The organism is Pseudomonas sp. 8_5_2 (genome assembly GCF_059295255.1).
On sequence record NZ_CM181238.1, the window covers coordinates 1,838,253 to 1,951,672 of the forward strand.

At 62.9% G+C, this 113,420-nt stretch carries 99 protein-coding genes, 1 tRNA gene and 8 pseudogenes (2 of these 108 cut by a window edge); 61 read left to right on the top strand and 47 right to left on the bottom strand.

The annotated features are described in order from the left end of the window. The 3 genes from AC5O5R_RS08385 to AC5O5R_RS08395 form a co-directional block, all read left to right on the top strand. Window positions 1-300, top strand: the 3' portion of a protein-coding gene (locus AC5O5R_RS08385; RefSeq protein WP_172230998.1) for a hypothetical protein. The gene continues 180 nt to the left of window position 1, outside the view; 300 of the gene's 480 nt are visible here — the last part of the coding sequence; the start codon falls outside the window, past its left edge; the stop codon is at window positions 298-300. Window positions 301-430: 130 nt separating this feature from the next. Beyond that, complete coding sequence (locus tag AC5O5R_RS08390) at window positions 431-685, top strand: YkgJ family cysteine cluster protein (RefSeq protein WP_172230995.1); 255 nt, start codon at window positions 431-433, stop codon at window positions 683-685. A gap of 33 nt (window positions 686-718) precedes the next feature. Next, complete coding sequence (locus tag AC5O5R_RS08395; RefSeq protein WP_172288286.1) at window positions 719-1,324, top strand: START domain-containing protein; 606 nt, start codon at window positions 719-721, stop codon at window positions 1,322-1,324. Window positions 1,325-1,437: 113 nt separating this feature from the next. Here the strand turns inward: AC5O5R_RS08395 and gltA are convergent, their stop codons facing one another. Continuing rightward, window positions 1,438-2,727 carry a citrate synthase gene (gene gltA, locus AC5O5R_RS08400; RefSeq protein ID WP_027592878.1) on the bottom strand — a complete coding sequence of 430 codons (1,290 nt, stop codon included), beginning with the start codon at window positions 2,725-2,727 and terminating at the stop codon, window positions 1,438-1,440. A 352-nt stretch (window positions 2,728-3,079) separates the two neighbouring features. Here gltA and sdhC point away from each other — a divergent pair, with 352 nt between their 5' ends. The 11 genes from sdhC to AC5O5R_RS08455 all read left to right on the top strand — a co-directional run bounded on the left by sdhC (window position 3,080) and on the right by AC5O5R_RS08455 (window position 17,167). Beyond that, entirely contained in the window at window positions 3,080-3,466 is a 387-nt protein-coding gene (gene sdhC / locus AC5O5R_RS08405; RefSeq protein ID WP_008091902.1) for a succinate dehydrogenase, cytochrome b556 subunit, read from the top strand. After that, window positions 3,460-3,828, top strand: coding sequence for a succinate dehydrogenase, hydrophobic membrane anchor protein (gene sdhD, locus AC5O5R_RS08410; protein ID WP_008091903.1), 369 nt, complete (start codon window positions 3,460-3,462; stop codon window positions 3,826-3,828). Before sdhC ends, sdhD begins: the two co-directional genes overlap by 7 nt. A 3-nt stretch (window positions 3,829-3,831) precedes the next feature. After that, on the top strand, window positions 3,832-5,604 hold the full coding sequence (gene sdhA / locus AC5O5R_RS08415) for a succinate dehydrogenase flavoprotein subunit (protein WP_172287553.1): 1,773 nt from the start codon (window positions 3,832-3,834) through the stop codon (window positions 5,602-5,604). Between the two features lie 11 nt (window positions 5,605-5,615). Further along, complete coding sequence (locus tag AC5O5R_RS08420) at window positions 5,616-6,320, top strand: succinate dehydrogenase iron-sulfur subunit (RefSeq protein ID WP_172231853.1); 705 nt, start codon at window positions 5,616-5,618, stop codon at window positions 6,318-6,320. A 246-nt stretch (window positions 6,321-6,566) separates the two neighbouring features. Beyond that, a complete protein-coding gene (locus AC5O5R_RS08425) occupies window positions 6,567-9,398 on the top strand; it encodes a 2-oxoglutarate dehydrogenase E1 component (protein ID WP_172231856.1) in 2,832 nt (943 codons plus the stop codon). Window positions 9,399-9,440: 42 nt separating this feature from the next. Beyond that, the gene (gene odhB, locus AC5O5R_RS08430; RefSeq protein ID WP_172287555.1) at window positions 9,441-10,664 is read left to right on the top strand and encodes a 2-oxoglutarate dehydrogenase complex dihydrolipoyllysine-residue succinyltransferase; all 1,224 of its coding nucleotides are present in this window, start codon (window positions 9,441-9,443) and stop codon (window positions 10,662-10,664) included. Between the two features lie 95 nt (window positions 10,665-10,759). Further along, complete coding sequence (lpdA, locus tag AC5O5R_RS08435; RefSeq protein WP_172230025.1) at window positions 10,760-12,196, top strand: dihydrolipoyl dehydrogenase; 1,437 nt, start codon at window positions 10,760-10,762, stop codon at window positions 12,194-12,196. Window positions 12,197-12,368: 172 nt separating this feature from the next. Then, window positions 12,369-13,535, top strand: coding sequence for an ADP-forming succinate--CoA ligase subunit beta (sucC, locus tag AC5O5R_RS08440; protein WP_172230028.1), 1,167 nt, complete (start codon window positions 12,369-12,371; stop codon window positions 13,533-13,535). Next, the gene (gene sucD / locus AC5O5R_RS08445; protein ID WP_172230032.1) at window positions 13,535-14,419 is read left to right on the top strand and encodes a succinate--CoA ligase subunit alpha; all 885 of its coding nucleotides are present in this window, start codon (window positions 13,535-13,537) and stop codon (window positions 14,417-14,419) included. Before sucC ends, sucD begins: the two co-directional genes overlap by 1 nt. 482 nt (window positions 14,420-14,901) lie before the next feature. Further along, window positions 14,902-16,215: a branched-chain amino acid transport system II carrier protein gene (gene brnQ / locus AC5O5R_RS08450; RefSeq protein WP_172230035.1), complete on the top strand. Its 1,314-nt coding sequence runs from the start codon at window positions 14,902-14,904 to the stop codon at window positions 16,213-16,215. A gap of 202 nt (window positions 16,216-16,417) precedes the next feature. Further along, window positions 16,418-17,167 carry a DUF599 domain-containing protein gene (locus AC5O5R_RS08455; protein ID WP_172226311.1) on the top strand — a complete coding sequence of 250 codons (750 nt, stop codon included), beginning with the start codon at window positions 16,418-16,420 and terminating at the stop codon, window positions 17,165-17,167. A gap of 67 nt (window positions 17,168-17,234) precedes the next feature. Here the strand turns inward: AC5O5R_RS08455 and AC5O5R_RS08460 are convergent, their stop codons facing one another. After that, window positions 17,235-17,510, bottom strand: coding sequence for a hypothetical protein (locus AC5O5R_RS08460; protein ID WP_172226308.1), 276 nt, complete (start codon window positions 17,508-17,510; stop codon window positions 17,235-17,237). Between the two features lie 155 nt (window positions 17,511-17,665). Here AC5O5R_RS08460 and AC5O5R_RS08465 point away from each other — a divergent pair, with 155 nt between their 5' ends. The 4 genes from AC5O5R_RS08465 to AC5O5R_RS08480 all read left to right on the top strand — a co-directional run bounded on the left by AC5O5R_RS08465 (window position 17,666) and on the right by AC5O5R_RS08480 (window position 21,400). After that, the gene (locus tag AC5O5R_RS08465; protein WP_172226305.1) at window positions 17,666-18,142 is read left to right on the top strand and encodes a PaaI family thioesterase; all 477 of its coding nucleotides are present in this window, start codon (window positions 17,666-17,668) and stop codon (window positions 18,140-18,142) included. Next, window positions 18,139-18,621, top strand: a complete 483-nt coding sequence (locus AC5O5R_RS08470; RefSeq protein ID WP_172226302.1) for a PaaI family thioesterase — start codon at window positions 18,139-18,141, stop codon at window positions 18,619-18,621. The genes AC5O5R_RS08465 and AC5O5R_RS08470 overlap by 4 nt, the downstream gene beginning before the upstream one ends. A gap of 70 nt (window positions 18,622-18,691) precedes the next feature. Beyond that, complete coding sequence (htpG, locus tag AC5O5R_RS08475) at window positions 18,692-20,596, top strand: molecular chaperone HtpG (RefSeq protein WP_172226299.1); 1,905 nt, start codon at window positions 18,692-18,694, stop codon at window positions 20,594-20,596. 78 nt (window positions 20,597-20,674) lie between these two features. Further along, window positions 20,675-21,400: a dienelactone hydrolase family protein gene (locus AC5O5R_RS08480; protein ID WP_172226281.1), complete on the top strand. Its 726-nt coding sequence runs from the start codon at window positions 20,675-20,677 to the stop codon at window positions 21,398-21,400. Window positions 21,401-21,530: 130 nt separating this feature from the next. Here AC5O5R_RS08480 and AC5O5R_RS08485 read toward each other — a convergent pair whose 3' ends face one another. Then, window positions 21,531-22,394 carry a pirin family protein gene (locus tag AC5O5R_RS08485; RefSeq protein ID WP_172226278.1) on the bottom strand — a complete coding sequence of 288 codons (864 nt, stop codon included), beginning with the start codon at window positions 22,392-22,394 and terminating at the stop codon, window positions 21,531-21,533. Window positions 22,395-22,512: 118 nt separating this feature from the next. On the opposite strand from AC5O5R_RS08485, the gene AC5O5R_RS08490 reads away from it, so the two are divergent. Next, a complete protein-coding gene (locus AC5O5R_RS08490; RefSeq protein WP_172286249.1) occupies window positions 22,513-23,517 on the top strand; it encodes an amidohydrolase family protein in 1,005 nt (334 codons plus the stop codon). Between the two features lie 87 nt (window positions 23,518-23,604). Here AC5O5R_RS08490 and fabB read toward each other — a convergent pair whose 3' ends face one another. The 5 genes from fabB to AC5O5R_RS08515 form a co-directional block, all read right to left on the bottom strand. Next, window positions 23,605-24,825 (bottom strand): beta-ketoacyl-ACP synthase I, encoded by a 1,221-nt coding sequence (gene fabB / locus AC5O5R_RS08495; protein ID WP_172226272.1) that lies wholly within the window; start codon window positions 24,823-24,825, stop codon window positions 23,605-23,607. Between the two features lie 11 nt (window positions 24,826-24,836). Beyond that, window positions 24,837-25,352: a 3-hydroxyacyl-[acyl-carrier-protein] dehydratase FabA gene (fabA, locus tag AC5O5R_RS08500; RefSeq protein ID WP_027592861.1), complete on the bottom strand. Its 516-nt coding sequence runs from the start codon at window positions 25,350-25,352 to the stop codon at window positions 24,837-24,839. 207 nt (window positions 25,353-25,559) lie between these two features. Further along, window positions 25,560-27,491: an ATP-binding protein gene (locus tag AC5O5R_RS08505; protein WP_172226269.1), complete on the bottom strand. Its 1,932-nt coding sequence runs from the start codon at window positions 27,489-27,491 to the stop codon at window positions 25,560-25,562. After that, complete coding sequence (locus tag AC5O5R_RS08510; protein ID WP_172226266.1) at window positions 27,488-28,378, bottom strand: ABC transporter substrate-binding protein; 891 nt, start codon at window positions 28,376-28,378, stop codon at window positions 27,488-27,490. The genes AC5O5R_RS08505 and AC5O5R_RS08510 overlap by 4 nt, the downstream gene beginning before the upstream one ends. Further along, window positions 28,378-30,525, bottom strand: a complete 2,148-nt coding sequence (locus tag AC5O5R_RS08515) for a TonB-dependent receptor plug domain-containing protein (protein WP_172226263.1) — start codon at window positions 30,523-30,525, stop codon at window positions 28,378-28,380. Before AC5O5R_RS08515 ends, AC5O5R_RS08510 begins: the two co-directional genes overlap by 1 nt. A 191-nt stretch (window positions 30,526-30,716) precedes the next feature. Between AC5O5R_RS08515 and AC5O5R_RS08520 the strand changes: the two genes are divergently transcribed. The 14 genes from AC5O5R_RS08520 (at window position 30,717) to AC5O5R_RS08585 (ending at window position 44,931) form a co-directional block, all read left to right on the top strand. Continuing rightward, complete coding sequence (locus AC5O5R_RS08520; RefSeq protein ID WP_172286251.1) at window positions 30,717-31,742, top strand: NAD(P)H-dependent glycerol-3-phosphate dehydrogenase; 1,026 nt, start codon at window positions 30,717-30,719, stop codon at window positions 31,740-31,742. Between the two features lie 24 nt (window positions 31,743-31,766). Continuing rightward, entirely contained in the window at window positions 31,767-32,114 is a 348-nt protein-coding gene (locus tag AC5O5R_RS08525; RefSeq protein ID WP_172224100.1) for a DUF4389 domain-containing protein, read from the top strand. Further along, a complete protein-coding gene (sixA, locus tag AC5O5R_RS08530; protein WP_172224097.1) occupies window positions 32,111-32,569 on the top strand; it encodes a phosphohistidine phosphatase SixA in 459 nt (152 codons plus the stop codon). The genes AC5O5R_RS08525 and sixA overlap by 4 nt, the downstream gene beginning before the upstream one ends. A gap of 106 nt (window positions 32,570-32,675) precedes the next feature. Then, complete coding sequence (locus AC5O5R_RS08535; protein WP_256676310.1) at window positions 32,676-33,083, top strand: hypothetical protein; 408 nt, start codon at window positions 32,676-32,678, stop codon at window positions 33,081-33,083. 71 nt (window positions 33,084-33,154) lie between these two features. Continuing rightward, window positions 33,155-33,943, top strand: coding sequence for an alpha/beta fold hydrolase (locus AC5O5R_RS08540; protein ID WP_172224093.1), 789 nt, complete (start codon window positions 33,155-33,157; stop codon window positions 33,941-33,943). After that, a complete protein-coding gene (locus AC5O5R_RS08545; RefSeq protein WP_172224090.1) occupies window positions 33,940-34,794 on the top strand; it encodes an alpha/beta hydrolase in 855 nt (284 codons plus the stop codon). The genes AC5O5R_RS08540 and AC5O5R_RS08545 overlap by 4 nt, the downstream gene beginning before the upstream one ends. 109 nt (window positions 34,795-34,903) lie before the next feature. Further along, window positions 34,904-35,698 (top strand): DUF4892 domain-containing protein, encoded by a 795-nt coding sequence (locus AC5O5R_RS08550; RefSeq protein WP_172224087.1) that lies wholly within the window; start codon window positions 34,904-34,906, stop codon window positions 35,696-35,698. Between the two features lie 12 nt (window positions 35,699-35,710). Then, window positions 35,711-36,763 carry an AI-2E family transporter gene (locus AC5O5R_RS08555; protein ID WP_172224084.1) on the top strand — a complete coding sequence of 351 codons (1,053 nt, stop codon included), beginning with the start codon at window positions 35,711-35,713 and terminating at the stop codon, window positions 36,761-36,763. Window positions 36,764-36,999: 236 nt separating this feature from the next. After that, on the top strand, window positions 37,000-37,089 hold the full coding sequence (gene kdpF / locus AC5O5R_RS08560) for a K(+)-transporting ATPase subunit F (RefSeq protein WP_172224081.1): 90 nt from the start codon (window positions 37,000-37,002) through the stop codon (window positions 37,087-37,089). A gap of 8 nt (window positions 37,090-37,097) precedes the next feature. Next, window positions 37,098-38,792, top strand: a complete 1,695-nt coding sequence (gene kdpA / locus AC5O5R_RS08565; RefSeq protein ID WP_172224078.1) for a potassium-transporting ATPase subunit KdpA — start codon at window positions 37,098-37,100, stop codon at window positions 38,790-38,792. 9 nt (window positions 38,793-38,801) lie between these two features. Continuing rightward, entirely contained in the window at window positions 38,802-40,856 is a 2,055-nt protein-coding gene (kdpB, locus tag AC5O5R_RS08570) for a potassium-transporting ATPase subunit KdpB (protein ID WP_172288502.1), read from the top strand. A 10-nt stretch (window positions 40,857-40,866) separates the two neighbouring features. Further along, window positions 40,867-41,418, top strand: a complete 552-nt coding sequence (gene kdpC / locus AC5O5R_RS08575) for a potassium-transporting ATPase subunit KdpC (RefSeq protein ID WP_494515172.1) — start codon at window positions 40,867-40,869, stop codon at window positions 41,416-41,418. Between the two features lie 160 nt (window positions 41,419-41,578). After that, complete coding sequence (locus tag AC5O5R_RS08580; protein WP_172224067.1) at window positions 41,579-44,233, top strand: DUF4118 domain-containing protein; 2,655 nt, start codon at window positions 41,579-41,581, stop codon at window positions 44,231-44,233. Then, window positions 44,230-44,931 carry a response regulator gene (locus AC5O5R_RS08585; protein WP_494515173.1) on the top strand — a complete coding sequence of 234 codons (702 nt, stop codon included), beginning with the start codon at window positions 44,230-44,232 and terminating at the stop codon, window positions 44,929-44,931. Before AC5O5R_RS08580 ends, AC5O5R_RS08585 begins: the two co-directional genes overlap by 4 nt. Window positions 44,932-45,079: 148 nt before the next feature. Here the strand turns inward: AC5O5R_RS08585 and AC5O5R_RS08590 are convergent, their stop codons facing one another. From AC5O5R_RS08590 to gloB, 11 genes and pseudogenes are all read right to left on the bottom strand, one after another. Then, a complete protein-coding gene (locus tag AC5O5R_RS08590; RefSeq protein WP_494515174.1) occupies window positions 45,080-45,985 on the bottom strand; it encodes a LysR family transcriptional regulator in 906 nt (301 codons plus the stop codon). A 161-nt stretch (window positions 45,986-46,146) separates the two neighbouring features. Continuing rightward, on the bottom strand, window positions 46,147-49,077 hold the full coding sequence (locus AC5O5R_RS08595) for an aminotransferase (protein ID WP_494515175.1): 2,931 nt from the start codon (window positions 49,075-49,077) through the stop codon (window positions 46,147-46,149). Between the two features lie 213 nt (window positions 49,078-49,290). Then, complete coding sequence (locus AC5O5R_RS08600) at window positions 49,291-49,554, bottom strand: DUF3077 domain-containing protein (RefSeq protein WP_172287516.1); 264 nt, start codon at window positions 49,552-49,554, stop codon at window positions 49,291-49,293. A gap of 160 nt (window positions 49,555-49,714) precedes the next feature. Next, a pseudogene (locus tag AC5O5R_RS08605) lies at window positions 49,715-49,954 on the bottom strand (hypothetical protein); the annotation flags it as partial. Window positions 49,955-50,389: 435 nt separating this feature from the next. Then, window positions 50,390-52,000 carry an ABC transporter ATP-binding protein gene (locus tag AC5O5R_RS08610; RefSeq protein WP_494515176.1) on the bottom strand — a complete coding sequence of 537 codons (1,611 nt, stop codon included), beginning with the start codon at window positions 51,998-52,000 and terminating at the stop codon, window positions 50,390-50,392. A gap of 1 nt (window position 52,001) precedes the next feature. Beyond that, window positions 52,002-53,021 (bottom strand): ABC transporter permease, encoded by a 1,020-nt coding sequence (locus tag AC5O5R_RS08615; RefSeq protein WP_494515177.1) that lies wholly within the window; start codon window positions 53,019-53,021, stop codon window positions 52,002-52,004. Window position 53,022: 1 nt separating this feature from the next. After that, window positions 53,023-54,096, bottom strand: coding sequence for a microcin C ABC transporter permease YejB (locus tag AC5O5R_RS08620; protein WP_494512332.1), 1,074 nt, complete (start codon window positions 54,094-54,096; stop codon window positions 53,023-53,025). Between the two features lies 1 nt (window position 54,097). After that, window positions 54,098-55,933 (bottom strand): extracellular solute-binding protein, encoded by a 1,836-nt coding sequence (locus AC5O5R_RS08625; RefSeq protein ID WP_494512333.1) that lies wholly within the window; start codon window positions 55,931-55,933, stop codon window positions 54,098-54,100. Next, window positions 55,930-57,759 carry an extracellular solute-binding protein gene (locus AC5O5R_RS08630; protein WP_218583498.1) on the bottom strand — a complete coding sequence of 610 codons (1,830 nt, stop codon included), beginning with the start codon at window positions 57,757-57,759 and terminating at the stop codon, window positions 55,930-55,932. The genes AC5O5R_RS08625 and AC5O5R_RS08630 overlap by 4 nt, the downstream gene beginning before the upstream one ends. 219 nt (window positions 57,760-57,978) lie before the next feature. Continuing rightward, on the bottom strand, window positions 57,979-59,409 hold the full coding sequence (locus AC5O5R_RS08635) for a lytic transglycosylase domain-containing protein (protein WP_172221360.1): 1,431 nt from the start codon (window positions 59,407-59,409) through the stop codon (window positions 57,979-57,981). A gap of 100 nt (window positions 59,410-59,509) precedes the next feature. Continuing rightward, entirely contained in the window at window positions 59,510-60,289 is a 780-nt protein-coding gene (gene gloB, locus AC5O5R_RS08640; RefSeq protein ID WP_172288236.1) for a hydroxyacylglutathione hydrolase, read from the bottom strand. 85 nt (window positions 60,290-60,374) lie between these two features. Here gloB and AC5O5R_RS08645 point away from each other — a divergent pair, with 85 nt between their 5' ends. The 4 genes from AC5O5R_RS08645 (at window position 60,375) to AC5O5R_RS08660 (ending at window position 64,858) form a co-directional block, all read left to right on the top strand. Continuing rightward, window positions 60,375-61,148, top strand: coding sequence for a class I SAM-dependent methyltransferase (locus AC5O5R_RS08645; RefSeq protein WP_172221354.1), 774 nt, complete (start codon window positions 60,375-60,377; stop codon window positions 61,146-61,148). A 13-nt stretch (window positions 61,149-61,161) separates the two neighbouring features. Beyond that, complete coding sequence (gene rnhA, locus AC5O5R_RS08650) at window positions 61,162-61,608, top strand: ribonuclease HI (protein ID WP_172221351.1); 447 nt, start codon at window positions 61,162-61,164, stop codon at window positions 61,606-61,608. 55 nt (window positions 61,609-61,663) lie between these two features. After that, on the top strand, window positions 61,664-62,419 hold the full coding sequence (dnaQ, locus tag AC5O5R_RS08655) for a DNA polymerase III subunit epsilon (protein WP_172221348.1): 756 nt from the start codon (window positions 61,664-61,666) through the stop codon (window positions 62,417-62,419). Between the two features lie 189 nt (window positions 62,420-62,608). Next, on the top strand, window positions 62,609-64,858 hold the full coding sequence (locus AC5O5R_RS08660) for an Orn/Lys/Arg family decarboxylase (RefSeq protein WP_172221366.1): 2,250 nt from the start codon (window positions 62,609-62,611) through the stop codon (window positions 64,856-64,858). On the opposite strand, the gene AC5O5R_RS08665 is transcribed toward AC5O5R_RS08660, so the two are convergent. Then, window positions 64,842-65,060, bottom strand: a complete 219-nt coding sequence (locus AC5O5R_RS08665) for a hypothetical protein (protein WP_172221345.1) — start codon at window positions 65,058-65,060, stop codon at window positions 64,842-64,844. The genes AC5O5R_RS08660 and AC5O5R_RS08665 overlap by 17 nt on opposite strands. A gap of 157 nt (window positions 65,061-65,217) precedes the next feature. Here AC5O5R_RS08665 and chrR point away from each other — a divergent pair, with 157 nt between their 5' ends. Then, entirely contained in the window at window positions 65,218-65,778 is a 561-nt protein-coding gene (gene chrR / locus AC5O5R_RS08670) for a class I chromate reductase ChrR (RefSeq protein ID WP_172221342.1), read from the top strand. Between the two features lie 164 nt (window positions 65,779-65,942). On the opposite strand, the gene AC5O5R_RS08675 is transcribed toward chrR, so the two are convergent. After that, complete coding sequence (locus AC5O5R_RS08675; protein WP_494515178.1) at window positions 65,943-68,015, bottom strand: TonB-dependent receptor family protein; 2,073 nt, start codon at window positions 68,013-68,015, stop codon at window positions 65,943-65,945. Between the two features lie 218 nt (window positions 68,016-68,233). Here AC5O5R_RS08675 and AC5O5R_RS08680 point away from each other — a divergent pair, with 218 nt between their 5' ends. The 3 genes from AC5O5R_RS08680 to AC5O5R_RS08690 are packed head-to-tail and all read left to right on the top strand — an operon-like array spanning window position 68,234 to window position 69,195. Continuing rightward, window positions 68,234-68,482: a helix-turn-helix domain-containing protein gene (locus AC5O5R_RS08680; RefSeq protein WP_172221336.1), complete on the top strand. Its 249-nt coding sequence runs from the start codon at window positions 68,234-68,236 to the stop codon at window positions 68,480-68,482. Between the two features lie 10 nt (window positions 68,483-68,492). Next, window positions 68,493-68,840 (top strand): head completion/stabilization protein, encoded by a 348-nt coding sequence (locus AC5O5R_RS08685; RefSeq protein ID WP_172221333.1) that lies wholly within the window; start codon window positions 68,493-68,495, stop codon window positions 68,838-68,840. Beyond that, window positions 68,833-69,195 carry a hypothetical protein gene (locus tag AC5O5R_RS08690; RefSeq protein ID WP_172221329.1) on the top strand — a complete coding sequence of 121 codons (363 nt, stop codon included), beginning with the start codon at window positions 68,833-68,835 and terminating at the stop codon, window positions 69,193-69,195. The genes AC5O5R_RS08685 and AC5O5R_RS08690 overlap by 8 nt, the downstream gene beginning before the upstream one ends. On the opposite strand, the gene AC5O5R_RS08695 is transcribed toward AC5O5R_RS08690, so the two are convergent. Continuing rightward, a complete protein-coding gene (locus AC5O5R_RS08695) occupies window positions 69,192-69,584 on the bottom strand; it encodes a helix-turn-helix domain-containing protein (protein WP_494515179.1) in 393 nt (130 codons plus the stop codon). The two genes, AC5O5R_RS08690 and AC5O5R_RS08695, sit on opposite strands and share 4 nt — an antisense overlap. Before the next feature lie 199 nt (window positions 69,585-69,783). Here AC5O5R_RS08695 and AC5O5R_RS08700 point away from each other — a divergent pair, with 199 nt between their 5' ends. Next, complete coding sequence (locus AC5O5R_RS08700) at window positions 69,784-70,047, top strand: Ogr/Delta-like zinc finger protein (RefSeq protein WP_172221323.1); 264 nt, start codon at window positions 69,784-69,786, stop codon at window positions 70,045-70,047. Between the two features lie 101 nt (window positions 70,048-70,148). On the opposite strand, the gene nuoN is transcribed toward AC5O5R_RS08700, so the two are convergent. The 16 genes from nuoN to AC5O5R_RS08780 all read right to left on the bottom strand — a co-directional run bounded on the left by nuoN (window position 70,149) and on the right by AC5O5R_RS08780 (window position 89,748). Then, entirely contained in the window at window positions 70,149-71,618 is a 1,470-nt protein-coding gene (gene nuoN / locus AC5O5R_RS08705; protein WP_172221320.1) for an NADH-quinone oxidoreductase subunit NuoN, read from the bottom strand. A gap of 7 nt (window positions 71,619-71,625) precedes the next feature. Then, complete coding sequence (nuoM, locus tag AC5O5R_RS08710; RefSeq protein WP_172221317.1) at window positions 71,626-73,158, bottom strand: NADH-quinone oxidoreductase subunit M; 1,533 nt, start codon at window positions 73,156-73,158, stop codon at window positions 71,626-71,628. A gap of 43 nt (window positions 73,159-73,201) precedes the next feature. Beyond that, entirely contained in the window at window positions 73,202-75,055 is a 1,854-nt protein-coding gene (gene nuoL, locus AC5O5R_RS08715; RefSeq protein WP_172221314.1) for an NADH-quinone oxidoreductase subunit L, read from the bottom strand. Beyond that, window positions 75,052-75,360: an NADH-quinone oxidoreductase subunit NuoK gene (gene nuoK, locus AC5O5R_RS08720; protein ID WP_494515180.1), complete on the bottom strand. Its 309-nt coding sequence runs from the start codon at window positions 75,358-75,360 to the stop codon at window positions 75,052-75,054. The genes nuoL and nuoK overlap by 4 nt, the downstream gene beginning before the upstream one ends. Window positions 75,361-75,363: 3 nt before the next feature. Further along, window positions 75,364-75,864: an NADH-quinone oxidoreductase subunit J gene (nuoJ, locus tag AC5O5R_RS08725; protein ID WP_172221311.1), complete on the bottom strand. Its 501-nt coding sequence runs from the start codon at window positions 75,862-75,864 to the stop codon at window positions 75,364-75,366. A 10-nt stretch (window positions 75,865-75,874) separates the two neighbouring features. Then, a complete protein-coding gene (gene nuoI, locus AC5O5R_RS08730; protein WP_172221308.1) occupies window positions 75,875-76,423 on the bottom strand; it encodes an NADH-quinone oxidoreductase subunit NuoI in 549 nt (182 codons plus the stop codon). Window positions 76,424-76,434: 11 nt separating this feature from the next. Next, window positions 76,435-77,442 (bottom strand): NADH-quinone oxidoreductase subunit NuoH, encoded by a 1,008-nt coding sequence (gene nuoH, locus AC5O5R_RS08735; RefSeq protein ID WP_172221305.1) that lies wholly within the window; start codon window positions 77,440-77,442, stop codon window positions 76,435-76,437. Continuing rightward, the gene (gene nuoG, locus AC5O5R_RS08740) at window positions 77,439-80,153 is read right to left on the bottom strand and encodes an NADH-quinone oxidoreductase subunit NuoG (RefSeq protein WP_172221302.1); all 2,715 of its coding nucleotides are present in this window, start codon (window positions 80,151-80,153) and stop codon (window positions 77,439-77,441) included. Before nuoG ends, nuoH begins: the two co-directional genes overlap by 4 nt. 131 nt (window positions 80,154-80,284) lie before the next feature. Next, window positions 80,285-81,646, bottom strand: a complete 1,362-nt coding sequence (gene nuoF / locus AC5O5R_RS08745) for an NADH-quinone oxidoreductase subunit NuoF (protein ID WP_172221299.1) — start codon at window positions 81,644-81,646, stop codon at window positions 80,285-80,287. Further along, window positions 81,643-82,140: an NADH-quinone oxidoreductase subunit NuoE gene (gene nuoE / locus AC5O5R_RS08750; RefSeq protein ID WP_012273294.1), complete on the bottom strand. Its 498-nt coding sequence runs from the start codon at window positions 82,138-82,140 to the stop codon at window positions 81,643-81,645. Before nuoE ends, nuoF begins: the two co-directional genes overlap by 4 nt. Before the next feature lie 2 nt (window positions 82,141-82,142). Next, window positions 82,143-83,924 carry an NADH-quinone oxidoreductase subunit C/D gene (gene nuoC / locus AC5O5R_RS08755; RefSeq protein WP_172227870.1) on the bottom strand — a complete coding sequence of 594 codons (1,782 nt, stop codon included), beginning with the start codon at window positions 83,922-83,924 and terminating at the stop codon, window positions 82,143-82,145. A 78-nt stretch (window positions 83,925-84,002) separates the two neighbouring features. Next, entirely contained in the window at window positions 84,003-84,680 is a 678-nt protein-coding gene (locus AC5O5R_RS08760) for a NuoB/complex I 20 kDa subunit family protein (RefSeq protein ID WP_172227868.1), read from the bottom strand. Window positions 84,681-84,690: 10 nt separating this feature from the next. Continuing rightward, on the bottom strand, window positions 84,691-85,104 hold the full coding sequence (locus tag AC5O5R_RS08765) for an NADH-quinone oxidoreductase subunit A (RefSeq protein ID WP_003251427.1): 414 nt from the start codon (window positions 85,102-85,104) through the stop codon (window positions 84,691-84,693). A gap of 383 nt (window positions 85,105-85,487) precedes the next feature. Further along, window positions 85,488-86,150: a lysoplasmalogenase gene (locus AC5O5R_RS08770; protein ID WP_494515181.1), complete on the bottom strand. Its 663-nt coding sequence runs from the start codon at window positions 86,148-86,150 to the stop codon at window positions 85,488-85,490. Window positions 86,151-87,197: 1,047 nt separating this feature from the next. Beyond that, a complete protein-coding gene (gene aceA, locus AC5O5R_RS08775; protein WP_033699180.1) occupies window positions 87,198-88,523 on the bottom strand; it encodes an isocitrate lyase in 1,326 nt (441 codons plus the stop codon). Window positions 88,524-89,013: 490 nt separating this feature from the next. Further along, entirely contained in the window at window positions 89,014-89,748 is a 735-nt protein-coding gene (locus tag AC5O5R_RS08780; RefSeq protein WP_494515182.1) for a secretin N-terminal domain-containing protein, read from the bottom strand. A gap of 186 nt (window positions 89,749-89,934) precedes the next feature. On the opposite strand from AC5O5R_RS08780, the gene AC5O5R_RS08785 reads away from it, so the two are divergent. Then, window positions 89,935-91,095, top strand: a complete 1,161-nt coding sequence (locus AC5O5R_RS08785) for an ATP-binding protein (RefSeq protein WP_172227862.1) — start codon at window positions 89,935-89,937, stop codon at window positions 91,093-91,095. 91 nt (window positions 91,096-91,186) lie between these two features. Beyond that, window positions 91,187-92,629 (top strand): SulP family inorganic anion transporter, encoded by a 1,443-nt coding sequence (locus tag AC5O5R_RS08790; RefSeq protein WP_172286355.1) that lies wholly within the window; start codon window positions 91,187-91,189, stop codon window positions 92,627-92,629. Window positions 92,630-92,726: 97 nt separating this feature from the next. On the opposite strand, the gene fusA is transcribed toward AC5O5R_RS08790, so the two are convergent. Together fusA and AC5O5R_RS08800 are read right to left on the bottom strand one after the other, a co-directional pair. Next, window positions 92,727-94,838, bottom strand: a complete 2,112-nt coding sequence (fusA, locus tag AC5O5R_RS08795; RefSeq protein WP_172286356.1) for an elongation factor G — start codon at window positions 94,836-94,838, stop codon at window positions 92,727-92,729. A gap of 73 nt (window positions 94,839-94,911) precedes the next feature. Beyond that, window positions 94,912-95,337, bottom strand: coding sequence for a hypothetical protein (locus AC5O5R_RS08800; RefSeq protein WP_172286357.1), 426 nt, complete (start codon window positions 95,335-95,337; stop codon window positions 94,912-94,914). A gap of 185 nt (window positions 95,338-95,522) precedes the next feature. On the opposite strand from AC5O5R_RS08800, the gene AC5O5R_RS08805 reads away from it, so the two are divergent. Beyond that, window positions 95,523-95,825, top strand: coding sequence for a hypothetical protein (locus AC5O5R_RS08805; RefSeq protein WP_172231692.1), 303 nt, complete (start codon window positions 95,523-95,525; stop codon window positions 95,823-95,825). A gap of 3 nt (window positions 95,826-95,828) precedes the next feature. On the opposite strand, the gene AC5O5R_RS08810 is transcribed toward AC5O5R_RS08805, so the two are convergent. Both AC5O5R_RS08810 and gcvA read right to left on the bottom strand, forming a co-directional pair. Further along, a complete protein-coding gene (locus tag AC5O5R_RS08810) occupies window positions 95,829-97,079 on the bottom strand; it encodes a 2-aminoadipate transaminase (RefSeq protein ID WP_494515183.1) in 1,251 nt (416 codons plus the stop codon). A 158-nt stretch (window positions 97,080-97,237) separates the two neighbouring features. After that, window positions 97,238-98,134, bottom strand: a complete 897-nt coding sequence (gcvA, locus tag AC5O5R_RS08815) for a transcriptional regulator GcvA (RefSeq protein WP_172231686.1) — start codon at window positions 98,132-98,134, stop codon at window positions 97,238-97,240. 255 nt (window positions 98,135-98,389) lie between these two features. Here gcvA and AC5O5R_RS08820 point away from each other — a divergent pair, with 255 nt between their 5' ends. The 12 genes and pseudogenes from AC5O5R_RS08820 to AC5O5R_RS08875 form a co-directional block, all read left to right on the top strand. Next, entirely contained in the window at window positions 98,390-99,772 is a 1,383-nt protein-coding gene (locus AC5O5R_RS08820; protein ID WP_494515184.1) for an amino acid permease, read from the top strand. 57 nt (window positions 99,773-99,829) lie between these two features. After that, window positions 99,830-100,327 (top strand): PaaI family thioesterase, encoded by a 498-nt coding sequence (locus tag AC5O5R_RS08825; protein ID WP_494515185.1) that lies wholly within the window; start codon window positions 99,830-99,832, stop codon window positions 100,325-100,327. Between the two features lie 87 nt (window positions 100,328-100,414). Beyond that, entirely contained in the window at window positions 100,415-101,110 is a 696-nt protein-coding gene (locus AC5O5R_RS08830; protein WP_494512338.1) for a glutathione S-transferase N-terminal domain-containing protein, read from the top strand. A 102-nt stretch (window positions 101,111-101,212) separates the two neighbouring features. Continuing rightward, a complete protein-coding gene (locus tag AC5O5R_RS08835) occupies window positions 101,213-101,599 on the top strand; it encodes a DUF488 domain-containing protein (RefSeq protein ID WP_172286360.1) in 387 nt (128 codons plus the stop codon). 34 nt (window positions 101,600-101,633) lie between these two features. After that, window positions 101,634-102,065 (top strand): GNAT family N-acetyltransferase, encoded by a 432-nt coding sequence (locus AC5O5R_RS08840; protein WP_172222118.1) that lies wholly within the window; start codon window positions 101,634-101,636, stop codon window positions 102,063-102,065. Window positions 102,066-102,184: 119 nt separating this feature from the next. After that, a complete protein-coding gene (locus AC5O5R_RS08845) occupies window positions 102,185-102,574 on the top strand; it encodes a helix-turn-helix domain-containing protein (protein ID WP_494515186.1) in 390 nt (129 codons plus the stop codon). A gap of 63 nt (window positions 102,575-102,637) precedes the next feature. Further along, window positions 102,638-103,276 carry a response regulator transcription factor GacA gene (gene gacA / locus AC5O5R_RS08850; protein WP_172222124.1) on the top strand — a complete coding sequence of 213 codons (639 nt, stop codon included), beginning with the start codon at window positions 102,638-102,640 and terminating at the stop codon, window positions 103,274-103,276. A gap of 6 nt (window positions 103,277-103,282) precedes the next feature. Further along, on the top strand, window positions 103,283-105,106 hold the full coding sequence (gene uvrC / locus AC5O5R_RS08855) for an excinuclease ABC subunit UvrC (RefSeq protein ID WP_494515187.1): 1,824 nt from the start codon (window positions 103,283-103,285) through the stop codon (window positions 105,104-105,106). Window positions 105,107-105,139: 33 nt separating this feature from the next. Then, window positions 105,140-105,700 (top strand): CDP-diacylglycerol--glycerol-3-phosphate 3-phosphatidyltransferase, encoded by a 561-nt coding sequence (pgsA, locus tag AC5O5R_RS08860; protein WP_172222132.1) that lies wholly within the window; start codon window positions 105,140-105,142, stop codon window positions 105,698-105,700. Window positions 105,701-105,763: 63 nt separating this feature from the next. After that, window positions 105,764-105,839, top strand: a tRNA-Gly gene (locus AC5O5R_RS08865). 229 nt (window positions 105,840-106,068) lie between these two features. Next, window positions 106,069-106,425 carry an Arm DNA-binding domain-containing protein gene (locus AC5O5R_RS08870; protein ID WP_218584465.1) on the top strand — a complete coding sequence of 119 codons (357 nt, stop codon included), beginning with the start codon at window positions 106,069-106,071 and terminating at the stop codon, window positions 106,423-106,425. A 12-nt stretch (window positions 106,426-106,437) separates the two neighbouring features. Beyond that, a pseudogene (locus AC5O5R_RS08875) lies at window positions 106,438-106,518 on the top strand (hypothetical protein); the annotation flags it as partial. 50 nt (window positions 106,519-106,568) lie between these two features. On the opposite strand, the pseudogene AC5O5R_RS08880 reads toward AC5O5R_RS08875, so the two are convergent. Together AC5O5R_RS08880 and AC5O5R_RS08885 are read right to left on the bottom strand one after the other, a co-directional pair. After that, window positions 106,569-107,024: pseudogene (locus tag AC5O5R_RS08880) on the bottom strand (conjugal transfer protein TraG N-terminal domain-containing protein); the annotation flags it as partial. After that, window positions 107,009-107,347: pseudogene (locus tag AC5O5R_RS08885) on the bottom strand (conjugative transfer ATPase); the annotation flags it as partial. The pseudogenes AC5O5R_RS08885 and AC5O5R_RS08880, both read right to left, overlap by 16 nt. 142 nt (window positions 107,348-107,489) lie before the next feature. Between AC5O5R_RS08885 and AC5O5R_RS08890 the strand changes: the two are divergent. After that, on the top strand, window positions 107,490-107,777 hold the full coding sequence (locus AC5O5R_RS08890; protein ID WP_172222141.1) for an EF-hand domain-containing protein: 288 nt from the start codon (window positions 107,490-107,492) through the stop codon (window positions 107,775-107,777). Between the two features lie 148 nt (window positions 107,778-107,925). Here AC5O5R_RS08890 and AC5O5R_RS08895 read toward each other — a convergent pair. Continuing rightward, window positions 107,926-108,185 (bottom strand): annotated as a pseudogene (locus tag AC5O5R_RS08895) (IncC plasmid conjugative DNA transfer DtrJ family protein); the annotation flags it as partial. A 56-nt stretch (window positions 108,186-108,241) separates the two neighbouring features. Here AC5O5R_RS08895 and AC5O5R_RS08900 point away from each other — a divergent pair. Continuing rightward, a pseudogene (locus AC5O5R_RS08900) lies at window positions 108,242-108,649 on the top strand (protein kinase domain-containing protein); the annotation flags it as partial. 270 nt (window positions 108,650-108,919) lie between these two features. Here AC5O5R_RS08900 and AC5O5R_RS08905 read toward each other — a convergent pair. Both AC5O5R_RS08905 and AC5O5R_RS08910 read right to left on the bottom strand, forming a co-directional pair. Continuing rightward, window positions 108,920-110,149 (bottom strand): OmpP1/FadL family transporter, encoded by a 1,230-nt coding sequence (locus AC5O5R_RS08905; RefSeq protein WP_256678440.1) that lies wholly within the window; start codon window positions 110,147-110,149, stop codon window positions 108,920-108,922. 166 nt (window positions 110,150-110,315) lie between these two features. Beyond that, window positions 110,316-110,573, bottom strand: a pseudogene (locus AC5O5R_RS08910) (DUF3313 family protein); the annotation flags it as partial. Here AC5O5R_RS08910 and AC5O5R_RS08915 point away from each other — a divergent pair. Together AC5O5R_RS08915 and AC5O5R_RS08920 are read left to right on the top strand one after the other, a co-directional pair. Next, window positions 110,571-111,218, top strand: a pseudogene (locus tag AC5O5R_RS08915) (sulfatase-like hydrolase/transferase); the annotation flags it as partial. The pseudogenes AC5O5R_RS08910 and AC5O5R_RS08915 sit on opposite strands and share 3 nt — an antisense overlap. Window positions 111,219-111,294: 76 nt before the next feature. Continuing rightward, window positions 111,295-113,420, top strand: partial view of a fused MFS/spermidine synthase gene (locus tag AC5O5R_RS08920; protein WP_172222148.1) — the 5' portion only. Its footprint extends 418 nt past the window's final position; the window shows 2,126 of its 2,544 coding nt (coding positions 1-2,126); the start codon lies at window positions 111,295-111,297; its stop codon lies off the right edge, out of view.

Here is a 113,420-nt window from a genome sequence, read left to right on the forward strand (position 1 = left end):
GCCAAGCCGGCGCGTAAACCGGTGAGCAAGGCCGTCGCCAAGCCATTGCCCAAGGCAAAGCTCGATTTGAGTCTGCCCACGGACCTGGTCGACAACCTCGAGCCGAATGTAGGTACGCCTTCACCCATCCAGCGTCGCAAACCTTTGCTGCCTCCCATGTTCAGCCAGAGCCCTGAGCCCAGCGATAGCCCGTTCCAGCTCAATGGTCGGCTGATCAGCAACGAAATGCAGTTGCAGTTGCGCAATGACAGCCGTCATGACGTGGAAGGGGCAGCCATCGATTTCGAGTATCGTCAGTAACCGGGAACTGACTACCGGGTCACGGCATATTTCCTTGTGCCAGCAATTTCAAACGTCTGTTTGAGCCGTTACTATCCAGGGGCATTCGTCCCGTTTCTGTTTCAGGGAGTCCTGATTTTGGTGAGTTGCCATGAATTGCCGTGAGGGTTGCGGTGCCTGCTGCATCGCCCCGTCCATCACTTCTGCCATGCCGCGCATGCCCAATGGCAAGCCGGCGGGCGAGCGCTGCCTGCACCTGACGGCCGCCAACCTCTGCGACCTGTTCGGCAAGCCCGAGCGGCCGGCGGTGTGTGGTGGTTTCAAGGCAGATGCCGAGGTGTGTGGCAGTGACAGTGAAGAGGCAATCAGGATTCTTGGCTGGTGGGAGCAGATGACGGCGGCGTGACTGGCTGGATCTTCGACAACAAGGATAAACATGATGAGATCGTTCAAGCGTATTGCACTGCTGTGTGGCATGGGTGTTCTGCTGTCGCCTGCTGCCTGGGCCGAAAACTGGCAGGTGGCCAAGGACGAGGAGGGGATCAAGGTTTCCCTCAGCGAAGTGGCGGGCTCCAAGTACAAGGCCTATCAGGGCGTGACCCTGATCAAGGCGCCGCTGGCCAAGGTCCAGGCGTTGCAGGAAGACGTGGCCGGTGCTTGCGCCTGGATTCACGAGTGCAAGACGCAGAAGCTGCTCAAGCATGAAGGTGACCAGAGCTGGACCTACACCCAGTTCAATACGCCATGGCCGGTGACGCCGCGGGATTCTGTGCTGCACGTGACCACGGTCAAGGGTGCTGATGGCAGCCTGACGCGTAACCTGAAGGAGGAACCGACCTATATCCCGGAAGAGAAAGGCTTTGTGCGGGTGGCCAAGGTCGAGGGCTTCTGGAAGCTGGTGCCCAAGGGTGACAACACCGAGGTCACGTACCAGGTGCATACCGAGCCGGGGGGCAGTGTGCCTGCGATGGTGGCCAACAAATTCGTGGTGGATGCGCCGTTCAATACCCTGAAAGGGCTGCGTGAGCGGGCCGAGAAAAACTGAGGTTTTATGCTGCCTGTATTGGTCTCTTCGCGGGCTTGCCCGCGAAGAGACCAATACAGGACAAATAAAAAAGGCTGCCCGAGGGCAGCCTTTTTGCGTTCGGCTGAAAAAGCTTACTTGCGGTCCGTCAGTGCAACGATGTCGCGCTTCTGCTCGCCGGTGTACAGCTGGCGCGGGCGGCCAATCTTGTACGGGCTGGAGAGCATTTCTTTCCAGTGCGAAATCCAGCCCACGGTACGTGCCAGGGCGAAGATCACGGTGAACATGCTGGTCGGAATGCCGATGGCCTTGAGGATGATCCCCGAGTAGAAGTCGACGTTCGGGTACAGCGAGCGCTCGATGAAGTAAGGATCGGTGAGGGCGATCTCTTCCAGGCGCATGGCCAGTTCCAGCTGCGGGTCGTTCTTGATGCCCAGCTCGCGCAGGACTTCGTCGCAGGTCTGCTTCATGACGGTGGCGCGCGGGTCGCGGTTCTTGTACACGCGGTGACCGAAGCCCATGAGCTTGAACGGGTCGTTCTTGTCCTTGGCCTTGGCGATGAAGGTGTCGATGTTCGAGACATCGCCGATTTCATCCAGCATGGTCAGCACGGCTTCGTTCGCACCGCCGTGGGCCGGGCCCCACAGTGCAGCGATACCGGCGGCGATACAGGCGAACGGGTTGGCGCCCGAGGAGCCTGCCAGGCGCACGGTGGAGGTGGAGGCGTTCTGCTCGTGGTCGGCGTGGAGGATGAAGATCCGGTCCATTGCCTTGGCCAGCACCGGGCTGATCGGTTTGATCTCGCACGGGGTGTTGAACATCATGTGCAGGAAGTTTTCCGCGTACGACAGGTCGTTGCGCGGGTACATCATCGGCTGGCCCATGGAGTACTTGTAGACCATCGCGGCCAGGGTCGGCATTTTCGCGACCAGGCGCACCGCGGAGATTTCGCGGTGTTGCGGGTTATTGATGTCCAGGGAGTCGTGATAGAACGCCGACAGGGCGCCGACCACGCCGCACATCACCGCCATCGGGTGAGCGTCGCGACGGAAGCCGTTGAAGAAGGATTTCAGCTGCTCGTGAACCATGGTGTGGTTTTTCACGGTGCTGACGAACTGGGCCTTCTGCTCGGCATTCGGCAGTTCGCCGTTGAGCAGCAGGTAGCAGGTTTCGAGGTAGTCGGACTGTTCGGCGAGTTGCTCGATCGGGTAGCCGCGGTGCAGCAGGATACCTTTGTCGCCGTCAATGTAGGTGATCTTCGACTCGCACGAGGCGGTCGCCATGAAACCAGGGTCGAAGGTGAAGTGACCAGTGGCCCCCAACCCGCGGACGTCGATTACATCAGGACCAACGGTGCCGGTTAAAATGGGCAGCTCGACGGGGGCAGCGCCCTCGATGACCAACTGCGCTTTTTTGTCAGCCATGTGGCCTCCTATTAATGCTAGAAATCATCAGACAGACCCCCCACGCAGGGCCCGCACCACTATAGAGGGATAAATTCAGATGTCAATTTGCCTAAAGGCTTGTTGAAACAGGCTTTGAAGCCTGGTTTTTCGCGAAATTCTCGCCCATTTACGCCTTTTGTTCGCTAAAGGCAATGCGCTATTTGGGCTACCCCGTCACGTTGTCATAAGCAGCCTAACTGTCTATACTCGGCACCCGACCGCCAGGGGCTTGCAAGCCCGAACTGCTGGGGGTCGCCGTTCCCTGGGTGGTGGGTACCTGACCAGTACACTTACCAACAACTTTGCCCTGATTCGCTAGGGGCTCTTCAGTGTGAAAAAAGCCGTGAAAAGCCAACGACCTGTAAACCTAGACCTAAGGACCATCAAGCTCCCTGTCACCGCGTACACGTCCATTCTGCACCGTATCTCCGGCGTCATCCTGTTCATCGGCCTTGCCATCATGCTTTACGCATTGGGCAAATCGCTGGGTTCCGAGGAAGGCTTCGGTGAGGTGAAGGCGTGTCTGACCAGCCCGCTGGCCAAGTTCGTGACCTGGGGCCTGCTATCCGCCTTGCTGTATCACCTGGTGGCAGGTGTTCGCCACCTGATCATGGACATGGGCATCGGTGAGACGCTGGAAGGCGGCAAACTGGGCTCGAAAATCGTGATTGTCATCTCCGTGGTGCTGATCGTTCTGGTGGGAGTTTGGGTATGGTAACCAATGTCACGAACCTGTCGCGTTCGGGCCTCTATGACTGGATGGCGCAGCGCGTATCTGCGGTCGTTCTCGCGGCTTACTTCATCTTCCTGATCGGCTACGTGGTCGCCCACCCAGGCATCGACTACACCCAGTGGCATGGTCTGTTCTCCAACAACGCGATGCGGATCTTCAGTCTGCTGGCCCTCGTTGCCCTGGGCGCTCACGCCTGGGTCGGCATGTGGACCATTGCGACCGACTACCTGACGCCAATGTCGTTCGGCAAGTCGGCAACTGCGATTCGTTTCCTGTTCCAGGCGGTATGCGGCGTTGCGATGTTCGCTTACTTCGTCTGGGGTGTGCAGATTCTCTGGGGTATCTGATCCATGGCTAGCATTCCAACCATTTCCTTCGACGCCATCATCATCGGTGGCGGCGGCGCCGGCATGCGCGCAGCGCTGCAACTGGCTCAAGGCGGCCACAAGACCGCCGTAGTCACCAAGGTCTTCCCGACCCGTTCGCACACTGTATCCGCCCAGGGCGGCATCACCTGCGCCATCGCTTCGGCCGACCCGAACGACGACTGGCGCTGGCACATGTACGATACCGTCAAGGGCTCCGACTACATCGGTGACCAGGACGCTATCGAATACATGTGTCAGGAAGGCCCGGCTGCGGTCTTCGAACTGGACCACATGGGTCTGCCGTTCTCGCGTACCGAAACCGGCCGTATCTACCAGCGTCCGTTCGGTGGCCAGTCCAAGGACTTCGGTAAAGGTGGCCAGGCCGCCCGTACCTGTGCCGCTTCCGACCGTACCGGTCACGCGCTGCTGCACACCCTGTACCAGGGCAACCTGAAAGCCGGTACCACCTTCCTCAACGAGTACTATGCCGTTGACCTGGTGAAGAACCAGGAAGGCGCTTTTGTCGGTGTGATCGCGATCTGCATCGAAACCGGCGAAACCATGTACATCAAGTCCAAGGCCACCGTTCTGGCCACTGGCGGTGCAGGCCGTATCTACGCCTCCACCACCAACGCCCTGATCAATACCGGTGACGGTATCGGCATGGCCCTGCGTGCCGGTGTACCGGTGCAGGACATCGAGATGTGGCAGTTCCACCCGACCGGCATCGCCGGCGCCGGTGTACTGGTCACCGAAGGTTGCCGCGGTGAAGGTGGTTACCTGATCAACGCCCACGGCGAGCGCTTCATGGAGCGTTACGCGCCGAACGCGAAAGACCTGGCCGGCCGCGACGTGGTTGCCCGTTCCATGGTCAAGGAAATCATCGCCGGCAACGGCGTGGGCCCGAACAAGGACCACGTACTGCTGAAGCTGGACCACCTGGGCGAGGAAGTGCTGCACAGCCGCCTGCCAGGTATCTGCGAACTGTCCAAGACCTTCGCCCACGTCGACCCTGTGGTCGCGCCGGTGCCGGTCGTTCCGACCTGCCACTACATGATGGGCGGCGTTGCCACCAACATTCATGGCCAGGCCATCACCATGGACGAAGAAGGCAAGGATCACATCATCCCTGGCTTGTTCGCAGTAGGTGAAGTGGCGTGCGTATCGGTTCACGGTGCCAACCGCCTGGGCGGCAACTCGCTGCTCGACCTGGTGGTGTTCGGCCGTGCTGCCGGCCTGCACCTGGAGAAGGCGCTGAGCGACGGCATCGAGCACCTCGACGCCAGCGACACCGACATCGATGTTGCCCTGAACCGCCTGAACAAGCTCAACGAGCGCTCCACTGGCGAAGACGTTGCCAGCCTCAAGCGCGAACTGCAGAGCTGCATGCAGAACTACTTCGGTGTATTCCGTACCGGCGAATACATGCAGAAGGGTATCGAGCAGTTGGCCGGCCTGCGTGACCGCATCGCCAACGTCAAGATCAACGACAAGTCCCAGGCCTTCAACACCGCGCGTATCGAAGCGCTGGAGCTGCAGAACCTGCTGGAAGTCGCCGAAGCTACCGCCATCGCGGCCGAAGCCCGTAAAGAGTCCCGCGGCGCTCACGCCCGTGAAGACTTCGAAGACCGTGACGACGAAAACTGGCTGTGCCACACCCTGTACTACCCGGGTGAGAAGCGCGTTGCCAAGCGTGGCGTCAACTTTGCGCCGAAGACCGTACCGGCCTTCGAACCAAAAATCCGGACTTACTAAGGGTGGCTGCTATGTTGAAAGTCGAAGTTTATCGCTACAACCCCGACACCGACTCGGCGCCCAAGATGGAGTCGTTCGACGTCGATACCGGCGGCAAGGACCTGATGGTTCTCGATGTGTTGGCACTGATCAAGGAAAAGGACGAGGGTTTCTCGTACCGTCGCTCCTGCCGTGAAGGTGTGTGCGGTTCCGATGGCATGAACATGAACGGCAAGAACGGTCTGGCCTGCATCACCCCGCTGTCGGGTGTGGTCAAGGGCAACAAGCTGATTCTGCGCCCGCTGCCAGGCCTGCCGGTCATTCGTGACCTGGTGGTCGACATGAGCATCTTCTACAAGCAGTACGAGAAGGTGAAGCCGTTCCTGCAGAACGACACCCCGGCGCCGGCCATCGAGCGCCTGCAGTCGCCGGAAGACCGCGACAAGCTGGACGGTCTGTACGAGTGCATCCTGTGCGCTTGCTGCTCGACTTCCTGCCCGTCGTTCTGGTGGAACCCGGACAAGTTCCTGGGTCCGGCCGCTCTGCTGCAGGCTTACCGCTTCCTGGCCGACAGCCGCGACACCAAGACTCAGGAGCGCCTGGCGTCCCTGGATGACCCGTTCAGCGTATTCCGCTGCCGCGGGATCATGAACTGCGTAAACGTTTGCCCGAAAGGTCTGAACCCGACCAAGGCAATCGGTCACGTACGTAACATGCTGCTGCAAAGCGGCACCTGATACAAAGTGTTGTACCTGCAGTAAGCCGAGGTGCGGGTGGTGAGCCCGCACTGAGGTAAAACCCGAGCAAGGGCCCACAAAGCCCGCGCTCATTACCTATGAAGATATGAGACCAGCAGGGGCTTTCCGGGCTGGTACCCGGAAAATCAGCAGGATCCAAGTGGCGTGGTTCAGTCGCTTTATTCGGACTTTTCCAGGTTTGCTGTGGCTCTCGCCGATCAGTCCCCTAATCGAGGGTGACCAAGCATGCAAGAAAGCGTGATGCAGCGCATGTGGGAAAGCGCCCACCTCTCAGGTGGTAACGCTGCATATGTGGAAGAGCTCTACGAGCTCTACCTGCACGACCCTAACGCTGTGCCAGAAGAGTGGCGCACCTACTTCCAGAAGTTGCCCGCCGACGGCAGCACCGCTACCGATGTATCGCACTCGACAATCCGCGACCATTTCGTACTGCTGGCAAAGAACCAGCGCCGCGCCCAACCGGTATCTGCCGGGAGCGTGAGCAGTGAACACGAGAAGAAGCAGGTTGAAGTTCTGCGACTGATCCAGGCCTATCGTATGCGCGGCCATCAGGCTGCCAAGCTCGACCCGTTGGGGTTGTGGCAGCGCCCTGCGCCCGTAGACCTGTCGATCAATCACTACGGCTTGACCAATGCCGATCTTGATACGACCTTCCGTGCCGGCGACCTGTTCATCGGCAAAGAGGAGGCGAGCCTACGCGACATCGTCGATGCACTCCAGAAGACATATTGTCGCACCATTGGCGCCGAATTTACCCACATCGTCGACTCCGAGCAGCGCAGCTGGTTCCAGCAGCGCCTCGAAAGCGTGCGCGGCCGTCCGGAGTTTTCCGCCGACGTGCAGACCCACCTGCTCGAGCGCGTGACCGCCGGTGAGGGCCTTGAGAAGTACCTGGGCACCAAGTACCCAGGCACCAAGCGCTTCGGCCTTGAAGGTGGCGAGAGCCTGATCCCGATGCTGGACGAAATGATCCAGCGTTGCGGCTCCTACGGCACCAAGGAAGTCGTCATCGGCATGGCCCACCGGGGCCGTCTGAACGTGCTGGTGAACACCTTCGGCAAGAACCCGCGCGAGCTGTTCGACGAGTTCGAAGGCAAGAAGATGAACGAGCTGGGCTCCGGTGACGTGAAGTATCACCAGGGCTTCTCCTCGAACGTGATGACCACCGGTGGCGAAGTGCACCTGGCCATGGCGTTCAACCCGTCCCACCTGGAAATCGTTTCGCCAGTGGTCGAGGGTTCGGTGCGCGCCCGTCAGGACCGCCGCAACGACACCGTTGGCGACAAGGTGCTGCCGATCTCGATCCACGGCGACGCTGCGTTCGCTGGCCAGGGCGTGGTCATGGAAACCTTCCAGATGTCGCAGACCCGCGGTTTCAAGACCGGCGGTACCGTGCACATCGTGATCAACAACCAGGTCGGTTTCACCATCAGCAACCCGCTGGACGCGCGCTCCACCGAGTACGCCACCGACGTTGCCAAGATGATCCAGGCGCCGATCCTGCACGTCAACGGCGATGACCCGGAAGCCGTGCTGTTCGTGACCCAGCTGGCCATCGATTACCGCATGCAGTTCAAGCGTGACGTGGTCATCGACCTGGTCTGCTACCGTCGTCGCGGCCACAACGAGGCTGACGAGCCGAACGGCACCCAGCCCCTGATGTACCAGCAGATCAGCAAGCAGCGCACCACCCGTGAACTGTATGCCGAGGCACTGATCAAGGCCGGGCGCATCGACGCCGACCGCGCCCAGGCCAAGATCGACGAGTACCGCAACGCGCTGGACAATGGCCTGCACGTTGTAAAAAGCCTGGTCAAGGAGCCGAACCGCGAGCTGTTCGTCGACTGGCGTCCGTACCTGGGCCATGCCTGGACCGCGCGTCACGACACCCGCTTCGACCTCAAGACCCTGCAGGACCTGTCGGCCAAGCTGCTCGAGCTGCCTGAAGGCTTTGTCGTCCAGCGCCAGGTATCGAAGATCTACGAAGACCGTCAGAAGATGCAGGCCGGTGGCTTGCCGATCAACTGGGGTTATGCAGAGACCATGGCCTACGCCACCCTGCAGTTCGAAGGTCACCCGATCCGCATGACCGGCCAGGACATCGGCCGTGGCACCTTCTCGCACCGCCATGCGGTATTGCACAACCAGAAGGACGCCAGCACCTATATTCCGTTGCAGAACCTGTTCCCGGGCCAGCCACGTTTCGACCTGTACGATTCGTTCCTGTCCGAGGAAGCGGTACTGGCCTTCGAATACGGCTACTCGACCACCACGCCGAACGCGCTGGTGATCTGGGAAGCCCAGTTCGGTGACTTCGCCAACGGTGCGCAAGTGGTGATCGACCAGTTCATCACCAGCGGCGAGCACAAATGGGGCCGCCTGTGCGGTCTGACCATGCTGCTGCCACACGGTTATGAAGGTCAGGGCCCGGAGCACTCCTCTGCGCGTCTGGAGCGTTACCTGCAGCTGTGCGCCGAGCACAACATCCAGGTGTGCGTACCGACCACCCCGGCACAGATCTACCACCTGCTGCGTCGCCAGGTGATCCGCCCGCTGCGCAAGCCGCTGGTGGTGCTGACGCCGAAGTCGCTGCTGCGCCACAAGCTGGCCATCTCGACCCTGGAAGACCTGGCCGAAGGCTCGTTCCAGACCGTGATCCCGGAAATCGACGCGATCGATCCGGCCAAGGTCGAGCGCCTGGTGCTGTGCAGTGGCAAGGTCTACTACGACCTGCTGGAAAAACGCCGTGCCGAAGGCCGCGAAGACATCGCCATCCTGCGTCTCGAGCAGCTGTACCCGTTCCCGGAGGACGACCTGGTCGAAATCCTGGGTCAATACAGCAACCTCAAGCACGCCGTATGGTGCCAGGAAGAGCCGATGAACCAGGGCGCCTGGTACAGCAGCCAGCACCACATGCGCCGTATCCTGGGCCGCCACAACAAGGCACTGGTCCTGGAATACGCCGGCCGCGACGCTTCTGCCGCGCCAGCCTGTGGTTACGCTTCGAAGCACGCCGAACAGCAGGAAAAACTGCTGCAAGACGCCTTCACTGTCTAACACCTTCGCGCACCTGAAACCGAATTTAAGGAAACACAGATAATGGCTATCGAGATCAAAGCCCCAACCTTCCCGGAATCGGTTGCCGATGGCACCGTTGCCACCTGGCACAAGAAGCCGGGCGAAGCCGTCAAGCGTGACGAGCTGATCGTCGACATCGAGACCGACAAGGTCGTCCTGGAAGTACTGGCTACCGCTGATGGCGTGATGGGCGACATCGTCAAGGGCGAGGGCGATACCGTCCTGTCCGACGAAGTACTGGGTTCGATCGTTGAAGGCGCTGCCGCTGCTGCTGCCCCAGCTGCTGCCCCGGCCGCTGCTGCCCCGGCTGGCGCTGCTGCCGACGCTGGCGAAGACGACCCGGTTGCCGCCCCGGCCGCGCGCAAGCTGGCTGAAGAAAACGGCATCGACCTGGCTACCGTGGCCGGCACCGGCAAAGGTGGTCGCATCACCAAGGAAGACGTGGTTGCTGCAGTCGCCAACAAGAAGTCCGCGCCTGCCGCGGCTCCTGCTGCCAAGCCTGCCGCTGCCGCTGCAGCCCCGGTTGTGACCGCCGCTGGCGACCGCACCGAGAAGCGCGTGCCAATGACCCGCCTGCGCGCCAAGATCGCCGAGCGCCTGGTCGAAGCCCAGTCGAACATGGCCATGCTGACCACCTTCAACGAAGTCGACATGACCGAAGTCATGGCCCTGCGTTCGAAGTACAAGGACCTGTTCGAGAAGACCCACAACGGCGTGCGCCTGGGCTTCATGTCGTTCTTCGTCAAGGCCGCCACCGAAGCGCTGAAGCGTTTCCCGGCAGTCAACGCCTCGATCGACGGCAACGACATTGTCTACCACGGCTTCGCCGACGTCGGCGTTGCCGTATCCAGCGACCGTGGCCTGGTGGTACCGGTACTGCGTAACGCCGAGTCGATGAGCCTGGCTGAAATCGAGAACGGCATCGCCACCTTCGGCAAGAAGGCCCGTGACGGCAAGCTGTCGATCGAGGAAATGACCGGCGGCACCTTCACCATCACCAACGGTGGTACCTTCGGTTCGATGATGTCGACCCCGATCGTCAACCCGCCGCAGGCCGCCATTCTCGGCATGCACAACATCATCCAGCGCCCGATGGCCATCAATGGCCAGGTCGTGATCCGTCCGATGATGTACCTGGCGCTGTCGTACGATCACCGCCTGATCGACGGCAAGGAAGCGGTAACCTTCCTGGTCACCATCAAGAACCTGCTGGAAGATCCGTCTCGCCTGCTGCTGGACATCTAATCAAACAGCCACAAGTTGCAAGCTGCAAGCTTCAAGTAGAAGCGTGTAGGCTTGCAGCTTTTGGCTTGTAGCTTGTTGCTGATAAGGAATCTTTTATGACCCAGAAATTCGACGTAGTGGTGATTGGTGCAGGTCCTGGCGGCTATGTAGCTGCCATCAAGGCCGCCCAACTTGGTCTGAAGACTGCCTGTATCGAAAAATACACCGACGGCGAGGGCAAGCTGGCCCTGGGCGGCACCTGCCTTAACGTAGGTTGCATCCCGTCCAAGGCGCTGCTGGACAGCTCCTGGAAGTACAAGGAAGCCAAAGAGAGCTTCAATGTGCACGGTATCTCCACTGGCGAAGTGAAGATGGACGTGGCCGCGATGGTTGGCCGCAAGGCTGGCATCGTCAAGAACCTGACCGGCGGCGTTGCCACCCTGTTCAAGGCCAATGGCGTTACTTCGATCCAGGGCCACGGCAAACTGCTGGCCGGCAAGAAAGTCGAAGTGACCAAGGCTGACGGCACCACCGAAGTCATCGAAGCCGAAAACGTGATCCTGGCTTCCGGCTCGCGTCCGATCGACATTCCGCCGGCTCCGGTCGACCAGAACGTCATCGTCGACTCCACCGGCGCCCTGGAATTCCAGACCGTACCGAAGCGCCTGGGCGTTATCGGCGCCGGCGTCATCGGCCTGGAGCTGGGCTCGGTGTGGGCTCGCCTGGGTGCTGAAGTCACCGTCCTGGAAGCCCTGGACACCTTCCTGATGGCTGCCGACACCGCCGTGTCGAAAGAAGCCCAGAAGACCCTGACCAAGCAAGGCCTGGACATCAAGCTGGGTGCGCGCGTCACCGGCTCGAAAGTCAACGGCGACGAAGTCGAAGTCACCTACACCAACGCCGAAGGCGAGCAGAAGATTACCTTCGACAAGCTGATCGTTGCGGTCGGCCGTCGCCCGGTGACCACCGACCTGCTGGCTTCGGACAGCGGCGTGACCATCGATGAGCGTGGCTACATCTTCGTCGACGATCACTGCGCCACCAGCGTGCCGGGCGTGTTCGCCATCGGTGACGTGGTACGCGGCATGATGCTGGCCCACAAGGCCTCGGAAGAGGGCATCATGGTGGTTGAGCGCATCAAGGGCCACAAGGCCCAGATGAACTACGACCTGATCCCTTCGGTTATCTACACCCACCCGGAAATCGCATGGGTCGGCAAGACCGAACAGTCCTTGAAGGCCGAGGGTGTTGAGGTTAACGTAGGCACCTTCCCGTTCGCTGCCAGCGGCCGTGCGATGGCGGCCAACGACACCGGTGGTTTCGTCAAGGTCATCGCCGATGCCAAGACTGACCGCGTTCTGGGTGTACACGTGATTGGCCCATCGGCTGCCGAACTGGTGCAGCAGGGCGCAATCGCAATGGAATTCGGCACCAGTGCCGAGGACCTGGGCATGATGGTCTTCAGCCATCCAACCCTGTCCGAAGCGTTGCATGAAGCAGCGCTGGCGGTGAATGGCGGCGCCATTCACGTGGCCAACCGTAAGAAGCGTTAATTATAAGAAACCACGGCGGGCTGCCCGTCGTGAGTCTTGCGTGCATGACTCACCGCGGAAAGTCCGCCGGACCGGATCACACGGGAAAACCCGGGGTCAACGGTCACAGGTGGTGCGGCGCCAGTAATGGCGCAGCGCCGAAGCGCAGTACCTAACGAAGACGGTAAAAAGCATGAATCTTCACGAGTATCAGGGTAAGCAGCTGTTCGCTGAATACGGCCTGCCAGTTTCCAAGGGTTTCGCAGTCGACACCCCTGAAGCTGCAGCAGAAGCCTGCGACAAGATCGGCGGGAACGAGTGGGTTGTCAAAGCCCAGGTTCACGCAGGTGGTCGCGGCAAGGCGGGCGGCGTCAAGCTGGTTCGCAGCAAGGAAGACGCCAAGGCGTTCGCTGCGCAATGGTTGGGCAAGCGCCTGGTAACCTACCAGACCGACGCCAACGGTCAGCCAGTGACCAAGATCCTGGTCGAATCCTGCACTGACATCGCCAAAGAGCTGTACCTGGGCGCTGTAGTCGATCGCTCGAGCCGCCGTATCGTGTTCATGGCCTCCACCGAAGGTGGCGTGGACATCGAGAAAGTCGCTCACGAAACTCCTGAGAAGATCATCAAGGCTACTATCGATCCACTGGTCGGCGCTCAGCCGTTCCAGGGTCGTGAACTGGCATTCCAGCTGGGTCTGGAAGGCAAGCAGGTTGCACAGTTCGCCAAGATTTTCGTAGGCCTGGCCAAGCTGTTCAAAGAACACGACCTCGCCCTGCTCGAAGTCAACCCGCTGGTCATCAAGGCCGACGGCGACCTGCACTGCCTGGATGCGAAGATCAACATCGACGCAAACGCCATGTACCGTCAGCCCAAGCTGAAAACCTTCCACGACCCGTCGCAGGACGATCCTCGTGAAGCCCACGCTGCCAGCTTCGAGCTGAACTACGTGGCGCTGGAAGGCAACATCGGCTGCATGGTCAACGGTGCCGGCCTGGCCATGGGTACCATGGACATCGTCAACCTGCATGGCGGCAAGCCAGCCAACTTCCTCGACGTTGGCGGTGGTGCTACCAAAGAGCGCGTTACCGAAGCGTTCAAGATCATTCTGTCCGACAGCAATGTCGCGGCCGTTCTGGTCAACATCTTCGGCGGCATCGTTCGCTGCGACATGATTGCCGAAGGCATCATCGGTGCAGTGAAAGAAGTCGGCGTGAAAGTTCCGGTCGTCGTTCGCCTTGAAGGCAACAACGCCGAACTGGGCGCAAAAGTACTGGCAGAAAGCGGTTTGAACATCATTGCGGCAACCAGCCTGACCGACGCTGCTCAACAAGTTGTCAAAGCTGCGGAGGGCAAGTAATGAGCGTCCTGATCAATAAAGACACCAAAGTCATCTGCCAGGGCTTCACCGGCTCGCAAGGTACTTTCCACTCCGAACAGGCCATCGCCTACGGCACCAAGATGGTCGGCGGCGTAACCCCAGGCAAGGGTGGCAGCACCCACCTGGGCCTGCCGGTGTTCAACACCGTCAAGGAAGCCGTGGAAGCTACCGGCGCTGACGCTTCGGTCATCTACGTACCGGCTCCGTTCTGCAAGGACTCGATCCTGGAAGCGGCCTTCGGCGGCATCAAGCTGATCGTCTGCATCACCGAAGGCATTCCTACCCTGGACATGCTGGATGCCAAGGTCAAGTGCGACGAGCTGGGCGTGACCCTGATCGGCCCTAACTGCCCAGGTGTCATCACCCCGGGCGAGTGCAAGATCGGCATCATGCCAGGCCACATCCACTTGCCAGGCAAGGTCGGTATCGTTTCGCGTTCCGGCACCCTGACCTACGAAGCTGTGAAGCAGACCACCGACGCCGGCTTCGGCCAGTCGACCTGCGTCGGCATCGGCGGTGACCCGATCCCGGGCTCCAACTTCATCGACATCCTGAAGCTGTTCCAGGAAGACCCGAAGACCGAAGCGATCGTCATGATCGGCGAGATCGGCGGTTCGGCTGAAGAAGAAGCTGCGGCCTACATCAAGGCCCACGTCACCAAGCCTGTGGTTTCCTATATCGCTGGTGTTACCGCACCTGCGGGCAAGCGCATGGGCCACGCCGGCGCCATCATCTCCGGCGGCAAGGGCACTGCGGACGAGAAGTTCGCCGCCCTGCAGGACGCGGGTGTGAAGACCGTGCGTTCCCTGGCTGACATCGGCAAGGCCCTGGCCGAGCTGACTGGCTGGGAAGCCAAGAAGTAATACTGCTACACCCCCCACGCGCACAGAGGCCACCTTCGGGTGGCCTCTGTCGTTTTTGGGTTCGTGAAATTCAGCACCGGCCCCTTCGCGGGTAAACCCGCGCCCACAGGTAGCGTACAGTCCTTTAGGTTTGTGATTTCCCTGTGGGAGCGGGTTTACCTGCGAAGAGGCCGGTGCAGACAACATGGAATTTTCGATTGCCTGGATAGGAATTTTCATACAGACGAATGTTTCAATCCGAGGATAATTCCCACTGTTGACGGTCGCGCAGACGACAAACATGTACGCACATCGGACAAGCAGCACTGTGCCAGTGCGTTTGACTGACAAAACAGTTACATTACGTGTTCACTCTGTGCCCGTACCCCAAAAGGGAACGACACGCTAAACGGGTCTGGCCTATCAAGCCGGGCAGCATTTCCCCTCATCCAATGGGAAATCCCCTCTCGAATCCCGATTTCAGCAGTGTGGTACTACCTTAAATGAAAGTTCTCAAAGGCCAGGATATCCTGGCGCTTGGCTTTATGACGTTTGCGCTTTTCGTAGGCGCTGGCAACATCATCTTCCCGCCTATCGTCGGTCTGCAGTCTGGCCCGCACGTGTGGATGGCCGCCCTCGGCTTCCTGGTTACCGCGGTGGGCCTGCCGGTCATCACCGTGGTCGCCCTGGCCAAGGTCGGCGGTGGCATGGATGCCCTGAGCAGCCCGATCGGCAAGTTCTTCGGCGGCTTGCTGGCAGCCGTGTGCTACCTGTCGGTCGGCCCCCTGTTTGCCACCCCGCGTACCGCGACCGTGTCGTTCGAAGTAGGTGTGGCCCCGCTGACCGGTGAAAGCCCGCTGGCGTTGTTCATCTACAGCCTGGTGTACTTTATCGTGGTGCTGGCAGTGTCCATGTATCCGGGCAAACTGCTCGATACCGTGGGCCGCTTCCTGGCACCGTTGAAGATCATTGCCCTGGCCGTATTGGGTATTGCAGCTTTTGCGCTGCCAGCCGGGACCATTGGTGAAGCGCAGCCTGCCTACGCCGCCGCCGCGTTCTCCAAAGGCTTTTCCGACGGTTACCTGACCATGGATACCCTGGGTGCCTTGGTGTTCGGCATCGTCATCGTCAACGCCATTCGCTCGCGCGGTGTCGAGTCGCCGAAGCTGATTACCCGCTACGCCATCATCGCCGGCCTGATCGCCGGTGTCGGCCTGGCCCTGGTGTACATCAGCCTGTTCCGCCTGGGCGCCACCAGCCACGATATCGCGGCGGACGCTACCAACGGTGCGGCGGTCCTGCATGCCTACGTGCAGCATACCTTCGGCTCGCTGGGCAGTGGCTTCCTGGCCGTGCTGATCGCGCTGGCCTGCCTGGTGACTGCGGTTGGCCTGACCTGCGCCTGCGCCGAGTACTTCAGCCAGATCCTGCCGCTGTCGTACCGCGCACTGGTGGTGATCCTTGCCGGCTTCTCGCTGCTGATCTCCAACCTGGGCCTGACCAAGCTGATCATGTTCTCGATCCCGGTGCTCACCGCCATCTACCCACCGTGCATCGTGGTGGTCGGCCTGAGCTTCGTGAAGGACCTGTGGAACTCGCCGACCCGCATCCTGGCCCCGGTAATGCTGGTATCGCTGGTGTTTGGCATGGTCGACGCGATCAAGGGCAGCAGCATTGCCCATGTGCTGCCGGACTTCCTGGCGCACCTGCCATTGAGCGATGCGGGCATGGCCTGGCTGGTGCCTTCGGTGGTGACCCTGGTGGGTGCCGTCGCCTGCGACCGCATGCTCGGCAAGCCGCGCGAGGCGCTGGCCTGATAGGCGAAGCCTGAGGGCGGCACCGGCCACAAGCCGAAAGGTGCGCGCCAAGGGTGGAAGCTTGAAAGCCCCGTATCCGAGAGGATGCGGGGCTTTTTCTTTGCCTGTGCAGATATCTGCCAGAAGGTGTGCCTTTTGCCGCTTGCCAGCGTCGAAACCCGGTCCCTATCCTCTAGGCACCTGGCCCATTCGGGAACACTGCATGAACTTCATCCAAAGCAACCTCAACAACCTGTTGGCCATCGCCTGGTTTGCCCTGTGCTGGGGCGGGTACACCCGCTATGCCATCTGGAAGGGCCGCGACACCGCCTGCCTGGCCAGCGTGCTGCACCTGTACCGGGAAGACTGGATGCGCCGCATGTTGCTGCGCGACAACCGCATCGCCGATGCCAGCGTGATCGGCAACCTGGAGCGCAACGCCTCGTTCTTCGCCTCCAGTACCCTGATCATCCTGGCCGGCATACTCACCGTGCTGGGTGCCTCGGACCGGGCACTGTCGCTGCTGGCCGACCTGCCGCTAGTCCAGCAGGCGTCCCAGGGCATGTCGGAGATCAAGCTGCTGTGCCTGGCCACGGTGTTCGTCTATGCCTTCTTCACCTTCAGCTGGTGCATGCGCCAGTACAACTTCGCCGCAGTACTGGTAGGCTCGGCACCGATGGTCGGCGAGCGCCTGGTCAACGAGCTGGAGCGCAAGGCGTTCGCTTCACGCGCGGCGCGGGTACTGTCGCTGGCTGCCAACCAGTTCAACCTGGGCCTGCGCTCGTATTACTTCGGCATGGCCATGTTGAGCTGGTTCATCAGCCCGTGGTTGTTCATGGCCATGAGTGTCGGGGTAGTGCTGATCCTGTACCGCCGCGAGTTCCATTCGGATGTGCTCGATGTGATGGTGTTCACACCCACGGAAAGTGTGCCTGGCGAGCCTGCCAGGGAAACTAGTGCGGCGGGCAACTGAAACGTTTAATCCTCAAGTTTCAGGCACAAAAAAACCCGACAGCGTCGGGTTTTTTTGTTTCAGCCAATTACTGCTTGGCGGGTTCGGCCGGCGTAACTGGGGCAGCCGGAGTAGCCGGAGCGGCTTCTTCGGCAGCCTTCTGCTCGGCTTCGGCCTGATCTTTGGCAGCTTCGGCGTTTTCCTTGGCGGCGTCGTTCATCTTATCCTGAGCTTCACCCATTTTCTCCTGGGCTTGTTCAGCATGTTCTTGTGCGTCCTGGGCTTTGTCTTCGCTCGCTTTATCGCAAGCGGCCAGGCCCATGGCAGCAGCCAGCATCAGAGCAAAAGCAAAAGGTTTACGCATGGGGGTGTTTCTCCTTGGTGGAATAAGTTGACTTGAACCTTCGAGTACAACTACGCGGAAGAAGTTCAACGGAGATTACAGATATATAACGCCCCGTTCCAGATAGACTTTTTACTCAATCCATGCCGCTGCGGCAGTTCAGGTGGATACAGCGAATGAGCGATTCAACCTTGATGGCCATGGCCGAGCGTTTTCTCTCGGCATTGAAACATTGCCAGTTGTTGCAGATGCGTGTGGTACACGCCGATGCGCAGGGCATCACCCTCATCCTGCCCTGGTCGCCGGCCATCGTCGGCAACCCGCAAACCGGCGCTGTGCATGGCGGCGCCCTGACCACGCTGATGGACACCACCTGCGGCATGGCCACGCTGTGTGTGCTGCCGCGCTTCGAGGTGTGCCCGACGCTGGACCTGCGTATCGACTACATGCACCCGGCGCAGGCCGGCAAGGCAATCTACGGCCATGCCCAGTGCTACCGGGTGACCCGTGATGTGATCTTTACCCGTGGCACCGCCTACCAGGACGACCCTGACCAGCCGATTTGCCAGGTGGTCGGTACATTCATGCGGCTGGGCCAGGAGGTCAAGGGCGGCATCCGCTTTGGCAACAACCTGAAGGAGGGTGGGGCATGATTCCGCACGCGGTTCGCCAGCAGCTCAACGCCGCCCATGCCCAGGGGGATTACCGGCCGCTACTGGCGCTGATCCCCTACGCAGGCCTGATCGGCATCGAATGCGAGCGCCGGGGCGAGGACCTGCTGTTTCGCCTGCCGGCCAACCCGGACAACATCGGCAACCCGCTGCTGCCCGCCATTCACGGCGGCGTGATCGCCGGCTTCATGGAGCTGTCGGCGGCGCTGTACCTGCTGATCTACAGCGACAGCGCAAGCATTCCGAAGATCATCGATTTTTCCATCGACTACCTGCGGGCCGGGCATTTTCGGGATACCTACGCACAGTGCCAGCTGTGGCGCCAGGGTCGACGGGTGACCAACGTGGCCATCACCGCCTGGCAAGGTGACAGGCAATCGCCGATCGCCACGGCGCGCGCGCATTTCAAGATTGAACCGGAAAAGCCCTTGAAATCATCCGGGCTGCCCCCATCTGCATGACATCCGCCTTTAACGCAGGCCGAACCGGCCGCCAGGCGCCCACTGCCATCAGATCGGAGTTTTGAAGACCATGAGTGTGGATACTCAAAAAGAAACGCTGGGCTTCCAGACCGAGGTAAAGCAGCTGCTGCACCTCATGATCCATTCGCTGTATTCGAACAAGGAGATCTTCCTGCGTGAGTTGATCTCCAACGCCTCCGATGCCGTGGACAAACTGCGCTTCGAAGCGCTGGCCAAGCCCGAGCTGCTCGAGGGCGGCGATGAACTGAAGATTCGCGTGAGCTTCGACAAGGACGCCGGTACCGTCACCCTCGAGGACAACGGCATCGGCATGAGCCGCGAAGACGTCATTGCTCACCTGGGTACCATCGCCAAGTCCGGCACTGCCGACTTCATGAAGAACCTCACCGGTGACCAGAAGAAGGACTCGCACCTGATCGGTCAGTTCGGCGTGGGCTTCTACTCCGCGTTCATCGTTGCCGACAAGGTCGATGTGTACAGCCGTCGCGCCGGCCAGCCGGCCGCCGAAGGCGTGCACTGGTCGTCGAAAGGCGAGGGTGAGTTCGATGTGGCCACCATCGACAAGCCACAGCGCGGTACCCGCATTGTCCTGCACCTGAAGAAGGACGAGCTGGAGTTCGCCGATGGCTGGCGCCTGCGCAACGTGGTCAAGAAGTACTCCGATCACATCGCCTTGCCGATTCAGCTGCCGAAAGAGCAAGCTGCAGCCGAAGGTGAAGAACAGCCAGCCGAAGAGTGGGAAACCGTCAACCGCGCCAGCGCCCTGTGGACCCGTCCGCGTACCGAGATCAAGGACGAGGAATACCAGGAGTTCTACAAGCACATCGGCCATGACTTCGAAAACCCGCTGGCCTGGAGCCACAACAAGGTCGAAGGCAAGCTGGAATACAATTCGCTGCTGTACGTGCCGGCCCGCGCGCCGTTCGATCTGTACCAGCGCGAAGCACCGCGCGGCCTGAAACTGTACGTGCAGCGTGTGTTCATCATGGACCAGGCCGAGTCGTTCCTGCCGCTGTACCTGCGCTTCATCAAGGGTGTGGTCGACTCCAACGACCTGTCGCTGAACGTGTCGCGTGAAATCCTGCAGAAAGACCCGATCATCGATTCGATGAAGACCGCGCTGACCAAGCGCGTGCTGGACATGCTGGAGAAGCTGGCGAAGAACGAACCCGAGCAGTACAAGGGCTTCTGGAAAAACTTTGGTCAGGTGCTGAAAGAAGGCCCGGCCGAAGACTTTGCCAACAAGGAAAAAATCGCCGGCCTGCTGCGCTTCGCCTCCACCCAGGACGAGAGCGGCGAGCAAAGTGTCTCCCTGGCCTACTACCTGGCCCGCGCCAAGGAAGGACAGGACAAGATCTATTACCTGACCGGCGAGTCCTACGCGCAGGTCAAGAACAGCCCGCACCTGGAAGTCTTCCGCAAGAAAGGCATCGAAGTGCTGCTGCTGACCGACCGCATCGACGAGTGGCTGATGAGCTACCTCAACGAGTTCGACGGCAAGGCGTTTGTCGACGTCGCCCGCGGCGACCTGGACCTGGGCAACCTGGATTCGGAAGAAGACAAGAAGGCCCAGGAAGAAGTCGCCAAGGACAAGGAAGGCCTGGTCGAGCGCCTGAAAGGTGCGCTGGGTGACAGCGTGGCCGAAGTGCGTGTATCGCACCGCCTGACTGATTCGCCGGCGATCCTGGCCATTGGCGAGCAGGACCTGGGCCTGCAGATGCGTCAGATCCTCGAAGCCAGCGGGCAGAAGGTGCCCGAGTCCAAGCCGATCTTCGAATTCAACCCGGGTCACCCGCTGATCGAGAAGCTGGACAACGAACAGAGCGAGGACCGCTTTGCCGAGTTGTCGCACATCCTGTTCGATCAGGCGGCCCTGGCGGCCGGTGACAGCCTGAAAGACCCGGCGGCCTACGTTCGTCGCCTGAACAAGCTGCTGGTCGAGCTGTCTGCTTGAGTTGATGCACAGGAAAGCCCGCTTCGGCGGGCTTTTTTCATGGCAGGCTTTTTAAGAACAGTGCCAAAGGAGTGCTTGATGAGCAAAGTAATCGTCGAATCGCTGGTCTACCATCTGTCCGGCAAGACCTACGAAAGCCGCTTGGTCCATGAGCCGGGGGCGCTGGGCCGGCCGGGGCTGGTGATGGCGCCGAACTGGATGGGTATCGGCGAGGGGGCCGAGCGCATCGCCAAGGAAGTGGCCGAGAAGGGCTATGTGGTGCTGATTGCTGACTTGTACGGGCAAGGTGTGCGTCCGTCCAATGCCGACGAGGCCGGCGCGGCAATGATGCCGCTGAAGAACGACCGTGGTGAGTTGCGCAAGCGCATGCAAGAGGCCCTGGCGCAGCTGTTGGGGCAGTCGAAGGCGCTGCTGGAGCCTGGCATGGTTGGCACGTTCGGTTTCTGCTTCGGTGGCTGCTGCGCCCTGGAGCTGGCGCGTACCGGGGCTGACCTGCGGGCGGCGGTGTCGTTCCATGGCACCCTGGACACGCCGAACGCAGAAGATGCCAAGCGCATCAAGGGCTCGGTGCTGGTGCTGCATGGTGCTTCCGATCCACTGGTGCCGAAAGAGCAGTTGCCAGCGTTCGAAGACGAGATGAATGCGGCCAAGGTCGACTGGCAGCTGCTGAGCTACGGCGGGGCAGTGCACTCGTTTACCGACCCGAATGCCAATGTGCCGGGCAAGATGCAGTATGACCGCCGTACTTCGGAGCGGGCGTTCCGCTCGATGCACAACCTGCTCAGCGAAGTTTTCCAGCGCTGATACCGCAGGGGCCGCTGTGCGGCCCATCGCCGGCAAGCGCGGCTCCCACAAAGTGGCATGAGCTGTATCTGTGGGAGCTGGCTTGTCGTGGCGACGAACCGCGGCGATGGGCTGCAAAGCAGCCCCAAAATCACCTAGGCAACTCGATCCTCGAAGTTTCCCTCGGCACCACTGGCCAATCCCCGGCAGCCCACTTGGCCCTGGCTTGCTCGATCAGTTCCGGGTCACTGGCGACAAAATTCCAGTTCATCCGCCGCGGCCCATCCAGCGGGTCCCCGCCAATCAGTACCAACTGGCACTCTTCCTCGGCATACAGCGTCACCCATTCACCCTCTGGCAGGACCACCAGGCTGCACGCCTCGACCTGTTCGCCATCCATGAACAGCTCACCGTCGAGCAGATACAGCGCCCGCTGTACATGTTCGCCAGGTACTACCAGCGTAGTGGCCGGCTGCATCGTCACATGCGCATAAAGGGTAGGGGAGAGCACCGGCACCGGTGATTCCAGGCAGAACCCGCTGCCTGCAATCATGCAGATACGCACGCCCAGGCTATCACTGAACGGCAAGCTCGCCGCTGGATGATGGCTGTAGCTCGGTTCGCCCTGTTCCAGCGCCTGTGGCGAGGCCAGCCACACCTGCAGCCCGTGCAAGCGTGAGCCATGGCTCAGGGCGTCCGCAGGCGTGCGCTCGACATGCGCCACACCTTTACCAGCGGTCATCCAGCTCACATCCCCAGGCAGCACGCGCTGCTCCGAGCCGAGGCTGTCTTTGTGCAGGATTGCGCCTTCGAACAAGTAAGTCAGCGTTGACAGGCCAATATGCGGGTGCTGGCGGATGTCCATGCCGTGCCCCGGGGGATAGTCGGTTTCGAGCATATGGTCGAAAAACACGAATGGGCCGACGCTGCGGCACTGGGCCGATGGCAGCGGGCGCAGGATCGGCTGGCCCTCGACCGACTCGGCACGTGGGCGGATGACCAGAGGGCTGCTCATGGGAAGGGCTCCAGGCGAGGTGGAATGCCCCTAGCATAGCGGTTCGCAGGCGTTGGCTGAACCGTCTGGTTGGCCGGCCGGTCTACTCTTTCCATACCCGGTAAAAGGAAGCTGCCCCATGATAGCCAGAGCGCTGGCCTGCGTGCTGTTGTCCGGCTGGCTGTGCCAGGCGGCACAGGCGCGCGACTACCGCTACAGTGATGCCCACCTGCACTATGTCGACTTCTTCCAGGAAAGCGAGGGGATGCCGGCGCTTGTCAAGGCCATGGATGCGGCAGGTATCGACCAGTCGATGATTTCCGGTATCCCGGTGGCCAAGAAGTGGCATGAGGACGAGCCCAAGCGCCCGCGCTATTACGCCGGTGACGACGCCGATGCCTACTGGTACAGCGCAACCGACACCTACGTGGCGGCGGCCGTGCTGAAATTGCCGGACGAGCAGCGTCGGCGTTTTCATCCGTTCCTGACCGGTTTCAATCCGGTGGACAAGAACGCCGTCAGCCACATCGAACGCATGCTCGATATGTACCCGGGCCTGTGGCAAGGCATTGGCGAGGTATTCACCCGTCACGACGACCTCACGGCACTGACCAGTGGTGACACGCCGCGCGCCAACAACGAAGCCATGACGCGCATCTATCACCTGGCGGCCGAGCGCGATCTGCCGGTGCTGCTGCATTCCAACATCACCTCCAAGCGCGAGCGCAACCCGTTGTACCTGGCGGAGCTCGAAGAACCACTGCGCAATCACCCGCATACGCGGTTCATCTGGGCGCATGCCGGCAGCAGCATGGAGATCCACCGGCACCAGACGCAGATGGACTTTCTGCTGCCGGTGCTGACGCGGTTGCTGGACGATTACCCGAACCTGTATGTCGACCTGTCGTGGAGTGTGCTGGAGCCTTATCTGCTGGACGACAAGGGGGTACCGCGCAAGGAATGGCTGGCCTTGGTCGAGAAGCACCCGGAACGGTTCATGCTGGGGTCGGATGTGGTCGGGCGGTTTGGCAGCCTGGGGGAGCAACTGCACGGGTTCGGGCCGTTTCTGGATGCATTGCCGGAGGCGGTGGCAAACAAGGTGGCCCGGGAGAATTTTCTGTCTATTCTGCCCAGGCATAAATGATGGTTGCCGGCGATAGGGCCGGTACAGGCAGCAAAAACAAAAACGCCCCGAACCAGTCGGGGCGTTTTCAATTACTGCAGCGAGGCCTTACTTGCCTTCCCAGCGCTTGAGCACCAGGGTGGCGTTGGTGCCGCCAAAGCCGAAGCTATTGCTCATGACCGTGTCGATCTTGGCGTTTTCTTCGGTTTTGCGCAGGATCGGCAGGTCGGCGACCTCCGGGTCCAGTTCGTCGATGTTGGCGGAGCCGGCGATGAAGTTGTTTTCCATCATCAGCAGGCAGTAGATTGCCTCGTGTACACCAGCGGCGCCCAGCGAGTGGCCCGACAGGCTCTTGGTCGAGCTGATTTTCGGGGCCTTGTCGCCGAACACGGCGCGAACACCCTTGATCTCGGCAACGTCACCGACCGGAGTCGAAGTGCCGTGGGTGTTCAGGTAGTCGATCGGGGTGTCGACGGTGGACAGTGCCTGCTGCATGCAGCGGATGGCACCTTCGCCGCTCGGGGCAACCATGTCGTAGCCGTCGGAAGTGGCACCATAACCGACGATTTCGGCGTAGATTTTCGCGCCACGGGCCAACGCGTGTTCGAGCTCCTCGACCACCACCATGCCACCACCGCCAGCGATGACGAAGCCATCACGGTCGGCGTCATAGGCGCGCGAAGCCAGTTCCGGGGTTTCGTTGCGCTTGGTCGACAGGGCGCCCATGGCATCGAACAGGAACGACTGGCTCCAGTGCTCTTCTTCACCGCCACCGGCGAAGACGATGTCCTGCTTGCCCCACTGGATCTGCTCCAGGGCGGTGCCGATGCAGTGTGCCGAAGTGGCGCAGGCCGACGAGATCGAGTAGTTGAGGCCCTTGATCTTGAACGGGGTCGCCAGGCACGCCGAAACGGTGCTGCCCATGGTGCGGGTGACGCGGTACGGGCCGACGCGCTTGACGCCTTTCTCACGCAGGGTGTCCAGCGCTTCCATCTGGTTCAGGGTCGAGGCGCCGCCGGAGCCCGCCACCAGGCCGGTACGCGGGTTGGAAACCTGCTCTTCGGTCAGGCCGGCGTCCTTGATCGCGTCCTGCATGGCCAGGTAGGCGTAGGCAGCGGCGTGGCCGACGAAGCGGTAGACCTTGCGGTCGATCAGTTCTTCGAGGTTGAGGTCGATGGACCCGGAAACCTGGCTACGCAGCCCCATTTCCTTGTATTCCGGGTTGTAACGGATACCCGGACGGCTGTTGCGCAGGTTTTCGGTGACGGTAGCTTTGTCATTGCCCAGGCACGATACGATGCCCAGACCAGTGATAACGACGCGGCGCATGCGAATAACCCTTAGAAATTGTCAGTGGAGGTGAACACGCCGACCCGCAGGGCTTCGGCAGTGTAGATCTCGCGGCCGTCAACGCTGACGGAGCCATCGGCGATGGCCATGTTCAGCTTGCCTTTGAGGACGCGCTTGATGTGAATGTTGTAGGTGACTTTCTTGGCAGTAGGCAATACCTGGCCAAAGAATTTCACTTCACCCGAACCCAGGGCACGACCGCGGCCTGGCAGGCCCTGCCAGCCGAGGAAGAAACCGACCAGCTGCCACATGGCGTCGAGGCCCAGGCAGCCCGGCATGACCGGATCGCCTTCGAAGTGGCAGGCAAAGAACCACAGGTCCGGATTGATATCCAGCTCGGCGACCAATTCACCTTTGCCGTACTTGCCGCCTTCTTCGCTGATATGGGTGATGCGATCGACCATCAGCATGTTCGGCGCGGGCAGTTGCGCATTACCTGGGCCGAACAGCTCACCGCGACTGCAGCGCAGCAGGTCTTCCCGAGTAAAGGCGTGTTGTTTGGTCATGCGAGCTCCTCAATAACCCCCTGTGGCAGGGGATGAATCTTCCCGGCCGGCCCGAAAAGCGATGACTTCGGGGCGGCAGCCTACAGGTAGACTATTGCGTTGTGGTGAAAGTCACAGCGCACCTGGCGAAAGAAGTACAGGTGTGCACTGAAACGTCTATTTTCAGGTCCGATGAAGGTCCTGTCCAGTGTTTAAGACTGCCGCACTTTAGCATTTATCGCCAGTCGCGGTTGTCTGACCGGGTAGCCAGCGCTGCAGCACGCGCTGCAGTTCGCTGCGGCGCAACGGTTTGGTCAGGTAGTCATCCATGCCCGCGGCCATGCAACGCTCGCGGTCGCCCTGCAAGGCGTTGGCGGTCAGGGCGATGATCGGCAGGCGGGCGCCGTTGGGCAGCTGGCGGATGCGCCGGGTGGCCTCATAGCCATCCAGGTGCGGCAGGCGGCAGTCCATCAGCACGGCGGCAAAGCGCTGCTGGCTGACCCGTTCGACTGCCTCCAGGCCGTCCTCGGCGGTGCAAACCGTAACGCCAAGGCTGCGCAGCATGGCTTCGATGACGCTCTGGTTGACCGGATTGTCCTCTACCAGCAGCACTTCATCATTGCCGGCGACCGGCGTGCTGGCAGCCATTGGCAGGGGCCGCTTGCCGGGGGGCGGGCTGGCCACGGCCAGAGGCATCTCCAGGGTGAAGGTAGAGCCCAGGCCTTCCCGGCTTTCACCGCGCAGCTTGCCGCCCATGCGTTCGGCCAGGGTACGGGCGATCGACAGCCCCAGCCCGGTGCCGCCATAGCGTCGGGAAATCGAGCTGTCGGCCTGCTGGAAGGCGACGAACATCATTTCCAGGCGGTCGTTGTCGATGCCGATACCGGTGTCGCGCACACTGCAGGTCAACCAGATCAGCTGCCGGTCCAGCACCTGCCACTGCGCCTCCACCTGCACCTGGCCGCGTTCGGTGAACTTCAGGGCGTTGGCCACCAGGTTGAGCAGGATCTGGCGGATCCGCGTAGGGTCGCCGTTCACCTGCAATTGCTCGATGCCGGCCGGCAATTGCAGGTGCAAGCCGAGGCCGCGCTGCTGGGCGCTGTGCTGGAACGACTGGACGCTGCTGGTGATCAGCTCGGCCAGGTTGAAGTCGATATGCTCCAGTTGCAGCGCGGCGCGTTCGATGCGGGAGAAATCGAGGATGTCGTTGATGACCTTCAGCAAATGCCCGGTGGATTCACTGGCCACTGCGGTGTAGTCGGCCTGTTCGCTGCTCAACGAGGTGGTTTCTAGCAACTGCAGCATGCCCAGCACACCATTCATCGGCGTGCGCAGCTCGTGGCTCATCATGGCCAGGAAGTCCGATTTGGCCCGGTTGGCCTGCTCGGCCTCTTCACGGGCCTGGATCAGCTCGGCAATGGCCTGCTTCTGTTCGTCACTGGCCTGCTCCAGGGCCTGCGCCAGGTTGTTGATGTGGCGCGCCAGGTGGCCCAGCTCGCTGTCATCGACCACCGGCAAGGGGGTGTTGTACTCGCCTTGCTGAATCGCCTTGACCGCATGGCCCATGTCGCTGATCGGCTTGGCCAGGCTCAGGGCCAGGCGGCGCGCCAGCAAAAAGGTGAACAGCAGGGCGAACAGCGCCAGGATGCCGGCCTTGATCACGATTTCCTGCTGCCGCTGGCTGAAGGCGTCATCGGACATGCCGACGATCACCCGCCCCAGGTAGTCGTCACCAATGGCCGGGGTGGTAGCCTTGCCCTGTTGCAGGAAGTCGTTGTCCAGGCGGATCTGCTGCAGGCGAATGGGCGCCTGGAACACTTCGACCTGTTGCGCGCGGTTGGCGCTTTCGTCGGACTGCTCGACGTACACCAGGATGTGGTTACGGCTGTCCTGTACCTCCAGAAAACGCACGTGGGGAATGCTGAGGGTGGCACGCATCAGCCCTTCGAGCACTTCGTTGTTGCCCGAGATCACCCCGTATTCCGACGCCGGTGCCAGCTGGTTGGCAATCAGTTGCCCGGTGTGGTTGAGCTCCTGACGCAGGTCCTGGATGCGCACGAAGGTGAAAAAGCTGATCAGCAGCAAGGTCAGCAGCAGGGCCGGGCCGAGGCTGATGATCTGGGTGCGGGTATGAATGTCCCAGCTCAGGCGCTTGCTCATGGGGTGGGTTCTCCTTCGGCCAGGGCCTTGGCGGCGGCGTTCGGATCGATCGGTTCAAGGCCCAGGGCGCGGGCAACCTGCTGGTTGCCACTGACGCCGTAGCGCGCAGGGTAGAGGCTGCGCGGCCAGTGCGCGGGTGGCTGGTCGAGCAACTGGTCGAGCACCGCCAGCCAGTCGTCCTGGTCGCTGTAGGTGCTGGCCAGGGCACCGGCGCGGACAAAACCCGCGTTTGGGCCGATCAGCGCCATTTGTCGGCCATAGCTGCTCAGCAGCAGGTTCTTTACGGTCTTGGAGTTGTACAGGGCCGGGTCGTCCAGGCCCAGCAGCACGTCGCTACTGGCCAAAAGCTGCTGCAGCGGCCGGCTGTCACGCGCGTCGGGCCAGTCTTGGGCCACGATCTCCAGGCCCAGCGGGCGGGCGGCATGGCGCAGTTCGTCGAGCAGAAAACCGCTGTGTTCACCGTACAGCACACCAATGCGCTGGGCCTGCGGCAGCAGGTAGCGTGCCAGGCGCAATTGCCGGCCCAGCGGCGCGTCGCTCCACAGCAGGGTGACGAACGCGGGGCGCGACTTTCCCAGGCGTTGTTCAGCCTGTACCCGGCTGATCCGCATGGCCAGGGCCGGTGGGCCGGCGCTCTCGCCCAGGCGCCACTCCAGCGCGGCGCTGTCCAGCAGGATCAGGCGCTGGTCGGTTTTCAGCTTGCCCGGGCGCGGCAGCTCGGCGGTGGTCTGGAAACGCACATGATCGTGCGGGCGACGGCTTTCCAGCGCGGCGACGAAGCTGCGAATGCCTGGCTGGTCTTCGCCGCCTACCAGCAGAATTTCGCTGGCGGACAACGGCCCCAACGGCCACAGGCAGAGCAGCAACAGACGCAGCAGCAGGGCCATCAGAACTCCAGCTCGGCGCTGACGCTCAGCCGGTGACGGCTGTCGTAGCGGTTCTGGATCGCCGTGGTCGGCTGGTCGTCCAGGCGCTGCTGCCACAGCGCCGCCAGTTCCAGGTTGCTGCCATACACGCGCAGGCGCTTGGCCAGGCGCAGGTCGATGCGTTCGTAGCGGTACTGGTTGAGCGCATCGTCGCCATAGTAGAACAGCGCGCTCGACCAGCCGTCGCCCCATTCGCGCAGCCACCCGGCCGAGCCGCTGTTGCGGGCACTGAGGCGGCGGTCGTCGGGGTTGCTGGCCCAGGCATCGACGTAGGCGTAGGTCAGGCGCAGGCGGTCGCGCAGGGTCGGGCGCCAATCCAGTTGCGCTTCACTGCCGCTGAAGCGGGCCTTGTTGGCGTTGCTGGCAATGTACTGGTTGTTCTTCAGCGGCTCGCTGATCATTCCGGTGATCTCGTCGTAGAACAGCTTCACATCCATGCTCAGGTCGATGTCGCTGAAATAGCCGTTGTAGCCGAGTTCACGCGAGCGCATGCGCTCCTGTTCGAGGTCACCAGGGCCGCGGGTCTTGACGAAATATTCGCCGTTCTGCAGACCGAAGGCATTGGGCGAGAGGTTCTTTACCGTGTAGCTCCAGTTGACGTTGTTCTCGAACATGTCCGGCGAGCGTACTGCTTCGGAGTACACCGCGCGCAGGCCGTGGCGCGGGGTGATCAGGTAGTTGATCGCCACGCGCGGGGTGAGCGAGTTGCCCGACAGGCGCGAGTCCTCGAACATGGCGCCGCCCTGCAGGATCCAGTGCTCGTCGGCGCGCCATTCGAGCTGGCCGAACAAGCGCCAGGTCTGGTCATCGAGGCTGCCGTTGAAGTAGGTCTGCGAATCGGCACGATCATAGCGGTAATTCATGCCGCTCAGCAGGCGCAGGCTGTCGGTCAGGCTCAGGGTGTCCTGGATTTCCAGGTCATAGCGGGTTTCGCGGGTGCTCTGGTCGACGTCGCCGCAGACCGGCTGGCTGCCACCGGCCTGCCATTGTTCGCGCACCTTGTTGGACAGGGCGCTGAGCACCGGGTCACTGCTGCTTGGCAGGTCGCCTGCGGCCACGCCGCGCGCGACTTTCTCGGCGAAGTCCGGGTTCATTTGCCAGAGCTGGGTCAGTTCAGGGCTGAACGACTGCAAGGCATCGCAGGCCCGCCACACCTGTTGCCGGTCGAAGTGCTGTGCCGAGCCCTGGATATAAAGGCTGTGTTCGGCACTGAACTCCTTGGTCCAGCGCAACGAGCCGGCGTAGTCCTTGGCGTTGACGTCGGCGTTGTTGCCGGCCTCGTACCTGGCAAATACCGGCTGGTAGGTGTAAGGCCGCTGGTTGCTGCCTTCCTTGGCCGCCAGTTGCCACTCCAGGGTCTGGTCCACCGCCAGGTTGTGGCTGGCGCTGAGGTTGAAGCGGGTCAGCCGGCGGCTGTCGCGGTAGTCCTGACCGAACTGGTCCTGGTCGAAGCCGTCGTCCTGCTGGCCCGACAGCGACAGGCGCATGTCGCCACCGTCCCAGCCGAAGCCGTGACTGGCGTAGAAGTCGTTGATGCCATCCTCGCCGCGGGTCAGCTTCAGCCGCGTGCCATGGCTGTCGGCGGGGTTGCGGGTGAGGATGTTGACCACGGCCATCAGCGCGTTGGCGCCGTAGCTGACTGTGTTGGGGCCGCGGAATACCTCGATGCGCTCGATGTCCTCCATGGCCAGCGGAATATCGCTCCAGTCGACGGTGGCCAGGCCGGCGCGGTACACCGAGCGGCCATCGATCAGCACCTGCATGCGCCGTGCATCGTTGACGTTGCTGCCGTGGTAGTTGACGGTCGGCTGGTTACCGGCGCCGTAGCCGATCATCATGCCCGGCACCAGGCGTAGCAGCTCGGGGATGTCACGGGCACCGCTGGCACGGATCAGCGCGCTGTCGAGCACGGTCATGCTGCCCGGCACTGCTGCCGGGGATTGTTTCAGGCGCGTGGCGGTCAGAACCTGCGGCAGGTCGGTGCTGTCGATGAACAGGTCATCTGCCATGGCCGGGCCACCGAGCAGGGCGGTCAGTATCAGCAGGCGCGGGTAAGGGGGCGTGCCAGGGAACACGGAGCGGCCTTGTATCAGGAGTGAAACAGGCATGGTAACTGACCTTGGCGCATTTGCCAGTGATCAGCCTTACCTGTTTGGGCCCTTTCGTGCTGCTGAAGGTGGCGCGGTCCCTGTGGGAGCGGGTTTACCCGCGAAAGGGCCGGCACTGACACTGGTTCTGTAGCAGGCGAGCCGTATAATGGCGGCGTCGCCACTTAATTTTTGGCTTTAACGGATTGAATATGACTGAACAGCAACCTGTTGCAGTTCTGGGAGGCGGCAGCTTCGGCACCGCCGTGGCGAACCTGCTGGCGCAGAACGGTGTGCCGGTGCGCCAATGGATGCGCGACCCGGAGCAGGCCGAGGCCATGCGCGTCAATCGTGAAAACCCGCGCTACCTCAAGGGTATCCGCCTGCACGACGGCGTCGAGCCGGTCAACGACCTGTTGGCCACCCTGCAGGCCTGCGAGCTGGTGTTCGTTGCCCTGCCATCGAGCGCCTTGCGCAGCGTGCTGGCACCGCATGCCGAGCTGCTGCGTGGCAAGGGCCTGGTCAGCCTGACCAAGGGTATCGAAGCGCAAAGCTTCAAGCTGATGAGCCAGATACTCGAAGAAATCGCCCCCGAGGCCCGCATCGGTGTGCTGTCCGGACCCAACCTGGCCCGCGAGATCGCCGAGCACGCGCTGACTGCCACGGTGGTTGCAAGCGAAGACGACAGACTCTGCGAGCAGGTGCAAAGCGTACTGCACGGGCATACGTTCCGCGTCTATGCCAGTGGCGACCGCTTCGGTGTAGAGCTGGGCGGGGCGCTGAAGAACGTCTACGCCATCATCGCCGGCATGGCGGTGGCCCTGGGCATGGGCGAGAACACCAAGAGCATGCTGATTACCCGTGCCCTGGCCGAAATGACCCGCTTCGCTGTCAGCCAGGGCGCAAACCCCATGACCTTCCTCGGCCTGGCCGGTGTCGGTGACCTGATCGTCACCTGCTCCTCGCCCAAGAGCCGCAACTACCAGGTTGGCTACGCGCTGGGGCAGGGCCACAGCCTGGAAGAGGCGGTCAACCGCCTGGGCGAAGTGGCCGAAGGCGTCAACACCCTGAAGGTGCTGAAGGCCAAGGCCCAGGAAGCGCAGGTGTACATGCCGCTGGTCGCGGGCCTGCATGCCATCCTGTTCGAAGGCCGGACGCTGAACCAGGTGATCGAGCACCTGATGCGTGCCGAGCCCAAGACCGATGTCGATTTCATTTCCATCAGCGGCTTCAACTGAGCCGAACAGAGCAAGGAGCGGTACATGAACGATACCCCGGAACGCGCCCAGCGCGAGTCGATCATCCTGCGGGTGCTGTGGATGCTGGTGTTCCTGGTGGTCTGGCAACTGGCCGAGCTGCTGCTGGCTGGCCTGGTGCTGGTGCAGCTGATCTACCGCCTGGTATACGGCGCCCCTAGCGCCAGCTTGATGAATTTCGGTGACAGCCTCAGCCAGTACCTGGCGCAGATCGGCCGCTTTGGCAGCTTCCACACCGACCAGAAGCCCTGGCCGTTTGCCGACTGGCCGACCCCGCGGCCCCCTGAAGGCGAGGCCCCGCATGCCGTGGCCCCGGCCCCACACCCGGTACGTGACGAGGAGCCCAAGCTGTGAAGCTGTGGGTGCTGCGCCATGGTGAAGCGGAGCCGCGCGCCAATACCGATGCCGAGCGCCGCCTGACCGCCCATGGTCGCGAGCAGGTACTGCGCAGCGCTGCCCGCCTGCTGGGGCAGCCGTTGCAGGCCATCATCGCCAGCCCCTACGTACGGGCCCAGCAGACGGCGGCACTGGTGCACGACACCCTCGGTTTCGCCGAGCAAGTGCGCACCGTGCCCTGGCTGACGCCAGAAAGCGATGTGCTGCAAGCGATTGGCGAAATCGAGCGGCTGGGCCTGGAGCATGTACTGCTGGTCAGCCACCAGCCGCTGGTGGGTAACCTGGTCGGGATGTTGGAACAGGGGCACCAGCAGCAGCCTGCAGCCATGAGTACGGCCAGCCTGGCAGAGCTGGAAGGGGAATGGCCGCTGGCTGGGCTGATGACGTTGCTGGCGATCAACTCCCCGGCGTGAAGCCCGGGGCCGCGCAATCAGGAAAGCAACTGGCATTTTTGCCAGTTGCCGCGCTTGCTGCACGGTTGCTACGGTTGGCTCCAGACAAATACGCAGGGAATAGCGAATGCGCGGTCAGATGTGGGAGCTGTTGAGCTCCTTGGACCTGCAACCCACCGTAGACAAGGTGCAACAAGGCGTAGTGCTGGATTTTGCCCATTACAGCCTGTTGCGCGATTCTGCCGATGCCAAGCTCCGTCACCTGATGCACAAGGTCAACGGCAACACCGAGCGGGAACCCACCGTGAGGCTGCAAAGCGAGCAGGACCTGCTCAGGCTTCAGGATGCCTGTCTGCGCGTCTCCCATCTGCTGCAAACCAGTTGCCTGGCCCTGCGTCGCCTGCAGCTGGACCACCAGGATCAGCGCCTGGCCCGCGAAGCGCTGGAGAGCCAACTGGCCTACATGCAAGCCTGCCTGCACCGTTCACTGGACAGTTTCGACCGTTCCTCATGGCCTGATAGCCACCGCCGATGACCTTTCCGGACGTTGCCGAACCGCCCGCCGATACCGACAATGGGCGATCATCCCGGTCCGGACCAGCCGCCATGTCGCAGCAGATCTTCTTCGCCCATGCCAACGGTTTTCCCTCGGCCACCTACGGCAAGCTGTTCGCCGCCCTGGCACCGGACTACCAGGTGCAGCACCTGGCCCAGCACGGGCACGATCCGCGCTTTCCGGTGGACGAAAACTGGCAGAGCCTGGTCGATGAACTGTTGCACCACCTGGCCCGGCAGGAGCAGCCGGTCTGGGGCGTCGGCCATTCGCTGGGCGGTGTGCTGCACCTGCACGCGGCGCTGCGCTGCCCCGAGTACTACCGCGGCGTAGTGATGCTCGACTCACCGGTACTCACCCGCGCCGACCAATGGTTGCTGCGCACGGCCAAGCGCTTCGGTTTCATCGACCGTATCACCCCGGCCGGGCGCACGCTTGGGCGCCGTGACAGCTTCGATGACCGCGACAGTGCCCGGGACTATTTTGCCGGCAAGTCGCTGTTCCGCCATTTTGACCCCGAATGCCTGGATGCCTATGTCGAGCATGGCCTGCAGGCCATGGAGCAGGGGGTGCAGTTGCGCTTCGACCCGGCTACGGAAATCAGCATCTACCGCAGCATCCCGCATACCAGCCCGGCACCGGCCCGGCAGCTGCAGGTACCACTGGCCATGGTGCGCGGCGAGCGCAGCAACGTCATTCGCCGCCACCACACCCTGGCGGTGCGCGGTATGCCCAAGGGCGAGTACCACAGCGTGCCGGGGGGACACATGTTCCCGCTGGAACGCCCAACCGACACCGCCAGCCTGATCAAGGGCCTGTTCGACCGCTGGAGCCAGGCATGAGCGCGCAGGTCGAGGAAGTGCGCCTGAGCCTGGGCCATATCGAACTGGCTGCGCACCTGTTCGGCCCTGAAGACGGGTTGCCGGTAATCGCCTTGCATGGCTGGCTGGACAATGCCAACAGCTTTGCCCGCCTCGCGCCGCAACTGCAGGGTCTGCGCATCGTTGCGCTGGACCTCGCCGGACATGGTTATTCCGAGCACCGACCGCCTGGCGCCGGGTATGCCTTGGCCGACTACGCCCATGATGTTCTGCGGGTGGCCGAGCAGCTGGGCTGGCAACGTTTCGCGCTGCTCGGCCATTCGCTGGGGGCGATCATCGCGGTGCAACTGGCCGGTGCCTTGCCAGACCGGGTCAGCCATCTGGCCTTGATTGACGGGGTCATTCCGCCAACCGGTGCCGAGCAGGATGCCGGCGAGCGGCTGGGCATGGCGCTGCAGGCCCAGCTGCGCCTGGATGGCAAGCGCAAGTCGGTATACGCCACGCTGGAGCAGGGCGTGCAGGCGCGCATGAAAGGCATGGTCGCGGTCAGCCGTGAGGCAGCCGAGCTGCTGGCCCAGCGCGGCCTGATGCCGGTGCCCGGTGGGTACAGCTGGCGCAGTGACAGCCGCCTGACCCTGCCATCGCCGCTGCGCCTGAGTGAGGCCCAGGCCATGGCGTATGTGCGCCGGGTGAGTTGCCCGGCGTGCCTGGTCGTGGCCGCCGACGGTATGCTGGCGCGCCACACCAAGCTGCTGGAGCAGCTACCCTTCGAACAGGTGGAGCTGCCCGGTGGCCACCACCTGCACCTGAACGATGAGCAGGGTGCGGCCCTTGTCGCAGACTGTTTCAATCGTTTCTTTGGCATTCCTTGACTTGCACCGGACAAGTGTCGAGGCTTGGCGGGTTGAACAGGGAGACAACCATGCATCTGCCAGACATCCTGGAGTTTCACTTCGGCGCACCGCGCCGCCTGGGCCGCCAATGAGTGCGCCTGTAGCCATCCGCAATGCCGTCGCCGCCTGCCTGGTATTCGCCAGCCCCGTGCTGTGGGCCGGCAGCCTGCCGGTACCGGCGGACGCCAAAGTGGTCGACCAGCGCCCGGCCGTGGAGCAGGAGCGCGTCTACCCGATGGGCCCGCTGCGCAAGATCAGCGGCCGCCTGCGCATGGAGGACAAGGTCGAGAGCCGCGGCCAGGTCAGCTCGGTAACCTACGAACTGCCGGTCGAGCGTACCGCCCGCGAAGCCTTCACCAGTGCTCGTGAAGCACTGCAGCACGACGGTGGCTACCCGTTGTTCTGGTGCCAGGGCCGTGATTGCGGCGAGGCCAGCCTGTGGGCCAACGATGTGTTTGCCAATGCCCGCCTCAATGGCGGCGACGAGCAGCAGGCGTTCATCCTGCTGCGCCGCTCGGCCGAGCAGGCCGACACCCTGGTCGCGCTGTACAGCGTCACCCGTGGCAACCGCCGCGCCTACCTGCACGTTGAGGAGTTCGTTGCCGCCGGCCCGCTGGGCGAACTGTTGCCGACCGCTGCCACGGTGCTGCGCGAAATGCGCGATACCGGCAAGCTCGACTACCCTGACCTGGCGGCGCCGCAAGACACCTGGGTAAACCTGCTGGCCCGCAGCCTCAATCTCGACAGCACCCTGCGTGCCAGCCTCAGTGGCGCTCAGGCGGAATCCTGGCGCGAGGCGCTGGTCAAGGCGGGTGTACGCAACGGCCGCCTCGAAGTCGGCAGCGCGCCCACCGAAGGCCTGCACCTTGAACTGATCCGTTGAACGAGCACCAACATGGTTAACAACGACCGCCTGCTGATCCAGATCCTGCTGCTGGCGTTGCTGGGTGCCGGCCTGTGGGTCATGGCTCCGTTCATTTCGGCGCTGTTGTGGGGGGCCATCCTGGCCTTTGCCAGCTGGCCATTGATGCGTTTGCTGACGCGCGTGCTGGGCGGCCGCGAGACCCTGGCGGCCAGCGTGCTGACCATTGCCTGGATCCTGATCGTGGCCCTGCCGCTGGTGTGGCTGGGCTTCAACCTGGCCGATCACATACGCGACGCCACCGCGTTCGTGCGTGACGTGCAGGTGGACGGCCTGCCCGATGCCCCCGCCTGGCTGGGCAGCATTCCGTTCGTAGGCGAGCGGCTGGTCAGCTGGTGGCAATCGCTGGACCAGCAGGGCGCCGCCTTGCTGGCTTCGGTAAAGCCGTACCTGGGACAGGTGGGCAACTGGCTGCTGGCGCGCAGTGCGCAGATCGGCAGCGGCGTGCTGGAGCTCACCCTCAGCCTGGTGTTCGTGTTCTTCTTCTACCGCGATGGGCCACGCCTGGCGGCGTTCGTGCTGCGCCTGCTGCAGCGCCTGATGGGTGACCGCGCCGAGTACTACCTGGAACTGGTGGCCGGCACTGTGCAGCGGGTGGTCAACGGGGTGATTGGTACTGCAGCCGCCCAGGGCCTGCTGGCAATGATCGGCTTCCTGATCGCCGGCGTACCTGGTGCCATCGTGCTGGGCCTGGTGACCTTCATGCTCAGCCTGATCCCCATGGGCCCGCCGCTGGCCTGGATACCGGCCACTGGCTGGCTGGTGTGGAAGGGCGAGTATGGCATGGCGGTGTTCCTCGGTATCTGGGGCACGTTCGTCATCAGTGGGGTAGACAACGTGCTCAAGCCGTACCTGATCAGCCGGGGCGGCAACCTGCCGTTGGTGATCGTGTTGCTGGGGGTGTTCGGCGGTTTGCTGGCGTTTGGCTTCATCGGCCTGTTCATCGGGCCGACCCTGTTGGCGGTGGGTTACAGCCTGTTGCTGGACTGGAGCCGTAACGCCGTGCAGCAGCCGCCTCAGCGGTAGCCTGTCCCGGCCTCTTGGCGGGTAAACCCGCTCCCACCGGAATCTCTCAGGCCTGAACCCATGAGGTCCCGGTAGGTGCGGGCTTACCCGCGAAGAGGCCGGCACTGACACCCCCAAAGCCCACATTTTTACGCTTTCTTTATTCCTCTCCCCACCACCCGATCTCGCTCCTTTACGCCCCTCCCTCGGACAATCTCCCCAAAGCGGCCCAAGCCGCACCACGGGGAGAACTACTCATGAACATGCTCGAAGGGCTGTCACTGCTGCTGGCAGTGGCCTTGGCGTTTTATCTGCTGGCGGCGCTGCTGCGCGCCGATCGCAGCTAGGAGCGGCCATGCACAGTCACGATTACGCCTTGCTCCTGGCATTTTTCGCCATCGTGCTGCTCCCGGCACCCTGGCTTGGGCGGTTCTACTTCAAGGTCATGGAAGGCCAGCGCACCTGGCTGTCGCCGCTGCTGGGCCCGGTCGAGCAGGGCTGCTACCGGCTTGCGGGAGTAAACGCCAGCCAGGAGCAGAACTGGCGCCAGTACACCCTTGCCTTGGTAGCGTTCAACCTGGCCGGGTTCCTGCTGTTGTTCGCCGTATTGCTATTGCAGGGCTACCTGCCGCTCAACCCGCAGCATTTGCCCGGCCAGGAATGGTCGCTGGCGTTCAATACTGCCGTGAGCTTCATCACCAATACCAACTGGCAGGCCTACAGCGGTGAGGCATCAGTCAGCTACCTCAGCCAGATGCTCGGCCTGACCGTGCAGAACTTCGTCAGCGCCGCAACCGGCCTGGCCGTGCTGGTTGCCCTGTGTCGCGGTATTGCCCGGCGCAGTGCCAACACCCTTGGCAACTTCTGGGTCGACATGACCCGCGCCACCCTCTACGGCTTGCTGCCGCTGTGCCTGCTGCTGGCGCTGCTGCTGGTAGGGCAGGGCGTGCCGCAAACCCTGGCCGACTACGCCCACGCGGTGACCTTGCAAGGTGCCGAGCAGACCATCCCGCTGGGCCCGGCGGCCAGCCAGATCGCCATCAAGCAGCTGGGTACCAACGGCGGTGGCTTCTTCGGGGTCAACGCGGCGCACCCGTTCGAGAACCCCACTGCCTGGAGCAACCTGTTCGAGGTGGCGTCGATCATCCTGATCCCGGCAGCCCTGGTGTTCACTTTCGGCCACTACGTAAAGGACCTGCGCCAAAGCCGCGCAATCCTGGCCTGCATGCTCGCGCTGTTCCTGATTGGCGGCAGTATGGCGTTGTGGTCCGAGTACCAGCCCAACCCGGCGCTTGAAGGCGCCCAGGTACAGCAGGGCGCGCCTATGGAAGGCAAGGAAAGCCGCTTCGGCACTACCGGCTCGGTGCTGTGGACGGTGACCACCACTGCCGCCTCCAACGGCTCGGTAAACGCCATGCACGACAGCCTCAACCCGCTGACCGGCATGGTGGCGATGGTCAACATGATGGTTGGCGAGGTGATCTTCGGCGGCGTCGGCGCAGGGCTGTACGGCATGGTGCTGTTCGTGCTGATCGCGGTGTTCCTGGCCGGGCTGATGATCGGTCGCACGCCGGAATACCTGGGCAAGAAACTGCAGGCGCGTGAGGTACAACTGTTGGTGGCAACACTTCTGGTGATGCCGGTTGGCGTGCTGGTACTCGGCGCCATCGCTGCCAGCCTGTCGGGCCCGGCAGGTGCGGTCAGCAACCCCGGCGCACATGGTTTCAGCCAGCTGCTGTACGCCTACACCTCGGGCACCGCCAACAATGGCTCGGCGTTTGCCGGTTTTGGCGCCAATACCGTGTATCACAACCTGATGATTGGCCTGGCCATGCTCATCGGCCGCTTTGGCTACATCCTGCCGGTGCTGGCCTTGGCCGGCAGCCTGGCGGCGAAGAAGAGCGCGCCCCAGGGGCAGAACAGCTTCCCCACCCACGGCGCGCTGTTCACCGGCCTGCTGCTGGTGACCATCCTGCTGGTCGGGGGGCTGACCTTCCTGCCGACCCTGGCCCTTGGACCAATCGCCGAACACCTGAGCCTGGCTTACTGAGGACCGACCATGAACATGCCCATTCCTGAAGCAAACGCCCGGCACAGTGCCCAGGACCAGACCCGCTTCGCCGCGCTGTGGCGCCCGGCGCTGGTGCAGGCGTTCGTCAAGCTCGACCCGCGCCAGCTCAGGCGTTCGCCGGTGATGCTGGTAGTGGCTCTGACCGCAGCACTGACCACCGTATTGTGCGTAGCCCCTGGCAGTGGCGTAGGCACCGGTGTTGCCGTGCAGATCGCCTTGTGGCTGTGGTTTACCGTGCTGTTCGCCAACTTCGCCGAAGCTTTGGCCGAAGGCCGGGGCAAGGCCCGCGCCGATAGCCTCAAAGCCGGTAGCCAAGGCCTGACCGCGCAGCGGCGCAAGCGCGATGGCAGCTACGAGACTGTCGCCGCCAGTGCACTGCGCAAGGACGACGTGGTACGCGTGGTGGCCGGCGAAATGATACCTGGTGACGGCGAGGTGCTAGAAGGTATCGCCGCCGTCAACGAGGCCGCCATCACCGGCGAGTCCGCGCCGGTGATTCGCGAATCCGGTGGCGACCGCTCGGCGGTGACCGGCAACACCCGGCTGGTGTCCGACTGGCTGCTTATCCGCATCACCAGCAACCCGGGTGAATCCACCCTGGACCGCATGATCGCCTTGGTCGAGGGCGCCAAGCGGCAGAAAACCCCCAACGAGATCGCTCTCGACATCCTGCTGATCGGCCTGACCCTGATCTTTCTGGTCGTGGTGGTGACCTTGCAGCCGTTCGCCCATTTTGCCGGCGGCAGCCTGCCGCTGATCTTCCTGGCTGCGTTGCTGGTAACGCTGATCCCCACAACCATCGGCGGCCTGCTGTCGGCCATCGGCATCGCTGGCATGGACCGGCTGGTGCGGCTGAACGTCATCGCCCGTTCGGGCCGGGCGGTGGAGGCGGCCGGGGACGTGCACACACTGATGCTCGACAAGACCGGCACCATCACCTTCGGCAACCGCCGCTGCAGTGCCCTGCATGCCGCACCGGGCATCACCGCCCGGGAACTGGGGGAGGGCGCCTTGCTGGCCTCGCTGGCGGACGATACTGCCGAAGGCAAATCGATTGTCGAGTACCTGCGGCAGTTGCACGACTTCGTCGAGCCGCCTGCCGGCCAGTTCGACGCAGTAGCCTTTAGCGCCGAGACCCGCCTTTCGGGCATCGACCTGCAGCAGCGACGCTATCGCAAGGGTGCTGTGGATGCAGTGCTGGCGTTCGTCGGCATGCAGCGGCTGGAAATGCCCCCGGCGCTGGCCCGCGAAGTGGAGCGCATTGCCCAGAGCGGTGGTACGCCGCTGCTGGTGTGCGTCGACCAGCGCCTGCTGGGCGTGATCCACCTCAAGGACGTGGTCAAGCCCGGCATTCGCGAGCGCTTCGCCGAGTTGCGCAAACTGGGTATCCGCACGGTGATGGTGACCGGCGACAACCCGCTGACCGCCGCCGCCATCGCTGCCGAGGCGGGGGTGGATGACGTACTCGCCGAGGCCACCCCCGAGAAAAAGCTGGCGCGCATCCGCCAGGAACAGAACGACGGCCGCCTGGTGGCCATGTGCGGCGACGGCGCCAACGACGCCCCGGCACTGGCCCAGGCAGACGTGGGCATGGCCATGAACGACGGCACCCAGGCGGCGCGCGAGGCGGCCAACATGGTCGACCTGGACAGCGACCCGACCAAGCTGCTGGACGTGGTCCAGGTCGGCAAGGAGCTGCTGGTGACCCGAGGTGCACTGACCACATTCTCCATCGCCAACGACGTGGCCAAGTATTTCGCCATCCTGCCGGCGCTGTTCGCCGCCATCTATCCGCAGCTGGGTGTGCTCAACCTGATGCATCTGGCCAGCCCGCAAAGCGCGATCCTGTCGGCCATCGTGTTCAACGCGCTGATCATCATCGTGCTGATCCCGCTGGCGCTGCGTGGCGTGCGGGTGCAGGCGGCGAGCGCGGCGCACCTGCTGCGGCGCAACCTGCTGATCTACGGGCTGGGCGGCATTGTCGTGCCGTTTGCCGGGATCAAGCTGATCGATCTGCTGCTCAATGCCCTGCAGCTGGTCTGAGGAGGCCGACATGACTACTTATGTACGCCCGGCGGTGAGCCTGGCTTTGTTGATGACCTTGGTCACGGGTGCGCTCTACCCGCTGGCAGTGACGGGCATAGCCCAGGTGGTGTTCCCGGAGCAGGCCAATGGCAGCCTGGTGCGCGATGACCAGGGGCAGGTGCGAGGTTCGGCGCTGATTGCCCAGGATTTCCAGGGCGATGGCTGGTTCCATTCGCGGCCTTCGGCAGGCGCTTACGCCACCGTCGCCAGCAGTGCCAGCAACCTTTCGCCGAGCAACCCGGTGCTGGCCGAGCGGGTCAAGGGGGAGGCGGCTGCGCTGTACCAGGCGCAGCAGGGGCCGGTGCCGCAGGCGTTGCTGACCACTTCGGCCAGCGGCCTTGACCCGCACTTGCCACCGGAGGCGGTGGCTTACCAGATTCCGCGGGTGGCGGCGGCGCGGCAGTTGCCGGTGGCGCGCTTGCAAGCCCTGCTGGAAGAGGCCACCCTCCACCCATTGATCGGCCCGCCCGTGGTCAATGTGCTGGCGATGAACCGGATGCTTGAGCAACTGAACCACTGAAATGGGGCCGCTGCGCGGCCCATCGCCGGCAAGCCAGCTCCCACCCCGACCGCATCGCTCCAAGCCTTGTGCAGTACCTGTGGGAGCCTGGCTTGCCGGCGATGGCCTGCGCGGCAGGCCCGGGAATGCCGCAGGCCGCAGTAAAATCAAAGGATGAAACATGAGTGATTCCACCCGCGCAGACGCGCTGTTGGCCACCCTCCCGCGAATCGGCCGGGGTCGGCTCAAGGTGTTTCTGGGTGCCGCCCCTGGGGTCGGCAAGACCTTCGCCATGCTCCAGGCGGCCCACGCCCAGCAGCGCCAGGGGGTGCAGGTGCTGGCCGGGGTTGTCGAAACCCACGGCCGCGCCGAAACCGAAGCCTTGCTGGCTGGCCTTCAGCAGCAGCCTTTGCTACGCAGCCAGTACCGCGGTGTCACCCTGGAAGAGATGGACCTGGACGGCTTGCTCAAGGCCACCCCAACCCTGGTGCTGGTCGATGAACTGGCCCACACCAACGCCCCCCGCAGCCGGCACGCCAAGCGTTGGCAAGACGTGCAGGAGCTGCTGGCCGCAGGCGTCGATGTGTACACCACGGTCAACGTCCAGCACCTGGAAAGCCTCAACGACAAGGTCCGCGACATCACCGGCGTGCACGTGCGCGAAACCCTGCCGGACTGGGTGCTGCAGGAAGCTTTCGAGCTGGTGCTGATCGACTTGCCGCCGCGCGAACTGCTCGAGCGCCTGCGCGAAGGCAAGGTGTATGTGCCCGAGCAGGCGCGGGCGGCCATCGATGCATTCTTCTCGCAGACCAACCTCACCGCCTTGCGTGAAATGGCCATGCAGACCGCCGCCGCCCAGGTCGATGCCGACCTGGCCCACGGCTATCGCCAGCGTGGTCAGGAGGCCCCGACCCTGCGCGGGCGGCTGCTGGTGGGCGTGGATGGCGATGACCAGGCCGAACGCCTGGTGCGCCATGCCAGCCGCGTGGCCCAGCGCCGCCACCTGCCCTGGAGCCTGGTGCATGTGGACAACGGCCGCCTGCGCGACGAAACCGCCCGCCATCGCCTGCAGGCCGCGCAGCAACTGGCCGAGCGCCTGGGCGGGGAGGTGGTATTGCTGCGCGCCGGCGAAGTGGCCCGCACACTGATCCAGCATGCTGCCGAGCGGCGCGCCAGCCTGGTACTGGTCGGGCAGTCCCGCGACCGCCTTCGCCGGCGCCTGTTCGGCGCAGGGGTGGCTGCGCGGCTACTGCGCGAAAGCCATGGCCTGGAGATCAACGTGCTGGACCGCGATGTGCAGGCGCAAGCGCCGCGTTCGGCTGTGCGGCGGGTGTGGGTGTGGCGCCATTACCTGCTGGCGCTACTGGCCACGGTCATGGCGGCGGGCCTGGCCTGGGCGGTATCGAGTGTGCTGGCGCTACCCAATATCTCGCTGGTATTCCTGGCGGCGGTGTTGCTGGTCGCGGTACGCAGCAGCCTGGGGCCTGCGCTGGCCTGCGCGGCGCTGTCGTTCCTGACTTACGACTTCTTGTTCATCCCGCCCAATTTCTCGTTCAGCATCCAGCGCGAAGAAGACGTGCTGACCCTGGTGTTCTTCCTGTTGATGGCGGCGCTTACCGGCAACCTGGCCGCCCGCCAGCGCCGCCAGCTGCAGGCGCTGCGCGAGACCCAGGCGCAGACCAGCCAGTTGCTCGACCTGTCGCGCCGGCTGACGGTGGCCACCGACCGCCAGGCAGTGTTCAATGCCGCCGGCCAGCATCTGGGCGGCTGGCAAGACCTGCAGGTGTGCCTGCTGGAGCGCAACGTCGAAGGCCAGCTGACGGTAGCCAGCGGTGAGGCCCACGCCTTCAGCGACACCGAGCGCGCCGCCGCCGACTGGGCCTGGCAGCACGGTCAGGCGGCCGGCCACGGCAGCGACACCTTGCCCAATGGCCGCTGGTGGTGGTGCCCGCTGGCGGTGGACGAGCAACCCTTGGCATTGCTCGGTGTGCGCCCGCGTGCGGGGCAGCCGCTCAGCGACCCGCGTCGGCGCTTGCTGGTTGCGCTTGGCCAGCCGCTGGCCCAGGCGCTGGCGCGCGCGCGTCTGGCCGAACAGCTTGAGGCCGCGCGCCTGCACGGCGAAACCGAGCAGTTGCGCAGTGCCTTGCTGGCGTCCGTGTCCCATGACCTGCGCACGCCATTGACCGCCATGCGCGGCAGCATCGACAGCCTGCTGGCGCTGGGCGAAGCGATCCCGGTCGACGACCGCCGCGAATTGCTGGAAGGCACCCGCAATGAGGCTGAGCGCCTCGATCGCTACATCCAGAACCTGCTGGACATGACCCGCCTGGGCCACGGCGGGCTCAAGCTGGCCCGCGACTGGGTAGCCCCGGGGGATATTGTCGGCAGCGCCCTCAATCGCCTGCGCGTGGTGCTGGCGCCGTTGCGCGTGCACACTGATGTGCCAGTCGAGCTGCCGTTATTGTTCGTGCATGCAGCACTGATCGAGCAGGCGTTGGTCAATGTGCTGGAAAATGCTGCACGGTTCTCGCCGGCCAATGGCCGGCTGGCGTTGCAGGTATCGGTGCAGGACAGTCAATTGCGCTTTGCCGTGTTCGACCAGGGGCCCGGCATTCCCGTGGCCGACCGCGAGAAGATCTTCGATATGTTCTACACCGCAGCCCGTGGCGACCGTGGCGGGCAGGGCACCGGCCTGGGCCTGGCCATCTGCCAGGGCATGATCGGCGCCCATGGCGGGCAGATTCTGGTGGGCGAAGGCATTGATGGCCAGGGCACCGGCATCACTTTATGCTTGCCGCTGCCCCCTCAACCTGAAGCCGAAAGCGAAACCCCATGAGCCAGTCCGCCACCCTGTTGGTCATCGACGACGAACCGCAGATCCGCAAGTTCCTGCGTATCAGCCTGACCTCGCAGGGCTACAAGGTGATCGAGGCGGCTACCGGCGGCGAAGGGCTGGCCCAGGCGGCATTGGGCAAACCGGACCTGGTGGTGCTCGACCTCGGCCTGCCGGACATGGACGGCCAGCAGGTGCTGCGCGAGCTGCGCGAGTGGAGCACGGTGCCGGTGATGGTGTTGTCGGTGCGCGCCAGTGAAGTGCAGAAGGTCGATGCACTCGATGGCGGCGCCAATGACTATGTGACCAAGCCGTTTGGCATCCAGGAGTTTCTGGCCCGGGTGCGTGCCCTGTTGCGCCAGGTACCCCAGGCCGCTGGTTCGGAAGTGTCGGCGAGCTTTGGGCCATTGACTGTGGACTTTGCTTTTCGCCGGGTGACCCTGGATGGCGTGGAGGTCGCGCTGACCCGCAAGGAGTACGCGCTACTGGCGCTCCTGGCCGGCCACCCCGGACGGGTGATTACCCAGCAGCAATTGCTCAAGGATATCTGGGGGGCTACCCATGTGGAGGACACCCATTACTTGCGGATCGTGGTCGGGCACCTGCGTCAGAAGCTGGGGGATGACCCCACGGCGCCGCGCTTCATCGTTACCGAGGCGGGGGTAGGGTATCGGTTGGTGGCCCCGTCGCATCCTGATTGACTGGCGCGGCCTTTGTGGGAGCGGGCGCGCCCTCGAAGCAGGCGACGCGATGGATGGCATCGGCTTCGTCGGTGTTCGCGGCTGAAGCCGCTCCCACAGGGATCGCGCTAGCTTCTGAATCATGATCAAGGCCTCGTGCTGTGGCATCTCAGGCTCTTGGTGGCTCCGTCTCGAAAAGCTGGCGCACGACTTCCAGATAGCGCCGCGCCCCCAGGCCTAGCGGGCGTGGCTTGAGCCAGATGATGTCGACCCACAGGCGCAAGCGGCTGGCCATGTTGTCGAAACGCACTTCTGCCAGCGCGCCCGACGCGATCAACGGTTCAACCAGCGGCTCTGGCAGGTAGGCCCACCCGAGGCCGGATTGCACCAGGTCCAGCGTGGCCAGGTAGCTGTCGGTCAGCCAGATACGCCGCGACAGCACCATGCGCGGGTCCGACCCGGTGGCCTTGCCCGAGGCGACGATGATCTGCCGCTGTTCGGCGAATGCCTCTTCGGGCAAGGGTGTGCCGCTGTTCTGACCCGCCGGATGGCGCGGTGACGCGACGGCCACCAGCAACTGGCTGCCAGCTTCCAGAAACGACTCGCGCTCGTCGATGCCGGGCCGTTCGAACACCAGCGCCAGTTGCACGCTGCCCTCGTGCAGCAGGCGGATGGCTTCGGTCTGGGTGGCTGTACGCACTTCGATTTCCAGGCTGGGGAATTCTTCTGCCAGCGTTACCAGTGGTTGGCTCCAGCGGCCGGTCTGCAACTCGGGCGCCATGGCGATGGTCAGGCGTTTTTCCAGGCCTTTGTGCAACTGCAAGGCCTGGGCGTCCAGCAGGTTGAGCTGGCAGATCACCTGCCGGGCCTGAGGCTCCAGCGCCAGGGCGGCGCTGGTGGGCAAGGCCTTGCGGGTGGCCCGGTCGAACAGCACCAGGTCCAGTTCTGCTTCCAGTTGGGCGATGGCCATGCTCACCGCCGAAGGTACACGGCCCAGCTTGCGCGCGGCGGCGGAAAACGACCCGGCATCCATCACGGCGAGAAAGATTGCCAGGGAGTCGCTGGTAAAGGCCATGTTCACAAAACCTGTTGTAAGTGATGTGGGTAATGTAACTGGCTGCCTCGGGCTTGCCATGGGATTTGCAGCGCCGGTGAGATCGAGCGCCGCCCGCGCGGCGCTCGATCTCATAGACGCAGCAACTCCAAAGGCCTGTACCTTCAGCCACCACTCAACCCCTACAGCCCTTCGCCAAGCACCCGGTCGATGCTGTCGACAAAGTAGTCCACGCTTGCCCGCGTAGTGCACATCGGTGGCTTGATCTTGAGGATGTTCAGGTAATCGCCGGTCGGCTGCATGAAGATGCCCAGTTCACGCAGGCGGTCGCACAAGGTCATGGTTTCCTCGGTGGCCGGTTCCAGGGTTGCGCGGTCACGCACCAGCTCCAGCCCCAGGTAGAAGCCAGAGCCATGTGCAGCGCCAGCCAGCGGGTGCTTGTCCACCAGCGCCTGCAAGCGGGCCTTGAAGTAGCGCCCGGTGTCGCGGGCGTTGTCCCACAGGCCTTCTTCCTGCATCACGTCCAGCACCGCCATGCCGATGCGACAGCTGACCGGGCTGCCACCGGCCGAGGAGAAGAAGTAGCCCTCGGCTTCCAGCGCTTCGGCGATTTCGCGGCGGGTGATGACCACACCCAGTGGCTGGCCGTTGCCCATGCCCTTGGCCATGGTGATGATATCCGGCACCACGCCCTGTTCCTCGAAGCCCCAGAAGTACTCACCCAGGCGGCCGTACCCCACCTGTACCTCGTCGGCGATGCACACGCCGCCACGGGCGCGGACCTTGGCATACGCATCCTGCAAGTAGCCCGCCGGTAGCGAGATGCCCCCGGCATTGCCGTACACCGGCTCACAGATGATGCCGGCCAGCTGGCGACCGCGGGCGTCGAGGTCGGCCAGCTTGGCGTCGACGTCCTGCAAGTAGTCGGTGGCGCTGTTGGGACCGCGGAAGCGGCCACGGAAGGTGTTTGGTGCCTCGACCGGGTGCACCCAGTCCGGGCGGGTTTCCAGCGCTTGCGGGTTGTCGGCGATGGAGGTGGAGATGGCATCGGTTGCCACCGACCAGCCGTGGTAGGCCTCCAGCACGCTGAGCAAGTCACGCCCGCCGCTGTAGGCCCAGGCCAGGCGAATCGCCAGGTCGTTGGCTTCGGTGCCGCTGTTGACCATGAACACCCGGTCGAAACCTTCGGGCGCCAGGGCTAGCAGGCGCTCGGAAAACTCGGTGATTGCCGCGTAGTGGAAGCGCGAGTTGGTGTTCAGCAGTGACCACTGCCGCGCCGACTCGGCGACCATGCGTGGGTGGCCATGGCCTAGCACCGCGACGTTGTTGAGCATGTCCAGGTACGAACGGCCCTGCATGTCGATCAGGTAGTTGCGCCAGCCGCGCTCGATATGCGGCGGCTGCGCGTAGTAGTGCTTCTGCGAACGGGCGAAGCTGGCGTCGCGGCGGGCTAGCAGGGCTTGCGGATCGGGTAGCGGCTGGGCATCGCAATCGAAGCCCAGCAGTGCGGCTGGCGACGGGCACAGGGCCAGCCAGGCAGCGGCGTGGGATGGGGTGGCAAAGAAAGGCGGCTGAATGCCGTTGTCCAGGCACAGCTGCACGCTGAGGAAGCCACAAGTAGTGCCCAGCGACTGGCCTTTTTCCACGCCCTGGCCGTCTGCCGGTGCGTCTTCCAGTCCCTGCAGCAACAACGCCCAGTGCGCGGTGCGCAGGCAGCCTCGGCCGTCGCCGTGGCGCTCCCAGGTGCCGGGTGCGGGCGCTTGCACCAGGCTGCCGTTGGGCACGTGCAGCTCTACGCCGAGGGCGCAGGTGGCGGGCTCTTCGGGGCTGTCGATGTGGGTTTGCGACAGGCGATATTGCCCATGCAGGCTGCAGGCCGGGGCGGCTTGTGCAGTCAGCAGATGCTGGTCGAAACCGGGTTGTTCCCAGTTACCGGCTTCGCAGAGTGAGCTGAGTACCCCCAGGTCTACCCGGGACACAGCCTGCCCGGAGAGGTCAGGGAGCAACCGGGCGCAACCGTTCAAGTCCGGCACCTTGGCTTGCAAGCCCGCAGCTTGCAGGATGGCCGCTTCCATCAGGGTGAAAGGCACGGCGGTGGCAGTGTCGAAGATTTCCCATTCGTGAGCGATGTTGTCGCGGGTGTACTGGTTGCCGGGGTCAATAGCCAGCTGCTGTTCGCTGCTCAGCACCAGTACGGCAGCGCGGTTTACTACCAACGGCCACAGGGCGCGCAGTTCCGCCTCGGTCAGCGGGTTGAGTGCCTGATAGGCCTGCACGGCTGGCAGGATGCGCAGTGGGTCGCCCTCGGCGTGGTGCAACAGCGCAGCGCAAGTCACCGACAGGTCGGCGATGCGCCAGGTGCGTAGCAGGTCGCCGAAATCAATCACGCCTTGCAGTTGCCACTGGCGCTGGGCATCACGGGCCCACACGGTGTTGTCGTCGGTGATGTCCAGGTGCACGGCCTGACTTGGCAGTTGATCAACCAGGGGTGTCAGGCGCTCGCAGGCTTGGCGGGTAGCGCGTTCGATGCGAGCGCGCTGCGCGCTGTCCTGCAGCACCGGCAGCAGATGACCGATCAGTGCCTGGGCATGCTGCGGATCCCATTGCAGGGTGCGCACCAGGCCTGGGTGGTCGAAGTTGGCCAGCGCTTTGTCCAGCCGGGCGCAGAGCCCGCCCAGTTCGCCCATAAGCCGTGGTTGCATGTGCTTGAGACGGGTGAGGGGTTGGCCGTCGATGTAATCGAGCAGGCGCAGGCGCAACGGTTGGCCGTCTATCTCCAGGTCCAGTAACTGCTGGCCGCTGGTGGCCGTGCGTGCGGCTGGCACCGGCAAGCCCTGATCGCGCAGGTAGGACAGGGCGGCGTGCTGTGCTTCCAGTTCCTGTTGCGCATAGCTGCCGTGACAGGCCTTCAGCACGAATCGGCCTTGTGGCGCGTCCACGCGCACGTTCAGGTCTTGCTGGCTGCCCAGGGCCGTGAGCGTGCCGGCGAGGCCATAGTGCATTTGTAGCACGGCATGCGCCTGGGCTTCGCTGAGCGAAGGGCTGGGCAGGCCGGAGCGCTGGATCAGCGCCGCCAGTGCTGGGGAAGTGGGCGGCTGTTGTGGACTGGACATGGGCTCTACCGTTGGTGCCGGGAGTGGATGGTGGAGAATTTATGCCCTTTCTGGCTGATGATGGAAGACGATTGTTGTCAGTAAAATTGATCACTGACGCTTTGAACTATTCGGTAATCGAAGTAAACGAAACAGCCGGATGGAGTAGGATTGCCCGGGGGAGTGGCTGGCTTCCGAGGTGTGAAATCCAGCTGATCCCGGGCCACCACAGATTCAGCGCATCATGCCGAGTTCGGCGTCATCCATCAGCGCTTTGGCCATTGCGCTCAGATAGTGCGCAGCCCAGATCATCATCGGTTTTTCATCCATCAGGCCGGTAATGGTCAGTTCGCGGACGTAGCCCATCAGCTCCGATGATTGCTCGCGGGCGTCGCGGCAGGAGATGCCGGGCTCGATACGAAACAGTGGGTGGGTGCCGTTTTCGCCCTGGCAGAAGGTGGTTTTGCCAACGGTGAATTGAGTGTCTTCTGTGGTCATTTTTGTTTCCCCCTGAAAGTTCTCGAATGCCTGGGCGGGCCCTTTCGCGGGTAAACCCGCTCCTACAGGTTCCCCACTTGCCTCAAGACTTGCACAGTACCTGTGGGAGCGGGTTTACCCGCGAAAGGGCCCGCCCAGGCAACACATCATTCAAAAGGCAGTGCGCCGTTCGAGGCTCGGTGGGCATCTGCACCTGGACCAATGCCGACTCAAGCAAAGCCCGTAGCGCCTCCAGCTCGTGCATCGAGGTCATCATCAAGATCGAAGCAGGTGATTTGGGCTGCAGCAGCAAGGCCTGATGTACCACGGTGGCGGCGCAGAGCGCGTAGTCGGTGGCCTGGATCAGGGTGTCTTCGAGGGAATGGGGGTTGTGGGGTGGATCGGGGACGACTTTCAACATTACGATTTACCGTTGTAGGTGCCGCCTCCTCCCTGCTGTCAAACAGTTGGGTGGCAGCTGTACGTGGGTTGACAGACCGGTGGAAATCGTAAGTTCCGGCGCACGCAAGCGTGCCCGCACGTACAGCCGCCATAATGGCGAACCGCATACGATTTACCGTCACAGCCTGTCAAAGCTGTATCGTTGACGAGCAACGACATGCCGAGACTAGAGCGCTGCCGGAGCAGCGGCAACGGAAAATGCGCGGCAGGAGTATGTTTGGGAAATGGCCTACAAGGAAGGGGGTAAATCTGATCTTACCGCTCCAGAAGCGGGCCGCTCTGCGGCCCATCGCCGGCAAGCCAGCTCCCACAGGGATAGCGCAAGTCTTGGAGACTGCGCGGTCGGGGTGGGAGCTGGCTTGCCGGCGATGGGCGGCAGAGCGGCCCCCAAAAGCTAGCTTACGGCATCCACCTCCAAAAACGCCGCCTCCAGCAACTGCCGTGTATACGGATGCTGCGGCGCATGAAATATCGCCTGTGCATCCCCTTGCTCCACCACCTGCCCGTGCTTGATCACCATCAACTGGTGACTCAGCGCCTTCACCACCGCCAGGTCATGGCTGATGAACAGGTACGTCAGGTTGTACTTCTGCTGCAGATTACGCAGCAACTCCACCACCTGCCGCTGCACGGTGCGGTCCAGCGCGGATGTGGGTTCATCCAGCAGGATCAGCGCCGGCTTCAGCACCAGCGCCCTGGCAATGGCGATGCGCTGGCGCTGTCCGCCGGAAAACTCATGGGGATAACGATGGCGAGTACGCGGATCCAGCCCCACTTCCTCCAGGGCCGCGACAATGGCCGCTTCCTGCTCGGCTGCGGTGCCAATGCGGTGAATACGCAACCCTTCGCCAACGATATCCGCCACACACATGCGCGGGCTCAGGCTGCCAAACGGGTCCTGGAACACCACCTGCATTTCCCGCCGCAACGGGCGCACGGCCTGCTGATTCAAGGCGTCCAGGTTCTGCCCGTGAAAACGAATGCCACCTTGACTGGAGATCAGGCGCAGAATGGCCAGGCCCAACGTCGACTTGCCCGACCCGGACTCGCCGACAATCCCCAGCGTCTGCCCCTGCGGCAAGCTGAAGTTGACGCCGTCCACCGCTTTCACGTGGTCAACCGTGCGCCGCAGAAAGCCCTTCTTGATCGGGAACCATACCTTGAGGTCATCCACCTCCAGCAACGGTGCCCCCACCGGGTTGTGCGCCGGCAGCCCGCTGGGCTCGGCATTGATCAACATCTGCGTGTAGTGGTGCTGCGGCGCGCTGAACAGCGTGGCGCAGTCGGCCTGCTCGACAATCTGCCCGCGCTGCATCACGCACACGCGGTGAGCGATGCGCCGCACCAGATTGAGGTCATGGCTGATCAGAAGCAAGGCCATGCCCAAGCGCACCTGCAGGTCTTTGAGCAGGTCGAGAATCTTGAGCTGCACGGTCACATCCAGCGCCGTGGTGGGTTCGTCGGCAATCAGCAGCTCTGGCTCGTTGGCCAGCGCCATGGCGATCATCACCCGCTGGCGCTGCCCGCCAGACAGTTCGTGGGGGAGGGCTTTCAGGCGCTTGCGCGGTTCGGGAATACCGACCAGCTCCAGCAGCTCCAGCGTGCGGGCGGTGGCTGCCTTGCCGGTGAGGCCTTTGTGCAGCAGGAGGATTTCGTTGATCTGCTTTTCGATGCAGTGCAGCGGGTTCAGCGAGGTCATCGGCTCCTGGAAGATCATCGCAATGCGGTTGCCGCGAATGCGTTGCAGGGTCTTCTCGTTCTGCTGCAGCAGGTCTTTGCCCTCGTACTGGATGCTGCCGCTGGGGTGGCGCGCCAGAGGGTACGGCAGCAGGCGCAGGATCGAGTGCGCAGTAACCGATTTGCCCGAGCCACTTTCGCCTACCAATGCCAGCGTCTCGCCCTTGCGGATGTCAAAGCTGATGCCATCGACCACCCGGTTGACCTGGTCGCCGGTGACGAACTCCACGGCCAGGTCCCGCACTTCGATCAGGTTCTGTTCACTCATGTCACTTCCTCGGGTCGAAGGCGTCGCGGGCGGATTCGCCGATGAACACCAGCAGGCTCAGCATCAGCGCCAGCACCGCGAAGGCGCTGATGCCCAGCCACGGGGCTTGCAGGTTGGACTTGCCCTGGGCCACCAGCTCGCCCAGCGACGGCGAACCTGCGGGCAGGCCAAAGCCAAGGAAGTCCAGCGCGGTCAGGGTACCGATGGCGCCAGTGAGAATGAACGGCATGAAGGTCATGGTCGAAATCATCGCGTTGGGCAGGATGTGCCGGTACATGATTCCGCCGTTGCGCATGCCCAGGGCGCGGGCGGCGCGCACGTATTCCAGGTTGCGCCCGCGCAGGAACTCGGCGCGTACCACGTCCACCAGGCTCATCCACGAGAACAGCAGCATGATTCCCAGCAGCCACCAGAAATTCGGCTGCACGAAGCTGGCGAGGATGATCAGCAGGTAAAGCACCGGCAAGCCGGACCAGATTTCCAGGAAGCGTTGTCCGACCAGGTCGACCCAGCCGCCATAGAACCCCTGCAGCGCCCCGGCGATGACCCCGATGATGGAGCTGAGGATGGTCAAGGTGAGGGCGAACAGTACCGAAACGCGGAAGCCGTAGATCACCCGCGCCAGCACGTCGCGCCCCTGGTCGTCGGTGCCCAGCAGGTTGTCCGCCGAGGGCGGGGCCGGGGCCGGTACGCGCAGGTCGTAGTTGATGCTCTGATAGCTGAACGGGATCGGCGCCCACAGCACGAAGCTGTCTTTCTTCGCCAGCAGCTCGCGGATGTACGGGCTCTTGTAGTTGGCTTCCAGCGGGAACTCGCCGCCGAAGGTGGTTTCCGGGTAGCGCTTGAACGCCGGGAAGTACCACTCGCCGTCGTAACGCACGGCAATCGGCTTGTCGTTGGCGATCAGCTCGGCGCCCAGGCTGAGGCCGAACAGGATCAGGAACAGCCACAGCGACCACCAGCCACGGCGGTTGGCCTTGAAACGCTCGAAGCGCCGGCGGTTGAGAGGGGACAAGGCCATGTCAGTGCTCCCGGCTGGCGAAGTCGATGCGCGGATCGACCAGGGTATAGGTCAGGTCGCCGATCAGTTTCACCACCAGCCCCAGCAGGGTGAAGATGAACAGGGTGCCGAAGACCACCGGATAGTCGCGGTTGATGGCCGCCTCGAAGCTCATCAGGCCCAGGCCGTCGAGGCTGAAGATCACCTCGATCAGCAAAGAGCCGGTGAAGAAGATGCCGATGAACGCCGAGGGGAAGCCGGCGATCACCAGCAGCATGGCGTTGCGGAACACGTGGCCATACAGCACCCGTGGCCGGCTCAGGCCCTTGGCCTTGGCGGTGACCACGTACTGCTTGTTGATTTCGTCCAGGAAGCTGTTCTTGGTCAGCAGGGTCATGGTGGCAAAGTTGCCGATGACCAGCGCGGTAATCGGCAGCACCAGATGCCAGAAGTAGTCCAGCACCTTGCCGGTGGTACTCAGCTCGTCGAAGTTGTTGGAGGTGAGGCCGCGCAGCGGGAACCAGTCGAAGTAGCTGCCGCCGGCGAACAGCACGATCAGCAGGATGGCGAACAGGAACGCCGGAATGGCGTAGCCGACGATGATCGCCGAACTGGTCCACACGTCGAAATGGCTGCCGTGGCGCACGGCCTTGGCGATGCCCAGCGGGATCGACACCAGGTACATGATCAGCGTGCTCCACAGCCCCAGCGAAATCGACACCGGCATCTTCTCGATGATCAGGTCGATGACCTTGGCATCGCGGAAGAAGCTGTCGCCGAAGTCCAGCTGGGCGTAGTTCTTGATCATGATCCACAGGCGTTCGGGCGGCGACTTGTCGAAGCCGTACATCCGCTCGATTTCGGCGATCAGCGCCGGGTCCAGCCCCTGGGCGCCACGGTAGTTGGAGCCGGCCACGGAAACCTCGGCGCCGCCACCGGCGATGCGGCTGGTGGCGCCTTCGAAGCCTTCGAGCTTGGCGATCATCTGCTCGACCGGGCCGCCGGGGGCGGCCTGGACGATGATGAAGTTGATGACCAGGATGCCTAACAGGGTCGGGATGATCAGCAGCAGGCGGCGCAGGATGTAGGCCAGCATATTATTCGGCCTCGTCCGCAGGGGCCGTGCTGACCGCCGGGGTCACCTCGGGCTTGATCCACCAGGTGTCGATGCCGATGTCGTACTTGGGCGACACCTTCGGGTGGCCGATGTGGTTCCAGTAGGCCACGCGCCAGGTCTTGATGTGCCAGTTGGGGATCACGTAGTAGCCCCACAGCAGCACACGGTCCAGGGCGCGGCAGTGGTCGATCAGGCTTTGCCGCGAGTCGGCGTTGATCAGCTGTTCCACCAGCTGGTCGATGGCCGGGTCGCGCAGGCCGATGAAATTGCGGCTGCCGGGGTTGTCGGCGGCGGCACTGGACCAGAACTCGCGCTGTTCGTTGCCCGGCGAGTTGGACTGCGGATAGCCGCCGACGATCATGTCGTAGTCACGTGAACGCAGACGGGTGATGTATTGCGACACGTCGACCCTGCGGATGTTCAGCTCGATGCCGAGGTCGGCCAGGTTGCGCTTGAACGGCAGCAGGATGCGCTCGAACTCGGTCTGTGCCAGCAGGAACTCTATGCTGACCGGCTTGCCTTGGGCGTCGACCATCTTGTCGTCGACGATTTTCCAGCCGGCCTCCTGCAGCAGTTTGTAGGCCTGACGCTGCTGCTCGCGGATCATGCCGCTGCCGTCGCTGACCGGGTTGTGGAACGCTTCGCTGAACACTTGCTCGGGAACCTTGCCGCGCAACGGCTCGAGGATCTTCAGCTCGCTGGCGTCGGGCAGGCCGTGGGCGGCCATTTCCGAGTTGTCGAAGTAGCTGCCGGTGCGGGTGTAGGCGCCGTTGAACAGCTGCTTGTTAGTCCACTCGTAGTCCAGCAGCAGGCTCAGCGCCTGGCGCACGCGCACGTCCTGGAACACCGGGCGGCGGATGTTGAAGATGAAGCCCTGCATACCGGTGGGGTTGCCGTTGGGCAGCTCCTCCTTGATCAGGCGGCCGTCGCGCACGGCCGGCACGTTGTAGGCGGTGGCCCAGTTCTTCGCGCTGACTTCCAGGGCATAGTCGAACGCCCCGGCCTTGAGTGCTTCAAGGGCGACGGTGGTGTCGCGGTACGAGTCGAAGGTCATGACGTCGAAGTTGTAGAAACCGCGGTTGATCGGCAGGTCCTTGGCCCAGTAGTCCTTGACCCGCTCGTAGCGCACCGAACGCCCGGCCTTGACCTCGGCGACCTTGTACGGGCCGCTGCCCAGCGGGATTTCCAGGTTGCCGCGGTTGAAGTCGCGGTTCTGGTACCAGTGCTTGGGCAATACCGGCAGCTGGCCGAGAATCAGCGGCAGCTCGCGGTTGTTGTGGTGCTTGAACTTGAACAGCACCTTCAGCGGGTCTTCGGCGACCACTTCGGCGACGTCGGCGTAGTACTGGCGGTACAGCGGCGCACCGTCCTTGATCAATGCGTTGAAGGTGAACACCACGTCGTCGGCGCGTATCGGGTGGCCGTCATGGAAGCGCGCCTCAGGGCGCAGATAGAAGCGCACCCAGCTGTTGTCCGGGGCTTTTTCGATCTTGCCGGCCACCAGGCCGTACTCGGTGAACGGCTCGTCCTGGCTCTGGCGCATCAGGGTGTCGTAGATGCTGCTGATGTTCTCGGCCGACACGCCTTTGTTGATGAACGGGTTGAGGCTGTCGAAGCCGCCGAAGCTGGACTGGCGGAAGGTGCCGCCCTTGGGCGCGTCGGGGTTGACGTAGTCGAAGTGCTTGAAGTCGGCGGGGTACTTGGGTGGCTCGTCGTACAGGGTCAGCGCGTGCTGCGGTGCGGCCAGGGCAGGAAGGCTCAGGCAGGCGAGCAACAGGCTGCCTGCCAGCCGGCGCAGGCGGTGCGTTGGCGTCATTGGGCTTTCTCCGAAGTCTTGATCCACCAGCTGTTCAGCCCAAGGGTGTAGGGCGGCGTGGTGACGAAGGCGAACCGGTTGCGGTAGGCCAGGCGATGGTTGTCGAGGTACCAGTTGGGGATCATGTAGTACTGCCATGAGAGCACTCGGTCCAGGGCGCGGGCGGCGGCGACCTGGTCGTCGCGGGTGCGCGCAGCCAGAAGGGTGTCGAGCAGGTGGTCGACCACCGGGTCCTTGACCCCAGCATAGTTCTTGCTGCCCTTGGTCGCGGCCTGGCTGGAATGGAAGTACAGCCACTGTTCGAGGCCGGGGCTCAGGGTCTGGTTAAGGGTCATCAGAATCATGTCGAAATCGAACTGGTCCAGGCGTTGTTTGTACTGGGCGCGGTCGACCGTGCGCAAGCGCGCATCGATGCCGATGCTGGACAGATTTTCGACATAAGGTTGCAGGATGCGTTCAAGATTGGGGTTTACCAGCAGCAGCTCCATGCGCAGCTGCTGGCCCTTGCTGTCGACCAGGCGCTGGCCGTTCAGCTTCCAGCCGGCCTCGGCCAGCAGCCCGAGGGCCTGGCGCAGGGTCTGGCGGTTGATGCCACGGCCGTCGGTCTGGCTGACCTTGTAGGGTTCGCTGAACAGCTTGGCAGGCAACTGGTCGCGGAACGGCGCCAGCAGCAGCCACTCCTTGCCGGTCGGCAGGCCGCTGGCGGCAAACTCGCTGTTGGGGTAATAGCTGGTCGAGCGGCGGTAGGCGCTACTGAACAGCGCGCGGTTGGTCCATTCGAAATCGAGCATCAGCCCCAGCGCCTGGCGTACCCGCGGGTCGCTGAAGGTGGCCCGGCGGCTGTTCATGAACAGGCCCTGGGTTTGCGTGGGGATGCGGTGCGGGATCTGTGCCTTGATCACCTCGCCACGGCGCACGGCCGGGAAGGTGTAGCCGTTGGCCCAGTTCTTCGCCTGGTGCTCGATGTAGATGTCGAACTCGCCGGCCTTGAACGCTTCGAAGGCCACCGTGGCGTCGCGGTAGAACTCGTATTCCACGCGCTTGAAGTTGTACTTGCCACGGTTGACCGCCAGGTCCTTGCCCCAGTAGTTCTTCACCCGTTCGAACACCAGTCGGCGCCCGGGCTGGACTTCGCTGATGCGATAGGGGCCGCTGCCCAGCGGCGGCTCGAAGGTGGTGGCCTTGAAGTCGCGCTTTTGCCAGTAATGCTTGGGCAGCACCGGCATTTCGCCAAGGCGCAGGATCAGCAGCGGGTTGCCGGCGCGTTTGAACACGAAGCGGATGCGCTGCGGGCCGAGGATGTCCACCCGCTGCACTTCCTGCAGGTTGGTGCGGTACATCGGGTGGCCGTCCTTTAGCAGTGTGCGGTAGGAGAAGGCCACGTCTGCCGAGGTAATCGGCTGGCCGTCATGCCAGCGAGCTTCCGGGCGCAGGTTGAACACGACCCAGCTGCGGTCTTCGCTGTACTCCACCGAGCGGGCGATAAGGCCGTAGCTGGAGGTGGGTTCGTCGCCGGACGGGTCGTACTGGCCGGTGCCGACCATCAGCGGCTCGTTCAGCTCGCTGATACCGTATTGCTGGAAATTGGGCGTGGTGATCGGGCTCGACCCCTTGAAGGTGTAGGGGTTGAGGGTATCGAAGGTGCCAAAAGCCATGGCCCGCAAGGTGCCGCCCTTGGGCGCTTGCGGGTTGACCCAGTCGAAGTGGGTGAAGGTGGCTGGGTACTTGAGCGTGCCGAACTGCGCGTATCCGTGGCTTTCGCTCACCATCGCGGCTGCGGGGAAGCTCAAGGCCAGGCTGATTGACAGCAGGAGGGGACGTATCAAGTCGGCATCCGATCCAGAGGCGTTGGGCTTTGATCGGGTACAGTAACAGCTTGGTAGGGTTGGAAAAAGAGTGCCGCCCAGAGGATTGCAAGGGGCCGCTTTGCAGCCCATCGCCGGCAAGCCAGCTCCCACAGGTACTGCATATGGCTTGAAGTCGGTGCGATCAGGGTGGGAGCTGGTTTGCCGGCGATGGGGCGCGGAGCGGCCCCAGTTTTTTTATCAATGCGAGAGGTAGACGGTCAGGGTCTGGCCTGGCTTCAGGGCATGGCCGCTGCGCGGGTTCCAGCGCTTGAGGTGTTTCATTTCGACGTTGAAGCGCTTGGCCACCAGGTACAGCGAGTCGCCCTTGCGTACCTTGTACTGCGTGGTGCGCTTGCCCGATGAAGCTACCCGGTTGCCAGCAGCGCTGGGGGCATTGCCACCGCGCAGTGCCAGTACCTGGCCGGCACGCAGGCTGTTGCCGGACATGCGGTTCCAGCGTTTGATGTCCTTGACCGAGACACGATTGGCCTTGGCGATGGCACCCAGGTTGTCGCCGCGCTTGACCCGGTAGCTGCGTGCCGCCACGGGTGCCCTGGTTTCAGCCACGGCACGGGCGAACACGGCCTTGTTCGGCTGCAGGGCGACCAGCTGCTCGGGGTTGAGGTTGGACAGGCTGTCGCTCAACAGTTGCGCCTTGGCGGTGGGCACCAGCAGTTGCTTGGGGCCGTCCACGGTCATGCGCTTCTTGAAGGCCGGGTTCAGCTGGATCAGCTCGTCTTCGTCAATGTTGGCAAAGGCGGCAACGCGCGACAGGTCGAGGCGGTCATTGATGGCCACCGCTTCGAAGTACGGCTCGTTGGCGATCGGGTTCAGGTTGACCCCGTACGCCTCGGGGGTAAGCACCACCTGCGACAGCGCCAGCAGCTTGGGCACGTAGTCGCGGGTTTCCTGCGGCAGCGGCAGGTTCCAGTAGTCGGTCGGCAGGCCAAGGCGCTCGTTGCGCTCGATGGCGCGGCTGACCGTGCCTTCGCCGGAGTTGTAGGCGGCCAGGGCCAGCAGCCAGTCGCCGTTGAACATGTCGTGCAGGCGAGTGAGGTAGTCCAGCGCAGCGTTGGTCGAGGCGGTGATGTCGCGGCGGCCATCGTAGAAGTTGGTCTGGCGCAGGTTGAAGTGGCGGCCAGTCGCCGGCATGAATTGCCACATGCCGGCAGCGCTGGCGCGGGAGTAGGCCATCGGGTTGTAGGCGCTCTCGATGGCCGGCAGCAGGGCCAGCTCCAGCGGCATGTCGCGCTCTTCAAGCCGCTCGACAATGTAGTGCAGGTAGAGGCTGCCGCGCTCGCCAGCGCTTTCGATGAAGGTCGGATTGCTGGCGAACCACAGGCGCTGCTGCTCGATGCGCGGGTTGACGTCGATGCTGTCCTGCAGGGCGAAGCCCTGGCGCATGCGCTCCCACACGTCCTGCGGCGCCTGCTCGACCGGCTTGACCAGCAGCGGGGCAGGTTTGTGCTTGATCCGCGCCTGGTAGTTGTGCGCGCGAACGCTATCGGATTCGTCGAGCTGACGGGTGCTCTGGCAGCCCACCAGGGTGGCGGCCAGGGCCAGCGCACTGACCTGGGCCAGGCGCGTCAGGGCGACGGAATGAGAGGTTCTGCGGCTACTGGAAGACATCGGCTGAGACAGGTATCCGGGCGAAAAATTTTGGCGATTCTAGAAACCGCTCCCGGCCGGGTCAACCTTTGAGCATCAACTGCGATATATCTTGCGGTTATCAGAAGGTGTCCTTCCAAGACCTCAAGGCAGCAAAAACAGCGACATGCGAGGTGTTTGAATGTCCCTTCCATTCGTCTGCTTTTTGTTTAACTAATGTTTCAGAGGTGCGCAGGAAGGGGTTGGTCAGGCGCTCCATACCGATCGTTGATGGCAAGGTGATGCGATTTTCGGCACGCAAGCGGGTAACGTCTTCGAAGCGTTGCTGAACGTGTGGGTTGGTAGGTTCCACGGCCTTGGCGAACCGCAAGTTGCTCAGGGTATATTCGTGGGCGCAATACACTTCGGTCGACTCCGGCAGCGCTGCCAGGCGGGCCAGGGCAGGTTGCATCTGCTCGGGCCTACCTTCGAACATGCGCCCGCAACCGGCGGCAAACAGGGTGTCGCCGCTGAATAGCACGGGCGTTGGCGGCTGGTCACTGAAGAATGCGATATGCCCCAGGGTATGGCCAGGTACTGCCAGCACCTCGAACGTCACGCCCAGGACGGTTACCTGATCACCTTCGTCAAGTGCCAGTTCGCGGCACGGGATGCGCTCTTTGGCCGGGCCGCAGACCCGTGCGCCGGTCAATTGCCTGAGCCGTTCCACACCACCCACATGGTCGTTGTGGTGGTGAGTGATGAGAATGTCGCTCAACACCCACTCGGGGTGGGCCGACAGCCAGCGTTCCACTGGGCCGGCATCACCCGGATCGACCACCGCACAGCGGCGTTTGGCAGTATCCTGTAACAACCAGATGTAGTTGTCGGAGAAAGCGGGGAGAGCTTTGATCTGTATCATGGTGCGGATCCGGTTCGCCTAGCGTGGCACATGTGGCCATCTTAGCCGCGATGGCGCGGTGCGAGAACCTTCAAGGGAGAGCGCAATGACCGACCAAGCCTTTGCCCAGGCCGACCCGGACTGGGTCAAGCTGATCAGCCTGGCCCGTGAGTGGTTCAACGGCCCACTCGGCCAGCTGATGCTCAAGGAGGAGGAAAAACTGCTGGAAGAAGAGCTCGGGCGCTTCTTTGGTGGTTATCTTGTGCACTACGGGCCAGGCGCCGAGCCGCCGCCCAGCGCCCCCCAGGTCCAGCGCAACGTGCGCCTCGGCGCACCCCTGCCGGGGGTGGAGATAGTGTGCGAGGAGCAGGCCTGGCCGCTCAGCGAGCATGCCGCCGACGTGGTGGTGCTGCAGCACGGCCTGGACTTCTGCCTGTCACCCCATGGCCTGCTGCGCGAGGCCGCCAGTGCGGTGCGCCCGGGCGGGCACCTGCTGATCGTTGGCATCAACCCGTGGAGCAGCTGGGGCATGCGTCACTTCTTCAGCCACGGCGCATTGCGCAAGGCGCGCTGCATCTCGGCGTCACGGGTGGGCGACTGGCTGAACCTGCTGGGCTTCGCGCTGGAGAAACGCCGCTTCGGGTGCTATCGTCCGCCGCTTGCCTCACCGGCCTGGCAGCAACGCCTGGAGGGCTGGGAACGGCTAGCCGGCGGCTGGCAGGGCGCTGGCGGCGGGGTGTACCTGCTGGTGGCGCGCAAGATGGTGGTCGGCCTGCGGCCGTTACGCCCGGAGCGCCGCGAACCCATGGGCAAGCTGCTGCCGCTGCCACTGGCCAAGGTCAATCGTACGGCGGCCAACCCGGACACTGAAAAGCACTGAACATGAGTGGTACATGAGCGATAGCATCGAAATGTTTACCGACGGCGCCTGCAAGGGCAACCCTGGCCCGGGTGGCTGGGGGGTCCTGATGATCTACAAGGGCGTCGAGAAGGAACTGTGGGGCGGCGAGCGCGATACCACCAACAACCGCATGGAGCTGATGGCTGCGATCCAGGGGCTGATGGCGTTGAAGCGCGAATGCGAGGTGGTGCTGACCACCGACTCGCAGTACGTGATGAAGGGCATCAACGAATGGATGGTCAACTGGAAGAAGCGCGGCTGGAAGACCGCAGCCAAAGAGCCGGTGAAGAACGCCGACCTGTGGCAGCAGCTTGATGAGCAGGTCAATCGCCACAAGGTGACCTGGAAGTGGGTGCGCGGCCACATCGGCCACCCCGGCAACGAGCGTGCCGACCAGCTGGCCAACCGTGGTGTCGATGAGGTGCGCGCCCAGCGCTGAGGCGCTTGGGGTATACTCGCCGCCTTTGAAACTGATGCAAGTTGGAGCGCCCCGCGTGGAGCAGCAGCAAGATAAACGGTTCGTCATCCTCGATACCGAAACCACGGGCATGCCGGTCAGCGAAGGCCACCGGATCATCGAGATCGGTTGTGTCGAGGTGATCGGCCGGCGGCTGACCGGGCGGCACTTCCACGTCTACCTGCAGCCGGACCGCGAGAGCGACGAGGGCGCCATCAACGTCCACGGCATTACCGATACCTTCCTGGTCGGCAAGCCGCGCTTTGGCGATGTGGCCGAGGAGTTCTTCGAATTCATCGAAGGCGCCACGCTGGTCATCCACAACGCGGCGTTCGACGTTGGCTTCATCAACAACGAATTTGCCCTGCTTGGCCAGCAGGGCCGTGCCGACATCGCCCAGCATTGCACCATCCTCGACACCTTGCTGCTGGCGCGCTCGCGCCACCCCGGGCAACGCAACAGCCTCGATGCGCTGTGCAAGCGCTACGACATCGACAACTCGGGCCGTGAGCTGCACGGCGCACTGCTCGACTCGGAACTGCTGGCTGACGTCTACCTGGCAATGACCGGTGGCCAGACCAGCCTTTCGCTGGCCGGGCATGGGGCTGACGCCGAGGGCGACGACGGCCAGGGCGGCAGCGAGATTCGCCGGATTACCGGGCGTGCGCCGGGACGGGTGATCATGGCCAGTGCCGAAGAGCTGGAGGCTCATGCCGAGCGGCTGGCGGCCATAGCCAAGTCGGCGGGCGGGCCATCCATGTGGCAGGCCCTTACCGAGATGCCTGCGGGTTAACAATTTTGCCGCAGGCGATGCGATCCCTGTAGGAGCGGCCTTGCGTCGCGAAAGGGCTGTGCAGCAGCCCCGGCAATTTTTGCGTCGCCTGTGAAATTTTTGGGGCCGCTGCGCGGCCCTTTCGCGACGCAAGGCCGCTCCTACAACTACCCTCATCAGGACTACATGTCCTTCGGAGGTAGCCACCTGATGTACAAGGACCTCAAGTTCCCCATCCTCATCGTCCACCGCGCCATCAAGGCCGACAGCGTTGCCGGCGAGCGCGTGCGGGGCATCGCCGAGGAATTGAGCCAGGACGGCTTCGCGGTCATCAAGGCCGCCGACCTTGCCGAAGCGCGTCTGGTCGCTGCCACCCACCACGGCCTGGCCTGCATGCTGATCGCTGCAGAAGGTGCCGGCGAGAACACCCACCTGCTGCAGAACATGGCCGAGCTGATCCGCCTGGCTCGCCTGCGCGCGCCCAACCTGCCGATTTTCGCGCTGGGTGAGCAGGTGACCCTGGAAAACGCCCCCGCCGAAGCCATGAGCGAGCTCAACCAGCTGCGCGGCATCCTCTACCTGTTCGAAGACACCGTGCCGTTCCTTGCCCGCCAGGTGGCACGCGCCGCACATATCTACCTCGATGGCCTGCTGCCACCCTTCTTCAAGGCACTGGTGCAGCACACCGCGCAGTCCAACTATTCCTGGCATACGCCCGGCCATGGCGGCGGCGTCGCCTATCGAAAAAGCCCGGTGGGCCAGGCCTTTCATCAGTTCTTCGGGGAAAACACCTTGCGCTCGGACCTGTCGGTTTCGGTGCCGGAGCTAGGCTCGCTGCTCGACCACACCGGGCCGCTGGCCGAAGCCGAGGCCAGGGCGGCGCGCAACTTCGGTGCCGACCACACCTTCTTCGTCATCAATGGCACCTCCACCGCCAACAAGATCGTCTGGCACGCGATGGTCGGCCGCGACGACCTGGTACTGGTGGACCGCAACTGCCACAAGTCGGTGGTGCACGCGATCATCATGACCGGCGCCATTCCGCTGTACCTGTGCCCCGAGCGCAACGAGCTGGGCATCATCGGCCCGATCCCGCTCAGCGAATTCGGCCCCGAGGCGATCCAGGCGAAAATCCAGGCCAACCCCCTGGCCCGTGATCGCGGGCAGCGCATCAAGCTGGCGGTGGTGACCAACTCCACCTACGACGGCCTGTGCTATCACGCCGGGTTGATCAAGCAAGCCCTGGGCGCCAGTGTCGAGGTGCTGCATTTCGACGAGGCCTGGTTTGCCTACGCGGCGTTCCACGAGTTTTTCACCGGGCGCTATGCCATGGGCACTGCCTGCGCCGCGGACAGCCCGCTGGTGTTCAGCACCCATTCCACTCACAAGCTGCTGGCCGCGTTCAGCCAGGCCTCGATGATCCACGTTCAAGAGGGGGCCAGGCGCCAACTGGACCGTGACCGTTTCAACGAAGCGTTCATGATGCACATTTCGACTTCGCCGCAGTACAGCATCCTCGCCTCGCTGGACGTGGCCTCTACCATGATGGAAGGGCCGGCCGGGCGCTCGCTGTTGCAGGAGATGTTCGATGAGGCGCTGAGTTTCCGCCGTGCCCTTGCCAACCTGCGTGAGCACATTGCCGCCGATGACTGGTGGTTCAGCATCTGGCAGCCGCCGAGCGCCGAAGGTATCCACCGCCTGGCCGCGCAGGACTGGTTGCTGCACCCAGGGGCCGAGTGGCATGGTTTTGGCGAGGTGGCGGACGACTATGTGCTGCTTGATCCCCTCAAGGTGACCCTGGTGATGCCGGGCTTGAGCGCAGGCGGGGCGCTGGGCGAGCAGGGAATCCCGGCAGCGGTGGTCAGCAAGTTTCTGTGGGAGCGGGGCCTGGTGGTGGAGAAAACCGGCCTGTACAGCTTCCTGGTGCTGTTCTCCATGGGCATCACCAAAGGCAAATGGAGCACGCTGCTCACCGAACTGCTGGAATTCAAACGCCACTATGACGGCAATGCTGCTTTGGGGAGTTGCCTGCCCAGCGTGGTGGCTGCCGATGCCTCACGCTACCAGGGCATGGGGCTGCGCGACCTGTGCGACCAGCTGCATGGCTGTTACCGCGCCAATGCCACGGCCAAGCAGCTGAAGCGGCTGTTCACGCGCTTGCCGGAAGTAGCAGTAAGCCCGGCGCGGGCCTATGACCTGATGGTGCGTGGCGAAGTCGAGGCGGTGCCGATCGAGGCGCTGCTGGGGCGTGTGGCGGCGGTGATGCTGGTGCCGTACCCGCCTGGTATTCCGTTGATCATGCCGGGGGAGCGGTTCACCGAGGCGACCCGCTCGATAGTCGACTACCTGGCTTTCGCCCGGGCATTCAACCAGGGCTTCCCCGGTTTTGTCGCGGACGTGCATGGCCTGCAGAACGACAGTGGCTGCTACACAGTGGATTGCATCAAGGAATGCGCGTGATCTCGACGCCGCTGCGCGCCAATTCAAAGCGGTTGTCACCCAGGTGGTTGACCTTGTCGCCGATGGCCAGGCGGTAGGTGGTGATAGGGGCGCCCAGCGTGCTGCCGTCGTGTTGCAGGGTCGACTCCTGGAACTCGTGCACGGGGTAGATACGGCCTTCGGCGTCACGGGCGTGGAACTGGCCGACCATTACTGCTGCCATTTGGGTGGAAACCTCTGAATTACGTAGGAAATGTCTGTGGACATAGACCGTTGAACAGCGCTGGAAGTTTTCCCTTGAAGGAAAAAAAACCAAAGCGCCGAGGAACGGTCATCTATAACTACAACGTCCCTTTACCCAGCAAAGGTTGGAATTGCCCATGAGCCAGGTGTATTCGGTAGCGGTTGTAGTCGGCAGCTTGCGCAAGGATTCGTACAACCGCAAGGTCGCCCGCGCACTTTCGGAGCTGGCGCCGTCCAGCCTTGCCCTGAAAATAGTCGAAATTGGCGATTTGCCCCTGTACAACGAAGATGTCGAGGCCGACGCGCCCCCGGAAACATGGAAGCGCTTTCGCGACGAGATCCGCCGTAGCGATGCGGTGCTGTTCGTCACCCCGGAGTACAACCGCTCGGTGCCGGGTTGCCTCAAGAATGCCATCGATGTGGGCTCACGGCCCTACGGGCAAAGCGCCTGGAGTGGCAAGCCTACTGCGGTGGTGAGTGTGTCGCCGGGGGCGATTGGTGGTTTTGGCGCCAACCATGCGGTGCGCCAGTCGCTGGTGTTTCTCGACATGCCGTGCATGCAAATGCCCGAAGCCTATATCGGCGGGGCGGCCAGCCTGTTCGAAGACTCGGGCAAGCTCAACGACAAGACCCGGCCGTTCTTGCAGGCGTTTGTCGACAAGTTCGCTTCGTGGGTGAAGTTGAACCGGGCGGTTTGATTGGCTAGCACACAACCCCTCTAGGAGCGGCCTTGTGTCGCGAAAGGGCCGCAACGCGGCCCCGGCAATAGGTGCATCAACGCTAAAGTCCCGGGGCCGCTCTGCGGCCCTTTCGCGACACAAGGCCGCTCCTACAATGACCCGCGCTGACTGGCCCTGGGTGGTTAGCGGAAGCTGTAGGAAACCCCGGCATACACGCCAAACCCTTCACCCGGCGTCGAGCGGGCGTTGTCGTTACCGGCGTCGTTGTAGGCAGGCGTCACTGTCGCCGCATACCGCTTGTTGGTCAGGTTGCGCAGGTCCAGCCAGGTCTGCCAGTCCTGCTTCGGCGAATCCCAGCCCAGGCGCGCGCCAAGCAAGGCATATTCGTCGGCGTGGTAGCTGTTGGCATAGTCCACCTGCACTTTCGACGCCATCTGCGTGTTGATCCCGGCATAGAAGCCGCTTGGCCAGTCGTAGCGCAGTTCGGCCTGGTAGTAGTGCATCGGGATGCCGGGCAGGCGGTTGTCGCCAAACTTGTCGTCATCACGGTAATGGAAGTCGCTGAAGGTGTAGGCCTGGCGCAGGCTGAGCCTGCCAGTGCCGGCACGTTCCCACAGGGTGCTGTCCAGGCCTGCCTCGACGCCCTGATGCACGGTGGCGCTGGCGTTGAATTCCGACGTGAAATTCGGCACCACTTCCACGGCCAGCAGTTCATGGCGCACCTGCGAGTAGTACCAGGCCAGGTCCCAGCTGCCGAGCGCGGAGTCGCCACGGGCGCCCAGTTCCAGGGTGGTGGCAGTCTGGTTCTGCATCTCGATGGGCTGGATCTGCTTGCCGCCGACGCTTGGCGAGCTCCAGATCAGCGACCACGGGTGGGGTGGCTCTACCGAACGGCTGAGGTTGCCGTAGACCTGCAGGTCTGGGTGGATGTCGTAGCGCAGCCCCAGGCGTGGTGCATAGTCCCAGTCATGCATGCTCACCTTGCCACCTTCGGCAGGGTAGGTTACGTCACTCTCGCGGCGGGTGTAGATCATTGCCAGGCCGGTGGTCAGCCACAGGTTGGGCACCAGCTCCAGGTCGTTGCCGGCATGCACCACGGTGTCGGAACCCTGGTAAGTGAAATCGCGGGTACGTGCACCGAACACGTCGCCATTGCGCGCGAACTGCGAAGCGCCGCTGTTGGGCAGGTGCTTGGTGGTACGCCAGCCCACGGTAGTCTTGCTTTCGTGGCCGAACAGGGTGTCGCGGCGGAAATAGTTGAGCGTACCGCTGACATCGGTGTAGGCCACTTTCAGGCGCATCGGGCCTTCGCGAAGGTCCATCGGGTAGTCATGGTAAACCAGGCCGGCTTCCAGACGCGCGTCATCTTCGAGGTAGAAGGTGGTCTTGTTGCCGACCCAGGTGCTGCCCGGTTGAGGGCGGCTGTCGTCGCGGGCCAGATAGGCAGGGTTGGCCGCGCGCGGATGGTGCTTGATCTGGTCCTTGGTCAGGCGCCCGGCCAGTTCGTTCCGGGTTTCCCGGTAGCGAAGGTAGAAACGGGTTTCCAGATTGGGGTTGAAGCGGTAGCCGACATTGGCGGCAATGCCTTTGGCGCTGCCGCTGCTGTGCGCCTGGTAACCGTCATACTCGGAATCGGTCAGGGCCACGTAGTAATCGAGGTTGCCCAGTACCTGCCCGGAACTGATATGCCGGTGCTGGTAGCCGCGGCTGCCGACCTCGTAGCGCACCTGCAGCGGTGCTGCGTCGTACCCGGTATGGGTGACGTAGTTGATGGCGCCACCCAGTGCCAGCGCGCCCTGGTCGAAGCCATTGGCGCCGCGCAGCACTTCGGCACGGCTTAGCCACAGCGGCTCGAACAGCTCGTAGGGCGTACCGCCCGGGCCGGTCAGCGGCAGCCCGTCGAACATGGTGTACACCCCGGAACCGTGCGCGCCCGGCGCACGGTTGATACCCGAGCCGCGGATCGACAGCTTGATGCCGTCGTTGCCCGCCGATTGCGCGAACACGCCAGGCTGGTAGGCCAGCACGTCCTGGTTGCTGGCCACCCGGCCTTGCCCTACGCGCTGCATATCCACCAGATTGCTGGCACCCGGCACTTCGCGCAGGCGTTCGCTGGCTGCCGTCAGGTCGTTCTGTTCCTCATCGGTGATCAGCACCTGGCCCAGTTCGACCGAAGATGCCGCCAAGGCGGGCTGAGCGCTGCCAAAAGCAGCCAGCAGGCCAAGGCAGGACGAGAAGGGCAAAACGCAACGCATTGTACGACTCCAGGCGATAGGCGAATGAACAACGGCGTTGAGACGAGCGAAATGCCGCTTGGAGCACGAAGAAAGTCAGCAAATTTCGCGCAACCTTCATCAAACAGTTTTGTACGAAGTTTCTTTACAGTCCGCCGTAGTGGTGGCGTGCGGCGTGCGCTTCGTAAGGTGACTGCAGATCGGCAGCGATGCCTCGCAATCACCCGTGGAGCTCAAACATGACTGACAAGACCCGACACTCGCAGCAACCCTTGGCGGACGCTCCGGTTCGCCTGACGCCACGTGAACAGCAAGTCCTGTTGTGGTGTGCGTACGGCAAAAGCTCCTGGGAGATCGGGCAGATCCTCGAGTGCCGGGAGTCGACAGTGAACTTCCATGTGTCCAACATCCTGCGCAAGTTCGATGTGCCCACCCGCGTGGCGGCGGTGATCAAGGCCATTCGTTACGGCATGCTGGCCGGACAGTGAGGGGATAATCATGAGCAGCGATCCTCGGCTACCGCGCTTTGCCGATTGCCATGACCCGTTCTGGCCAAAAGTGGACCTGGGCACATTGCGTGAGCGCCTCAGGCTGCAGCGCCAAGTCGGTGATGCCGCGCTGGAAGTGGCGGCACGATGCGCTGTCATCGGTGCGGCACGTGAATTCGCCCACTGGCGAGCGGTGCTGCGTGCGCGGGGCTACAAGCGCCTGGCGGATGTGGCCGGGCATGACCCTGGGCGAGCCTTGGGCGTGTGCTACATCCGGTTTGTGGAGGCAGCGGTCATGCACAGCCTGGGTTCGACTGCCGACCTTCGTGTACCGCAGCGGAGGGCGGCGCATGGCTGAGGCATCGCTGTCCGGCACCTTGTCGCCCGCATTGTTGGAACTGCTGAGGGTGGACGGCAGTGTACTGTTTGCCGCCCTGCTGGGGGCACTGCTGGTGGGCGCGGCGCGCGACCGGTTGATCACCAACAAGGCCAGGCGCCTGACGCTTGGCAAGAAACTGCTGCTGGTGTTCGTGACCGTGGGGGTGGGCTACCTGTTCGAACCGCTGGTGTCATCATTGGCGCCCTTGCTGACCCGGGGCATGTCGGCATTCGTTGCCGCCGTGGTGGTGATTCCCATCAGTCTCAAGGTCATGGTCTGGCTCGACACGCTGGACCTGCGGGAAATCATTCAGCGCTGGCGGCGTCGAGGTTAGCCACCGCCGATAGTGGGCAAGTGGAGGGTCAGCTCGCTTATCCGTTCTTCCAGCTGCTGGATGCGCTGCCTGTCCTTGATGAACAGCAGGGTGGCCTGGCGATCACCTGGCGACAATGCCCTCAGCCGTTCGAGCATCTCGCGTTCCCAGTCACCATCACCTTGGAGCCCTGGGCCGGGGGCCATTTCACCTAGCAGCAACCAGTCAAGGGAACACGCATGCTGCCTGGCGATATCTACGCACAGGGAGTACGGCACGCTGTCGCGGACTTTCCAACTGCTCAGCGTCTGCGGGCTGATCGACAGCTTGCGGGAAAGTTCGGCATCGGACTGCGCGCCGGTCAGCAGCTTGAGGCGGGTGAGCACAGCTGCAAGTACGTGAGTACTCATAACAGATATCCATGACTGGTTTAATGATATTTCATGGGCTTAAACTACTCGTTACGAATACATCCCTGCGTATCAAGGAGCACTTTGCAATGAGCAACACCCAACCGAAGAATAGGTCAGCCTTTGCAGGTAATACTGACACAGTTGAACGATCATTCTCACAGAATAGTGGCCTGAACAGTGCCTGCAGGTACTTGCCGTGAGTACTTACAAACTGGTTTGCCCGCATTGCCACAGCCGCATGCGCATACGCACAAGTGAAGGCCGCCACATTTTCCTGCGAATCGCCTATCTGCAATGCACCACCGAGGCATGTGGCTGGTCGGTACGCGCCGAGTTCGAAATGACCCATGAACTTTCGCCAAGTGGCATGCCCAACCCCGAAGTTTACCTGCCTTCGGCCTATGGTGATCTGCGCAAGGCCGCGCTGCCTGCGGCAGCCCCCGGCTACGCGGAGGAGTGAGGCGGCTATTGGATGTAGATAGACGCACGTGCAGATAAAAACCGCGCAGATAAAAAAACACCCCGCAGGTGCGGGGTGTCTTTGTTTTTTTGCCGGACAGGTCAGCCGATCAGTTGCAGGCCTGCCTGCTGGACCATTTCCAGCAGCGGTTGCGGGTAGACACCCAGCACGAAGGCGAGAATGGCGATGGCCAGCAGCATGACGCCGCCGGTGCGCTGTTCCCATTTCAGCGGGGCGTCGTGGCGACGCAGGTTCGGCTCGACCAGGTACAAGGTGACCATGACACGCAGGTAGTAGTACACGCCAATGGCGCTACCGATCACCAGGGCACCGACCAGCCACCACAGGTGCGACTCGACGCCGGTGGCGATGATGTAGAACTTGCCGATGAAGCCGGCGGTCAGCGGGATACCCGCCAGCGACAGCATCATCACGGTCAGCACCGCGGTCAGGTACGGGCGGCGCCAGAACAGGCCGCGGTACTCGTACAGTGCATCGGCGTCACGGCCGCCATAAGGCGAGGACATCAGGGTGATGACACCGAAGGCGCCCAGGCTGGTGATCACGTAGGTGACCAGGTATACGCCCATGGCTTCCAGTGCCAGGCCCTTGCTGGCGACCAGGGCAATGACCAGGTAGCCGAAGTGGGCGATGGACGAGTAACCCAGCAGGCGCTTGAGGTTGCTCTGGGTCAGCGCCAGCAGGTTGCCGATCAGGATCGAGGCCACGGCGATCACCGCCAGCACGGTGCTCAGCGCGCCGCTGCTGGCAGCAGGGGAGAGCATGAACAGGCGCACGACCACGGCAAATACCGCGACCTTGCTGGCGGTGGCCAGGAACGCGGCGACCGGCGCCGGGGCGCCTTCGTACACGTCCGGGGTCCACAGGTGGAAGGGTACCAGCGACAGCTTGAAGGCCAGGCCGACCAGCATCATGCCCAGGCCCAGCTGGGCCACCAGGCTTGGCATGCTGGTGGTAGCCAGGGCCTTGCCGATCTGGTCGAAGCTCAGGCTGCCGGCGTCGGCGTACAGCAGCGCCATGCCGAACAGCAGGAAGGCCGAGCCCGCAGCCGACAGCACCATGTACTTGATGCCGGCTTCCAGTGATCGCTTGTTGAAGAAGGCATACGCCACCAGGCCGTAGACCGGTACCGACAGCAGCTCCAGGCCGATGAACAGGCCGGCCAGGTGGTTGGCGCTGACCAGCACCAGGCCACCGAGGGCCGACATCAGCAGCAGCAGGTACAGTTCTTCACGGTTGCCCGGGAAGCCTTTGGAGCCTTCGCCGAGGTAGGCGTGGGCAAGGGTGACGCAGGCCAGCGTCGCCACCAGGATGATCGCCATGTACAGGCAGGCGAACTTGTCGATGGTGATCAGCGGGGTGACCGCCAGCGGCGCGACTTTCAGCGCCGGCAAGATCGACAGCAGGGCCAGGTTGAGGCCCACGGTGGACAGCAGGAAGGTCTGCGAGTGGTTGCGCTTCCAGGCGATCGCCAGCATCACCACCACGGTGGTGATGGTGGTGATCAGCATCGGCGCCAATGCGATGAAGTGTTGAGTGGTGAATTCCATAGCGCTCTTACCGGGCCGAAGCGAGTTGAGTGAAAGCGGAACCGAGCCACTGCTGCACACCACTCATGGTGGCGGCAGAGGTGTCGAGGAACGGCTGCGGATACACGCCCAGCAGAATCAGCAGCCCCGCCAGGCCCAGCACCATGATCATCTCGCGGCCGTCCATGCCGGCCAGCACGGTGTCGCTCTTGGCTGGGCCGAAGTAGGCGCGGTGGATCATGATCAGCGAGTACACCGAGCCGAAGACCAGGCCGGTGGTGGCGATCACGGTGATCCAGGGCACGTGGGCGAAGCTGCCGATCAGGATCAGGAACTCGCCAACGAAGTTGCCGGTGCCTGGCAGGCCCAGCGATGCGGCGGCGAAGAACAGGCTGATAGCCGGCAGGTACGCGATGCGGTGCCACAGGCCACCCATCTGACGCATGTCACGGGTGTGCAGGCGCTCGTACAACTGGCCGGACAGGATGAACAGCGCGGCTGCCGACAGGCCGTGGGCCAGCATCTGGATCACCGCGCCTTGCAGGGCCTGCTGGCTGCCGGAGTAGATGCCGATCAGCACGAAGCCCATGTGCGAGACGCTGGAGAAGGCGATCAGGCGCTTGATGTCGGTTTGCGCGAAGGCCAGGAAAGCACCGTAGAAGATACCGATCAGGCCCAGGGTCATGGCGATGGGCGCAAACTCTGCCGAGGCATTCGGGAACAGCGGCAGGGCGAAGCGCAGCAGGCCGTAGGCTGCGGTCTTCAGCAAGATGCCCGCCAGGTCCACGGAGCCTGCAGTCGGTGCCTGGGCGTGAGCGTCAGGCAGCCAGGAGTGGAATGGCACCACCGGCAGTTTCACCGCAAAGGCGATGAAGAAGCCCAGCATCAGCACGTACTCGACGCCAGCCGGCAGTTCGGCCTTGAGCAAGTCGCTGTAGTTGAAGGTGAGCACCCCGGTGGTGTTGTAGTTCACCAGCACCAGGCCAAGGATCGCCACCAGCATGATCAGGCCGCTGGCCTGGGTGAAGATGAAGAACTTGGTCGCCGCGTAGATCCGGGTCTTCTTGCCGTCTGCCGAGCTGTGACCCCAGAGCGCGATGAGGAAGTACATCGGCACCAGCATCATTTCCCAGAAGAAGAAGAACAGGAACAGGTCCAGCGCCAGGAACACACCGACCACGCCGCCCAGGATCCACATCAGGTTGAGGTGGAAGAAGCCGACGTGGCGCTGGATTTCTTTCCAGGAGCACAGTACCGACAGCACACCGAGCAGGCCGGTGAGCAGGATCATCAGCAGCGACAGGCCGTCGAGGGCCAGGTGGATGCTGATGCCGAAGCGCTTGATCCACTCGACTTTGTATTCGAGTGCCCAGTGCGGTTCGGCGCCCGGTGCCGGGGCCAGGGTGTAGTCGCCGTGGGCCCACAGCCACAGGCCGATACCCAGCAGCAGAGACATGGTCAGCAGTGCGATCCAGCGCGGCAGGGTGGCGCCGAAGCGCTCACCCAGCCAGCACAGAAGGCCGCCGATGAAAGGAATCAGGATCAGCCAAGGCAAAATCATGACGGGTTGGTTTCCTTTGGCAAAGTCGCAAGGTTCTTCATAGTCATACCGCAGCCACTACCACAGCGCCCAGCACCAGTACGGCGCCGACGGCGATCGAGGCGGTGTACCAGCGCAGCTGGCCGGTCTCGGTCTTGCTCATTGCAACGTTGCCGCCGCGAGCCATGCGAGGGATCAGGCCGATGCTGCGGTCCACCGGGTCCTTGCGCAGGATGTGGCAGATCAGCAGGTAAGGTTTGACGAACAGCTTGTCGTAGATCCAGTCGAAGCCCCAGGCAGCGAACCACCAGGCCGACAGGACCCGGCCGATGCTGCTGTTGGCCACCGCGCTGACGAAGCTGCGCTTGCCCAGGAACAGCAGGGCCGAGAGCAGGATGCCGGCGATGGCGATGGCACCCGAGGTGATCTCCAGCGCGTGCTTGGCTTCGCCACCGGCGTGGCCGGCGCTTTGTGGCAGCACACCTGCCAGCGGCGGGGTGATCCAGGCGCCGACGAAGGTCGACAGCACGATCAGCACGCCCAGCGGCAGCCAGTGGCTGATGCCGTGGCCGGCGTGGGCTTCGGTCTTGGCTTCGCCGTGGAAGGCGATGAAGATCAGGCGGAAGGTGTACAGCGAGGTCATGAACGCGCCCACCAGGCCGGCGTACAGCAGGCCGGTATTGCCGCTGGCGAAGGCTTCCCAGAGGATCTCGTCCTTGGAGTAGAAGCCCACGGTCACGATCGGCAGGGCCGCCAGGGCAGCACCACCGACCACGAAGCTGGCGTAGGCCAGCGGCAGTTTCTTCCACAGGCCGCCCATCTTGAAGATGTTCTGCTCGTGGTGGCAGGCAACGATCACCGCACCGGAAGCAAGGAACAGCAGGGCCTTGAAGAAGGCGTGGGTCATCAGGTGGAAGATTGCCGCGTCCCAGGCACCAACGCCCAGGGCCAGGAACATGTAGCCGATCTGGCTCATGGTCGAGTAGGCCAGGATACGCTTGATGTCGGTTTGCACCAGCGCGGCGAAGCCGGCCAGTACCAGCGTCACGCCACCCACCACGCCAACCAGGTGCAGGATGTCCGGCGCCAGCAGGAACAGGCCGTTGGTACGGGCGATCAGGTACACGCCCGCGGTCACCATGGTTGCAGCGTGGATCAGTGCCGAAACCGGCGTCGGGCCAGCCATTGCGTCGGCAAGCCAGGTCTGCAGTGGCAGCTGGGCCGATTTACCGACCGCACCACCCAGCAGCATCAGGGTTGCCAGCACCATCCAGGTGTCGCCCGCCTGGAACTTCTGCGGTGCCAGCACCAGCAGTTCCTGCACGTTCAGGGTACCCAGCTGGGCGAACAGGATGAACAGGCCGATGGCCATGAACACGTCGCCGATTCGGGTGACGATGAACGCCTTGAGTGCCGCGTTACCGTTGTTGCGGTTGCTGTAATAGAAGCCGATCAACAGGTACGAGCACAGGCCCACGCCTTCCCAGCCAAAGTAGATGAACAGCAGGTTATCGCCCAGGATCAGGAACAGCATGCTGGCGATGAACAGGTTGGTGTACGAGAAGAAGCGCGAGTAGCCGGCTTCGCCACGCATGTACCAGGACGCGAACAGGTGGATCAGGAAGCCGACGCCGGTGACCACGCCGAGCATGGTGACCGACAGGCCATCCACGTACAGGGTGAAGTTTGGCGCAAAGCCATCCACCGACATCCACTGCCACAGCAGCTGGCTGTACGCGCCGCCTTCAGGCGGGGCGACGTTGAACTGCCAGATGACGTAGGCGGCCACGGCGGCCGACAGGCCCACCGAGCCGACGCCGATCAGGGCGGACAGGTTCTCCGAGAACCGCCCGCGCGAGAACGACAGCAGCAGGAAGCCGATCAGGGGGAAGACGAAAGTCAGGAAGATAAGGTTCATCCGCGCATCTCACTGGCAGCATCGATGTCGAGAGTGTGGAAGCGGCGATACAGCTGCAGCAGGATGGCCAGGCCGATACTGGCCTCGGCGCCCGCCAGGCTGATCACCAGAATGAACATCACCTGGCCGTCGGGCTGCACCCAACGGGCACCGGCGACGACGAACGCCAGGGCAGAAGCGTTCATCATGACTTCCAGGCTCATGAGCACGAAGAGGATGTTGCGGCGGACCATCAGGCCAACCAGACCTAAGCAGAACAGGATGCCGGCGACCGCCAGACCATGCTCGAGAGGGATAGCACCCATGATTTACTCCTTCGCCTCGTTTCGGCCCAGGTGGAAGGCGGTGACAGCCGCGGCCAGCAGCAGCATCGACGCCAGTTCGACCACCAGCAGGTACGGGCCGAACAGGCTGATGCCCACTTCTTTCGGGCCCACGGTGGTCCCGCTGATGCCAGCGCCACTCGGGGTGACGAACAGCACGTACAGCAGCTCCAGCAGCAGCAGGGCGCCGAGAATGACCGGCCCTGCCCAGATGCCGGGCTTGAGCCAGCCGCGTTCCTGGGCGACCGAGGCCGGCCCCAGGTTGAGCATCATCACCACGAACACGAACAGCACCATGATGGCGCCGGCGTAGGCGATCACTTCCAGGGCGCCCGCGAACGGCGCACCGAGGGAGAAGAAGATCATCGCCACGGAAATCAGCGAAATGATCAGGTAGAGCAGGGCGTGCACAGGGTTGGTGCCGGTAACCACCCGAAGGGTGGAGACCACGGCGATCCCGGATGCGAAGTAGAAAGCGAATTCCATCTTTCTGTCCTTATGGGAGCAAGCTCTTCACGTTGATCGGCTCGGCTTCGTTCTGCGCAGAGCCTTTCGGCTTGCCAGCGATCGCCATACCCGCAACACGGTAGAAGTTGTAGTCAGGGTTCTTGCCGGGGCCGGAGATCAGCAGATCTTCTTTCTCGTACACCAGGTCCTGACGCTTGAACTCGGCCATTTCGAAATCCGGAGTCAGCTGGATCGCGGTGGTCGGGCACGCCTCCTCGCACAGGCCGCAGAAAATGCAGCGCGAGAAGTTGATGCGGAAGAACTCCGGGTACCAGCGTCCGTCGTCGGTCTCGGCCTTCTGCAGCGAGATGCAGCCAACCGGGCAGGCCACCGCGCAGAGGTTGCACGCCACGCAGCGTTCCTCGCCGTCGGGGTCGCGAGTGAGGACGATGCGGCCGCGGTAGCGCGGCGGCAGGTACACGGGTTCTTCGGGGTACTGCAGGGTGTCGCGCTTGCGGAACCCGTGGGAGAACACCATTGCCAGGCTGCGCAGCTGGGTGCCGGTGCCCTTAACGATGTCGCCGATATACTTGAACATGGGTCAAATCCTCACTGGGCCGCGACGGCTGGCGTGTTGTAGAGCACGATCGCAGCGGTCACCAGCAAATTGATCAGGGTCAGCGGCAGGCAGAACTTCCAGCTGAAGTCCATCACCTGGTCATAGCGTGGGCGCGGGATCGAGGCGCGCAGCAGGATGAACAGCATGATGAAGAACGCGGTCTTCAGGGCAAACCACAGGAACGGCAGTTGCGGCAGGATGCCGAACGGGCCGTGCCAGCCGCCGAAGAACAGGGTTACCAGCAGCGCCGAGATGAGGATGATGCCGATGTACTCACCGACGAAGAACATGCCCCATTTCATGCCGGCATACTCGATGTGGTAGCCGTCAGCCAGTTCCTGTTCCGCTTCAGGCTGGTCGAACGGGTGACGGTGGGTCACGGCGACGCCAGCGATGAAGAAGGTGCAGAAGCCGAAGAACTGCGGAATGATGAACCACAGGTTCTGGGCCTGGTATTCAACGATGTCGCGCATGTTGAACGAACCCACCTGCACCACCACGCCCATCAGCGCCAGGCCCAGGAACACCTCGTACGACACGGTCTGTGCCGAAGCACGCAAGCTGCCCAGCAGGGCGTACTTGTTGTTCGACGACCAGCCGGCAAAGAGCACTGCATAAACAGAAAGCCCGGCCATGGCGAAGAAGAACAGCAGGCCGATGTTCAGGTCGGCGACGCCCCAGCCCGGTGTGATCGGGATGATCGAGAAGCCGATCAGCAGCGCGCTCATGGCCACGACCGGGGCCAGGGTGAAGATCATGCGGTCGACGAAGGGCGGGTTCCAGTCCTCCTTGAAGAACATCTTCAGCATGTCGGCAGCGATCTGGAACATGCCGAACGGGCCGACACGGTTCGGACCGTAGCGGTCCTGCCACCAGCCCAGCAGGCGACGTTCGACAAAGCTCAGCAGCGCGCCGCAGACCACTACGGCCAGCAGCACCACAATGGCCTTGACGACCTGAATGATCACATCGATCACTTCGGGGGTGAACCAGCTCATTGTGCTGCCTCCTGCAGGCCTTCGATGGATGCACCGAAGATGGCAGGCGGGATACCGGCCAGGCCTTTCGGCAACGCGACCAGGCCTGCGCCCAGCTCTTCATTGATGCGCAGCGGCAGGCGCAGGGCCACACCGGCCACGGTCAGGCTCAGCAGCGCACCTTCGTTGACGCCCAGGCGATCGGCTTCGGACTTGGCCAGGGCCACGTAGGCAGCCGGGATGCGCTGTTGCACCGGAGCGGCGCGCGAGGAGCTTTCTTCGCTGCCGAACAGGTGGAAGAACGGCACGGCAGTCCAGGTACCACGGGCCGGGTTGAATGCGCCCGGAATGGCGTTGAACCAGTTCAGGCGGTCGCCTTGCGACTCGATCAGGCGTACGCCCGGGTCACCGGCACGCAGGTGACCACCGACCTCGTCCTGGAACTTGTTCCAGGCTTGCGGCGAGTTCCAGCCCGGCGACCAGGCGAACGGCACTTGCTGGCGCGGTTCGGCCGAACCCGAGTAGCCTTCCATGGAGAAGGCGAACGCGGTGTCCTTGTCTTGCGGGGTGCGTGGCTCATGCACACTGATGTTGGCACGCATGGCGGTACGGCCGGAGTAGCGCAGCGGCTCACGCGCCAGTTTCATGCCCTTGATGCGGAACGCGGCGCTTGGCGCGGCGTTGACGATGCCGGCCAATTGCGGGGCGGCTTCGGCACAGGCGCTGGTGACGTGGTCGAGCTGGGTCCAGTCGACCGGCTTGTTCAGCAGGGTGGCACGCAGGGCGTGCATCCAGCGCCAGCCTTCGTGGACCAGGATGCTGCTGTCCAGGTACTGCGGGTCGAACACCTGGAAGAAGCGCTGGGCACGGCCTTCCTGGCTGACCAGGGTACCGTCGCCTTCGGCGAACGAGGCGGCTGGCAGCACCAGGTGGGCACGGTCGACCGTCGGGGTTTTCGAGTGGTCGGCGACGATCACCACCTTGGCCGCAGCCAGGGCTGCATCGACCTTGGCCGCCGGCAGGCGGGCGTACAGGTCGTTTTCCAGCACGACGATGGCATCGGCCTTGCCGCTGATGACTGCGTCCAGCGCGGCATCGACGGACTCGCCACCGAGCATGGCCAGGCCGATACTGTTGGCTTCAGGTACCACCAGGCTCAGCGAGCCGTTCTTCTCGCGCAGATTCAGGGCCTTGGCGATGTTGGCGGCGGCTTCGATCAGTGCCGGGTCGGCCAGCGAGGTACCGGCAACCACCAGTGGGCGCTTGGCTGCGACCAGGGCGTCGGCGATGCGCTGGGCCAGGGCCTTGGCTTCGTCGTCAAGGCCGGCTACTGCTGGTGCGCTCGGGTCGATGGCGTGGGCCACCGCGAAACCGATGCGCGCCAGGTCGGCAGGGGCGGCGTGCACACATTCTTCGGCGACGTCGTCCAGCTTGGTTTCAGCCAGCGAGGCGATGAACAGCGGGTACAGCGCGTGCTGGCCGATGTTCTTCACCGCGGCGTCGAGCCATGGCTGCACTTTCATTGCTTCGGCCATAGCCTCGGCCTTGCCTTTGGTGGCTTGGCGCACGGCCAGGGCGACGCGGGCAGCGGTCTGGGTCAGGTCTTCACCAAGCACGAACACAGCGTCGTGGTCTTCGATGTCGCGCAGGGTCGGCACCGGCAGCGGGCTGTTGTTCAGCACGTTCAGGGCCAGGCGCACGCGGGCCAGTTCGCCGGCTTCCATGCCCGAGTAGAAATACTCGGCGCCGACCAGCTCACGCAGGCCGTAGTTGCTTTCGAGGCTGGCGCGTGGCGAGCCGATACCGACGATGGTACGGCCACGCAGCAAGTCGGCGGCCTTGTCCAGAGCGGCGTCCAGGCTCAGCTTGGTGCCGTCTGCCAGGCGTGGCTGGCGTGGGCGATCGGTGCGGTTGACGTAGCCGTAACCGAAGCGGCCACGGTCGCACAGGAAGTACTGGTTGACCGAGCCGTTGAAGCGGTTCTCGATCCGGCGCAGTTCGCCGTAGCGCTCGCCCGGGCTGATGTTGCAGCCGCTGGAGCAGCCGTGGCAGATGCTTGGGGCGAACTGCATGTCCCACTTGCGGTTGTAGCGCTCGGAGTGGGTCTTGTCGGTGAACACGCCGGTCGGGCAGACCTCGGTCAGGTTGCCGGAGAACTCGCTTTCCAGCACGCCGTCTTCGACGCGGCCGAAGTACACGTTGTCGTGGGCGCCGTAGACGCCCAGGTCGGTACCACCGGCGTAGTCCTTGTAGTAGCGCACGCAGCGGTAGCAGGCGATACAGCGGTTCATCTCATGGGCGATGAACGGGCCGAGGTCCTGGTTCTGGTGGGTACGCTTGGTGAAACGGTAACGGCGCTCGTTGTGGCCGGTCATTACCGTCATGTCCTGCAGGTGGCAGTGACCGCCTTCCTCGCATACCGGGCAGTCGTGCGGGTGGTTGGTCATCAGCCATTCGACGACGCTGGCGCGAAACGCCTTGGACTCATCGTCTTCGATGGAGATCCAGGTGCCGTCGGAGGCAGGGGTCATGCAGGACATGACGATACGACCACGGGTGTCGTTTTCGTCGGTGTACTGCTTGACCGCACACTGCCGGCAAGCGCCGACGCTACCAAGCGCCGGGTGCCAGCAGAAATAAGGGATATCGAGGCCTAGCGACAGACACGCCTGTAACAGGTTGTCTGCACCGTTGACTTCGAGCGCTTTGCCGTCTACGTGGATAGTGGCCATTGTTCAAAGTTCTTCGTTGGCCCGCGTGAGCGGGCGTGGCTAATGGAAATCTGTGCGCCTGCGGCACGCCTCGCTCGATGCGGGCCGGCCTGCAGGCTGGCGGGTGGCACGGACCACCCGCGTCTGTATTGTTACGCGCCGACCACAATCGGCTTCGCCAGGTTCGGGCGCAGGCTGGTAGCGCTTTCAGGCGCCACGCCGGCCTCGAACTCCGAGCGGAAGTATTTGATGGCACTGCCCAGCGGCTCGACGGCACCCGGTGCGTGAGCACAGAAGGTACGGCCAGGGCCGAGGAAGTTGACCAGCCCCAGCAGCGTCTCGATGTCTTCGGCGCGGCCCTGGCCATTTTCCAGTGCGCGCAGCATCTTCACGCTCCACGGCAGGCCGTCACGGCATGGGGTGCACCAGCCGCACGACTCGCGGGCAAAGAACTCTTCCATGTTGCGCAGCAGCGAAACCATGTTGACGCTGTCGTCCACCGCCATGGCCAGGCCGGTACCCATGCGGGTGCCCACCTTGGCGATGCCGCCGGCATACATCTGCGCGTCGAGGTGCTCGGGCAGCAGGAAACCGGTACCGGCGCCGCCTGGCTGCCAGCACTTGAGCTTGAAGCCGTCGCGCATGCCGCCGGCATAGTCCTCGAACAGCTCGCGGGCGGTAACGCCGAATGGCAGTTCCCACAGGCCCGGGTTCTTCACCTTGCCCGAGAAGCCCATCAGCTTGGTGCCGTGGTCTTCGCTGCCTTCACGGGCCAGCGACTTGTACCAGTCGTTGCCGTTGGCGACGATGGCAGGCACGTTGCACAGGGTTTCGACGTTGTTCACGCACGTCGGCTTGCCCCATACGCCGACGGCGGCAGGGAAGGGCGGCTTGGAGCGCGGGTTGGCGCGGCGGCCTTCCAGCGAGTTGATCAGCGCGGTTTCTTCACCGCAGATGTAGCGGCCGGCACCGGTGTGCACGAACAGCTCGAAATCGAAACCACTGCCCAGGATGTTCTTGCCCAGCAGGCCGGCGGCCTTGGCTTCATCGATGGCGCGGTTGAGGTTTTTTGCCGCGGTGGTGTATTCGCCACGCAGGAAGATGTAGCCGCGGTAGGCCTTCAGGGCGCGGGCGCTGATCAGCATGCCCTCGACCAGCAGATGGGGCTGTTGCTCCATCAGCATGCGGTCCTTCCAGGTGTTGGGTTCCATTTCGTCCGCGTTGCACAGCAGGTAGCGGATGTTCATGGATTCGTCTTTGGGCATCAGGCCCCACTTAACGCCCGTGGGGAAGCCCGCGCCGCCGCGGCCCTTGAGGCCGGAGTCCTTGACGGTCTGCACGATGTCGTCCTGCGACATCTCGCCCAGTGCCTTGCGCGCGGCAGCGTAGCCGTTCTTGGCCTGGTACTCGGCCAGCCATACCGGCTCGCCGTCGTCACGCAGGCGCCAGGTCAGCGGGTGGGTTTCGGCCGAACGCGCAATGCGGTTGGCCGGGCCGAAGGAAGTGATGGTCATACGTAACCCTCCAGCAGTTTGGTAACGCCAGCAGGCTGCACGTCGCCAAAGGTGTCGTCGTCGATCATCAGCGCCGGGGCCTTGTCGCAGTTGCCCAGGCAGCACACTGGCAGCAGGGTGAAGCGGCCGTCGGCGGTGGTCTGGCCGAGGCCGATGCCCAGTTCGCTCTGGATCTGGCTGACCACCGACTCGTGGCCGCCGATGTAGCAGACCATGCTGTCGCAGACACGGATGATGTGGCGGCCGACCGGCTGGCGGAATATCTGGCTGTAGAAGGTGGCCACACCCTCGACGTCGCTGGCCGGGATGCCCAGCACCTCGCCGATGGCGTGGATGGCGCCGTCCGGCACCCAGCCACGTTCCTTCTGGACGATCTTCAGGGCTTCGATGGACGCCGCGCGCGGGTCCTCGTAGTGGTGCATTTCGTGCTCGATGGCCGAGCGCTCGGTTTCGCTCAGGGCGAAACGGTCGGTTTGGATAAGCGTGCTGTTCATGCTTAGCGGTCCACGTCAGCCATAACGAAGTCGATACTGCCCAGGTACGCAATGAGGTCGGCGACCATGCTGCCTTTAATCACCGAAGGGATCTGCTGCAGGTGCGGGTAGCTCGGGGTGCGGATCCGGGTGCGGTAGCTCATGGTGCCGCCATCGCTCGTCAGGTAGTAACTGTTGATGCCCTTGGTCGCCTCGATCATCTGGAACGACTCGTTGGCCGGCATGACCGGGCCCCACGAGACTTGCAGGAAGTGCGTGATCAGGGTCTCGATGTGCTGCAGGGTGCGCTCTTTCGGTGGCGGCGTGGTCAGCGGGTGGTCCGCCTTGTACGGGCCTTCCGGCATGTTGCGCAGGCACTGGTCGATGATGCGGATACTCTGGCGCATCTCCTCGACACGGACCATGCAGCGATCGTAGGCATCGCCGTTGTGGGCCAGCGGTACTTCGAACTCGAAGTTTTCGTAGCCGGAGTAGGGGCGCGCTTTACGCAGGTCGAAGTCGCAACCGGTGGAACGCAGGCCGGCACCGGTGGTGCCCCATTCCAGCGCTTCCTTGGTGGTGTACGCGGCGACGCCGACGGTACGGCCCTTGAGGATGCTGTTCTGCAGGGCAGCCTTGGTGTACTCGTCGAGGCGCTTGGGCAGCCAGTCGACGAAGTCCTTGACCAGTTTTTCCCAGCCGCGCGGCAGGTCGTGGGCGACGCCACCGATGCGGTACCAGGCCGGGTGCAGGCGGAAACCGGTGATCGCTTCGATCACGGTGTAGGCGCGCTGGCGGTCGGTGAAGGTGAAGAACACCGGGGTCATGGCGCCGACGTCCTGGATATAGGTACCCAGGAACAGCAGGTGGCTGGTGATGCGGAAGAACTCGGCGAGCATGATGCGAATCACGTCGACCTTCTGCGGCACCTTGATGCCCGCCAGCTTCTCGACCGCAAGCACGTACGGCAGGTTGTTCATCACCCCGCCGAGGTAGTCGATGCGGTCGGTGTAGGGGATGAAGCTGTGCCAGGACTGGCGCTCGGCCATTTTCTCGGCACCACGGTGGTGGTAGCCGATGTCCGGTACGCAGTCGACGATTTCTTCACCGTCCAGCTGCAGGACGATACGGAACGCACCGTGCGCCGAAGGGTGGTTGGGGCCGAGGTTGAGGAACATGTAGTCCTCGTTGGCGCCCTGACGCTTCATGCCCCAGGCTTCCGGGTTGAAACGCGCCGATTCCTCTTCAAGCTGCTGCTTGGCCAGGGTCAGGCTGTAGGGGTCGAACTCGGTCGCACGGGCCGGGTAGTCCTTGCGCAGCGGGTGACCTTCCCAGGTAGGCGGCATCATGATGCGGCTGAGGTGCGGGTGGCCGGCAAAGTCGATGCCGAACATGTCCCAGACTTCGCGCTCGTACCAGTTGGCGTTTGGCCAGATACCGGTAACCGTCGGCAGGTTCAGGTCGCCTTCGCTGAGCGACACCTTGATCATCACGTCGCTGTTACGCTCGACCGACAGCAAGTGGTAGAACACGCTGAAGTCGGCGGCGGGCAGGCCACGGCGCTGGGTGCGCAGGCGCTCGTCGACGCCGTGCAGGTCGTACAGCATGCTGTAGGGCTTGGCGACACCGCGCAGGAAGCTGAGCACCTCTTTGAGCTGGGCACGCTTGACCCACAGCACGGGCATGCCGGTGCGGGTTTCCTGGGCGACGAATGCTTCGGCGCCAAAACGGTTGTGCAGTTCGACGACCACATCCTGGTCGTCAGCCTTGTAGGGCGGAATATAAATAGCGTTGTCCGCTGTCATGGTCTCGGTCGCTTTGGGTCAACGTTAAGAATGAAGCCAGGCCGCCGGCTCCAGGGGAGCGGGCGGCAGGTCGCTGGATCAGACTTCGTCGGGGCTGCGCAGGTTGGTTACGGCAATGCGCTGCTCACGACGCAGGTCTTTCTGGGCTGGCATCTCGGCACGGTAAATACCTTGATCACCAACAACCCAGGAAAGCGGGCGTCGTTCTTGGCCGATCGACTCCTGCAGCAGCATCAAGCCTTGCAGGAAAGCCTCAGGGCGCGGCGGGCAGCCGGGCACATAGACGTCCACGGGGAGGAACTTGTCGACCCCCTGAACGACCGAGTAGATGTCGTACATGCCACCGGAGTTGGCGCACGAGCCCATGGAGATGACCCATTTCGGCTCGAGCATCTGCTCGTACAGGCGCTGGATGATCGGCGCCATCTTGATGAAGCAGGTACCGGCGATGACCATGAAGTCGGCCTGACGCGGCGAGGCCCGGATGACTTCGGCGCCGAAGCGGGCGATGTCGTGGGGCGCCGTGAAGGCCGTGGTCATTTCCACGTAGCAGCAGGACAGGCCGAAGTTGTACGGCCAGAGGGAGTTCTTGCGACCCCAGTTGACCGCGCCACGCAGCACATCTTCGAGTTTCCCCATGTAGATGTTCTTGTGGACCTGGTCTTCCAGCAGCTGGTCGGTGACGGTTTCCCGATCACCTACCGGGTACTGCTCGTTGGGCGCATCCGGGTCGATTCTGGTGAGATTGTATTGCATTGCCAAAGCCTCATTGTTTCAGCTTCGCTTGCCGCTTGCGGCGACCTTCGGGAGCCCAATCAAGTGCCCCGACGCGCCAAAGGTAGACAAGACCTGCCAACAGAATTGCTATGAAAACGAGCGCTTCGACGAACCCGGTCCAGCCGCTTTCGCGGACGGACACAGACCATGCAAAGAGAAAGAGGGCTTCGATATCGAAGATCACGAACAGCATCGCGACCAGATAGAATTTGGCGGACAGGCGCAGGCGGGCGCTGCCGACGGGCAGCATGCCGGATTCGAAGGGTTCGTTCTTGGCGCGGCCCCAGGCCTTGCTACCGAGCAGGCTGGACAGGCCGAGCATGAAGGCGCACAGGCCGACGACACCCAGGAGGAAGATGGCAAAGCCCCAGTTGTGGGCGATGAGTCCTGCCGAATCGGACATGCTAGAAATCCTTATACAGAGACCCAGCTCTGCAGTCTGAAATAAGTGTAGAGCGGCGACTTGGTGTCGCACGTGCAGTGACCAAATGTCGCAGCTGAATCAATCGCGCTGATTTTATGGGTAAACCCCGTGCAAGTAAAATTTCTGTAGCACTTTTATTCGTAGGATTAAGAACAAAAACCTGATGTAACCGGCTGAAAGCCTTGGAATTCGGGCATTGCGTGCGGTTTTGTTAATTATGTTTCTTGCGGCTGGTAACGAATTACAATTTTCGTAATGATAATTAACACCATTTGAAGTGATGCCTTTTAATTGGGCTGTTCTGTGCCTTGTAAAGTTTAGCTGGCGATTCCTCCTGCTTGCAGATGCGAACGTCTCGTGTTCTAGCAGCTTCCGGCGCCGCTTGCACCGCTCTGGGTCAATACTTTATCGATTGAGCGATGACCGACTGATGAAGCGATCGCCCACTGGCCGAGCCAGTAGGCGAGGATGATCAGGTACGGTGCGGCGGCAAACGGGCTGACAAAGCGGTCGATGCCTATCAGGCTGTCGGAGAATACGAAGAGGCCGGCACCCAGTGCAGCCATGCCGCCGCAGGCCAGGGCTCGCCACAGCATGGCGCTGATCGCCAGCGCGTACAGGGCAACCGGGATCAATAGTGGGCCGAGGCCGTGGCTGGCGAGCACGCTGAACAGGGTGATGCCGATGAGGGTGCTGAGCAGGAGTGGGGCTAGGGCGGGACGCAAGGTCTGGCCGCAATAGGCGCGCAGGTAGGCCAGGTGGGCAAAGAGGAATGCGACCAGGCCGAACACGAACAGGTCGGCGGGGATGGCCAGCAGGATATCGCCGAGTACCGAGCAGGCCAGGCCAATCGAGATCCATGTGCGATAGGGTGAGGCGGGTGCGCTGCGCAGCCAGGCGATCATGGCCAGCACCGGGATGGGTTTGGCCAGCAAGGCGAGCAGGGTGTTGTCGCTGGCCAGTGCATATAGATAGAGGGTAGCGGCGGCCAGGGCGAGAATGGTCAGGTGGCTTGGACGAGGCATGGGCGGTCCTTGCTGCTGTGCTGCCACAAGCATAGACCTGATCCTGGGTTTTGCTTTGGCCTGTTTCGGCCCTTTGGCGGGGTAAGCCCTGCGCATTCGGTGTGGGAGCCGCGCTTGCCGGCGATGGGCCGCACAGCGGCCCCAACGTTTCAAGTCGCTCACAATCCGTCAGAATGGTGTCGCTTGTATTGGGGCTGCTTCGCAGCCGTCGCCGGCAAGCGCGGCTCCCACAGGCTCACTGCAGCCTTCGAAATGCGCGCAGTACGTTTGGGAGATCATCCAGCCCTTCCGGGTTCTCGCGCCGGGAATTCTGCGCGCAAGCCCTCCGCATTCGGTGTGGGAGCCGCGCTTGCCGGCGATGGGCCGCACAGCGGCCCCAACGTTTCAAGTCGCTCACAATCCGTCAGAATGGTGTCGCTTGTATTGAGGCTGCTTCGCAGCCCATCGCCGGCAAGCGCGGCTCCCACAGGATCACCGCGGCCTTCGAAATGCGCGCAGTACGTTTGGGAGATCATCCAGCCCTTCCGGGTTCTCGCGCCGGGAACTCTGCGCGCAAGCCCTGCGCATTCGGTGTGGTAGCCGCGCTTGCCGGCGATGGGCCGCGCAGAGGCCCCAACGTTTCAAGTCACTCACAAGCCGTCAGAATGGTGTCGCTTGTTTGGGGCTGCTTCGCAGCCCATCGCCGGCAAGCGCGGCTCTCACAGGATCACCGCGGCCTTCGAAATGCGCGCAGTACGTTTGGGAGATCACCCAGCCCTTCCGGGCTGAGCTCTCGCGACGGGAACTCTGCGCGCTAGCCCTGCGCATTCGGTGTGGGAGCCGCGCTTGCCGGCGATGGGCCGCACAGCGGCCCCAACGTTTCAAGTCGCTCACAATCCGTCAGAATGGTGTCGCTTGTATTGAGGCTGCTTCGCAGCCTATCGCCGGCAAGCGCGGCTCCCACAGAGAGCGCGTCAAGCGGGTTCACCCGTGAAAGGCCGGTACCGTTAAAAATAAAGGCCCGGCGCTTTTACAAGCCCCGGGCCTTTACTCAACCGCCACCCACTATCAGTGGAACTGCTCTTCCTCGGTCGAGCCAGTCAGCGCAGTCACCGACGATGCCCCACCCTGAATCACGGTGGTCATGTCGTCGAAGTAGCCAGTACCCACTTCCTGCTGGTGCGCCACGAAGGTGTAGCCTTTGCTGGCGTCAGCGAATTCCTGCTCCTGCAGCTTCACGTAGGCGGTCATGTCGTTGCGGGCGTAGTCGTGCGCCAGGTTGAACATGCCGTGCCACATGTTGTGGATGCCGGCCAGGGTGATGAACTGGTGCTTGTAGCCCATCGCCGACAGCTCGCGCTGGAACTTGGCGATGGTGGCGTCGTCCAGGTTCTTCTTCCAGTTGAAGGACGGCGAGCAGTTGTACGACAGGATCTGGTCCGGGTATTCCTTCTTGATCGCTTCGGCGAAGCGGCGGGCTTCGTCCAGGTCCGGCTTGGCGGTTTCGCACCAGATCAGGTCGGCATACGGCGCGTAGGCCAGGCCGCGGGAAATGGCCTGGTCGAGGCCGGCGCGTACCTTGTAGAAACCTTCACGGGTGCGCTCGCCGATCACGAACGGCTGGTCGTACGGGTCGCAGTCGCTGGTCAGCAGGTCAGCGGCGTTGGCGTCGGTGCGGGCCAGGATGATGGTCGGTACGCCCGACACGTCAGCGGCCAGGCGCGCGGCCACCAGCTTCTGCACGGCTTCCTGGGTCGGTACCAGTACCTTGCCACCCATGTGGCCGCATTTTTTCACCGAGGCCAACTGGTCTTCGAAGTGCACGCCGGCGGCGCCCGCTTCGATCATGTTCTTCATCAGTTCGTAGGCGTTGAGCACACCGCCGAAACCGGCTTCGGCGTCGGCCACGATTGGCGCGAAGTAGTCGATGTAGCCGTCGTCGCCCGGGTTCTTGCCTGCTTTCCACTGGATCTGGTCGGCGCGGCGGAACGAGTTGTTGATGCGCTTGACCACGGTCGGTACCGAGTCGACCGGGTACAACGACTGGTCAGGGTACATCGACTCGGCCGAGTTGTTGTCGGCGGCAACCTGCCAGCCGGACAGGTAGATGGCCTGGATGCCGGCCTTGACCTGCTGCACTGCCTGACCGCCGGTGAGGGCGCCCATGCAGTTGACGAAATCTTTTTCTGGGCGGAAGGACGGGTGGGCACCCTGGGTGACCAGCTTCCACAGTTTTTCTGCGCCCTGGCGGGCCAGGGTGTGCTCTGGCTGCAGGGAGCCACGCAGGCGAACGACATCAGCGGCGGTGTAGGTACGGGTCACGCCTTTCCAGCGCGGGTTTTCGGCCCAGTCTTTCTCGAGGGCTGCAATTTGCTGTTCGCGTGTCAGTGCCATGGAAATAAACCTCGTCGCATCGATCTTGGGTTAATTGTGCTGATGCTCGGAGCAGATCAGGAGCCAGGCGGCTGTCCTGTTCGCAGGAGTGCGGCGGCGAACGCGAAGGCTCGAAGGGGAAGGGTGGGCAGGCCAGGCGACGGTGTGCTCCGGCAGGTCGGCTCGTGGTTGCCTTGCTGCGGTGCTTCGCGATTGCCAGTACTGCGGTGATGCGCTTCCGTCCCTCGGGACAACTTCTTCGTTGCAGTCGCAATCCCGTCGAACCGCCTTGTGGGCCGTATAGACACGAGACGCCTCCAGGGGTGGGAGGAGTACGCCTCGAAGGCCCTTGCCAGGGCCCCTGATTAGCGGGAGCGAGGCCATCATGCCCTTGGGAAAAAGACACTGTCAAATGTTTTGTAGTGCTTTTTATTGCTTACTACATCTTTGGTCTAATGCGACTTGGCAGTCAGTTTCAAGGCCTTTGGTCGAGGCCTTGAATTGCCTGATTTCAGTCTAGAAGGTCGACTTTGACACGCAAAGTCATGTTTTCACCGCGCTGGGCGCTGTAACTGCGGCTTGACGTGCTGCGCTCGGCTTGGCTCTGCTGGTTGTAGCCTGCCAGGGTGATCCATTCGCCAAGCTTGCCGGTGACGGTCGTGTCGGTACTTTGCACTTTCACTACATCTGCACGTTCGTGGCTGATGCGGTCATTATTGCTGCTTATTTGCAGACGCACCGTGTCGCCGCTGAGGCTTGGGGTGACGTAGAAGCCTTGGGTCACATTGCGGTATTCGGTGTTGCTCTGGATGCGCCCGTAACCGTCGGTGCTGGTGCTGGTGATGGGGATGCTCTGGCCAACCTGGATCAAGGCTGGCTGGCCTTCGCTGGCTTGAATCTGCTGCAGGCCGCCTTCACGGTTGCTGGTGCCGTAATGGATGACGCGTGCATTGCCGCGGTTGTCCTGGAAGTTACTGTCACTGTTGTCGACGCTGATCAGCAGGCGTTTGGCGGCGGTGTCCAGTTGTTGCAGCAAGGTCCGCAGGTCGTCGATGCGTTCGGGGCTGGCGTTGACGATCAGCTTGTTCTCGAAGGCGCTGACGGTACCGTCCTTGCCGATGAACGCCTGCGCGGCGGGCAGCAGTTCGGCGCTGCTGCGGTGCTGCAAGGGTACGACTTCGGTGGCGGCCTGTGCGCTCAGGCTGACGGTCAGCAGCAGGGACGCGAGAAGGGGGCGTAGCGGCATGTCCATGATCTCCGCAGGTAGAGTCAACATGATGGCAAATTTGCAGGCTTTGTGCCGGATCTGGATCACGCATCGGCATCTGGGCGGAGGTTTGCCCCGTCGACAGCGAAGCCCAGATGGGTGTTTTATCTTGTTTTATCTTGTAGGCTATAAATTATAGTTTGGTAGATAATTGAGGATAGTCACATGTCTCCGACCCGCTCGCTCCTGCGTCGAGATCAGCTGGCCAAGGCGCTGGCCCAGGATTTGGCCGGCGAGTCGCTGGTGGATTACAGCTCGGGCATGTTTCTGGCCGCGCCTCGACGTACCGGTAAAAGTACCTTCCTCAACAACGACTTCATCCCGGAATGCGTGAATCGCGGCTGGCTGCCGGTGTACGTCGACCTCTGGTCAGACCGTGACGCTGCCCCGGCGGAGCTCATCAGTGGCGCTATCGGTGTCGCTTTGAGCGGGTTCGAAAGCGCGCTGGCCAGAACGGCGAAGAAGGCCGGTATCGACAAGATAAACCTGCTGCGCACGCTCAGCTGGGATTTCACTCGGCCACAACTGCCGGCGGGCACCACGCTGGCCCAGGCGCTGGCTGTTTTGCATCAGGTGTCGGGGCAACTGGTGGTGCTGATCATCGACGAGGCCCAGCACGCCCTCAATAGCGAAGACGGCCTGAATGCGATGTTCGCCCTCAAGGCTGCGCGGGACCATCTCAACCGTGGCGACCGCCCGGACGGGCTGCGGCTGGTGTTCACGGGCTCGAGCCGTGACAAGCTGGCCAACCTGGTGCTCAAGAGCAAGCAGCCGTTTTTTGGTGCCAGCATCACCCCCTTTCCGTTGCTTGGGCGTGACTATGTCGAGTTCATCACCGAGCTCTGGAATGGTCGCCTGGCCGACAGCAACCAGTTCAAGGCCGAAGACCTGGCATACGCCTTCGAACTGGTCGGTCGGCGCCCGGAAATGCTCAACAAGCTGTTGGCCGAGGTCAGTGTCGGCCTGGGCGAGGCCGGCAACCTGGGTGAACTGCTGCGCAACGGCGCGCTCAACCATCAGGCTGGGGTGTGGAGCGACTATGAAAGCGCCTGGAACGAACTTTCGCCGTTGCAGCGGGCGGTGCTGGAGGTGATGGCCGAGCGCACGCGGGGCCGTCAGCCGTTTTCGCCGTTCACCGAGCAGACCTTGATCGACGTCAGCCGCAAGCTGGAACGGGCCCAGGCCGAAGCCAATGCCAGCACGCCCAATGTACAGAAGGCTTTGGATGCCCTGCGCGACAAGGAACTGGTGTGGAAGGCCAACCGTGGTGAGTATGCGCTGGAGGATGCAGCCATGGCCGAGTGGTTGACCCGTACCGGGCGCTAGCTACCCTTGCGCTGGTCGCTGTCAGACAAATTACGTAACATCGCGCCCCTTGTTTTTGTAACGTCCGCCCGGACTGCTTTCCAGGATGCCCATGAAACCCGCCCGACTACGCGCCGACCTGCTCGCCGGCCTGACCACCTCGTTCGCCCTGGTGCCCGAGTGCATCGCCTTTGCCTTGGTGGCCCACCTCAACCCGCTGATGGGGCTTTACGGGGCGTTCATCATTTGCACCCTGACAGCGCTGTTCGGTGGCCGGCCGGGAATGATCTCCGGCGCTGCCGGCTCGATGGCGGTGGTGATCGTCGCCCTGGTGGTGCAGCACGGTGCGCAGTACCTGCTGGCCACGGTGCTGCTGGGTGGGGTGGTGATGATCCTGTTCGGCCTGCTGCGCCTGGGCAAGCTGGTGCGCCTGGTGCCGTACCCGGTCATGCTCGGCTTCGTCAACGGCCTGGCCATCGTCATCGCCCTGGCTCAGCTTGAGCATTTCAAGCAGGGTGAGCATTGGCTCGGCGGCGCGCCGCTGTACCTCATGATCGGCCTGGTGGCGCTGACCATGCTGGTGGTCTATGTGCTGCCGAAACTGACCCGCGCGGTACCCCCCGCGCTGGTAGCGATCCTCGGCGTTGGCCTGCTGGTGTACCTGCTCGACCTGCCTACCCGCACCCTGGGCGACATGGCGCACATCGCTGGCGGCCTGCCAGTGCTGGCGCTGCCGGATGTGCCATGGAACCTGGAAACCCTGAAAATCATCGCTCCCTACGCGGTGCTGATGGCCATGGTCGGCCTGCTGGAAACCCTGCTAACGCTTAACCTGACCGATGAAATTACCGAAAGCCGTGGCTACCCGGACCGCGAATGCGTGGCCCTGGGTGCAGCGAACATGGTTTCGGGGTTGTGCGGTGGCATGGGCGGTTGCGCGATGATCGGCCAGACCGTGATCAACCTCAGCTCCAATGGCCGTGGCCGGCTGTCAGGGGTGGTGGCCGGGGTGATGATTCTGCTGTTCGTGTTGTTCCTGTCGCCTTTGATCGAGCGTATTCCGCTGGCGGCGCTGGTCGGGGTCATGTTCGTGGTGGCCCAGCAGACCTTCGCCTGGGCGTCGTTGCGGGTGCTGCACAAGGTGCCGGTGAGCGATGTGCTGGCGATCATTGCGGTGACAGTGGTCACGGTGCTCACCGACCTGGCCATGGCGGTGATGTTCGGCATCATCATCGCGGCGGTGAACTTTGCCTGGCAGCATGCCCGCGAGCTTTACGCCGACAGCCATGACGACGGGGAGGGGGGCAAGCGTTACCAGGTGCATGGGACGTTGTTCTTTGCCTCGACCGCGCCGTTCCTGAACCAGTTCGACCCGGCCAACGACCCGGCCAAGGTCACGCTGGATTGCCAGCACCTGAGCTTTGTCGATTACTCGGCAGTGGCCGCGTTGACCACCTTGCGCGAGCGGTACGCCAAGGCCGGCAAGCATTTGCGCGTGGTGCATTTGTCGGAGCGGTGCAAGAAACTGTTGAAGCGGGCTGGCGAGCAGCATTGAGAATTGTCTTTGCCTGTACCGGCCTCTTCGCGGCTAAAGCCTCTCCCCCAGAGTGTGGGAGCGGCTTTAGCCGCGAAGAGGCCAGTACAGGCGAAAATCACTCGCCGCGGTTCTTCTTGACGATGCCATCGGCAATGCTTGCCGGGGCCTCGGCGTAGCGGGTGAACTCCATGGTGTAGCTGGCCCGCCCTTGGGTCATCGAGCGCATCGAAGTGGCGTAGCCGAACATTTCCCCCAACGGCACCTCGGCGCGAATCACCTTGCCGGCTGGCGTCTCGTCGCCGTCCTGGATCATGCCGCGGCGCCGGCTGAGATCGCCCATGATGTCACCCTGATACTCTTCGGGGGTGACCACCTCGACCTTCATCACCGGTTCCAGCAACACCGCCCCCCCTTTTTGCGACAGCTGCTTGGTGGCCATCGAGGCGGCGATCTTGTAAGCCATTTCGTTGGAATCGACGTCGTGGTAGGAGCCGTCGAACACCGCAGCCTTGAGGTTGATCAAAGGGTAGCCAGCGAGCACGCCGTTCTTCATCTGCTCCTCGATGCCTTTCTGGATCGCCGGGATGTACTCACGCGGTACCACGCCGCCGACAATCTCGTTGACGAATTCCAAGCCTTCCTTGCCCTCATCACCGGGGGCGAAGCGGATCCAGCAGTGGCCATATTGCCCGCGCCCACCAGACTGGCGCACGAAGCGTCCCTCGATCTCGCAGGTGTTGCGGATTTTTTCGCGGTAGGCCACCTGCGGCTTGCCGATGTTGGCCTCGACATTGAACTCGCGGCGCATGCGGTCGACGATGATGTCCAGGTGCAACTCGCCCATGCCGGAGATGATGGTCTGCCCGGTCTCCTCGTCGGTGCGCACCCGGAACGAAGGATCTTCCTGGGCCAGCTTGCCCAGGGCGATGCCCATTTTTTCCTGGTCGGCCTTGGTTTTCGGTTCCACCGCCACGGATATCACCGGGTCGGGGAAATCCATGCGCTCAAGGATGATCGGGTTGTCGATGGCGCACAGGGTGTCGCCGGTGGTCACGTCCTTCATGCCGATCAGCGCGGCGATGTCACCGGCACACACGTCCTTGATTTCCGCGCGCTGGTTGGCGTGCATCTGCACCATGCGGCCGATGCGTTCCTTCTTGCCCTTCACCGAATTGAGCACCGCGTTGCCGGAGCTCAGTACACCGGAATAGACGCGGGCAAAGGTCAGGGTGCCGACGAACGGGTCCGTGGCGATCTTGAAGGCCAAGGCTGAAAACGGCTCGTTGTCGTCGGCGTGGCGTTCCAGATGGTGCTCTTCATTATCCGGGTCGGTGCCCTTGATAGCCGGGATCTCGGATGGCGCAGGCAGGTAGTCGATGACCGCATCGAGCATCAGCGGCACGCCTTTGTTCTTGAACGAGGAGCCGAGGATGGTCGGCACGATTTCGTTGGCGATGGTGCGCTGGCGCAGGGCCGCCTTGATCTCGTCGATGCTCAGTTCCTCGCCGTCGAGAAACTTCAGGGTCAGCTCGTCATTTGCCTCGGCCGCGGCCTCTATCATGTGTGCCCGCCATTCGTCGGCCAGGGCCTGCAGGTGGTCGGGTATTTCTTCTTCGCGGTAGCTGGTGCCGTTGTCGGCGTCATTCCAGTAAATGGCCTTCATCTTCACCAGGTCGATCTGTCCGATAAAGTTTTCTTCGCTGCCGATGGCCAGCTGGATAGGCACCGGGTGATGCCCCAGGCGCTTGTCGATCTGCTTGACCACGCGCAGGAAATCGGCGCCCTGGCGGTCCATCTTGTTGATGTAGGCCAGCCGCGGCACATGGTACTTGTTGGCCTGGCGCCAGACTGTTTCGGACTGCGGCTCGACCCCGTCGGCGCCGCTGAACACCACCACCGCCCCATCCAGCACGCGCAGCGAGCGCTCGACCTCGATGGTGAAGTCGACGTGGCCGGGGGTGTCGATGATGTTGAAGCGGTACTTGTCGGCAAACTGCTTGGTCGAGCCCTGCCAGAAGGCCGTGGTCGCTGCCGAGGTGATGGTGATGCCGCGCTCCTGTTCCTGAGCCATCCAGTCCATGGTCGCGGCGCCATCGTGCACCTCGCCCATCTTGTGGTTGACCCCGGTGTAGAACAGGATCCGCTCGGTAGTGGTGGTCTTGCCAGCGTCGACGTGGGCGACGATGCCGATGTTGCGGTACAGCTCGATGGGCGTGGTGCGGGCCATGGCGGACTACCTGCGGATGGGCGGATTCCCCCACGTTAGCAGACCGGTAGAATCCTGCCGCGCCGCCGGGCCGTCAGTCGGCCTGGGCCTGCAGCAGCCACTGGCCTTCCACTTCGCGGGCCAGGCCGCTGGCTGGCAACAGCGCCAGCAGGCGGGTGTGCAGGGCGGCGTCGGTGAAGGTCTTGAGGGTGGTCAGGTCCAGCGTGCCGATCAGGTTGAGGTCGGCCTTGGTGTACGACAGCCAGGCTTTTTTCAGGAACTGGGCAACATCGCTGCCGGCAGTGCTGGCGAAGCGGCGATGCCATTGGCCACCGTCAAAAGTGAAATTGTGAGCATGGCTGTAGGTGCTTTCGTCGGCACCTTCGGTGCAGCGGTGGCAGCGGCACGGGCCTTCGCCAAAGGCGTTGCGCAGGTAGCTGTTGAAGTCCACGACGGGCCTGAGGGACAGGCGTTTGTCGACATCGAACAGGTCGGCGATAAGGGGTTCTTCGGCGCTCACTCGGGATCCTCGTGTGGTGTGGCGTGCATCGGCGGGCACCCTAACAGATCGGGGCTGCCAGATCATCTTTTGCAGGCCCGGCCGGTTCGCGGGTGGACCCGCGAACCGGCCGGTAGAGACAACCGCGACCGCCTGCCGTACTCTACGCGCCTGTTAAGCCTACACATCCCTTTGAGGTAACCCGCTTGAGCACCAAGTACCCCTATACCGCCACCGTAACCATCAGCGCCGAAGACCGTGGGGGCGATATCGAGGCCTCGGAAAACCCCAAAATGCGCGTAGGCCTGGAGGCGGTCACCGAAACCCTGAAGAAGGTGCATTTCGTCGGTACGCTCGCGGCCCCTGAAAAAAATGCCACGCACATCTGTGTGACCCTGGAGAACGGGCTGACCTACTATGGCCCGATCGTCAACGGCCACGCCGAGCTCGAAGGCGGCTGGATTGCCTTCGAGTCCGATATGCTGACCCCGGAAGAGCTGGGCCTTTAAGCTTTAGTTCAACTCTGCGAGGCATTGCTCGAGAATATCCAGGCCTGCCTCGAGCACCTCGGCCTCGATGGTCAGCGGTGCCAGCAGGCGGATGATGTGCCGCGCCTTGCCGCTTGGCATCAGCAGCAGGCCCTTGGCCCGCGCCGTTTCCATCACCTTGGCCAGTTGCGCCGGTGCCGGGCTGCCGTCGGCATTGACGAACTCGATGCCGCGCATGGCGCCCACCCCGGTCAGGCGGCCGATGAACGGGCTCAGGCCTGATGCCTTCCAGCGTTGGTAGCGGCTGACGATCGCCTGCTCCTGGCGCTCCCCCCATGTGGCCACGTTTTCGTCGGTCATCTGCGCCAGGCTGGCCAAGGCTGCCGCACAGGCAATCGGGTTGCCCGAATAGGTGCCACCCAGGCCGCCCTTGGGCAGCGATGCCATCAGGTCCTTGCGCCCCACCACCGCACCCAGCGGCATGCCGCCGGCGATGCTCTTGGCCAGCAGCAGCAGATCAGGCTCGATGCCCAGGCGCCGGAAGGCGAAGCGCTGGCCGGTACGGCCGAAGCCCGACTGGATCTCGTCGATGATGATCAGGATGCCGTGTTCGTCGCAGAAACGGCGCAGGGCCTGGGCGAACATCGGGTCGAGCGCGAGGAAGCCGCCTTCACCCTGTACCGGCTCGAAGATGAATGCCGCCACGTCCTCCACAGCCAGCTCGACGCTGAACAGGCGCTCCATGGCCTTGAGCGCCTGTTCGCAGGTAACCCCGTTGTCGGCGCTGGGGTAGGGCAGGTGGTACACCGGCCCCGGCAGTTCGCCGACCCGCTGCTTGTACGGGGCGACCTTGCCGTTGAGGTTCAGGGTGGCCAGGGTGCGGCCATGGAAGCCGCCGTCGAAGGCGATGATGGCGCGTTTGCCGGTGGCTCCGCGGGCCACCTTGAGGGCGTTTTCTGCAGCTTCTGCGCCGCTGTTGGTGAGCATGCCGGCCAACGGGTAGCTGACTGGCACGAACTGGCTCAGCTGCGCCATCAGCTCCAGGTACGGGCCATGCGGGGCGGCGTTGAAGGCGTAGTGGGTGAGGCGGGTGGCCTGGGCCTGGATCGCTTCGACAACGGCCGGGTTGCAATGGCCCAGGTTGAGGACGCCGATACCGCCGACGAAGTCGATGTAATGTTTACCGTCGGTGTCCCAGACTTCGGCATTGCGGCCATGGGAAAGTGTGATCGGGTGAACGATGGCAATGGATTGGCTGATACTTTCCTGGTTCATGTGGCACGCGGACCTTGTTCGAGTTTCTTATTATCCAAGCGTGTTGGCGGGGTGTTCTGCAAACGAATTAATTGATTGCGGTCATTCCATGGATTCGTGATCTGGCCATTGTTTTGTGTTGGCTGTGCCGGCCTCTTCGCGGGCTTGCACAGGAGTAATCAATCCCCCTCAGCCACCCGCTCGCGAATCCACTGCACAAAGGCCCGTATCTTGGGCACCTCGGCGGCATGCTCGGCATGCGCAATGAAGTGCCTGCCATTGCTTGCCACCGGGTGGTCCCAGGCCACCACCAGCTTGCCTTCGCTGAGCTCCTCGGCTACCAGGTAGCGCGGAATCAAGGCAATGCCGCAGCCAGCGATGGCCGCGCGAATGCACAGGTAGAACGTGTCGAAACGCGGCCCGTGGTAGCTGTTCTGGCTATGCAGCCCCAGCCCCAGAAACCATTCATGCCAGGCCTCGGGGCGCGACACGCATTGCAACAAACGGTGCTCGGTCAGCGCCTGGGCGCTGGCGAACGGGTGATTGGCCAGCAGCTGAGGGCTGCATACCGGCACCACTTCTTCGCTGAACAACTCGATGCAGGTTGCCCCGGGCCAGGTGCCCTGGCCGAAGAAAAAGGCGATGTCAGCCTTGGCCTGGACCAGGTCGAACGGCTCCAGTTCGTTGCGTACATCCAGGTGAATACGCGGGTAGCGGTCGCCGAAACCCTTGAGCTTGGGCACCAGCCAGCGGGCACCGAAGGTGGGCTGGGTGGCGATGCGCAGCACTTCGGTCTCATCGCCATAGCTGAGGATGTAGCGGCTGGAGATGTCGATCTGGGTGAGGATCTTGTTCACTTCGGTGAGGTACAGCGCACCGGCCGGGGTCAGGTGCAGGCGCCGGCGAATGCGCTGGAACAGCGAGTGCGAGAGCATGTCCTCCAGCTGCGCCACCTGCTTGCTGACCGCGCTCTGGGTCAGGTGCAGTTCCTGGGCCGCGCGGGTGAAGCTGAGATGGCGGGCGGCCGCCTCGAAGCACTGGAGGGCGGTAGTCGAAGGCATCAGGCGTTTGGACATGACGGGCACATACCGAGCAAAAAATGATGAAGTTCATTCCAAAGCGGAATCATGTGGTTCGAAAAGGTCGTTTGTTGACCCCGGCCTATAGATTAATACTGACCTGGATCAACGATTACAACCGGTCGTGCGAAGAGGAGGCCAGTACCCGTTTCCGGCATCAACAAAACAACAACAACGTCCATCAGAAATTTACAAGAATTCTGCTCCGACCTTCAGCCGCCTCGCCGCGGCCGACCCATTCGAGGGTTCTTCATGGCTTCGCTAGACAACAAGAAACAGCGTTCCCTGCAGCACGGCCTGACTTCCCGTCAGGTTTCCATGATCTCCATCGCCGGTATCATCGGCGCCGGCCTGTTCATCGGCTCCTCCAACGCCATTGCCACCGCAGGCCCGGCCATCCTCATTTCGTACGCCATGACCGGGCTGCTGGTCCTGCTGGTGATGCGCATGCTCGGCGAAATGGCCATCGCCAACCCCAACAGTGGCTCGTTTTCCACCTATGCCTCCGAAGCCATCGGCCCCTGGGCGGGCTTTACCATTGGCTGGCTGTACTGGTGGTTCTGGGTACTGATCATTCCGGTCGAGGCCATTGCTGGCGCAGACATCCTGCATGCCTACTTCCCCGGCGTGCCGTCCTGGCTGTTCGCCTTCCTGATCATGCTGGTGCTGTCGGGTACCAACCTGATCAGCGTGAAGAACTTCGGCGCCGTCGAATACTGGTTCGCGCTGGTCAAGGTGGTGGCAATCATTGCCTTCATCGTGGTCTGCAGCCTGGCGATATTCGGCTTCTGGCCGCTGGCCGAGGTGTCCGGGGTGAGTCGGCTATGGGACAACGGCGGCTTCATGCCGAACGGCTTCGGTACCGTGCTGGGGGGCGTGCTGATCACCATCTTCTCGTTCTTCGGCGCCGAAATCGTCACCATTGCCGCTGACGAAACCGCCAACCCGAAAGACAAGATCCGCCGCGCCACCAACCTGGTGGTGTACCGCATTGCCATCTTCTACCTGGCGTCGATCTTCCTTGTGGTGTCGCTGGTTGCCTGGAATGACCCTGCACTGAAAGCCGTTGGCTCGTTCCAGCGTGTGCTGGAAGTGCTGAACGTGCCGGGCGCCAAGCTGCTGGTCGACCTGGTGGTGCTGGTGGCAGTGACCAGTTGCATGAACTCGGGCCTGTACACCGCCTCGCGCATGCTCTATTCGCTGGGCGCCCGTGGCCAGGCGCTGAGCATGACCAAGCGCATCTCCGGTTCGGGTGTGCCCACTGTCGCGGTCATCCTCTCGACCCTGGCCGGGTTTGCCGGTTGCCTGGTCAACTATGTGTTCCCGGGGAAGGTGTTCGGATTCCTGTTGTCGACCACCGGTGCCATCGCCTTGCTGGTGTACCTGGTGATCGCCGTGTCGCAGCTGCGCATGCGTGCCCGTGCTGACCGTGAAGGGCGGCCGCTAGAGCTGAAGATGTGGCTGTTCCCGTGGCTGACCTGGCTGGTGATCGGCACCATTGTCATGGTGCTGGGCTACATGCTGTTCAGCGATGCCTACCGTTATGAAACGCTGATGACCGCCGGGGTGACCGCGTTCATCCTGCTGGTTTCGCTGACCCAGCGGCGCGCCAGGGTGGTCGCCCAGACGGCCTGATGTTTCTGCTTTAATGGGGGCGTTGCGCGCCCCCATATCAATAAGCACAGGAAGCGTATGAACAACCAGAACCTTTCCCTCCAGGCCCTCGCTGCGCCAGACGGCACCTGCTACGGCTGCGGTTGCTCGCACCCCAGCGGCCTGCACCTGCAAAGCCATTGGGATGCCGATGGCATCCACCTGCTGTGCCGTCACGCGCCCGACAGTACCTTCATCGGCTGGCCCGGCCTGGTCTACGGTGGCCTGCTGGCGATGCTGGTCGACTGCCACTCCAACTGGACAGCCATGGCCTACCACTACCGTAACGAAGGCCGCGAGCCGGGCAGCTTGCCGCGTATCGACTGCGTGACCGGCACGCTCAACCTGACCTACCTGAAGCCCACGCCGATGGGCGTCGAGCTGCTGCTCAAAGCCCGCGTGGAAGGTGAAACAGGGCGCAAGACCCGCGTGCTCTGCGAAGTCTGGGCCGGCGATGTGCTGACCGTCACCGCCGACTCGGTGTTCGTGCGCGTCGATACCGAAAAGCTCAAGCTCAAGGCCCACGGTCAGGCCTGAACGGGCCACGGTCATGCGCGGTCGGTGATGGTCAGCCGCCCGGGATGCCTCTAGAGTGGCAGGTTCATTCCACAGGCAAGGTTGATCATGACCGATCTCAGTGCGTTCCCCATCACCCGCAAATGGCCCGCCCGACACCCTGAATGGCTGCAGCTGTATTCACTGCCGACGCCCAACGGCGTCAAGGTGTCGATCATGCTCGAAGAAATCGGCCTGGCCTACGAGCCGCACAAGGTCAGCTTCGAAAGCGATGACCAGCTGAGCCCCGAGTTCATCTCGCTCAGCGCCAACAACAAGATCCCCGCCATCCTCGACCCCAACGGCCCCGGCGGCAAGCCGCTGCCGCTGTTCGAGTCGGGGGCGATTCTGCAGTACCTGGCGGAAAAGAGCGGGAAGTTGTTGAGCCTGGACCCGGCCCAACGCTACCTGACCTTGCAGTGGCTGATGTTCCAGATGGGCGGCATCGGGCCGATGTTCGGCCAGGTCGGGTTCTTCCACTTCTTTGCCGGCAAGGAATACGAGGACAAGCGCCCCCGGGACCGTTATGTGAATGAGTCCAAACGGCTGCTGGGTGTGCTGGACCGGCACTTGAAGGGCCGGCAGTGGATGGTCGACGAATACAGCATCGCCGACATCGCGATCTTGCCGTGGGTGCGCAACCTGGTGGAGCGTTACAACGCGAGCGAGCTGGTTGGGTTTGATCAGTTCAAGGAAGTGCAGCGAGTGCTGGCGGTGTTCCTTGAGCGGCCGGCGGTGCAGCGTGGGCTGAAGATTCCGGGTTGATGGTGGCTGTGCGGGCCTAGAGCAAAAAAAACAAACCGCACCTGCCCGCGACCTCGATCAATTATCTAGGCTCAAGACAGATGCTAACGGCAGGAGAACTCCATGATCCGCTGCAAGCGCGTCTACGCTGCGGTCGAGGTTGAAGACGGCCAGCGGGTGCTGGTCGACCGCTTGTGGCCGCGCAACAAGCGCAAGCAAGACCTGCACGGCCAGTGGATGCGTGAGGTGGCACCTTCGGATCAGCTGCGCAGGTCACTTCACCAGGGCGAACTGGATTTCGCCGGTTTCACCCAGCGTTACCAGCAAGAGCTGGCCGCTCACCCCGAGCACTGGTACCCGCTGCTGGGCATGGCAGAGCAAGGCACGCTGACATTGCTGTATGCCGGCAAGGACACCGAGCACAACAATGCCCGGGTGCTGGCCGACTGGCTGGAAGACGAACTGGACAAGCGCGGGCCCGGCAGTTCACCCGTGTGTTATGGCCATTGATCGATGCCTGGAAACCCCGAGAGCACATTGTGTGATGCCCCTGAACCTGACCCCGGCAAACGACAGCCACTGCACCTTCGCCCGCGACCTCACCCGCCGCGCCATGCTGCCGTACTACCGCGAATACCACCTGCTCTGGATAGAGGAGGCTTTCGACGAAGCCTGGGGCTGGCGCGAGCAGTGGCTGGTGACCGACGGGGACACCTTGCTGGGCTTTTGCAGCCTCAGCCAGGACCGTCAGGCGCTGTTCATCCGCGAGTTGCACCTGCTGCCCGAGCACCGCGGTCACGGGGTGGGTAGTTGGGTGCTGGAGCAACTTGTCCTGTGGGCCAGGCAGCGCGGCCTGCCGCTGCTGCGGCTGATGGTATTTCGCAGCAACCCGGCCCGCCTGCTTTATCGGCGCCACGGCTTTGTCGAAATGGGCGAGGACGACTGTTTTGTACGCATGCAGCGAACCATCGACTAGTGGCTCAATGATGGCTTGTCGCGACCCCAGCGCATCGGCATAGTGAAGGCTGACAGCCACGGCTGCCCTTCGGCAGGCGGGGAGTGCCTCGGCAAAATCAAGGGAAAGGAGAACCCCCTATGAATGGAATCGGTCCGCGTCTGCGGGAAGAGCGTGAGCGACTGGGCATGACTCAGCGCGTGTTTGGCTATATCGGTGGGGTCGAACCCAATGCCCAGGGCAAATACGAGAGCGGTGAACGCATGCCGCGGGTGGATTACCTGGCGGCATTGGCGACGCGTGGTGTGGATGCGTCGTACGTGCTCAGCGGCATCCGCACCCCGGCCCTGCTGGACGGGTTGAGCATGGACGAGTCCGCCTTGCTGAAGGCTTTCCGGCAATTGTCGGTCGATGATCAAGCGGCACTCGGGCACCTGCTGGGCCGATTGGCGAACCCTGAAAAAAACCGGCAAACAGTGCGGTCTCTCACAGTTGAGCGTCAGGCGTTTCTGACGGAAGCAATGCGTTAGGCCCACCGTGAAATTTTTTGTTAAGGTGGCGGGATCCAATCGCCCTGCTGACGAGGTGTGTGCTTGATTAGGGTCTTAGTGGTCGATGATCACGATCTGGTACGAACCGGTATTACGCGCATGCTCGCCGACATCGATGGCCTGCAGGTGGTGGGTGAGGGGGATTCGGGCGAGTCGGCACTCAAGCTGGCCCGTGAGCTGAAGCCGGACGTGGTGCTGATGGACGTGAAAATGCCTGGCATCGGCGGCCTGGAAGCCACCCGCAAACTGTTGCGCAGCCACCCGGACATCAAGGTGGTAGCCGTGACCGTGTGCGAGGACGACCCGTTCCCCACGCGGCTGTTGCAGGCCGGTGCCGCCGGCTACCTGACCAAGGGCGCAGGCCTGGATGAAATGGTCCAGGCCATTCGCCTGGCCTTCGCCGGCCAGCGCTACATCAGCCCGCAGATTGCCCAGCAGCTGGCGCTCAAGCCGTTCCAGCCGCAGGGCTCGCCGTTCGACGCGTTGTCCGAGCGGGAAATCCAGATTGCTCTGATGATCGTCGGCTGCCAGAAAGTGCAGATCATCTCCGACAAGTTGTGTCTCTCGCCCAAGACCGTCAATACTTACCGTTATCGGATCTTTGAAAAACTCTCGGTCACCAGCGACGTCGAACTGACCTTGCTGGCCGTTCGCCACGGTATGGTTGACGCAAGCCTGTAAACCCTCATGTCTCAAGTTTTTGATGCCAGCGCATTTCTGGCGACCTGCAGCGGTCGCCCGGGCGTTTACCGAATGTTCGACGCCGAAGCCCGGCTGCTGTACGTGGGCAAGGCCAAGAACCTGAAGAAACGCCTGACCAGCTATTTCCGCAAGACCGGCCTGGCGCCCAAGACCACCGCGCTGGTTGCGCGCATTGCCCAGGTCGAAACCACCATCACCGCCAACGAAACCGAGGCGTTGTTGCTGGAGCAGAACCTGATCAAGGAATGGCGCCCGCCGTACAACATCCTGCTGCGCGACGATAAATCCTACCCCTACGTGTTTTTGTCCGACGGTGAGTTTCCGCGGCTGGGCATTCACCGTGGGGCGAAAAAGGCCAAGGGCCGCTACTTCGGCCCATACCCCAGCGCCGGCGCCATCCGCGAGAGCCTGAGCCTGCTGCAAAAGGCGTTCTCTGTCCGCCAGTGCGAAGACAGCTACTACGCCAACCGCACCCGGCCGTGCCTGCAGTACCAGATCAAGCGTTGCAAAGGGCCCTGCACTGACCTGGTCAGCGCCGAGGAGTACGCCGAAGACGTGCGCCACTCGGTGATGTTCCTCGAAGGTCGCAGCCAGCAGCTGGGCAATGAGCTGAATGCCGAAATGGAAAAGGCCGCCATGGCCCTCAATTTCGAAAAGGCCGCCGAGTTGCGGGACCAGATCGCCCTGCTGCGCCGCGTGCAGGACCAGCAATATATCGAAGGCGGCAGCGGCGACGTTGACGTCATTGCCGCTTTCGTCAACCCGGGTGGCGCCTGCGTGCACCTGATCAGCGTGCGCGGCGGCCGGGTGCTGGGCAGCAAGAACTTCTTTCCCCAGGTGGGCATCGAGGAGGAGGTGGCCGAGGTCATGGCGGCCTTCCTGTCCCAGTACTACCTGGGCAACGCCGAGCGTGAATTGCCCAGCGAGTTGATCGTCAACGTTGTTCACGAAGACTTCCAGGCCATCATCGAAGCGCTGCACACGCTGCGCGGCCGTGAGCTGTCCATCAGCCATCGGGTGCGTGGCACCCGCGCTCGCTGGCAGCAGCTGGCGGTAACCAACGCCGAACAGGCGCTGAACGCCCGCCTGGCCAACCGCCAGCATATGGCTGCACGTTTCGAGGCCTTGGCCGAAGTGCTCGGCCTGGACGAAGTACCGCAGCGCCTGGAGTGCTACGACATCAGCCATTCCAGCGGCGAAGCCACCGTGGCCAGTTGCGTGGTGTTCGGCCCGGAAGGCCCGCTGAAGTCCGATTACCGGCGCTTCAATATCGAAGGTGTCACCGCCGGCGACGACTACGCAGCCATGCATCAGGCGCTGACCCGCCGCTACGGGCGCATCAAGGATGGCGAAGGCAAGCTGCCCGACGTGTTGCTGGTGGACGGCGGCAAAGGCCAGCTGAACATGGCCCGCGACGTGATGCAGGAGCTGGGTTTCACCGACCTTACCTTGCTCGGCGTGGCCAAGGGCGTAACCCGCAAGGCCGGTTTCGAAACCCTCTACCTGAACGACGTGCACCACGAATTCACTCTCAAGGGCGATTCATCGGCCCTGCACCTGATCCAGCAGATCCGCGACGAAGCCCACCGTTTCGCCATTACCGGCCACCGCGCCCGCCGCGGCAAGGCCCGTCGGGTGTCCAGCCTGGAGGATGTGGCCGGGGTAGGGCCCAAGCGCCGCCGCGACCTGCTGAAACATTTCGGCGGCCTGCAGGAGCTCAACCGCGCCAGTATCGATGAGATCGCCAAAGCCCCCGGCATCAGTAAAAAGCTTGCCGAGTCGATTTATGCCAGCCTGCATAGCGAGTAGAATGCCGGGCTCAACTTGCGGCCAGTCGTACCGATGAATATTCCAAACCTGCTCACCGTTCTACGCGTCCTGCTCATTCCGATCTTCATCCTGCTGTTCTATATGCCCTATCACTGGAGCTATATGGCCGCCAGCAGCGTGTTTGCGGTGGCGGCCGCCACCGACTGGCTGGACGGCTACCTGGCGCGTCGCCTGCAGCAGAGCACCCCGTTCGGCGCGTTCCTGGACCCGGTGGCCGACAAGCTGATGGTAGCGGTGGCTTTGGTACTGCTGGTGCAGGTGCACGCCAACTTCTGGCTGACCCTGCCGGCTGCAGTCATCATCGGCCGCGAGATCGTGGTATCGGCACTGCGCGAGTGGATGGCCGAGCTGGGCGCGCGGGCGCATGTGGCGGTGTCCGACCTGGGCAAGTGGAAAACCGCGGCACAGATGCTGGCGCTGGTGATTCTGCTGGCCAACCCGCCTGCTGTGACGTTCTGGGTCATTCTGGGTTACGGGCTGCTACTGGTGGCGGCAGGGCTGACATTGTGGTCGATGGTGCACTACCTGGTAGCGGCCTGGCCGCACCTGCGCGAAGGCTCGGAACAAAAATAAAACTTTTTTGAATCAAGGGGTTGACGCCGTTTTGGATTTCGCTAGAATGGCACCCATCACGACGCGGGAATAGCTCAGTTGGTAGAGCACGACCTTGCCAAGGTCGGGGTCGCGAGTTCGAGTCTCGTTTCCCGCTCCAAATATAGATCTGCAGAGTTCCATGGAAGTCTGTAAGTCGTTGAAAAAAGGCCCTTCGGGGCCTTTTTTCGTTCCAGCTCAGTCTGCCTGAATCCACCAGTAGCCACGAAATTCAAGTACATTTTTAAGTACAGCGATTCCGGGCAGTTGGCGTAGCGGATTGATGGCTGAGCTGGGCCTTGGGCATCGATATACATCTCCTCGACCTTACGAGACCGGGAGATGTACACATGCCATTGACCGACAGTGCCGTCCGCCAGGCGAAGCCGACCGGCAAGAACTACACCCTCAAAGATACCGCTGGCCTTGCACTGTTCGTCGGTGCCAAGGGTGCCAAGCAGTGGCACTTCCGTTTCTACTGGCTGGGCAAGCAGGCCCGGATATCGATGGGCGTCTATCCCGCCGTCAGCCTCAAGGAGGCCAGGGAGGCATGGGATCAGGCGCGCGCCTTGGTTGCCCAGGGCGTCGATCCTCGCGCCGACCGGCGTGAAAGCCGCCTCGCTGCCTGCGCTGCTTCTGAGAACTGCTTTCGTTCAGTCTTCATCGACTGGAAGGCCTTCAGGGCGCTGAGCCTCAAGCGCGGGTGACAAAGCACGTTGGTGCAGATCGAGCGCCACTTCATCAAGGACATCCTGCCTTGGCTGGGGGATCTGCCGATTGTGGAGGTGTCCCGCCAGCATGTGCTGGAGGTGCTGCGCAAGATCGAGCGGCGCAAGGCAATGACCACGGCTGCTGCTCTCGAACCATCCGACAAGCCCTGCAAGGCGCCGCCCATACGGAATCCTACCCAGGTGAGCGCGGACACCCAGAAGTCCGGAAATACGATGAACATTGATCCCATTACGAAGTTCAGTAGCATGTCACCGAATGAGTTATTCAGCCCCATGAGCACGTTGAAGTTGCAGTGGGGCGAATCCCAGCCATAGAGCGCATCGAGGATGGTGCTATCGATCCAACGTGCCAGCGGAAACCAGAAGTCGACGAAAAACAATGCGAACTGTGCACAAGTGATGGTCATCAATGTCTTGAGATCGACGGTGACGACTAGAAAAGTAAGTGGTATGCAGATAACCAAGGCCATTTTTAAGAACGCCAGAATCATTGGCAGCGCTTGGCGTACGACATCCATTGCGGGGAAGTAGCCAAGTGAGCCCATCGTAAGTCCTACGTCACCATCTGGTCGCGTTCGGCGATGTTGTTCACCGTGTTGAGCAGGGACAGGTAGGCGATCGACAACTGGGCGTTGTAGCCCTCGCGGGCGAAGGTGGCCAGGTCGACGATGGTGATATCCGCCTCGGGCCAGGGCGTGCCGGGGCGGTTGAACAGTTCACCGTCCAGGCCCTGGCAGAACAGGTCCATGGCCTCGGCCATTTCCTGGAGGCGGTTGCGGCGGGCTTCAGGTAATGAAACATCAGCGCTGCGCCGCCGTAATGCATCGCGCACATCTTCGGTCAGCACTGTGCGTTCGATACAGTGCTGCGCGGCATCCAGAATGCACTGACGGATCAAACAATCATTGGGTTGGCGTTTGGTTTGAAAGCGTGGAGGCTGGAGTCCAGCAGACCTGTACTGATATTTTTGTCAGTTGCTTCTAGGTCTATTGGTGCGTGAAGATAAATGCTGTCAATGTTTTCATATTTTGAGGTGTGTCATGTCTATTGCCCGCAGCGAGCAAGAGCTGAAAGAAAACTTTGCTAAGATTGATGTGAATGGTGATGGAAAGATTACGGTTGATGAATTTCGTGCGCTCTTGGTGAGTGGGATTCGGGAGGACTATTCAGAAGCTGTAAGTGATGTTTCGATTTCTGATATTGTTGACAAATATGCTAAGCAGCAGCTTGCGTCCATGGACGCTGATGGGAACAATGAAGTCAGCTTTAAAGAGTACAAATCTGCCTATGACAAGGCTGCGGCCGAGGCTGCAGACGAGGACGAGTAACGTCGTCATATTTTGCACTGTCGCCGCTGCAGCCTTTCGACAATCATAAACTGTCGTGCTGCGGCGACGTGTGCTCAGTTCTATATCAAAGAGCAAAGCTGATAGGTATTGCTACTTGATGGGTTCATGTCGTTCCCGAAATGCCTGATTAGAGACGCCTTTTGAAGGCTGCGGCGGACAGGTTTACTGCCAATCCCAGAGAAGTCGCGGCTGGTAATAGAATCAAGACAGGTACCACGCTCATCGGCAGTGTCAGATAAACGACCCAGGGCAGCACTGCGAGTGGCATAACGCACCCCTTGGCACGGTGGTAGAGGTAGCCGGACTCGCGGCTCGCCTCGAAGCGGCGGATATCCCGCCGTACCAGTCATCCACCAGCCCAACGAAGGCGGCCATGGCAAACAGCGGAAAGCGCGTGGTGGCCATCGAGCTGTATTTGAACCGCACCAAGCTTTACGACCCCGCTCGATGGCCTGGCACGGCTCAGCCGCAATCGTATCAGGGCTTGGACCCCGGCCTATGCCGCCCCTGAGCTGCTCGACGGGGCGCGCCTGTCGACAGCTTCCGACCTGTTCGCCGCCGCCTGCGTCATTTACGAGTTGGCCGGCGGCAAGCAACCGTTTGGTCACCTCGGTGCTCGAGCCATGGGTAAACAGCATCCAGGCCAGTCGCTGGACCGGCCTGCCAACCTGCCGGCCAAGGTATGGCCGGCACTGCGCCAGGCCCTGGCGCTGGACCCTGCGGCCCGCCAGTCCGGTGCCCGGGTGCTGCAACAGGCCCTGGTGATGCCCCCCCTTTCGTTATTGCGCCGTTGGTTCGGCCAACCCGAAGGATACCTTGCGGATACGGAGAGCCCCCATGTTCAACCCTAGCGATGAAACTCACTTCAGCCTCGCCCTGGAAGACGCCGATGTCGACTTTCAGGTGTTGTCGTTCACCGGTCATGAGGCCGTCAGCCAACAGCAACGACATCCTTGATGGGCGAGTGGAAAATCGTCATGTCTACATTCATTTGGCGCCAGAAGGCAATGTTGGCATCTTAGAGTTCGCGCTCGATGCCGCCGAACGCCCCGCTTTCACAAAAAGCTCATCGTTGTTCGGCGCGGTTTGCACGGATTCCCCTCCCGCTGCGATCGACCCCCTCAGAACCGCCAGGTAGCACCGCCCCCCACAATATGCAGCGCCGCATTTCGATAGCTGCCGGATAGGCTGTTACCTGAGCGTGCTTTGGTCTGCTCGACATCCATGTCACCCAACCACACCAGGGTATAGGCCAGGTGAATATCCAGGCCTTCTTCGACCTGATAGTTGAATCCGGTTGCCAGCCGCCAGGTTTCGTTCATCGGGTTGTCCACCGTGCGGTCTTTGTCATCCACCGCTGAACTGTCATAGCCCACGCCCATGTTCCAGCGCAGCTTGGGGGTGACCTGGTACTGCGCACCCAGCGAGGCGTGCCAGGTGTCCTTGTAGCGGCGCTCGACGGTGCGGCTGGTGCCGGCAGCGTTGGTATCGACTTCTACGCCAATCTCCCCGAACTCGCTCCAGTCCTGCCAGCCGAGGCTGCCCAGCAAGGTCCATTGCTCGTCGAGCTGGTGGGCAACGCTCAGCAGCACCGTCTGCGGTACTGCCATGTCCAGTTCGAGGCTGTCGACATCCAGCCGGTTCAGGGCGGCGCTAAGCAGCGGGTTGCTGATGTTGCTTACGTGCGGGCTGTCCTTGAATTCGAGGTCGATCTTGCTGGTATAGGCCAGGCCGATCCTGGTCCGTTCGCCAAGCTTGTAGAGCAAACCCACGTTGACGCCGGTGCCCCAGTCGGTGTCCTTGTATTCCAGCTGCCCGTCAGGCCGGTCGGTCACGCCGAGCAGGTTGTTGTTGATCGCCATTTCGGTACGGTAGTAGGCGTACATGAAGCGCGGGCCGACACCTACGGAAAGGTCATCGGTAAACTGGTAGGCGAATGTTGGCTGCAGCGACACCCCAATTATGGCGGCCTCCTGGGTGAAATAGCGCCCGGCCCAGTCATCGTCGTAGTCCAGTGCCAGGCCAAAGTTGCCATACATGCCAAAGCCGATGGCGGCGCGCTCATCCAGCTGGTGGCTGATGAACAGGCTGGCACCTGGCAGGTACTGCAAGCTATTGCCGCCCTCGTTGCCGGCAAACTGATTGTTGGTGTCGCGAGAGAAGCGGATGTCACCGAGTATCACCTGGGCATTCGCGCTGATCTGTGTGCCGCGCAACTGGGCAATGCCTGCCGGGTTGCTCATCAGCACGCTGGGGTCGCTGGCCAGCGCGGCGGCACCGGCGTTCGCCAGGCCATTGCCTTCCTGCCCCGCTTCATAGATCAGGATCCCGCCAGCCCAGGTATTGCTCATGCTCAGGCCAAGGCCGTAGGCAAGGGCGGGCAGATAGCGGCGATAAAATGCATGGGGGCTGTGGTTGAGCATGCTGCAGCCTCTGCGGGGGCGGGCCCGAAGCAGGCCCGCTCGCTACGGGGAGCCTTCAGGGCGGTAGCTGGACCGAACCCGAGGGCGCTGACGCTTACTTGGCTTTCAACTGCTGGAACGACTTGACCATGTCCAACGCCCAGCCATCGAGCACCGCCTTGGCATCTTTGGCCTGCATCACCTGCGAGGAATCGTCCAGCTGCGCGCCAGCCCCTTTACGCACCACTTCGGCGACCACCTGGTTGCTGTCGCCATCGAGGAACACCGCCTCGGTGGCGATGCTGGTGTCCTGGTCACGAATGCCGGTAGCGGCGCTCACACCGGCCGCCACCAGGGCGATCGGGATCACTTCCGTAACGAGAAGAACTCGAACTGGGAGGGCGCCTACCGGGTCCCGGCGATGGTGCGCTGGCCAGGCAAGATCAAGGCCGACTCGGTGAGCACGCAAATGTTCTCCGGGCTCGACTGGTTCCCGACGCTGCTGGCGGTTGCCGGTGATCCCGACATCAAGGACCGCTTGCTCAAAGGCGCTGATGTGGGAGGCAAGAACTTCAAGGTGCACCTGGATGGCTACAACCAGCTGGACTACCTGACAGGCAAGGCCGACAAGAGCGCGCGCAACGAGTTCTATTACTTCAACGATGACGGTGAGCTTGTGGCCATGCGCTACAACGACTGGAAGGTGGTGTATTGCGAGCAGCGTGCGCCGGGTGGATTTGCGGTGTGGAGCGAGCCATTCACCTGCCTGCGCGCCCCCAAACTGTTCAACCTGCGCATGGACCCCTTCGAGCGCGCCGATATCGTGTCGGACCAGTACTACGATTGGCTGACCAAAAACGACTACCTGTTCTTCCAGGTTACCCAGAAAGCCGCCAAATTCCTGCAGATCTTCGTGGACTACCCACCGAGCCAACGGCCTGCCAGCTTCAGCATCGACCAGATCCAGTCCGATGTGGACAAGAAGATCGAAGAGAAGATGAAGTCGCAGTCGCAGTGATTGCCTGACCGGCGCCCGCTACCCAGCGGGCGCCTTGTTTTCGCAACGGCAGGTGTTTACCTGCCAAGGTCCCTCAATGACTTCATCGGTAAAAGCTTCGGCGCTGGCCGCTACTGCGCGTATCGATGGCGGCGCACCTGTGCGGGCGCCGCTGGCCCTGGCGATCCCGGCCGGCCTGTTATTCCTTTCAGGCGGTGCGGCGCTGGTTTACCAGGTGTTGTGGATCAAGCAACTGTCGCTGGTGGTGGGCGTGGAAGTGCATGCCGTTACCACTGGCATCAGCGCATTCTTTGCCGGCTTGGCGCTGGGCGGGCTGGTGTTTGGCCGCCTGGCCGATCGCCTGCGGCGGCCGATCAGGCTGTACGCAGTGCTGGAATTGCTGGTGGCACTGCTGGGTGTCGCCACCACCCTGGCCATGGCCGGTTCCGCCGGGTTGTTTGCCCGCTTGGAGGACCAGGTCGGGGTATTGGCCTGGTGCCTGCCCTTCGTGCTGGTCGGGCTGCCGGCAACGCTCATGGGCGCGACATTGCCGGTACTGGTGCGCGCACTCAAGCCCGCCGAGGGTCAGTTGGCACACGCCAGTGGGCGTCTGTATGCCGCCAACACGGCAGGCGGCATCTGCGGCACGCTGCTGGCGGCGTTCGTGCTGTTGCCTGCCTTGGGCGTGACCGGTAGCGCCATGGCTGCCGCCGCGCTCAACCTGATGGCGGCGCTTGGCGCGTTGGCGGTGCGCTGCGCCGGGCAGCCAGCGCTCGCCCGCCCCCTGCCAGGCGCTGCAGTGCGCAGCCCGCAGGCACGGCTGGCGGTGGCCCTGTATTGCCTGGCGGGCGGTGTCGCGCTGGGCTACGAGGTGGTCTGGAGCCAGTCGATCGTACCGTTCATGAGCACCCGCACCTATGCCTTTGCGCTGGTGCTGGCAACCTACCTGTGCGGTTTGGTGGCGGGCAGTGCGCTGTACGCTCGGCGTGCCGACCGCCTGCGTGACCCTTGGGGCATGTTCGGCCTGCTGATCGCCTGTGCCGGCCTGCTCGCGCTGCTGCAGGTGGCGGGTCTTGGGCGCTGGCTGGTCAGCGCGCAAAGCCAGGTGGAGTTGCTGGTGCTGCAGGTCACCGGCAATGCCTTGGCCGGCATGTGCGCACGTTTCGCCGTCGCTGCCGTGTGCGTGGTGTTGCTGCCGACCACGCTATTGGGCGCGGCCTTCCCGCTGGCCATGCGCCTGGCAGTAGACCATGCCCACCTGGGCCGTGATGTCGGCCAGGTGCTTGCGCTCAATACCCTGGGTGGCATCGCTGGGGTAATGCTGACCGGTTTCGTGCTGGTGCCCGGGCTCGGCCTGGTGCGCACCCTTGCCGTGCTCGCGGCCATTGCGGCAGTGATCGGCCTGCTTGCCGTATGGCGGGGGAATGCGGTGCGCCGGCGCAACGCGGTGGCCGTGCTGGGTGTGGCCGTGGTAACCGTGCTCACCGGCCTGCTTGCGCCGCCGTCACGGCTGGCCGAATTGCTGCCGGGCGCGCGCAATGGCCAGCTCACCTACTACCGCGAAGGCAAAGGCGCGACGGTGGCCGTGGTCAACCAGGGCCAGCCAGGCCGCAGCTTCAACCGGCTGTATATCCAGGGCGTGTCGAATACCGGCGATGCCATGCCGTCGCTGCGCTACATGCGCTTGCAGGCGTTGTTGCCGCTGTTGATCCATACCCGGCAACCGCGCTCGGCGCTGGTCATCGGTTTCGGCACTGGCATCACCGTTGGCGCCATGCTCCGTTACCCAGGGCTGGAGCGGCCGGTGGTGGCCGAACTGCTGCCCGAAGTGCTGCAGGCTGCGCCGCTGTTCAAGGGCAATTTCGCTGCGCTCGAGGACCCGCGCCTGGACGTGCGCCTGCGCGATGGCCGTCGCGAGTTGCTGCGCAGCACCGAGCGCTACGACCTGGTAACGCTGGAGCCGCCACCGCCGTCGGCAGCAGGGGTGGTCAACCTGTACTCCCGCGACTTCTACCGCTTGGCGGCAGCCCGCCTGGAGCCCGGCGGGCTGGTGGCGCAGTGGTTGCCGTTGCCGACCCAGAACGATGAGGACAGCCAGTCGCTGGTGCGCAGCTTCATCGACGTATTCCCGCATGCATCGCTGTGGACCACCGAGTTCCACGAGATGCTGCTGGTCGGCTCGCTGCAGCCAATGCCGTTGAACGTGCCGCGCATTGCCGAGCG

Excerpts from the sequence above, each read along its gene's own strand:
- AC5O5R_RS08645 (WP_172221354.1), top strand. The coding sequence starts at position 60,375 with ATGACCGACCAAGCCTTTGCCCAGGCCGACCCGGACTGGGTCAAGCTG.
- rnhA (WP_172221351.1), top strand. The coding sequence starts at position 61,162 with ATGAGCGATAGCATCGAAATGTTTACCGACGGCGCCTGCAAGGGCAAC.
- AC5O5R_RS08510 (WP_172226266.1), bottom strand. The coding sequence starts at position 28,378 with ATGGCCCTGCTGCTGCGTCTGTTGCTGCTCTGCCTGTGGCCGTTGGGG.
- AC5O5R_RS08635 (WP_172221360.1), bottom strand. The coding sequence starts at position 59,409 with ATGTCTTCCAGTAGCCGCAGAACCTCTCATTCCGTCGCCCTGACGCGC.
- AC5O5R_RS08470 (WP_172226302.1), top strand. The coding sequence starts at position 18,139 with ATGATTCCGCACGCGGTTCGCCAGCAGCTCAACGCCGCCCATGCCCAG.
- AC5O5R_RS08765 (WP_003251427.1), bottom strand. The coding sequence starts at position 85,104 with ATGTCCGATTCGGCAGGACTCATCGCCCACAACTGGGGCTTTGCCATC.
- AC5O5R_RS08540 (WP_172224093.1), top strand. The coding sequence starts at position 33,155 with ATGTCGCAGCAGATCTTCTTCGCCCATGCCAACGGTTTTCCCTCGGCC.
- AC5O5R_RS08685 (WP_172221333.1), top strand. The coding sequence starts at position 68,493 with ATGAGCAGCGATCCTCGGCTACCGCGCTTTGCCGATTGCCATGACCCG.
- AC5O5R_RS08600 (WP_172287516.1), bottom strand. The coding sequence starts at position 49,554 with ATGACCACAGAAGACACTCAATTCACCGTTGGCAAAACCACCTTCTGC.
- nuoL (WP_172221314.1), bottom strand. The coding sequence starts at position 75,055 with ATGAACCTTATCTTCCTGACTTTCGTCTTCCCCCTGATCGGCTTCCTG.
- aceA (WP_033699180.1), bottom strand. The coding sequence starts at position 88,523 with ATGGCACTGACACGCGAACAGCAAATTGCAGCCCTCGAGAAAGACTGG.
- AC5O5R_RS08425 (WP_172231856.1), top strand. The coding sequence starts at position 6,567 with ATGCAAGAAAGCGTGATGCAGCGCATGTGGGAAAGCGCCCACCTCTCA.
- AC5O5R_RS08780 (WP_494515182.1), bottom strand. The coding sequence starts at position 89,748 with ATGCCGCTACGCCCCCTTCTCGCGTCCCTGCTGCTGACCGTCAGCCTG.
- AC5O5R_RS08625 (WP_494512333.1), bottom strand. The coding sequence starts at position 55,933 with ATGACGCCAACGCACCGCCTGCGCCGGCTGGCAGGCAGCCTGTTGCTC.
- kdpB (WP_172288502.1), top strand. The coding sequence starts at position 38,802 with ATGAACATGCCCATTCCTGAAGCAAACGCCCGGCACAGTGCCCAGGAC.
- AC5O5R_RS08615 (WP_494515177.1), bottom strand. The coding sequence starts at position 53,021 with ATGGCCTTGTCCCCTCTCAACCGCCGGCGCTTCGAGCGTTTCAAGGCC.
- AC5O5R_RS08770 (WP_494515181.1), bottom strand. The coding sequence starts at position 86,150 with ATGCCTCGTCCAAGCCACCTGACCATTCTCGCCCTGGCCGCCGCTACC.
- AC5O5R_RS08610 (WP_494515176.1), bottom strand. The coding sequence starts at position 52,000 with ATGAGTGAACAGAACCTGATCGAAGTGCGGGACCTGGCCGTGGAGTTC.
- odhB (WP_172287555.1), top strand. The coding sequence starts at position 9,441 with ATGGCTATCGAGATCAAAGCCCCAACCTTCCCGGAATCGGTTGCCGAT.
- sucC (WP_172230028.1), top strand. The coding sequence starts at position 12,369 with ATGAATCTTCACGAGTATCAGGGTAAGCAGCTGTTCGCTGAATACGGC.
- AC5O5R_RS08550 (WP_172224087.1), top strand. The coding sequence starts at position 34,904 with ATGAGTGCGCCTGTAGCCATCCGCAATGCCGTCGCCGCCTGCCTGGTA.
- fusA (WP_172286356.1), bottom strand. The coding sequence starts at position 94,838 with ATGGCCCGCACCACGCCCATCGAGCTGTACCGCAACATCGGCATCGTC.
- nuoE (WP_012273294.1), bottom strand. The coding sequence starts at position 82,140 with ATGAACAGCACGCTTATCCAAACCGACCGTTTCGCCCTGAGCGAAACC.
- nuoG (WP_172221302.1), bottom strand. The coding sequence starts at position 80,153 with ATGGCCACTATCCACGTAGACGGCAAAGCGCTCGAAGTCAACGGTGCA.
- AC5O5R_RS08545 (WP_172224090.1), top strand. The coding sequence starts at position 33,940 with ATGAGCGCGCAGGTCGAGGAAGTGCGCCTGAGCCTGGGCCATATCGAA.
- AC5O5R_RS08760 (WP_172227868.1), bottom strand. The coding sequence starts at position 84,680 with ATGCAATACAATCTCACCAGAATCGACCCGGATGCGCCCAACGAGCAG.
- AC5O5R_RS08525 (WP_172224100.1), top strand. The coding sequence starts at position 31,767 with ATGAACGATACCCCGGAACGCGCCCAGCGCGAGTCGATCATCCTGCGG.
- AC5O5R_RS08420 (WP_172231853.1), top strand. The coding sequence starts at position 5,616 with ATGTTGAAAGTCGAAGTTTATCGCTACAACCCCGACACCGACTCGGCG.
- htpG (WP_172226299.1), top strand. The coding sequence starts at position 18,692 with ATGAGTGTGGATACTCAAAAAGAAACGCTGGGCTTCCAGACCGAGGTA.
- pgsA (WP_172222132.1), top strand. The coding sequence starts at position 105,140 with ATGAATATTCCAAACCTGCTCACCGTTCTACGCGTCCTGCTCATTCCG.
- AC5O5R_RS08830 (WP_494512338.1), top strand. The coding sequence starts at position 100,415 with ATGACCGATCTCAGTGCGTTCCCCATCACCCGCAAATGGCCCGCCCGA.
- AC5O5R_RS08505 (WP_172226269.1), bottom strand. The coding sequence starts at position 27,491 with ATGAGCAAGCGCCTGAGCTGGGACATTCATACCCGCACCCAGATCATC.
- gltA (WP_027592878.1), bottom strand. The coding sequence starts at position 2,727 with ATGGCTGACAAAAAAGCGCAGTTGGTCATCGAGGGCGCTGCCCCCGTC.
- AC5O5R_RS08790 (WP_172286355.1), top strand. The coding sequence starts at position 91,187 with ATGAAACCCGCCCGACTACGCGCCGACCTGCTCGCCGGCCTGACCACC.
- nuoI (WP_172221308.1), bottom strand. The coding sequence starts at position 76,423 with ATGTTCAAGTATATCGGCGACATCGTTAAGGGCACCGGCACCCAGCTG.
- AC5O5R_RS08520 (WP_172286251.1), top strand. The coding sequence starts at position 30,717 with ATGACTGAACAGCAACCTGTTGCAGTTCTGGGAGGCGGCAGCTTCGGC.
- AC5O5R_RS08480 (WP_172226281.1), top strand. The coding sequence starts at position 20,675 with ATGAGCAAAGTAATCGTCGAATCGCTGGTCTACCATCTGTCCGGCAAG.
- lpdA (WP_172230025.1), top strand. The coding sequence starts at position 10,760 with ATGACCCAGAAATTCGACGTAGTGGTGATTGGTGCAGGTCCTGGCGGC.
- uvrC (WP_494515187.1), top strand. The coding sequence starts at position 103,283 with ATGTCTCAAGTTTTTGATGCCAGCGCATTTCTGGCGACCTGCAGCGGT.
- AC5O5R_RS08825 (WP_494515185.1), top strand. The coding sequence starts at position 99,830 with ATGAACAACCAGAACCTTTCCCTCCAGGCCCTCGCTGCGCCAGACGGC.
- AC5O5R_RS08395 (WP_172288286.1), top strand. The coding sequence starts at position 719 with ATGAGATCGTTCAAGCGTATTGCACTGCTGTGTGGCATGGGTGTTCTG.
- brnQ (WP_172230035.1), top strand. The coding sequence starts at position 14,902 with ATGAAAGTTCTCAAAGGCCAGGATATCCTGGCGCTTGGCTTTATGACG.
- chrR (WP_172221342.1), top strand. The coding sequence starts at position 65,218 with ATGAGCCAGGTGTATTCGGTAGCGGTTGTAGTCGGCAGCTTGCGCAAG.
- kdpF (WP_172224081.1), top strand. The coding sequence starts at position 37,000 with ATGAACATGCTCGAAGGGCTGTCACTGCTGCTGGCAGTGGCCTTGGCG.
- sucD (WP_172230032.1), top strand. The coding sequence starts at position 13,535 with ATGAGCGTCCTGATCAATAAAGACACCAAAGTCATCTGCCAGGGCTTC.
- AC5O5R_RS08580 (WP_172224067.1), top strand. The coding sequence starts at position 41,579 with ATGAGTGATTCCACCCGCGCAGACGCGCTGTTGGCCACCCTCCCGCGA.
- nuoC (WP_172227870.1), bottom strand. The coding sequence starts at position 83,924 with ATGACAGCGGACAACGCTATTTATATTCCGCCCTACAAGGCTGACGAC.
- fabA (WP_027592861.1), bottom strand. The coding sequence starts at position 25,352 with ATGACCAAACAACACGCCTTTACTCGGGAAGACCTGCTGCGCTGCAGT.
- AC5O5R_RS08590 (WP_494515174.1), bottom strand. The coding sequence starts at position 45,985 with ATGGCCTTTACCAGCGACTCCCTGGCAATCTTTCTCGCCGTGATGGAT.
- AC5O5R_RS08485 (WP_172226278.1), bottom strand. The coding sequence starts at position 22,394 with ATGAGCAGCCCTCTGGTCATCCGCCCACGTGCCGAGTCGGTCGAGGGC.
- fabB (WP_172226272.1), bottom strand. The coding sequence starts at position 24,825 with ATGCGCCGCGTCGTTATCACTGGTCTGGGCATCGTATCGTGCCTGGGC.
- AC5O5R_RS08820 (WP_494515184.1), top strand. The coding sequence starts at position 98,390 with ATGGCTTCGCTAGACAACAAGAAACAGCGTTCCCTGCAGCACGGCCTG.
- gcvA (WP_172231686.1), bottom strand. The coding sequence starts at position 98,134 with ATGTCCAAACGCCTGATGCCTTCGACTACCGCCCTCCAGTGCTTCGAG.
- kdpA (WP_172224078.1), top strand. The coding sequence starts at position 37,098 with ATGCACAGTCACGATTACGCCTTGCTCCTGGCATTTTTCGCCATCGTG.
- gloB (WP_172288236.1), bottom strand. The coding sequence starts at position 60,289 with ATGATACAGATCAAAGCTCTCCCCGCTTTCTCCGACAACTACATCTGG.
- AC5O5R_RS08535 (WP_256676310.1), top strand. The coding sequence starts at position 32,676 with ATGCGCGGTCAGATGTGGGAGCTGTTGAGCTCCTTGGACCTGCAACCC.
- nuoK (WP_494515180.1), bottom strand. The coding sequence starts at position 75,360 with ATGGGTGCTATCCCTCTCGAGCATGGTCTGGCGGTCGCCGGCATCCTG.
- AC5O5R_RS08810 (WP_494515183.1), bottom strand. The coding sequence starts at position 97,079 with ATGAACCAGGAAAGTATCAGCCAATCCATTGCCATCGTTCACCCGATC.
- AC5O5R_RS08460 (WP_172226308.1), bottom strand. The coding sequence starts at position 17,510 with ATGCGTAAACCTTTTGCTTTTGCTCTGATGCTGGCTGCTGCCATGGGC.
- AC5O5R_RS08390 (WP_172230995.1), top strand. The coding sequence starts at position 431 with ATGAATTGCCGTGAGGGTTGCGGTGCCTGCTGCATCGCCCCGTCCATC.
- AC5O5R_RS08665 (WP_172221345.1), bottom strand. The coding sequence starts at position 65,060 with ATGGCAGCAGTAATGGTCGGCCAGTTCCACGCCCGTGACGCCGAAGGC.
- AC5O5R_RS08845 (WP_494515186.1), top strand. The coding sequence starts at position 102,185 with ATGAATGGAATCGGTCCGCGTCTGCGGGAAGAGCGTGAGCGACTGGGC.
- AC5O5R_RS08690 (WP_172221329.1), top strand. The coding sequence starts at position 68,833 with ATGGCTGAGGCATCGCTGTCCGGCACCTTGTCGCCCGCATTGTTGGAA.
- nuoN (WP_172221320.1), bottom strand. The coding sequence starts at position 71,618 with ATGGAATTCACCACTCAACACTTCATCGCATTGGCGCCGATGCTGATC.
- AC5O5R_RS08660 (WP_172221366.1), top strand. The coding sequence starts at position 62,609 with ATGTACAAGGACCTCAAGTTCCCCATCCTCATCGTCCACCGCGCCATC.
- AC5O5R_RS08785 (WP_172227862.1), top strand. The coding sequence starts at position 89,935 with ATGTCTCCGACCCGCTCGCTCCTGCGTCGAGATCAGCTGGCCAAGGCG.
- AC5O5R_RS08835 (WP_172286360.1), top strand. The coding sequence starts at position 101,213 with ATGATCCGCTGCAAGCGCGTCTACGCTGCGGTCGAGGTTGAAGACGGC.
- sdhA (WP_172287553.1), top strand. The coding sequence starts at position 3,832 with ATGGCTAGCATTCCAACCATTTCCTTCGACGCCATCATCATCGGTGGC.
- nuoF (WP_172221299.1), bottom strand. The coding sequence starts at position 81,646 with ATGACCATCACTTCCTTCGGCCCGGCCAACCGCATTGCGCGTTCGGCC.
- AC5O5R_RS08840 (WP_172222118.1), top strand. The coding sequence starts at position 101,634 with ATGCCCCTGAACCTGACCCCGGCAAACGACAGCCACTGCACCTTCGCC.
- nuoM (WP_172221317.1), bottom strand. The coding sequence starts at position 73,158 with ATGATTTTGCCTTGGCTGATCCTGATTCCTTTCATCGGCGGCCTTCTG.
- AC5O5R_RS08905 (WP_256678440.1), bottom strand. The coding sequence starts at position 110,149 with ATGAGCAATACCTGGGCTGGCGGGATCCTGATCTATGAAGCGGGGCAG.
- AC5O5R_RS08890 (WP_172222141.1), top strand. The coding sequence starts at position 107,490 with ATGTCTATTGCCCGCAGCGAGCAAGAGCTGAAAGAAAACTTTGCTAAG.
- kdpC (WP_494515172.1), top strand. The coding sequence starts at position 40,867 with ATGACTACTTATGTACGCCCGGCGGTGAGCCTGGCTTTGTTGATGACC.
- AC5O5R_RS08585 (WP_494515173.1), top strand. The coding sequence starts at position 44,230 with ATGAGCCAGTCCGCCACCCTGTTGGTCATCGACGACGAACCGCAGATC.
- AC5O5R_RS08870 (WP_218584465.1), top strand. The coding sequence starts at position 106,069 with ATGCCATTGACCGACAGTGCCGTCCGCCAGGCGAAGCCGACCGGCAAG.
- AC5O5R_RS08490 (WP_172286249.1), top strand. The coding sequence starts at position 22,513 with ATGATAGCCAGAGCGCTGGCCTGCGTGCTGTTGTCCGGCTGGCTGTGC.
- AC5O5R_RS08555 (WP_172224084.1), top strand. The coding sequence starts at position 35,711 with ATGGTTAACAACGACCGCCTGCTGATCCAGATCCTGCTGCTGGCGTTG.
- AC5O5R_RS08620 (WP_494512332.1), bottom strand. The coding sequence starts at position 54,096 with ATGCTGGCCTACATCCTGCGCCGCCTGCTGCTGATCATCCCGACCCTG.
- AC5O5R_RS08680 (WP_172221336.1), top strand. The coding sequence starts at position 68,234 with ATGACTGACAAGACCCGACACTCGCAGCAACCCTTGGCGGACGCTCCG.
- AC5O5R_RS08465 (WP_172226305.1), top strand. The coding sequence starts at position 17,666 with ATGAGCGATTCAACCTTGATGGCCATGGCCGAGCGTTTTCTCTCGGCA.
- AC5O5R_RS08595 (WP_494515175.1), bottom strand. The coding sequence starts at position 49,077 with ATGTCCAGTCCACAACAGCCGCCCACTTCCCCAGCACTGGCGGCGCTG.
- AC5O5R_RS08515 (WP_172226263.1), bottom strand. The coding sequence starts at position 30,525 with ATGCCTGTTTCACTCCTGATACAAGGCCGCTCCGTGTTCCCTGGCACG.
- AC5O5R_RS08455 (WP_172226311.1), top strand. The coding sequence starts at position 16,418 with ATGAACTTCATCCAAAGCAACCTCAACAACCTGTTGGCCATCGCCTGG.
- sdhD (WP_008091903.1), top strand. The coding sequence starts at position 3,460 with ATGGTAACCAATGTCACGAACCTGTCGCGTTCGGGCCTCTATGACTGG.
- nuoH (WP_172221305.1), bottom strand. The coding sequence starts at position 77,442 with ATGAGCTGGTTCACCCCCGAAGTGATCGATGTGATCATTCAGGTCGTC.
- AC5O5R_RS08695 (WP_494515179.1), bottom strand. The coding sequence starts at position 69,584 with ATGAGTACTCACGTACTTGCAGCTGTGCTCACCCGCCTCAAGCTGCTG.
- nuoJ (WP_172221311.1), bottom strand. The coding sequence starts at position 75,864 with ATGGAATTCGCTTTCTACTTCGCATCCGGGATCGCCGTGGTCTCCACC.
- AC5O5R_RS08675 (WP_494515178.1), bottom strand. The coding sequence starts at position 68,015 with ATGCGTTGCGTTTTGCCCTTCTCGTCCTGCCTTGGCCTGCTGGCTGCT.